Source organism: Arthrobacter sp. Soil761 (genome assembly GCF_001428325.1).
GTDB lineage: Bacteria > Actinomycetota > Actinomycetes > Actinomycetales > Micrococcaceae > Arthrobacter.
This window is the reverse complement of record NZ_LMSF01000029.1, coordinates 337,842-448,575: the sequence shown is the minus strand read 5'-3', so window position 1 is coordinate 448,575 and position 110,734 is coordinate 337,842. Positions and strand designations below refer to the sequence as shown.

Sequence of the window (110,734 nt, the reverse complement as noted above, 5' to 3'; positions counted from 1 at the left end):
ATGTCGCCCTGGCTGATGATGCCCACCAGTTTGTGGTCGGAGATCACCGGGAGCCTGCGGACCTGGTGCTTTTCCATCATGTCGATGGCTGCATCGACGTTGGCGTCGGCGTCGACGCAGTAGGGCTTGCCGGAGGCGAGGTCGCGGGCCATCATCTGGCCCGGGTCACGGCCGGCGGCGACGCACTTGAGCACAATGTCGCGGTCGGTGATCATGCCCTTCAACTTGCCGTCATCCCCGCAGATGGGGAGGGCGCCGCAGTCCAGGTCCTGCATCATCCGGGCGGCGTCCACAAGGGACTCGCCTTCACGGATACATCGCGCATCCGTGGTCATGAATTCACGTACAGCACTCATTGAATCCTCCTTCATCGATGGATTTATCGACGCAGGGCATCGGGGCACGTGCGCCGATTCTGTCAGACTACGCCCGCACCCCCATGGTGTCGACGACGGTTTGGCACCGTTTCCAGGCGGCCTCCGACCCTGCCTGAAGACACGAAAAAGCCCCCGGAACCTGGTGGTTCCGGAGGCTTTCCTTGGGTGGCAGATGAGGGATTCGAACCCCCGTAGGCGTTGCCAGCTGATTTACAGTCAGCCCCCTTTGGCCGCTCGGGTAATCTGCCGAACTTCAAAAGAAGTACCCGCTGATGCAGTGTTCAGAGCGTCCGTTTCCGTCCGTTCCGCTTCAGTAACCGCGGGCAAGACAACTTTACAGAACTTCCGCCGAAGAATCGAATCGAGCCCCGGGCAGCCCCAAAAGCCGCGGAACAGCCCCGGAAAACCGCTGTTTTATGCCTCCTGGCCCAGGATGCGTCCGGCCAGCTTGGCCTCGAAGCTCAGGGCCTGCTCCTCGGTGATCTGGTTCAGCTGCACGGCCCGCTGAAGGTCCGCCCGTACCCCGTCCATGCGGGAGGAGGCGTCGGCCACCGGGCTGAAGATGATGGAGGCTGCCAGCGCTGCCGCCGCCACCGAGGTCGCCGCCGTGGCCACCGCCCCTGCTGCTGCTGATGTGGTCCGGGTGACATAACGGGCGGCCTTGCGGTGCATGGTGTTCCTCTCGAACTTCAGTACAACTGCTCCAACTCTCGCCAGCGCGCCTTCGTTCCCCCGGTGCGTCCGCTGAGAGGGAACTGTGAATCCGCGGCCCCCACCGGTCCGGGCATCCGTACTAGGCTGGATTCCAGTGATCCTGGCCCTGTTCCGCACGGGGCGCCCCATCAACAAAGGAGAGTCATGGCAGGCGAGTCAACGTTCGACGTCGTAAGCAAAGTGGACAAGCAGGAAGTGGCCAACGCGCTCAACCAGGCCCAGAAGGAACTCGCCCAGCGCTACGACTTCAAGGGCGTCGGGGCCGAGGTGGACTTCAGCGGCGAGAAGATCCTCATGAAGGCCAACTCCGAGGAACGCGTCCTGGCGGTCCTGGACGTACTGCAGTCCAAGCTGATCCGCCGCGGAATCTCACTAAAGTCGCTGGATACCGGCGAGCCCTACGCATCCGGCAAGGAGTTCCGACTGGAAGCCTCCATCAAGGAAGGCATTGCGCAGGACCTGGCCAAGAAGATCAACAAGCTGATCCGGGACGAGGCGCCCAAATCGGTGAAGTCCCAGATCCAGGGCGACGAACTGCGGGTCTCCTCCAAGTCCCGCGATGACCTGCAGGCCACCATGGCGCTGCTGAAGGACTTCGAGGAAGCCGACCTGCAGTTTGTGAACTTCCGCAGCTAGCCCTCCCCGCCGTCGATTTCGACGCGGATAATTTCCTCCGCTACGCCTAACGGCCGGCGCACCCGATATACGGGGGGCGCCGGCCTTTTTGCGTGTCGCGGGCGGCTTTGCGTCTTGCGGACGGCCTTGCGTGTCGCGGGCGGCTTTGCGTCTTGCGGACGGCTTTGCGTGTGGCGGGCGGCTTGGCGTGTCGCGGGCGGCGGAGCCGGTCGCCGATTCCGCTGCGGCCCCGTCATGCGTAACGAACGCGAAATTACAGCACGTTTAGTTTGCGTAATTGCCGGCGCCGGGTAATCTCATCCTTAGGCCTGCCTAAGTAAGGCTTACCTGAGCGAAAGAACCTCCATGACTGCCAACTACCTGATCGGCCTGCGCGAAGGACTCGAAGCCACCCTGGTGGTGGTCCTCCTCATGGCCTACCTGGCCAAGACAAACCGCCGCCACCTCATCCCCCGGCTGTGGACAGGCGTTGCGGCGGCCATGGCTGTCTCCGTCGGATTCGGGGCCCTCCTGACCTTCGGCCCCAAGGGCCTCACGTTTGAGGCGCAGGAGGCGATTGGCGGCAGCCTGTCCATCCTCGCCGTCGGCCTGGTCACCTGGATGGTCTTCTGGATGGCCCGCACCGCGCGGACACTCGGCAGCGACCTGAAGTCGCGCGTTGACCGGTCCGCAGGCGGGGCCGGTTGGGGCCTGGCCGTGGTGGCAGCCATCGCCGTGGGACGGGAAGGCCTGGAAACGGCCCTCTTCCTGTGGGCGGCGGCCAAGGCCACCGGTGAGACCACCCAGCCACTGCTGGGCGCCCTGCTTGGCCTGGCAACCGCGGCCGGCCTGGGCTACCTGCTGCACCGCGGCGTCCTGAAGGTCAATCTCTCCCGCTTTTTCACCTGGACCGGCGCCGCCCTGATCGTCATCGCCGGCGGCGTGCTGTCCTACGGCGTCCATGATCTCCAGGAGGCCCGGCTCCTTCCGGGCCTGCACTCCCTGGCGTTCGATATCAGCGCCGCGGTACCGCCGTCATCCTGGTACGGCACCCTGCTCAAGGGCACCCTGAACTTCTCCCCGGCTACCACCTGGCTGGAAGCCGCGGCGTGGCTTGTGTACGTACTGCCGGTGCTGTTCCTCTACCTGCGCACGCACTTCACGTCGGTGCCGCCAGGCAGGACCATGGCCGGCAACAACCACACCGCCAAAGCCCCGGCCGCTGCCTGACCGCCTGCTTGACCGCCAAAAGACCTCCGCACCCGCACCCAAAGGACAACCCAATGCCCGGCTTCACCCTGCCCAAAACACCCCGGTACGTCTTCCGAAACAAGCCCGCCGCCCTTGCCGCCGCCGTCGTGGCCGTCCCTCTGCTCCTCACCGGCTGCACGGACAACACCAAGGCAGCGGACACCTCGGGTGGCGCCATCGAGGTTGTCAGCTCAAATACCGAGTGCAAGGTCTCGGCCGGCAGCGTGCCCAGCGGAAACCTCAGCTTCTCCGTGAAGAACGAGGGCACGGAGGTCACCGAGTTCTACCTGCTGGCAGCGGACGGGCTGCGCATCCTGGGCGAGGTGGAGAACATCGGCCCCGGCCTGACCCGCAACCTGGTGGTCACCGCCCCGGCAGGCACCTACACGACAGCCTGCAAGCCGGGCATGGAAGGCGACGGGATCAGGGGCGCCCTGGAAGTCACCCAGTCCGGAAACCAGCCGTCGGCCGACACGGACTTCCAGCACCTCCTGGACACCGCCACCGGGCAGTACGCCTCCTACGTCAAGGACCAGAGCGAGCAGCTGCTCACCGGCACCCAGCAGTTCGCCGCCGCCTTCGCGGCCGGCAACGCGGAGGAGGCGCGCTCCCTGTACGCGGCAAGGCGCCAGCACTGGGAACGGATCGAGCCCGTGGCCGAGTCCTTTGGGGACCTGGACCCGCAACTTGATGCCCGTGAAGCCGATCTCGAACCGGGCCAGGAGTGGACCGGCTGGCACCGTGCCGAGAAGGACCTGTTCCCGCCGGCGGACTACACGGCGTTGACGGCAGCGGAACGGTCCTCGATCGCAGACCGGATGGTGGCCGACACCAAGGACCTGGTGGAGCGCACCCGCACCCTGGAGATTTCCGCGGACATGCTGGGCAACGGCGCCAAGGAACTGCTGGACGAGGTTGCCACCGGAAAGGTGACCGGGGAGGAGGAGATCTGGTCGCACACGGATCTTTGGGACTTCCAGGCGAACGTCGACGGCGCCCGCATCGCCTTCGAAAGCCTGAAGCCTGCTTTGCTTCGGAAGGACGCTGCCCTGGCCTCCTCCCTGGATGAGAAATTCGCCGCACTGCAGGCGGAGCTGGCCACGCACGCCCAGGGCACTGGCTTCGCCTCCTACGACAAGCTGGCCCCTGAGCAGGTCCAGCGGCTGGCGTCACTGGTTGACGCGCTCGGCGAACCGCTGTCCCGGCTGACGGCGGCGGTGGTCCTGTGACCGGCTGCCCCTTTGGCGGCCGGCCGCCGGAGACCTCCGCGCCGGATGAACCTGCCGCTTCACCTGGGGCGCCGCAGGATGGCGGGGACCGGGAACAGCCGACGGCGGGAGCCCGCCTGAGCAGGCGCGGCCTGTTTGGCATCGCCGGACTGGGCGGTGCGGCAGCGGGGCTCGCCGCAGGCTTCCTGGGGCACGACGCCGTGGCCGCCTCTGCCGCGCGGCCGGCCGCCGACAGCCCGGTGGTCCCCTTCCACGGCGACCACCAGGCCGGCATCACCACCCCCGCCCAGGACCGCCTGCACATGGCCGCGTTCGACGTCACCACGACGAAGCGTGAGGAACTGGTCCAGCTGCTCAAGGACTGGACGCGGGCTGCGGAAGCACTGACCGAGGGCCGCCCGGCGGGCGCAACCGGCGCCGTGGACGGACCCTATGGCGCCCCTCCGGAGGACACCGGCGAGGCGCTGGACCTCAACGCGGGAAAGCTGACCCTGACCTTCGGCTTCGGCGCCGGCCTGTTCGAAAAGGACGGCGTGGCCCGCTTCGGACTGGAAGGACGCCGGCCCGAGGCCCTGGCCGACCTGCCGCACTTCCCCGGCGACGACCTGGACCCCGCCCGCAGCGGCGGCGACCTGGTGGTGCAGGCCTGCGCGGACGACCCCCAGGTGGCGGTGCACGCCATCCGGAACCTGGCGCGGATCGGCTTCGGCAAGGTGCGGGTCAGGTGGTCCCAGCTGGGCTTCGGCCGGACATCGTCCACGTCCCGCACGCAGCAGACCCCGCGGAACCTCTTCGGGTTCAAGGACGGCACCAACAACCTGAAGGTGGAGGACCAGCAACTGCTGGACCAGCATGTGTGGGCAGCGGCCGCCCGGCCCCAGGATGCTTGGATGGCAGGCGGCAGCTACCTGGTGGCCCGCCGGATCCGCATGCACATCGAGATCTGGGACCGCACGTCCCTGGGCGAACAGGAAGGCCTGATCGGCCGGACCAAGGGAACGGGTGCACCCCTGTCCGGCGGCGGGGAGTTCACCGAGCCCGATTTCGCGCGGCAGGGCAAGGGCGGAAAACCCCTGATCCCCCTCGATTCCCACATGCGGATGGCACATCCCAGCCAGAACAGCGGGGTGCGGATGCTGCGCCGGGGCTACAACTACACCGACGGTTCCGACGGCCTGGGGCACCTGGACGCCGGGCTGTTCTTCATTGCGTTCGTCACCGATCCACGGACCCACTATGTCCCCATGCAGATGGCGATGGCCAAGGGCGACACCCTGGCGGTGGAGTACCTGAAGCACACGGGCTCCGGACTTTTCGCGGTGCCGGGCGGGGTGAAGCCCGGCGGCTTCATCGGCGAAGGCCTCTTCGCGTAGCGGGACCGCCCATGCCGGCCCCGCCCCGCCGTCGTTCCCGACGCGCCAAAGGCTAACCGCTGCGCAGGTTCCTTGGCGCACCCGAAATACCAGGGGCGCCAAGGAATCTGCGCAGCGAAAATGATTGTGCGCGTCGCCGGCGAAGGCGCGCGTCGCTGCTGAAGGCAGGGCGTCGGCATACAGGGCGACGGCGGGCAACCGGCTACGGCTGCCGGCCGGCCATCCGCTCCAGCCGGGCGATCCGGTCCCGCATGGGCGGGTGGGTGGCGAACAGCTTGTTCATGGCGCCGCCGCGGAAGGGGTTGGCGATCATGAGGTGGGAGGCGTTGACCAGCCGCTGGTCCTGCGGCAGGGGCGCGATGGTGACGCCGCGTTCGATCTTGGCCAGTGCCGAGGCGAGCGCCAGCGGATCGCCGGTGAGCTGCGAACCGTCCTCGTCCGCGTCGTACTCCCTGGTGCGGGAGATGGCCATCTGGATCAGCGACGCCGCGAACGGCGCCAGCAGTGCCATGGCGATCATGGCCAGGGGGTTGGCGTTGCGCCGGTCACCGCCGCCGAAGAACAGCAGCATCTGCCCCACGGACGTGATGACGCCCGCGACGGCGGCAGCCACGGATGAGGTGAGGATGTCCCGGTTGTAGACGTGCATCAGTTCGTGTCCCAGGACGCCGCGGAGTTCACGGGCGTCCAGGAGCTGGAGGATGCCCTCGGTGCAGCAGACCGCGGCATTTTGCGGATTGCGTCCGGTGGCGAACGCGTTGGGGTTCATGGTGGGCGACACATAGATGCGCGGCATGGGCTGGTTGGCGCGCATCGAAAGCTCGCGGACAATCTGGTAGAGCTGCGGCGCCTGGGCTTCGGAGACCGGGATGGCCTGCATGGCCCGGATGGCAATCTTGTCGCTGTTCCAGTACCCGTAGAAGGTGGTGCCGACGCCGATCAGGGCCATGATCCAGATGGGGGCCGAGCTGCGTGTCCCCACGCCGATGAGCCCGCCAAGGCCCAGCAGCACCGCCCACAGCACCCCGAACAGTGCCGCGGTCTTCAGTCCGTTGTGATGGTTATGCACGTTTCCTCCTCGTTAAAAGGAACGGCCGGCTAGGGAACCGGGTTCCGCGCATCGTACGTCCGGAAGCCCGGCTGCAGTTTCGCCGCCAGCAAGGCCCCCGCAATACACAGCGCACCGCCGAGCAGCAGGACCCAGCCCTCATTCAAAATCTTAGTCGCGCCACCCGCCAGCAGGTCCCCGATTCGAGGGCCGCCGGCCACCACCACGATGAACACGCCCTGCAGCCGGCCGCGGAGGTGGTCAGGGGCCGCGGCCTGCAGGATGGTGTTGCGGTAGACGCTGCTGATGGAGTCGGCAATGCCTGCAAGGACACAGCAGACGGCGGCGGGCAGGAGCCACAGGGTCACCGCCCCGGCCGGCGCGGGACCGGCCAGCAGCACCACCAGGCCGAACGCCCCGATGGACGCGCCCCAGCCCATCACCGAAACGACGACGGCGGTCCCCTGGCGGCGCACGCTGCCCAGCGGACCGGAGAACAAGCCGGCCAGGAAGGCCCCGACGGCGGTGCAGGCCAGCAGGATGCCCACGGTTGCCTCGCCGCCGCCGATCATGAGGGCCGCGACGGCGGGCAGCAGCGCCCGCGGCTGGGCAAGGACCATGGCGATGAGGTCGATGATGAAGGTCATGCGGAGGTTGGGCCGCGTGCCAAGGAACCGGAACCCCTCGATGACGGAGCGGATCCCCGCCTTGCTGTGTCCACCGGTGGGCGGCATGGGTGGCAGCCGGTAGACAGCCCATAAGACGAAGGCAAAGCTCACGAAGTCGATGGTGTAGGTCCAGCCGAACCCGAGCCACGCCACCAGGAGGCCGGCCAGCAGCGGCCCCGCGGTCATGGCAAGGCCCAGGGTCAGCATGCTCAGCGCGTTGGCGGCCGGCAGGAGTTCCTTGCGGATGAGCGTGGGGATGATGGCGCTGCGTGCCGGCTGGTTGATGGCCTGGGCCCCGCTTTGCAGTGCCACCAGCAGGTACAGCACCCACACGTTGCCGAGCTGCACCCAGGCCTGCAGTGCGATCAGGCCGGTGGTCAGCCAGAGCACGGTGGTGGCCAGCAGGGCAATCCGCCTGCGGTCGTGGGCGTCGGCGATGGAGCCGCCCATCAGGCCACCGATCACGAGGGGAACCAGCGCGAAGATGCCCAGCAGGCCCACGTAGAAGCTGTCCTGCGTCAGGCGGTACACCTCGAGGCTCACTGCCACCAGGGTGAGCTGGCTGCCGACGGCGGACACCGCCGATCCGAGCCACAACCGGCGGAATGCCGGGCTTTCCCTGAGCGGTGTGACATCGGCAAGCAGTTTCCCCACCCCGTAACACTAGCGGGCGACACGGGAAGGTAAGCCACGCCTTATTGTGAGTTGCTAAAAATAAGTGTTTCAATGGAGCCATGATGGAGCACTTTGACGGCCAGGAAGCGTGGGCTGCAGCCCTGCGCGCCCACGGCCGCAGGGTGACCAAGCAGCGGCTGGCCGTCCTTGCCGCCGTCGAACGCCACCCCCACTCGCCTGCCGAAAGCATCCTTGCCGCCGCCCGGGCCGAGCTGCCCGAACTGACGGCCCAGTCCGTCTATGTAGTCCTCGGCGACCTGACGGACCTGCACATGCTGCGCCGCTTCGAGCCGCCGCACTCCCCTGCCCTGTATGAGACGCGCGTGGGCGACAACCACCACCACGCCATCTGCATCAGCTGCGGCCGGGTGGAGGACGTGGACTGCGCCGTCGGCCACGCCCCCTGCCTCACGCCGCACTGGAACCCGGACGCCAAGCCCATGACCATCCAGATCGCGGACGTCATGTACCAGGGCATCTGCCAGGAATGCCAGCAGGCCCAGCAACTTCCTCCCCACAGTCCCTCGCAAGAAAAAGAGAAATAGGAGAACAATGACTGCCGTTTCCACAACCCAGTCAGGCGCGCCGGTTACATCCGACGCTCACTCGAAGTCAGTTGGTGCCGATGGTGCCATCATCCTGACCGACCACTACCTCGTTGAAAAGCTCGCGCAGTTCAACCGCGAGCGGGTTCCGGAGCGCGTAGTGCACGCCAAGGGCGGCGGCGCATTCGGCACGTTCAAGACCACCGAAGACATCTCCAAGTACACCAAGGCCGCGTTCCTGCAGCCCGGCGTCGAGACCGAGATGCTGATCCGCTTCTCCTCCGTCGCGGGCGAGAACGGCTCCCCGGACACCTGGCGCGACCCCCGCGGTTTCGCCGTGAAGTTCTACACCACCGAGGGCAACTACGACCTCGTGGGCAACAACACCCCCGTCTTCTTCATCCGCGACGGCATCAAATTCCCGGACTTCATCCACTCCCAGAAGCGCCTGCCGGGCACGCACCTCCGCGACGCCGACATGCAGTGGGACTTCTGGACCCTGTCCCCCGAGTCCGCCCACCAGGTCACCTGGCTCATGGGTGACCGCGGCCTGCCGGCCTCCTGGCGCGAAATGCAGGGCTACGGCTCGCACACCTACCAGTGGATTAACGAAGCCGGTGAGCGCTTCTGGGTCAAGTACCACTTCAAGTCCAACCAGGGCGTGAACTCCATGAGCTCCGAGCAGGCCGAACAGCTGGCCGGCTCTGACGCGGACTTCTACATCCGCGACCTGTCCGAGAACATCGCCGCGGGCAACTTCCCGTCCTGGGACCTGCACGTGCAGGTCATGCCGTACGAGGATGCCAAGACCTACCGCTTCAACCCGTTCGACCTGACCAAGGTGTGGCCGCACGGCGACTACCCGCTGATCAAGGTGGGCACCATGGAGCTGAACCGGAACCCGGAGAACTACTTCGCGCAGATCGAGCAGGCCACCTTCGCGCCGTCGAACTTCGTGCCGGGCATCGCCGCCTCGCCGGACAAGATGCTGCAGGCCCGCATCTTCTCCTACGCGGACGCACACCGCTACCGCGTGGGCACCAACCACGCGCAGATCCCGGTGAACCAGCCCAAGAACCAGGTCAACAACTACAGCCAGGACGGTGCCGGACGTTACCTGTTCAACGCCCCCTCCGTTCCGGTCTACGCACCCAACTCCGTGGGCGGCCCGGCTGCCGTTGAGCCGCAGAACCCGGCCGGCGGCTGGGAGAACGACGGCGAGCTGACCCTTGCCGCGCACTCCCTCCACGCCGAGGACAGCGACTTCGTCCAGGCCGGCGCGCTGTACCGCGAGGTCTACGACGAGGCAGCAAAGGCCCGCTTCCTGGAGACCATCACCGGTGCCGTGGGCGGCGTCCAGAGCCCGGGCATCAAGGAACGCGCCATCCAGTACTGGACCAACGTTGATGCCGAACTCGGCGCCAAGCTGCGCGCCAACCTCGGCGCAGGGGATGCCCCCTCCGCTCCGGCCTCGGATGCAGAGTCCGCCAACAAGATCGGCTGACCAGGCTTCCTGCCGGCTGAACCGAAAGAACACCCCGTCACGGGCCTCCGTGGCGGGGTGTTCTGCAGTCGGGCCGCTTTTGCACATACGGCGGCGTAGACCTGGCTGGTTGCGGGCGGCAGCCCTACGCTCCGTAGATGAACACTTTCGCAGGCATCCCCGTCGAAGCTTTCCGCTTCTACGCACAGCTGGAGGACAACAACAACCGCGACTGGTGGCTGGCACACAAGGCAACGTACGAGGAATCAGTCAAGGCACCACTCACCCTCCTGCTCTCCGAGCTGGAACCCGAGTTCGGACCGGCCAAGCTTTTCCGCCCCAACCGCGACGTCCGCTTCTCACTGGACAAGTCGCCCTACAAAACTGCCCAGGGAGCATTCGCTGCGCGCCAGGAAGGCGTGGGTTTCTATCTCCAAATCAATGCTGACGGGCTGTTGATCGGTGGGGGCTACCACTCCCACACTCCCGCCCAGCTGGCACGGTTCCGCGCGGCCGCCGACGCTTCCGCCAGCGGCGCCGCCCTGCAGGACATTGTTGATGCCGTGGCCGGCGCCGGTTTTGCCATCGAGGGCGAGACGCTGAAAACCGTCCCGCGGGGATTCGACAAAGACCATCCCCGCGCCGAACTGCTCAAGCACAAATCGCTCTCCGCCGGAGTCGAGGTGGGCCGGCCGGAGTGGGTCTCCACACCCGCCGCGAAGGAGCGGATCGCGGAACGGTGGCGGCAGCTCCGGCCGCTCGTGGAATGGGTGGGCCGGTACGCGGCGCCCTGAAACGCGGCTGCCGGAAATGCGGCTGCCCGCCCGGCACAGGCCGGGCGGGCAGTTCAGGAGGAGTGGTCGCGGGCTGTCAGGTGCGGCTCAGCTCATCCTCGTCGTCCCGTTCGGCGGCGGGGGCTGCAGCGGAACCCGCGGCGCCGTTGACGCTGGCGTTGGCCTCGGCGAAGCGCTCGTTGAGCCGGGAGTGCCGCTGTCCGTACGCGAAGTAGATCGCCAGGCCAATGACCAGCCAGAAGGCAAAGAAGATCCAGGTCTCCACGGCGAGGTTGGTCATCAGGTACAGGCACAGCACCGCGGAGACAACCGGCAGTACCTTGCCGAACGGGACGCGGAAGGCGGGCTTCAGGTCGGGGCGCTTCCTGCGGAGCACCAGGATGCCCAGGCTGACCACCACGAACGCGGACAGCGTGCCGATGTTGATCATTTCCTCGAGCAGGTCCACGTTGGTCAGGCCTGCCACCAGGGCAACCGCGGCGCCGCAGATGATCTGGAGGCGCGCCGGGGTGGAACGCTTGTCGCTGGTCTTGGACAGCGACCGGGGCAGCAGTCCGTCGCGGCTCATGGCCAGCACCACGCGGGACAGGCCCATGAGGAGCACCATGATCACGGTGGTCAGGCCCACCAGGGAACCGAAGGCGATGACCTTGGCGGCGGACGTGTCGCCCACGGCCTCGAAGGCAGTGGTGAGGGTGGGGCTCTTGGCCTCGGCCAGCTGGGTGTAGGACACCATGCCGGTCAGGGCCAGGGACACGAGGATGTAGAGCAGCGTCACCAGGGCCAGGCCGCCAAAGATGCCGCGGGGCAGCGTCTTCTGCGGGTTCTTGACTTCCTCGGCGGAGGTTGCCACCACGTCGAATCCGATGAAGGCGAAGAACACCAGTGCGGCCCCGGCGAAGATGCCCATGGTGCCGTACTGGGCGGGCGCGGCACCGGTCAGGAAGCCGAAGAAGGACTGCTTCAGGACGTCCGCGGCGCCGGTGCCTGCCGTGGGCTGGGCGGCGGGAACGAACGGGCTGTAGTTCTCCAGCTTCACGTAGGTGAAGCCCACCACGATCACGAACAGCACCACGCCGATCTTGATCAGGGTGAAGATGTTGCCCACGCGGGCGGACAGCTTGGTGCCCAGCACCAGCAGCACGGTGAAGATGGCCACGATCAGGAAGGCGCCCCAGTAGAGGTCCACGCCGCCCAGCGAGAGGGCCGGCGGGATGTCGAGGCCCGTGAGGGCAAACACCTTGCTGAGGTAGATGCCCCAGTACTTGGCGATGACGGCGGCGGCCGTGAACAGCTCGAGGATAAGGTTCCAGCCGATGATCCAGGCAAGGAGTTCGCCCATGGTGGCGTAGGTGAAGACGTAGGCCGATCCGGCCACGGGGATGGCGGTGGCGAACTCGGCGTAGCACATGATGGCCAGCGCGCACGTGACGGCGGCGATGGCGAAGGAGACGGTGACGGCGGGGCCCGCGAAGTTGGCAGCGGCCTTGGCGCCCACCGAGAAGATACCGGCGCCCACAGCAACGGCGACGCCCATGATCATGAGGTCCCAGGTGCTGAGGGAACGCTTGAGTTTGCGCCCTGGCTCATCGGCGTCGGCAATCGACTGCTCGATGGATTTTGTCCGCAGAAGATTCATAAGGGGGGTCACAATCCTGGTTTGTGATGGAAACAGACCTATCAACGATAGTGTCCATCCACTGGACGGCCCCAATCGTCCCGAATAGTGAGACGGCCTCTGCGCCGAATATTCTTCCGCCAACGCACTCGGGGCCCTCCTAATGGAGAGCCCCGACGCGTAAAGCGTCGAACTTGCTAGGCAGGCCAGTCCATCAGCGTTGACCGGATCAGGAAGCGTTTGCCCTCCGGCGCTTCCACCGAAAAGCCGCTCCCCCGGCCCGGTACAACGTCCACGGTCAGGTGGGTGTGGCTCCAGTAATTGAACTGTTCCCGGGACATCCAGAACTCCAGCGGAAGTGGCTGCAGGCCGTCGGACAGGTCGAACAGCCCCAGCAGGACGTCCGAGTCCCCCGTGATGAAGTCCCCTGCCGGGTAACACATGGGTGAGGACCCGTCGCAGCAGCCTCCGGACTGGTGGAACATGAGCGGTCCGTGCCGGTCCCAGAGCATCCGCAGCAGGTCCACGGCCGCCGGCGTGAGCGCCACCCGGGAAAAGTCTTCCCCGGGCAGCGTCACGGCGGCATCCATCCCGTGGTCCGGCATCAGAACCTCAGCACCACGCGGCCGTCGATCTTGGCGTGCTTCATCTCATCGAAGACGGCGTTGACCTCGGAGAGCTCCCGGACGGACACTGTGGGGCGGATCTTTCCCCTGGCGTAGAAATCCAGCGCTTCCTCAAGGTCCTGCCGGGTTCCGACGATGGAACCGCGGACCGTCAGCCCCTTGAGCACGATGTCGAAGATCGGCGCCGGAAAGTCCCCCGGAGGCAGTCCATTGAACACGATGGTGCCGCCCCTGCGGGCCATGCCAATGGCCTGTCCGAACGCTGACGGATGCACCGCCGTAACCAGCACCCCATGGCACCCTCCTGTTTCACGCTGGATCACCTCTACCGGATCTTCATGCAGCGCGTTGACGGTCACTTCCGCTCCGTGGGCCCTGGCCAGGGCCAACTTGTCGTCGGCGACGTCCACGGCGGCCACCCGCAGGCCCATGGCGACGGCGTACTGGACGGCGATGTGCCCCAGCCCTCCGATGCCGGAGATGGTGGCCCACTGCCCCGGCCGGGTTTCGGTCATCTTCAGGCCCTTGTAGACGGTGACGCCGGCACAGAGCACCGGCGCCACCTCGACGGGGTCGGATCCCGCCGGTATGCGCGCCGCGAAGCGTGAATCCACGAGCATGTACTCCCCGAAGGACCCGTCCACCGTGTAGCCGCCGTTCTGCTGGGCCTCGCAGAGGGTCTCCCAGCCGGTGCGGCAGTACTGGCAGTCGCCGCAGGCGGACCACAGCCAGGCGTTGCCCACCACGTCTCCGATGCGGAGGTCGGTGACGCCTTCACCCAGTGCCACCACCTCCCCCACGCCCTCGTGGCCGGGAACGAACGGCGGGGCGGGTTTGACTGGCCAGTCCCCTTCTGCTGCGTGGAGGTCGGTGTGGCATACGCCGGTGGTCAAGACCTTGACCAGTGCCTGGCCGGGCCCGGGTACCGGCATGGCGACGTCCTGGACGGACAGGTCGGCACCGAATTTGGTTACTACTGCTGCTTGCATTGTCGTCGTCATTGGCGAAATCCTTGCGTCGTTGTGGCGGGGGGTAGTGCTGGCCTAGAAGAAGCCCAGCTTGTTTTCGTCGTAGCTGACCAGCAGGTTCTTGGTCTGCTGGTAGTGGTCCAGCATCATGGCGTGGTTTTCACGGCCGATGCCCGAGGACTTGTAGCCACCGAAGGCGGCACCCGCCGGGTAGGCGTGGTAGTTGTTGACCCAGACACGGCCGGCCTGGATTTCCCGGCCGGCGCGGTAGGCCACATTGCCGTTGCGGGACCAGACGCCGGCGCCCAGGCCGTACAGGGTGTCGTTGGCGATGCCCATGGCGTCGTTGTAGTCACTGAACCGGGTCACCGCCACCACGGGGCCGAAGATCTCCTCCTGGAAGATCCGCATCCGGTTGTGGCCCTCGAACACGGTGGGCTGGACGTAGAAGCCGCCGGCGAGGTCCCCCGGGAGTTCGGCGCGGGCGCCGCCGGTGAGCACCTTGGCGCCTTCCTGCTTTCCGATGTCGATGTAGGACAGGATCTTCTCCAGCTGGTCGTTGGAGGCCTGTGCACCAACCTGCGTATCGGTGTCCAGCGGGTTGCCCTGGACCATCTTTTCCACCCGGGCCACGGCGTCCGCCATGAAGGAGTCGTAGATGTCCTCCTGGACCAGCGCCCGGGACGGGCAGGTGCAGACTTCGCCCTGGTTGAAGGCGAACAGCGCGAAACCTTCCTGGGCCTTGTCGTAGAACGCGTCGTTCTCCTGGGCAACGTCGTTGAAGAAGATGTTGGGGCTCTTGCCGCCCAGTTCCAGGGTGACGGGGATGAGGTTCTGGCTGGCGTACTGGCTGATCAGCCGGCCGGTGGTGGTCTCGCCGGTGAACGCGATCTTCCGGATCCGGGAGCTGGAGGCCAGCGGCTTGCCGGCCTCCACGCCGAAGCCGTTGACCACGTTCAGCACGCCGGCGGGCAGCAGGTCCCCGATGAGTTCCACCAGCACCAGGATGGAGCTTGGCGTCTGTTCGGCGGGCTTGAGCACCACCGTGTTTCCGGCGGCGAGCGCGGGTGCCAGCTTCCAGACGGCCATGAGGATGGGGAAGTTCCAGGGAATGATCTGGCCCACCACGCCGAGCGGTTCGTGGAAGTGGTATGCGGTGGTGTTCTCGTCCAGCTGGGAGAGGCTGCCTTCCTGGGCACGGACGGCTGAGGCGAAGTAGCGGAAGTGGTCCGCCGCCAGCGGCAGGTCCGCGTTCAGGGTCTCCCGGACCGGCTTGCCGTTGTCCCAGGTTTCGGCGACGGCGAGCATTTCCAGGTTTTCGTCGATGCGGTCGGCGATCCTGTTCAGGATGGCGGCACGTTCCGCTGCTGAGGTCTTGCCCCAGGACGGTGCCGCCTTGTGCGCCGCGTCCAGCGCCAGTTCGATGTCTTCGGCCGTGCCGCGGGCCACCTGGCAGAACGCCTTGCCCGTCACCGGAGTGATGTTGTCGAAGTATTGCCCCTTCACGGGGGCCACCCATTCCCCGCCGATCCAGTTTTCGTACCGATCCTTGAAGGTGACCTTCGAACCGTCGGTTCCCGGCTGTGCGTAAACGGTCATGTGCTTAGCTCCTTTGCTGTGCAGAAGGCGGGCCCCAGGGGCCGTTCGCCGTTGGAGACAGCGTAGGAGTTGGCAGGTTGCAGCCAGGTTGCAGGCCTGTGGCCGGTGTCACAGGGGGGCGTTGTCAGGCGCGCAGTTCGGCTTCCAGCCGTTCCAGGTCGGCCACGACGGCGGCCCGCTTGGGTGAGCGCGGCGGCAGGAGGCGGAGCGCGGCGCGGCGGATTCCGACGTCGTCACTTGCCTCGGGAAGCGCGGCGTACTTGAGCAGGGACTCGGCACTTCCATCCGTGAGGACGGCCTCCCGGAGCAGGGACGAGACCCTGTTCCTCAGCTCGATGATGCCGGGCGCCTCGGAGCGCGGGAGCACGCCGCCGCGGTAAATCTCCAGGGCAATCCGGTGTGCACCGCGCTGCAGGCAACTAAGCACCTGGCCGGTGTCCGGCACCAGGTCGACAGGCAGCCGGTAGGGGCGCGAGCCGGGAACAGCGTCCGGGGAAAGCTGTTGGATGACCTTGCGCAGGCGGACCATCTCGGCGCGCAGCGTCATGGTAGGGCCGTCCCCGGGATACAGCAGAGAGCTGAGTTCCTCCGCGGTGAGCCCGTCCGGGTGGGTGCTGAGCAGGGCCAGGATCTCGCTGTGCCGGGCGGACAGCGAAACCGTCCTGCCGCCCAGGCTGAGCAGCGCCTGGTCGCGGCCCAGCAGCTGCAGGCTGTTCCGGTAGAGGCTGCCTTCCTTGGCACCCTGGCCCTGCCTGCCGGCGGACGCCGGGGACCGCCGTCGTACGGGCTTCCTGGCCAGCTCCGCCGCGCGCTGCAGGCGCTCCACCCGCAGCTGCGCCTGCGCGGCCGCCACGGTGGCCTCCACCAGCGACAGCGTATGCGGCGCCACCGCGGTGGCTGTCCCGGTGATGTCCACGACGCCCAGCACGGCGCCTGAATCGGGGTCGTGGAAGGGGACGGCGGTGCAGCTCCAGGGATGGACGGCCCGCTGGTAGTGCTCGGCGCCGGCGATCTGGATCCCCTTGCCCAGGGCCAGGGCCGTTCCCGGGGCACTGGTGCCAACACTGGCCTCGGACCAGTCGGCACCGGGGACGAACATCATGCCTTCGGCGCGGCGCTGGAGCGTGGGGTCGCCGTCCACCCACAGGAGCCTGCCCACCTCATCGCCTACGGCCACCAGGAGGCCGCTGTCATGGCTGGGCTGGACCAGGAGTTTGTTGATGACCGGCATGATCGCTGCAAGGGGGTGCTGCCGGCGGTAGTCCTCCAGCTCGTCCCAGTCGAAGGCAAGCGGCGCGGCCGCATTGTCAGGATTGGCTTTGAAGCCGGCGGACCGTAGCCACGATTCCCTGATGAGTTTGCGCAGGCCGGGGATTTCGGGCGTGGCATCGCCCAGGCCCGGCATCTCTGGAATGGCACCGTCCAGGCGCTCGTGACCTGCCAGCGCGGCGCGCTGGCGCGGTTCAGGCTGGAGCAGGTTCGTCATCGAACTCCCGGAAAGTGCAGGCTTCTGGCGCGGCTAGTCTAGCCGTACCAGTTCCTCCAGCGCATCCACCCCTGCCACTGCTCCACCCGCGGCAGCGTAGCCCTCCGCAACCCGCCGCGCCCCCGGCGCCTTGGTCCGGGCCTGGTGGACGGCGGCGCGGAGCCTTTCCGGGGTGAGGTGCTTCCGGCTCAGCCGCACCCCGGCGTCGGCGGCCACCACCCTCGCCGCCACCTCGTGCTGGTCCCTGCCGAACGGAACCACCACCACGGGCACCCCTTTGGCGAGCGCCTTCTGCGTCGCCCCCATGCCGCCGTGCGTGATGGCGACGGCGGCGCGGTCAAGGACGGGACCGTGCGGCACGAAGTGTTCCAGCCGGGCATTGGCCGGGACGGACGCAAAGGCTTCGGCGCCGGATGCCCGGTGCGCCCCGGCGGACCCGGTGTCCGCTGCCGGCAGGGTGGCCACCACGGTGAAGGGTTCAGCGGCCAGGCCGGCCAGCGCCGCCCCTACCAGGGCTTCGTCGGCCTGGTATTCGGAGGATGTGGTCACCAGGACCACGGGGTCCTGGCCATCCCCGAGCCAGGAGGGAGGCTCCGCGGGCGGTTCCCAGCCGAGCGCGCCGATCATCCGCACGTCCGGCCCCCAGTCCGGATGGGGATACTCGAACGGCTGCGACGTGGCCACAAGCATCAGCGGCGCGGTGCGGAACATCTCGTCCGCACCGCTGACGGGTGGCAGTTGGCCGGCGGACAGCTCCGTCCGCAGCGCGTTGATGTGCGGCAGCATCAGCTTTTCCACGGCGCCGGTCACCAGGCGGCGGGCCAGTGCATCACGGGCCCTCCCCAGCGGGCCGGACATGGGGGCAAGCCCGGGTCCGAACGGCGGCGTTCCCTTCGACTGGAGCGGCGGGGTGTAGGGGCTGAAGGTGGCCCACGGCAGCCCCGAGGATTCGGCCTGGATGCGGGCTCCCCAGGCGTTGATGTCGATGAGCAGCAGGTCCGGGCGAACGTCATCAATGGCCTGCTGCAAGTCCGGGGCGTCGAACCGGGCGCGGGCCGTGAAGGTCTCCACGCTGGAAGCCAGGGCCGCCTTCGCGTTGTTGGCGCGGTAGTCAGTGGCCTCGACCGCAAGTATCCGGTCATCCACCGGTCCGGCATGGAACCCCGCCTCCATGAGCAGCGGGACCTGCCGGCGCAGGGTACGGACGTGGACACCATGGCCGCGGGCCTTCAGCTCCTGGAGCAGCGGGACCATGGGGAAAAGGTGGCCGATGGCGGGAGAGGTGTAGGCAAGGACGGTGGACATCAGGGCCTCCGGATGAAGGGTTCCAGCATTTCGAGCAGGCAGTGGGCCACGTGGTCGCGGCTGAGCCCGGCATCGAGGCGCAGCAGCTTCCAGGTGTAGACGTCGCAGAGGGCGACGAACTGGGCAAGGCGGCGCTTCCGCTCTACCCCGTCCGGCAGGAAGTCATCTGCCAGGAAGGGCGCGAAGACGCGTTCGCACCACTGCCGGTGGAGCTGCCGGCCGCCTTCGGTGATCTCTGCGAGGACAGGGGACGTTTCCTCCTCGGCCAGCATCTTCAGGGCCAGGGCGCCGGTGGTTTCGTAGTGTTCCAGGAGATTGTCGACGGCGGCGGGTACGTCGCCGGGAGGAGCGGCACCGCGCTTGCCGGCAACCTGCGCTGACGCGAATTCCGCCGTGGCGTGGATCAGGCCCGGGCGGTCGCCGAAGCGGCGGATGACGGTCTGGACGGTCACCCCGGCCCGTTCAGCAACGGCGTTCAGCGTCACGCCGGCGAGCGGTCCCTCCATGAAGAGGTCCAGCGTTGCCTGCAGGATCCGGCGCCCGGTTGCGGCGGCAGAGGCCGCACGCTTCCGGGAGTCGTAGGCACGGGTTCGCACCGTATTCATGTTAATTAGACTAACTTGAATACGGCTCTGCGGCCAGAGGTCACAGGGCCAGGTTTACAACCAGGGCCCGCCCGACCCATCAGATGGCCCCTTCACGGCCAGCGCCTCCAGCTGCCCGTCCGCGCTTCCAACAAGCAGTGAGAGGCGGGTGCGAACGTGGCAGGCCTGCTCCTTGGGGGTTTTCGCCTCTCCCAGAGGGCGCAGCCACAGTGCAATGTTCACGTAGTACTGCAGTCCATACTGCGATTTCTGCAATTCGGCCACAGTGATCACGTCATCGGTGTCGCGGTACCAGGATCCGCTGTGCTTCGAGAATCCCGCACCCTTCATGAAGCCGTCAAAAGTGGTTTGAATGACGTTCCTGCTCATGGCCCTCCCTAAGTAACCACCTGCTGGTGGAGTGCGGCCGGAGTCAGCCGCGGGAGATGCGGATCATGTCTTCGCGCGGCACCACTTTGATCCGTTCGCGCACCACGTGGTCCAGGCCTTCGGGTCCGGTCCAAGCGGCCCCGAGTCCAGCCTCATGGGCGTCGAGCTTGTTCCACCCTTCCCAGGTGGTGTATTCGATGCCGCGTTCCTCGAGCAAGTCGATGATGGCCTGGGGATCCGGGTTTTGTGCAGCGGGGAGGTTCGGCCGGTCCTCCAGCAGGAAGCCGATGGTCTCCAGCGCATCGCCCTTGGTGTGGCCGATGAGCCCGACGGGTCCGCGCTTGATCCAGCCCGTGGTGTAGATGCCCGGGACGGGGTTCCCGTCGGCATCCAGGACGCGTCCGCCCTCATTGGGGATGACGCCGCGCTTGGCGTCGTACTCCAGTTCGTCCAGGGCGGAGCCGTGATAGCCGATGGCCCGGTAGACAGCCTGGACGTTGTATTCGACGTACTCCCCGGTGCCCTTGGCGTTGCCGGTCCCGTCCAGCTGCATGCGCTCAAACTTGATGCCGCCCACCCTGCCCGTGCCGTCGTCGAGCACTTCCACGGGGCTGTGCAGGAAGTGCAGGTGCAGCCTGCGGGAGGAGGGGCTCTCCGACTCCGCGTGCTCCTCAACCAGCCAATTGGTGAGCGTGTTCACCATGGTCTTGACCTGGTTGTTGCTGCGGATGGCCTCATCCGAGGCATCGTCGAATTCAAAGTCCTCCGGATACAGGACGATGTCCACGTCGTCCATATGGCTGAGCTCGCGCAGCTCCAGCGGGGTGAATTTCACCTGGGCCGGTCCGCGGCGGCCGAAAACGTGGACGTCCGTGACGGGCGAGGACTTCAGGCCCTGGTAGACGTTGTCCGGAATCTCGGTGCTCAGCAGCTCCTCGGGGTGCTTGACCAGCATGCGGGCCACATCCAGGGCCACGTTGCCGTTGCCGATGACGGCGATTTCCCTGGCCTCGAGCGGCCATTCCCGGGGAACATCGGGGTGCCCGTCGTACCAGGACACGAAGTCGGCGCCGCCGAAGGAACCCTGGAGGTTGATGCCGGGAATGTCCAGGTCCGCGTCCTTCACGGCGCCCGTGGAAAAGATCACGGCATCATAGAAGGCCCGGAAATCGTGCAGGGTAAGGTCCCGGCCGTAGGTCACGTTGCCCAGGAACCGGATGTCCCCGCGGTCCAGGACCTTGTGCAGGGCGTTCACGATGCCCTTGATGCGGGGGTGGTCCGGGGCCACGCCGTAACGGATCAGTCCGTAGGGCGCGGGATAGGCCTCGAAAAGGTCGATGCTGACCTGGAAGTCGCCGTCCTTCACCCCGCTGGACTTGGTGAGGATGTCCGCAGCATAGACTCCTGCCGGTCCTGCGCCGACGATCGCGACGCGGAGGGGACGGTTGGCGGTTTCGCTCTTGTTGGACACCGGGAGCCCTTCTGAACTGGTCCTGCTCACGTTTCATGAGACTGCGCCGCGTCATGCAGCGCACAGTCCCCCATTCTAGTTGGCGGCCAGGGCCACCACCTTGCCTTCGCGGTACAGGAGTGCCCGGAGTTCGGCCTCCGCCGAGTCCAGGCGCTTTGGATCGATGGTTTCTCCGTCATGGAAGTGGTCCAGGACGCGGGGGTCCACGTAGCTCTTCCGGGCGATGGAGGGTGTGTTGCCCAGCGTCTCCGCGGCCTCGTGCATGGCCCGGCTGATGGCCCGTTTCCGTTTGGCCGCCGTGCGCTGGGGGCCGGTCCGGGCAAGGCTTGCCGCCGCGGCCACCGTCCCGCGAAGGGTGCGGAAATCCTTGGCGGTGAAGTCCGATCCGGTCCGCTCCTTCACGTAGGCGTTGATGTCCGCGCTGGTGACCGGACGCCAGATCCTGCCCTCCTTGTAGGCCAGGAGCCGGGCGTTGGGCCCGCGGCGCTTGAGGAGGCGCAGCACGACGGCGAGGTCCGGGTCGCGGATCTCCGATTCCCAGTCCTTGCCGCTCTTGCCCGGGAAGCGCAGCAGGATGCGGTCCTTGCGGACCTGGACGTGGGCGCACAGCAGGGTAGCCAGGCCCCGGCTGCCGTTTTCATTGGTGTAGCGTTCGGATCCGACGCGCAGGGATCCGCTGTCCAGCATCCGGAACGCGGCCGCCAGGACCCGCTCGCGGGTGAAGCCATCGCTGCGCAGGTCCATGGTGACCATGCGGCGTGCCGCGGGCAGCGATTCGGCCAGCTGGAGGGACCGGTCGAACTTCACCCGGTCCTTACGCTCACGCCACTCCGGGTGGTAGATGTACTGGCGACGGCCCACCGCGTCCACCCCGGTGGCCTGGATGTGGCCGTTCTCAAACGGGGCAATCCAGACGTCCGTCCACGCGGGCGGGATGCCGATGCTCTCCAGCCGGTCACGGACGGGACCGGGCGGCAGGGTGGAGCCGTCCAGGTCCCGGTAACTGAAGCCTTTGCCTGCCGGCACCCTGCGGTAGCCGCGGCCCGAGGCGTTGCTGCGCCGGAGCCTCATGGGGCCGACTGCGGGGTACGGGCACATGTCATGAAAGAAAGCCTACTGACTATTTTCGGGTTTTCCCGCCTGCCTCCCGGAATACCTGCCCGCGGGCTGCTGTTATGGAGAGCGTGCCCATGCCAGAAGGAACCCCCGTAGCCACCTCCCACACGTCACGCTCCACGGCAGGTGATGCGGTGCCCGCGGGTCCCAAGGCAGTCGCCGGGGATTCGACGGCGGGACTGCTGTTCGGCATCGGCGCGTACGTTTTGTGGGGGCTGCTCCCGCTGTACTTCTTCATCCTGATGCCGGCCGGCGCCGTCGAGATCGTGGCCAACCGCGTGGTGTGGTCGCTCCTGTTCTGCGCCCTCCTGATCACGGTCACCCGGGCGTGGGGTGCGCTGGCTGCCGCGCTGAAGGACCGCCGCGTATTTGGTTCCCTGGCGCTGGCTGCTTTCCTGATCGCCATCAACTGGCTGACCTATACCTACGGCGTGACCACCGGGCAGGCGGTGGAAACGTCACTGGGCTACTTCATCAACCCGCTGGTCTCGGTGCTCCTCGGCGTGCTGGTCCTGAAGGAAAAGCTGCGTCCGCTCCAGTGGGCCGCGGTGGGCGTGGGCTTCGTGGCCGTGGGCGTCCTCACCTACTCCTACGGGAAGTTGCCGTGGATTGCGCTGACGCTGGCGTTCAGCTTCGGCCTGTATGGCTTCGTCAAGAACCGGGTGGGGTCGAGGGTGGACGCCATCACCAGCCTCAGCGTGGAGACCATGGTGCTGGCACCGCTGGCCGCCGTGGCCATGGTGGTCCTGGCCGCGAACGGCAACTCCACGCTGACTTCCCAGGGGCCCGGGCACTTCTGGCTGCTGCTGGCGTCCGGCGTGATCACCGCCGTTCCGCTGCTCTTCTTCGGCGCCTCCGCGCGGCGGCTGCCCATGACCACCATCGGGCTGCTGCAGTACTTTGCCCCCGTGCTGCAGTTCCTGGTAGCGCTGCTGGTGTTCCGGGAGGCCATGACCGTGGAGCGCTGGATGGGGTTCGGGGTGGTGTGGCTGGCACTGCTCCTGCTGACCCTGGACATGCTGCGGACGGCGCGCAGGAACTCGGTGGCCCGCCGGGCAGCGCTCCGCCAGGCCGCCTAGAAAGCGTCCGATGACAAAGAAGGTGGGCTCCCAACCGGGAGCCCACCTTCTTTGTGTTGCCGGAGGGAGTCGTTCCGGTTAGGCGTTGGCCTTGATGGCGGCGGCGAGGACATCCAGGCCGTCGTTCAGCAGTTCGTCGGTGATGACCAGCGGCGGCAGCAGGCGGATGACGTTGCCGTAGGTGCCGCAGGTGAGGATGATGACGCCTTCCTTGAGGCAGGCGGCGGCAACAGCCTTGGTCAGTTCCGGGTTCGGCTCCTTGGACCCTGCCTGGACAAGTTCGACGGCGAGCATGGCGCCGCGGCCGCGGACGTCGCCGATCACGGCGGTGCCGGAGCCGGCCAGTTCAGTCTGCAGGCCGCGGAGCCGGCCCAACGCGAGTTCCTCGATGTGGCGGGCACGGCCGTTCAGGTCGTACTCCTCCATGGAGCCGATGGAGGCCAGCGCCGCGGCGCAGGCCACCGGGTTGCCGCCGTAGGTGCCGCCCAGGCCGCCGGGGTGGACGGCGTCCAGCAGGTCGGCGCGGCCGGTGATGGCGGACAGCGGCATGCCGCCGGCGATGCCCTTGGCCATGGTGATGATGTCCGGGACGACGCCCTCGTGGTTCACTGCGAACCATTCGCCCGTGCGGCAGAAGCCGGACTGGACCTCGTCCGCGATGAAGACGATGCCCTTTTCCTTGGCCCAGGCGGCCAGCGCGGGCAGGAACCCCTCGGCGGGAACGATAAAGCCGCCCTCGCCCTGGATGGGCTCGATGATGATCGCGGCCACCTGGTCGCCGCCGATCTGCTTCTCGATCATGGTGATGGCACGCTTGGCGGCCTCGGCACCGGTGATGGAGGGGTTTTCCTCGCGGTACGGGTAGCTCATGGGCATGCGGTAGACCTCGGGAGCGAACGGTCCGAAGTTGGTCTTGTACGGCATGGCCTTGGCGGTCAGCGCCATGGTCAGGTTGGTGCGGCCGTGGTAGGCGTGGTCAAAGGCGACGACGGCGTCCCGGCCGGTTGCCAGGCGGGCCACCTTGACGGCGTTTTCCACTGCTTCCGCGCCGGAGTTGAAGAGGACGGTGCGCTTTTCGTGGTCGCCCGGGGTGAGGCGGTTCAGCTGCTCGGCGACCGCCACGTAGCCTTCGTACGGGGTGACCATGAAGCAGGTGTGGGTGAAGTGCTCCACCGCTTCCTTGACGGCGCCGACGACGGCGGGATCGGACGCTCCCACGCTGGTCACGGCGATGCCCGAGCCGAGGTCGATGAAGGAGTTGCCGTCGACGTCGTGGATGATGCCGCCGTCGGCGTCTGCAACGTAGACCGGGACGCTGGAGGCGACGCCGGCAGCCACCACGGACTTGCGGCGTTCGGTCAGTGCCACGGACTTGGGGCCCGGGAAGTCGGCCTGGACGTTGCGCTTCTGCTCCAGGCGGTAGGTGATGTCTGATGCGGTGGTGGTCATGGGAAGGCCTTTCTTTGAAGCCTGGCGGTGGGTGGTTTTACGCGTCGAGGGCGGACATCACGTGCTTGATGCGCGTGTAGTCCTCCACGCCGTACATGGAGAGGTCCTTGCCGTAGCCGGACTGCTTGAAGCCGCCGTGCGGCATTTCGGCGGTGAGCAGGATGTGGGTGTTGATCCAGACGGCGCCGAAGTCCAGGTCGCGGCTCAGCCGCATGGCGGTGCCGTGGTTGGTGGTCCAGACACTGGAGGCCAGGGCGTAGTCCACGTCATTGGCCATGGCCACTGCCTCTTCTTCGGTGCTGAACTTCTGCACCGTGATGACCGGGCCGAAGGTTTCCTTCTGCACCACGTCGTCGGTCTGCTTTGCTCCGGTGATGATGGTGGGTTCGAAGAAGTAGCCCTTCTCCCCCGCGCGGTGGCCGCCGGTTTCGATCCGGCAGTTGGCCGGCAGGTTCTCCACCACCGACGTGACGGCGTTGAAGTGGTTCACGTTGTTCAGGGGGCCGAAGTAGTTGTCTTCGTCGTTCTGCGAGCCGGTGTGCAGGGTCCTGGTGTGCTCCACCATGGCGGCCACGACGTCGTCGTGCACGGACTCCTCCACCAGCACGCGGGTGATGGCGGTGCAGTCCTGGCCGGCGTTGAAGAAGGCGAACTCGGCGATGGCCGCGGCGCTCTTCTTGATGTCGGCATCCTTGAACACGATGGCCGGAGCCTTGCCGCCGAGCTCCAGGTGCGCACGCTTCAGGCCCTTTGCGGCACCGGAGGCAACGGCGATGCCGGCGCGCACGGAACCGGTGATGGACACCAGGCCGGGGACCTTGTGCTCCACCATCATGGCGCCTGTTTCGCCAGTGCCGAGCACCACGTTCAGCACGCCGGCCGGGAAGATGCCGCCGGCCAGGCGTGCCAGGACCAGGGTTGATTCGGGGGTGGTGTCCGACGGTTTCAGGACCACGGTGTTGCCGGCCGCGAGCGCGGGGCCGATCTTCCAGATCGCCATCAGGAACGGGTAGTTCCAGGGCGCCACCTGGGCCACTACGCCGATGGGTTCGCGGCGGACGTAGGAGGTGTGGCCCTCGAAGTACTCGCCCGCGGACTTGCCTTCCATGATGCGGGCGGCGCCGGCGAAGAAGCGGAGCTGGTCGGCGCCGGCAGCCACTTCCTCGGAGGCGATCAGGGAGCGGACCTGGCCGGTGTTGCGGTGCTGGGCTTCGACGAGCTCGTCGCTGTTGGCCTCGATGGCGTCGGCGAGCTTGAGCAGCATCAGCTGGCGCTGGCCCGGGGTGACATGCTTCCAGGTCCTGAAGGCGTCCTTGGCAGCCGCCATGGCGGCATCGACGTCCGCCTGCACGGAAACGGGGGCCTGCGCCACCACGTCGCCGTTGGTGGGGTTGACCACGTCCAGCAGGGTGGTGCCGGCGGGGGTGACGAACTTCCCGTTGATGAAGTTCTGCAAGGTTTGGACCACGGTGTGCAACCTCTTTCGTAAGGGCCATCGGCGGCCGGGCGGAGACCACGACGGATGGATGGAACTGCCTTGAGCCTATGCCAGCGCCCAAGCGGGGTGAATAGCCACCTGCACACCCTTGCCAAAGAGGTTTAGTGCGGTTGCCCAGCTCACGTTTATCCTTGCTTCATGGCCATTTCCCTTGCTGCCCTGGTGGGCGTGTCCTCCCTGAAGCTGTCCAAGGCGGGCGTGGCGGAGACTACCTGGAACCAGGACATCAACTGGGTTGCCGTCACGGAGCTGGAGGATCCCCAGCGGTTCCTCAACGGCGGCGAGCTGGTCCTCACCACCGGCCTGCGGCTGCGTTCCGCCCCTGAGCAGCGCCGTTTTGTCCGCCAGGTGCAGCGCGCCGGCGCGGTGGGCATCGGTTTCGGCGTGGGCCTTTCGCATGAGGCGGTGCCGCCGGCCCTCCTGGCGGAGGCCAACCGCTGGGGCCTGCCCGTAGTGGAGGTGCCGTACGAGACCCCCTTCATTGCCATCACCAAGCTGGTGGCGGACGCCCAGTCGGCGGACCACTACGCCAAGCTGGAACGGCTGATCGCAGGGCACCAGGTGCTGGCGCGGGCGCTGCTGACCGGCGGCGGACTTTCCGAGCTGTTGAAGAACCTGGGGGGCATGCTGCGTACCGACATCGCGCTCACGCAGTTCACGGCACAGCTGTACAACAGCAGCACCGCCAGCCCGTCGGCGGAGACCTGGTCCAGCTATCCCGTCCCTACCGGGCGGCGCGATGCGTGCACGCTGTGGGTGCGCCAGCCGTTCGAGGACACAGGGATCATTGGCTACGCGCAGAACCTGATCAGCGTGGAGCTGAACAACATGGTCAAGCAGCGGCAGGCCCAGCGTGCCCTCTGCGGCCAGGTGCTGGAGGACGTGATCCACGGCGCGCTGGAGACCAGCGAGGCGCAGCGCCGCCTGGCCGGCGTGGGCGTGAACAGCACCCGCAAGAACGTGGTGCTGCTCGCTGTTTCGGCCGCCCATGGCAAGGCCCTGGGGAGCACCTCGGTGCCGCTGGAACTGGAAAAGGCCGTTGCCGCCGTCGTGGGCAAGGACCTGGTACTGGTGGTCAATGACGACGGCGGGACGGCGCCGGCGCTGGCACGGAAGCTCAGCGACCACCTCGCCGAAGCCGGGATCCACGCCACGATCGGCATCGGCGGGGCGTACACCAAGCCGAACGGCCTGCGCTGGAGCTACTTCGAGGCCCGGGACGCCGCCAGCCACGGCCTGCCCGTCAACGAACCCGAGCGGCTCAGCCTGACGTCGCTGCTGCTGGCCAGCGAGGATGTGCCGCTGGCGGATATGGCCCACGAATCACTGAACCCCCTGCGGTCCTTCGATGCCACACACGGCTCTGAGCTGATGGCCACGCTGGAGAGCTACCTGAACAACAACGGCTCGGTGGCCGCGGTGGCGGAGGAGCTCACGCTGCACCGCAACACCGTCCGCTACCGGCTGGCCCAGATCACCGAACTGACGGGGTACGACCCCGCCGTCACCGCCGACCGGGTGCAGCTGTGGCTCGCCCTGGCCGTGGCCCGGTTGTCGGCCCGCCAGGGCCGGTAGGCAGGGAGGCAGAATAGGGGGCCGGCAGCGCCCTGCTGCCGGGTCAGATGACGCCGTGCCCCAACAGGTCGCGGGATTTCTTCCAGGCCTTCCGGAAGCCGGCCCGGGCTGCCAGCATCCGTTCTTCCTGCCGGCTGAGCAGGTGGGCATAGATGCCTGCGGCGGCCGCGTCGGTGTTGTCGGCGGCGACACCGGCAAGCAGGTCACGGGCCACTGCGGCGTCCTGGAACCTGCCCAGGATCTTTTGCTGCCGGCGGGCGGCCTTTGCCACCTTGCCCGCACGCTTGCCATGCACCAGCGCGGCTGATTCGGCCACGTGGCGCAGCCGCTTGGCGTCCTTGCGGACACGGTGGAGGGCAAGTTCCTGTTCCCTGCCGCGCCGTGCCCCCTTGGCAGCCTTGCGTGAGCGGCGCAGCCGTTTGGCGGCCTTGTCCACCGCCTTTGCCGCCGCCCGCCGGCCGGCCGTCACAGCTTCGGCCCGCACCGGCGGGTTGTCCCGGAAGTCCTCGAGCTTGTCCAGGAGCCGGAAGTAGCGCTCCGTTCCCAGGGCTTCGCGCAGGAGCCGGTACGCGTCGTCGTAATCGGCGGCCGTGCGCTGTTCCAGCCCTGCCGTTGCTCCCGCAACACCGTCCCCGGGCGGCAGCCCGGCCAGCTCTCCGCGGAGCTGCTCCCGCAGGACTTCAGCGTCGCGCGGCCGGCCCAGCAGCTGGCCCAGCCACTTCAGCTCGCTCCGCAGCTTGCGCACCGGCGACGCCCGGTACAGCCTCCCGTAGGCGCCCAGGACCGAGCGGATCCGGCGCGTTGCCGAGCGCATGGCATGGACCGCTTCCGGCTCCTCGCCCCGGACAGCGGCGTCGGTGGCAAGGATCTGCTCAATCTGCGCCCCCACGTACACGGTGACGACGGCGGCTGCGGGGGCGCGCTTTCCGGCCAGCAGCGCCGGGCTGCCTTCGTCGCCGGCGGGGCCGGCGGCGTCCCCGCTGCCGGGGGACCGCGTTCCGGCCGCCTTGCCCGGCCCCAGTGCGCGGGCCAGCTTGGAGGCGTGGCCTGCGGGGCGGGCGCCGGCAGCGGCAAGCAGTTCCTCCACCGGGCCAAAGAGGCCTGGGTCGCCGTGAACCAGTTCCAGTTCCCACTCGCGCCACTGCTGCCGGGTGGCTGCGGCCCCATCCTGCAGCCGTTCCGCGGTGACCTGGTCGTCGGCGAGGTCGGCGAGGTGCACGCCGTCGTCACCGTACAGGGGGTAGGTGGTGCGCCGCGCGTGCAGTCGGACCACCGGCACCGGGACGGCACCCCTGAGGTAGGCATGCAGGTGGGTGAGCAGGGCGTCCGGGACCACGTCCGGGCGGCCCAGGGGTGCGTGCAGTTCCGTGCGTTGCTGCGGGCCTTCCCCGGCTGCGGCGGCGGCCTGGGGTGGCAGCTTCAGGTGCCACCCGGCGTCCTTCCCGCCCGTTCGCCGGCGGAGGGTGATGCGCCGGGCGGCGAGGGAATGCTTTGGCGTGTCGAAGTAGACCGCTTCAAGGAGATCGGTATGCGGCTTGCCCATGCGGGCCACCCCTGCCGCCTGCTCCAATGCGGGCACTGCGGCGCCAGTGTCGACGTCGTATTTTTTCTCGATCTCGAGTCCCCGGGAAGCCTCCACAGCCGTCCTTCCGCACCACCTGGTCCGCGCCAGGCCCTCCGACAGTCCGTTGGCAGTCTATTGCAGCGGCGCCGGACCGGGAGAGGTTGGCCACAAAAGCGCAAACATCAAACGTCTAACCTTTAGTGTGGAGGGTATGTCCGCCACTCCCCCCGCTTCCCCGCCCGCAAGCATCCAGGCGCCCACCGCAGCCCCCGCCGCGCCGGCACCCGGCATGGCGCCTGCCAAGCCACGCTCCGCCGTCGTGTTCGGTGTCATTGCGTTGGTGCTGATCGGGCTGAACCTCCGCGCGGGCATCACCGGGGCGTCAGCCCTGCTGCACGACCTCCAGTCGGTACTGGGCTACGGGGCGTTGGTGGCGGCCATCATTCCGTCGATTCCCACACTCTGCTTCGCGGTGGCCGGCGCCGCGACGTCCTGGCTCAGCGGCAAGGTGGGTGTGGAGAAAGCCATCCTGCTGTCGCTGGCCCTGCTGGCCGGCGGCCTGTTGCTGCGCGGCATCCCCGCCACCGGCATGCTCGTGGCCGGCAGTGTGGTGGGCATGTCCGGACTGGCCATCTGCAACGTGGCCATGCCGTCCTTCATCCGCGAGCACTTCGCATCCCGCACCTCGCTCATGACCGCCGTCTACACCGTGACCATGACCACCGGCGGCACCCTGACCTCCGTCCTGGTAGTACCCCTGGCCCAAGCCCTCGGATCCCCGTCCGCCGCGGTGGGCGCCGTGGGCATCGCTGCCGTGGCCGCCTTCCTGGGGTTCCTGCCCGTGGCACTGCACGCGCACCGCAACGCCGCCCCGGCCTCGGGCCTGCGCGTGTCCCCCTGGCCGCTGTTGCGGACCCGCAAAGGTCAACTCCTCACCGCGATCTTTGCCCTTCAGGCCCTGCTCGCGTACGCCCTGCTCAGCTGGTTTCCGTACATGCTCACCACCATGGGCCTGAGTGCCTCGGACAGCGGACTGATGTTCGGGCTCATGCAGCTGGTCTCGGTTCCGGCGGGCATGGTGCTGATCGCCATCGGCTCCCGCCCGCGGATGCTGCGCCCGGCGTTCTACCTGGTGAGCATCACCATGGCCGTGGGAATCCTGGCGCTCCTGGTCCTTCCCGTGGGGCTGGCGGCCGCGCCCGCCGTCCTGCTGGGCTTTGGCCTGGGCATCTTCCCGCTGGTGATGGTCATGATCAGCCGCAGCGGCACCAGCACCGCCGAAACCACTGCACTGTCCACGCTGGCCCAGTCGTCGGGTTACCTGCTGGCCACGGTGGGCCCGTTCGGCATGGGCCTGCTGCACAGCGCCACGGGCGGCTGGATCCTGCCGCTGGTGCTGCTGCTGGCACTGGCCCTGGTACAGATTGTGGTATCCCACCTGATTACCGGCCACGCCATGACCGGAAAGCCCGCAGGGGCAGCTCCGGTCCGGGCTGCGGACGGAAGGAAGTAACGCCATGTCCTTGAGCCCGTCAGTCCGGCCGCCGCTCGCCGCCGAAGTCACGGCCAAGCTGCGCGGGATGGTCCACTCCGGCGAGTGGGCCCTGAACCAGCGCATCCCGCCCGAACCGGAACTCATGGCCCGGCTCGGCGTCTCCCGCGGGACCCTCCGTGAAGCGGTCAAGGCCCTTGCCCACGGCGGCATGCTGGAGGTCCGGCGCGGGGACGGCACTTATGTGCGCGCCACAAGCGAGATGTCCGGCGCCGCGCAGCGGATGTACCAGGACCACACCGAGCAGCACATCCTTGAGGTGCGGCTGGGCCTGGACACCCAGGCGGCCCGGCTGGCCGCCCGCAATGCCACGGACGACGACGTCACGGCCCTGCGTGCCCTGCTCGCCAGCCGGGACCAGGCCTGGAACAACGGGGACGTCGACGCCTGGGCGGACGCCGACTGGCACTTCCACGAAGGCATCGCCCGGGCGTCCGGGAACCCGCTGCTGCACGAGCTCTACGCCAGCTTCGGAACCGCGTTCCACCAGGATCTCCTCAAGCAGCAGCGCCGGCCCGGCTTCAACGGGCTTCCGCGGGACGGCCACGAGACGCTGCTCGCTGCGATCGAGCGGCGCGATGAAGACGCTGCCGTCGCCACGGTGAACCGGAACCTGAACTCCTGCGCGGAGTGGCTGGCCGAGTAGTCCCGGCGGTACACCCTGCGGGGAAGGGCCCGCTCCGGGGTTTCCGCACCCCCAAACCATCAGTAGGCTTACCATCTGACGAAGGTTGTTCTGCCCTGCGCCGCATCCCGTGGCGCAGGGCACCCTCCGGACGATGAGGAGTACCCATGGCGCGATCAACACGCCTTAGTGATCAAGAGCTGGGCAACGAGCCCCTCCGGCAGGCGCAGGACGGTGCAGCGGCTGCCGATGGGGCACATGCCGATGCCGGGCGGCCGGGCGGTGCAGCCCGCCAGGGTCAGCGCCCAGGCACCATCAGGAAGGCCTCCGGGTCCAGGCCGCCGGGCGCGCTCTGGTCTGACGGCCTGGGCAGGGCAGGCACCCGCGCAGCCCAGGTTCTGCTGGTTGTGCTGGTGGTCGCCGTCTCCGTCTTCGCGCTGATGCAGATCAAGCTCCTGGTGATCCCCGCCCTGATCGCCCTGATCCTGGCAGCAGCGATCGGCCCGTTCGTGAACATGCTCCGCCGCCGCGGGATACCGGGCGGCCTGGCCACCGGCATGGCGTTCGTGGCGCTGCTGGTGATCCTGGCCGGCGTGTCCACCGTCATCTATTTCTCCGTCCGGAACCAGTGGGGCGAACTGGCGGCGCAGGCCTCCTCCGGCCTCGACGAGCTGGAGCAGTTCCTGCTGACGGGGCCCATCCCCATCGAGCAGGAACAGCTCAACCAGGCACGGGAGGCGGTGGTGCAGTTTGCCACCAGCAGCCAGGTCCGCTCCGGCGCGGTCACCGGGCTGTCCGTGGTGACCGAATTTATTGCCGGGGCCAGCCTCATGGTGGTCATCCTGTTCTTCTTCCTCAAGGACGGCGCCAAGATCTGGGACTTCTTCCTCCGCCCCTTCTCCGGCCAGCGTGAAGCCAAGCTGCGCCGGTCCGGACGCCGCACGCTCGAGGTTTTGGGCGGCTACGTCCGCGGCACCGCGATCGTGGCCCTGGTGGATACCGTGGCCATCGGTGCGGCGCTGCTGATCATGCAGGTACCGCTGGCCATTCCGCTGGCCATCATCGTCTTCATTACCGCCTTCATCCCGCTGGTGGGGGCCACGGTCGCAGGCATCCTGGCCGCCCTCGTGGCGCTTGTTGCCAACGGGCCGGTGGTGGCCCTCATTGTGGTGGCCGTCGTCGTCGCGGTCAACCAGCTGGAGGGCGACCTCCTGCAGCCGGTCGTCATGGGCAAGTCGCTTCAGCTCCACGCCCTGGTGATCCTCATGGCATTGACTGCCGGCACCATCCTGGCCGGGATCGTGGGCGCGGTCCTGTCCGTGCCGCTGGCGGCGGTGGCCTGGGCCATCATCCAAGTGTGGACAGCCGAGGACCCGGACCTGAAGGACATGAACCCGGACCTGCCCCCCGCCAATACGCAACCGGTCTAGTGGGCTCCGCCCCAAGCACCCCGGACACGGCAGCGGCCCGGCACTTACGTGCCGGGCCGCCGTCGTCAGCTTCTTACTGCGTGTCCGCCCTACTCGCCGCGGAGGCCTGCAAAGACGTTCTTGGGCCGCTGCATCTCGCCGTGCTTGGCGCCGAGGATGATCACCAGGGCTGCGAAGCCGGGGATGGCCCACTGCAGGAGCTTGAGCTGCTGCTGGGCCGTCCTCAATTCGTCCGAGGCCGCGCCGTGCGGCTCCGTTGCGCCTTCGGCGCCTTCACCGGCAAGCTTTTCCACCTTCTTGCCCAGGATGCCCGAGTACAGGGTCACCGCGGCGCCCACCACGGTGACCGCCGTCTTGATGACGGTGTCGCGGGCCACGCCCTCCTGCTTGGCGATGCGGCCCTTGTTCTCCCAGGCGATGGCGAGGTCCGCCACCAGGTGGGAGGCGAAAGCCGCCGTCTGGAACGGCGCCCACTTCATCCAGCCGGCACTGGAAAGCCGGGTGCGCTCGGCGGGGTCCTTGGCCTGGGCCGCCGCGCCGTTGAGTCCGATTGCGCCCATGAGTGATCCGCCAAACCATGCTGCCGCGGTCAGGTCGTGAACTGAACGGGCAATGAGGTTTCCTGCCATGATGTGCGTTCCTAACGTTGTGAACTGGTTCCGGGTTTTGCCGCTGTGCAGCGGACTTCGCTTGCCTGTTCCATCGAGGTATGGTGCGCCCATGGTAAGCACACTTACTAATATTACGAAACCCCGTCCCGGGCGGGGGCAACCGCGTAATATCGTCGCCATGGGAAAAACAGGAACATTGTTCGGCTGGGCCTTCGGGGACCCCGCCCGTGAAAGTGACGGCGGCTACGTGGACGGCCTGCAGCGCGAGGCGCTCAGGAATGCGCGGGAAACCGCCAAAGCCAAGGGCGTGGAGGCGGTCACCGGGTCCGAGGTGTTCACCGTCCTCAGTGCGGACGATTCCCTGGTGGAACTGGACAACGCCCCGGGCCAGCTGGTGGTCCGCTGCACCGTGCACGTGGAGGGACCGGGCGCGGAGAAGCTGAGGGCCGAAGGGCCCATGAACGGCTGAACCATGTCCGACGGCGATTCCACCCTCAGCCAGGCAGCAGACGCTGTCGAGGAGGCGTCCAACCACAAGGCCCTGGACATCCTGGCCCGCACCGGATTTGCCGTCATGGCGGTGCTGCACATCATCGTTGGGGCCATCGCCGTTGCCATCGCCCTCGGCCATCCGGGCGATGCCGAACCCACCGGCGCCATCGCCCAGCTCGCGGACAACCCGTGGGGACCCGTGGTCATGTGGGGGTGCGTGGCGGCCTGCCTGGGCCTTGCCCTGTGGCAGGCCAGCGAAGCGACGTTGCGCGCACGGAGCCTGGCCCGCAAGGAACGGCTGGCCAAGCTGGTCTCCTCGGGATTCCTGGCCATCGCATACGGCAGTGTGGGCCTTACGTTCGCGGGCTTCGCCCTGGGCCAGCGCAGCGACTCGGGAGACAACACCCGGGACTTCAGTGCCAGCCTGATGGCCAACCCCCTGGGGCCGTGGGTCCTGGTGGCGCTGGGGCTGACCATCCTGGGCATCGGCATCTACTTCATCGTCAAGGGAATCCGTCGCGGCTTCAAGGAGGAGCTGTTCCACTTCGACGGCACCCGGCGCGGCAGGCTTATCGACAGCCTGGGCGTCACCGGCCATGTGGCCAAAGGGATAGCGCTGGACCTCACGGGCCTGTTGTTCGTGATCGCCGCGGCCAAGCACCGGCCCGAGGAATCCACCGGCCTGGACGGCAGCCTCAAGGCCCTGCAGCACCACCCGTTCGGGCCCACACTCCTGGTGGCCATTGGCGCCGGCTTCATCGCTTACGGGATTTTCGCGCTGATCCGGGCCCGGTTCGGGCGCATGTAGTCCGCCGCTTTATGGGTAGGAAGGAAGTATGACCCAGCAGCCGCGCGTTCTTTCCACCGTCACCGGGAGTGCCGGGCAGGCCTTTGCCGCCCTCTTCCGGCTCCTCAAACTCGCGCGGCCGGACCGGCCCATCCACCCCCAGGGCCTGGGCCTGGCCGGACAGCTCACCAGGACCGGCAACCCCGCACAGCCCAGCGGCATCGACTGGCTCGATTCCCCGGGGACCGACCCGGTGGTGGCCCGCGTTTCACGGTCCCTGGGCCTGCCGCAGGCGCTGCCGGACATCCTGGGCCTGGCGCTCCGGGTTTCGCCGACCAGTGCTTCCGCCGGTTCCTCGACCCCTGCCGCTGCCTCCGCTACCAACCCCGCGGACGTCCTGTTTGCCTCCACCGGCTGGGGACTGCCGGGCAGGTTCCTCCTGATGCCGCGGCTGGACATTGCGGGAGCCACCCTGACCACGCTGATGCCGTACCGCGGCCGGACGGGCCCGGTGCTGTTGGGACTGCGGACGCTGAACCTGCCTTCGGGGTCGCCGGCCTCCGGCGAATGGGTGCTGGGACTGTCCTGGGCCAGACCCGGAGGGCCGTGGCGGGCGTGCGGTGAACTGCGGCTGAACGCGGGTGCTGACCCCGCGGACATCCCGCTGCGTTTCGACCCCCTTGAGAACCAGCCGCCGGGCGCCCGGACGTACGCCTGGACCCGCCGCCTGCGGAAGCCGTCCTACCGGGCCGCACGGCGGGCCCGCACCTCCCGCCGTCGGACATTTGAAGGACACCGGACGCCGGCGGGGTCCGCCGAAGCACCCACCAAAGCATGACCGGAACCGGAAGGAACTCCATGTCCACCGTCTCGCAGCTGTTCACCTCCCCCGCGGCCGACGTATGGCGGGTCATCGCCGACGGCTGGCTGTATTCCGGCTGGGTGGTGGGCGCATCCCGGATCAGGGACGTGGACGCCGAATGGCCCCGGCAGGGTTCCCGGCTGCACCACTCCGTGGGCGCCTGGCCGCTGGTGATTGATGACAGCACCAGCGTGGCGGCCGTCGAGCCAGGCCGCTCGCTGGAACTGGTGGCGCGGGGCTGGCCGATGGGCGAGGCCAAGGTGGAGATCACGCTGGAGGACCGGGGCGACCAGTGCCTGGTGACCATCGCCGAGGATGCCATCCGCGGCCCCGGCAAGCTGATGCCGAAATTCCTGCGGGACCCGCTGATTTCGGCGCGGAACCGCGAGACCCTGCGTCGCCTGGAGCTGATGGCCGTTGGCGGCGCTGGTAAGCAACAGGGTTAGGGCATATTAAAGCAGGAACCGCGGGACCAATGGCCCCGCGGTTCCTGGCTGATTTTGCGTTGAATCGGTGCGTTAGACCTGCGCGGCCACCCCGTCGCGGGAAATGTCCACCATGTCCTCGCGCGGCACCACCTTGATGCGCTCACGCTTGACCTCCACGCCGTGCGATCCCCCGGCCTCAGTGGCAGCTGCACCCAGTGCGAGTTCGTGCGCGTCCAGCGCCAGCCAGCCTTCCCAGCTGGTGAACTTCACGCCGCGTGCGTCGAGGAGTTCGGTGACGGCGTCCTCCTTCGGTGCCGAAGCGACGGGAAGGTTTTCGCGGTCTTCCAGCAGGTAGGTGACGGTCTCCAGGGCGTCGCCCTTGGTGTGGCCGATGAGGCCGACCGGCCCGCGCTTGATCCAGCCGGTGGCGTAGATGCCCGGCACGTGGTTGCCGTCGGAGTCCAGGACGCGGCCGCCGTCGTTCACCACAACGCCCTTCTTGTGGTCGAACTCCACGTCCGGGAGGGCGGAACCAAAGTAGCCGATGGCGCGGTAGACGGCCTGGACCGGGTAGTCCACGTACTCGCCGGTGCCGCGGGCGTTGCCGGTGCCGTCCAGCTCGGTGCGCTCAAACTTGATGCCGGCCACCTTGCCCGGGGTCTCGGCGTCGTCATAGATCTCCACCGGGCTGTGCAGGAAGTGCAGGTGCAGGCGGCGGGACGCCTTGAGCTCGGAGACGTCCTCGGGCTGCTCGGCAATCCAGTTGGTGAGCGTGCCCACCATGGTCTTGGTCTGGTTGTTGGTCTGGATCTGGCGGTCCGATTCCTCGTCGAACTCGAAGTCCTCCGGGTACAGGATGATGTCCACGTCCTTGGAGTGGGACAGCTCGCGCAGCTCCAGCGGGGTGAACTTGACCTGGGCGGGGCCGCGGCGGCCGAAGACGTGCACGTCGGTGACCGGGGAAGCCTTCAGACCGGCGTAGACGTTGTCCGGGATCTCGGTGGTGAGGAGGTCGTCGGCATGCTTGGACAAAACACGGGCCACGTCCAGGGCCACGTTGCCGTTGCCGATCACCGCGATTTCCTTGGCCTCGAGCGGCCATTCGCGCGGGACATCGGGGTGGCCGTCGTACCAGGAGACGAAGTCGGCGCCGCCGAACGAGCCCTCCAGCTCGATGCCGGGGATGTTCAGGTCCGCGTCCTTGATGGCGCCGGTGGCGAAGATGACGGCGTCGTAATGGGTCCGGAGGTCCTCAATGGTGAGGTCCGTGCCGTAGTCCACGTTGCCGAAGAAGCGGATGTCGCCGCGGTCCAGCACCTTGTGCAGGGCGTTCACGATGCCCTTGATGCGGGGGTGGTCCGGGGCCACGCCGTAGCGGATGAGGCCGTAGGGTGCCGGGTAGCGGTCAAAGAGGTCGATGCTGACGGTCAGCTCGCCGCTTTTGACGGCTTCGCTCTTGGTGAGGATGTCAGCGGCGTAGACGCCGGCCGGGCCGGAGCCCACGACGGCGACGCGCAGCGGACGCGCAGCAGTTCCTACGGTGGTGCTGGATGACACGGCTGTGTTCCTTTTCTTCGTTCCGGCCCAACTGGCTCGCATTTGTTGTCGTTTTGACGGCTCAGAACGACAACAACTGCCAGTCAGTTGGGTGGGGCTAGGTGGTGAGGACGGTCTTGCGGGGGCTGTTCGGGGTGGTGGTGCTGTAGTCAGCGGTTTTGAAGTGCGACGGCGCGAAGGGGCTCACGCGCACCACGTCACCGATGACAATCACGGCAGGATTTGCGACGCCGGCCGCCTGGGCCTGGTCGGCGATGGAACCGAGCGTGCCAATGGTGACGCGCTGGTCCGGCAAATAGCCGTTTTCCACGATACCAACCGGGGTGTCCTGCGGCAGGCCGGCTTCGCCCAGCGCGGACGCGGATTCGCGCAGCTGGCCGACGCCCATGAGCAGGACGATCGTGTGGTCCGGACGGGCGGGTACCTCGGAGAGTTCCTCGTGGCCGGTGACCACGCTGAAGCCCTTGGCCAGGCCGCGGTGGGTGACGGGAATGCCGGCTGCTGCGGGAACGGAGATTGCCGAGGTGACGCCGGAGACCACTTCAACCTCGACGCCGTGCTGGCGGCAGTATTCGGCTTCCTCGCCGCCGCGGCCCAGCACGTAGGGGTCCCCGCCCTTGAGCCGGACAACGCGGTGTCCCTTGAGGGCTTCCTCGACGAGGATCCGGTTGATCCCAGCCTGCGGAACGGGGTGGTGGCCGGGGGTCTTGCCGACTTCGATGATCCGGACGTCCGGGGCGAGTTCGTTGAGCAGTCCGCGGGGGCCCAGACGGTCGGCGACCACGACGTCGGCCTGGCCCAGGAGACGGCGGCCGCGGACCGTGATGAGGCCCGTATCGCCGGGACCGCCGCCAACCAGCGCGACGGATCCCTGGTGTGCGCGGCGGCGGCGCAGCGGCAGGTCGCCGGTTTCGAGGGCGGTGGCCACGGCATCGCGCACGGCCATGGCCCGCCGCGGGTCGCCGCCGGCGTTGATGGCGATCTTGACGTCGTCCACCTCCGCAACGGCGGGAGTCCAGGCGGCGGAAGCTTCATGGTTGGAGGCGTTGACGCACCAAACGCGCTGTGCCTCGGCGTCGGCCGACACCTGGGCGTCCACGGCGGAATCGCCGGTGGCGGTCTGGACGAACCACACGCCGTCGACGTCGCTGGAAAGGTAGGGCCGCGCTTCCCAGGTGAGCAGGCCGGCGCCGGCCATCTCCAGCAGCGCGGGCGAGGCAACCGGAGCCACGACGGTGACCACGGCCCCTGCGTCGAGCAGCCCCTTGGCGCGGCGGGCGGCAACGGGGCCGCCGCCCACCACCAGCACCGGGCGGCCGAGCAGCCGCAGCGCCGTGGGGTAAATGTCCTGAATTGCCATGAATCAACGGTAGGTCCGCGTCACATTCGCCCACAAAGGCCGAGCAACACCAGTTCACGTAAGGTAATGCTGCGTCACAAACGTTTAGCCGCAGCGGCGAGGAACCTGCCCCTGCGGACGATGAGGCGCTCCAGGTACCGGGCCAGGAACAGGCGCTCGACGGCGCGGCCCAGGACCCCCAGCGGGGCGGTGAACTCCACCCGGTCAACCATCAGGCTTCCCGTGGCAGTAGGCGCGAATTCGTGGACGTGCCGGAAGGCCTTGAAGGGGCCCTTGACCTGTTCGTCGGTAAAAACTGCGCGGGTAATCGAAGGCGGTAATGCGGCTGGTCATGGTGAGCGGTATGCCGAGGTGCCTGGCTCGCCACGTTACTTCCTGGCCTTCCCCGATAAGCCCGGTTGTCACCCCTCCCACCGCCCGCTCGCCCGCTGTCCGCTGCGACTCCAAGTGGATGTCAATGCTGCGCGCCCGGTCGAAGAGCTGCTCCACGGGGAGCGGGGACGCGGTGCGGCACTCGAAGCTGGCGGTCATGGCGCCAGTCTGCCACGGCCCGTCCTGGTGGGCGCCGGCGGTCGCGGGGCACTTTGGCGCGTTCCGGCGTCGAACCGGCCCTGAAACCCGGCGTGTCCGTGTCAAAGTGCCCCGGTTCCGTCAGGTCAGGGCACAGGACAGTCAGGGCGCAGGACAGTCAGGGCACAGGACAGTCAGGGCACAGGACAGCAGAGAGCCCGACGGCGGGACTCGCCGTCGGGCTCTCAAGGTGCCTGGGTGCGGGCTGACTTAGCGGGTGCTGCCGGCCAGCAGGCCGCGGCGGCGCAGGAGCCGCTTCTCGATGGGGCCGAACACCAGAAGCTCAATCAGGATGCCGACCGCGAGGATCAGCAGGATGGCGGCCATGACCACGCCCATATCGGACAGGGTCCGGCCCTGGTCCAGCAGCGACCCCAGGCCGAAGCCGATGGTGCCGCCCACAGCGATGATCTCCGCGGCCATGAGGGAGCGCCAGGAGAAGGCCCAGCCCTGTTTGAGGCCGCCCAGGTAGCCCGGCAGCGCGGCCGGGAGGACAATCTGCAGGGCCATCTGCAGCCGGGACGCGCCAAGCACCGTGCCCACCCGGCGGTACTGCGGCGGGATCTGGTCCACGCCGGAGATGAGCCCGTTGATGATGGACGGGATGGCGCCCATGAACACCACGAAGTACACGGTGGCGTCGGTAAGGCCGAACCAGATAATGGCCGCGGGGACCCACGCCACGGAGGGCAGGACCTGCAGTCCCGAAATGAGCGGTCCAAACGCGCGCCGCAACGGTGCCACCTGGGCCAGCAGCAGGCCGACCGGCGTGGCGATGGCCACCGAAATCAGGAAGCCCACCACGCCGCGCTGCAGCGACGTCCAGACTGATTCCTGGAACTTGCCGTCGCCCCAGAGAACGCCCAGCTGGCCAAGGACGTCCAGCGGCCCGGGAACCAGGTCGCGCCGTTTAACGCCCAGGGACACGTAGAACTGCCAGACCAGCACCAGCACCAGCAGCGCGGCTACGGGCAGGAGGATGCGGCTCCAGTCGATCCGGTGTTTGCGGTCGGCGTCGGACTGCAGCGAGTCAAGGCCGGATTCCAGCTCCCGGAGGTCCTCGTTGCCGGTGGACGTCCGGGTCAGGGCGGCATGGACTGGCTCGCGCGTTTTGGTTTCGTCGGGCTCAACCACCGGCGCGGAGCCGGACAGGGACTTACTTGGCATGGCGGCGAATCTCCTCCCGCAGCCGGGCGGTGATGACCCCGGTCAGCTGGCCGGCGAGCCCGGCGTCGGTTCGGTGTTCCTCGGTGACGGCCCATTCCTGGACCACGCGGCCGGGGCGCGAGGACAGCAGCAGGACGCGCTGGCCCAGCCGGACGGCCTCGCGGACGTTGTGGGTGACGAAGACGATGGTGCGCCCGGTTTCCTTCCAGATGCGTTCCAGCTCGTCGTGCAGCAGGTCGCGGGTGATTGCGTCCAGCGCGGCGAACGGCTCGTCCATGAGCAGCAGCTGCCGGTCCTGGGCCAGCGAACGTGCCAGCGAGACGCGCTGCCGCATGCCGCCGGAGAGCTCGTGCGGGCGCTTGTCCCCCGCCGTCCCCAGGTGCACCAGTTCCAGGAGCTCCTGGGCCTTGGCCTTGCGCTCGGCCTTGCCCACCCCGCGGAGCTTGAGGGCCAGCTCGATGTTTTCCCGGGCGGTGAGCCACGGGAAGAGGGCGGCGTCCTGGAACATGAAGGCGGCGCCGTCGCTAGGTACTTCCAGGGCGCCCGACGTCGGCGCTTCGAGTCCCGCGATGATGTTCAGGAGGGTGGATTTGCCGCAGCCGGAGGCACCAAGGAGGGCAACGAACTCGCCCTGCTTGATGTTGGCGTTGACGTCGTCCAGTACCGGGGCGCCGTCGCCGAAGCGCTTGCCCAGGTGTTCCAGTACGACTGGCATGGTGCCGTCCTTAGGTAGTGGGGGTGGGTCAGTCCTGGCCGAGTCCGGCCGCAGAAATCTTGTCGGTACCGCCGGTGACCTGGTTGAGGGCACGGAGGTCGAAGAGGCCGTTGATGTCGGCCTTCTTGGTGGTGCCGGCCTCCACGCCGTCCTGGAGGAGCTTGGAGTAGCTGCCGGCCAGGGGGTCCAGGGTGAAGGTGATGTTGGCCAGCGACCTGGTAAGGACATCTCCCGGCAGTGCTGCCCCGGCGGTTTCCTGCAGGGCGGAGTTGATGAGCTCCGCCTTCTGGCCGGCCGGCGCCGAATTGAGCCACGCTACCGATTCCGCGTTCCCCTTCAGCAGCGCCTTGACCGTGTCCGGGTGGTCCGCGGCGAACTTCTGGTTCACGATCAGGATGGTGGTGGGGAACTCGCCCGGCTTGCCGGTGCCGGTTCCGTCCCACAGGTCCTTTTCGTCCACCAGCACCTGGGCGCCGGCCTGGAGCACCAATCGTGAGGCCCACGGCTCAGGCAGCCACGCGCCGTCGAGCTTTCCGTCCTGGAACAGCTTGAGGGACTGGGCGTTGTCTGTGGGGTTGATGGCGACATCGCCGCTGCCGTCCACGTTGGTCTTGTAGCCCTGCTTGCTGAGCCAGGCCCGGAGGGCCACGTCCTGCGTGCCGCCGAGCTGCGGGGACGCGAGCGTCTTGCCCTTGAGGTCGGCGGCGGAGTTGATCCCGGGCCTGACCACCAGCTGTGCACCGCCCGCCGCGGCGCCCGCAATCACCCGCACGGACTGGCCCTGGCTCTTGGCGAACGAGTTGATGGCCGGATTGGGGCCGATGTAGGCGGCGTCGATGGCACCGGCATTCAGGGCCTCGATGGCTGCCGGGCCGGCGTTGAAGGTTTCGGTGCTGAGCCTGGTGCTGCCCAGGGCGTGCGCGAGGAACCCCTTTTTGATGCCCACCAGGGCCGCGGCGTGGGTGACGTTGCCGAAGTAGCCCAGCTTCAGTTCCGCGGCCGGGGTGGGCTCGGCGGCCTGCGCCTCGCTGTTGCGGGAAATGTTCGAGGCCACGATGGCGCCGACGGCGATCAGCAGGACCAGCCCGATGGCCAAGGCAGCCTCGACGGCGCGCCTGCGCGTGGGAACCGCGCTTTCGCCTGCCACGATGCGGGTCATCCCGGGCTTGGAACTAGTCATTGTTTCACCATAGGGAGTGGCCCAAACCCGTTCAACGACGCGGAAACGGGGGGTCACGCACGTTCATCTAGCGTCACATTTGGCCGCACTCCTGCCCTGTTTCGCAGATTCAGTTGCCTTTGACGTTGACCAGCTGCCGCAGCTTGTGCCGCACCGTGACCAGGTCCGCGGCATCCTGCATGACCTGGTCGATCGGCTTGTACGCGGCCGGGATTTCGTCAATGAAGGCCTCCGAGGCGCGGAACTCGATGCCCCGCATGGCCCGCTTCAGCTCCTCCAGCGTGAAGGCCTTCCGGGCAGCGTTCCGGGAGTACTCACGCCCCGCCCCGTGCGGTGAGGAGTTCAGCGACGCCGGGTTGCCACGGCCCACCACAACATACGACGCCGTCCCCATGGACCCGGGGATAAGTCCGGGATCTCCGGGGGCGGCTTTGATGGCGCCCTTGCGGGACACCCACACGGACTTGCCGTAATGCGTCTCCAGCTCGGTGAAGTTGTGGTGGCAGTTGATCCGCTCGCGTTCCCGGACCGGCCCGCCCACCCAGTGGCTGAACTGGGTTCTTACGCGGTCCATCATCTCCTCCCGGTTCAGCAGGGCGAAGTGCTGGGCCCAGCGCAGTTCGGCGATGTACCGCTCGAACTGCGGGGTTCCCTCGTCCAGGTACGCGAGGTCCGGGTGCGGCAGGTATATCTGGTTCTTGCGGCTGATATGCCGGGCGACGCCGATGTGGTGCTGGGCGATCCTGTTGCCGATGCCCCGCGAGCCCGAATGCAGGAAGAGCCACACGCCGTCGTCCTCATCTGCGGACACCTCGATGAAGTGGTTCCCCGAGCCCAGGGACCCCAGCTGCAGCTCCCACTTGGGAACGTACTGGGCAGGGTTGAAACCGGCCTTCGCGGCCCGCTGCTTCAGCTCCGCGATCCGCGGCTGCGCCGTGGGAAGGACCTGCCTGTTGTTATGCCCTGCCGATAAGGGGATGACCCGCTCGATGTCCTCCCGGAGGCGCTTGCGGTCCTTGGGCAGGTCCTTCACGGAGTACTGGGTGCGGACCGCGATCATGCCGCAGCCGATGTCCACGCCAACCGCGGCCGGAATGATGGCGCGCAGCGTGGGGATGACGGAGCCCACGGTGGCGCCCATGCCCAGGTGCGCATCCGGCATCAGCGCCAGGTGCAGGTAGATGAACGGCAGGGCCGCGGTCATCACTGCCTGCTCGCGGGTCTTGTCATCCAGGATGGACGCCCAGTTGAGGAGCTTCGGGCTGATGGTCTCCATGCTTTCGCCTCCTCTGACAACCTTACGAGACGGCAAAACCGCGGCTTGTTCGCGCGTCAGAACCTTCACGGTCCGGATCTGCGAACAAGCCGCGGTTTCGAAAGGAGTACCTAGATGCTGTAGCGCTCGTCCTCGTGGTCGCCCGGGTGGTCCTTGACCAGGCCGGCGGCCAGCGTGTTGCCGTCCAGCGGGTCGATCACCAGGAATGCGCCGGTGCGGCGGTGGTGCAGGTAGTTCTCCAGCGGCAGCGGGGCGGCGAGCCGGAGCTGCGCGTGCCCGATGTCGTTCAGTTCCAGGCTGGAGGCGCCTTCAAGCTTGAAGGTGGCCAGGTCCAGCTTGCCTGAGACGCTGCGGACCATCGCCTGCACCGTCCGGGTGCCGTGCTTGACCAGCACCTTCTGGCCTTCGCGGAGCGGCTTCGGGGACAGCCAGCACAGGGCGGCGTACAGGTCGGCGGAAGCCTCGCGGACGGTGCCGGCGGCCGCGATGGTGTCACCGCGTGCGACGTCGAACTCGTCCGCCAGCCGGATGGCCACCGACTGCGGGGCGGCGGCTTCCTGCAGGGAAGCCCCGGCAAAGTCGATGCCCACCACGGTGGTGGTCCGCGGTGCCTGGCCCGGTGTCAGCACGGACACCTGGTCCCCCACCTTTACGGAGCCTTCGGTGATCTGGCCGGCGTAGGCGCGGTAGTCGCGGAACGCCTCCACATCCAGGCCGGCGGCGACGGCGTCGGGGGCCAAGGCGCCCTGCGGCCGGATGACCAGCTGCACCGGGAAGCGGAAGCTTTCCAGGTGGCTCTCCAGTTCATCGGCGGCTGGCAGGGTCTCCAGGACCTCCAGCAGTGCGGGGCCGGTGTACCAGGGGGTGCGCTCGGAGCGCTCCACCACGTTGTCGCCGTCGAGAGCGGAGACCGGGATGACCAGGAGGTCGCTGATGCCGTCGGCGCCCAGGCCCAGTTCGCGGCCCACCTGCTGCACGTCGGCTTCGATCCCGCGGAACACGGACTCGCTGAAGTCCACCAGGTCGATCTTGTTCACGGCCACGATCACGTGCGCCACGCGCAGCAGCTGCAGCACGGACAGGTGCCGGCGGGTCTGCTCCAGCACACCCTTGCGGGCGTCAATGAGCACGACGACGGCATCCGCAGTGGACGCGCCGGTCACCGTGTTCTTGGTGTACTGCACGTGCCCGGGGCAGTCGGCCAGGATGAAGCTGCGCTGGTCGGTGGCGAAGTAGCGGTAGGCCACGTCGATGGTGATGCCCTGTTCGCGCTCGGCGCGCAGGCCATCGGTCAGCAGGGCCAGGTCGATGCCGCCCTTGTCGCCGCCGAAGCCGCGGTCGGCCGAGGTGCGGGCGACGGCGTCGAGCTGGTCAGCCAGGATGGCCTTGGAATCGTGAAGGAGGCGGCCCACCAGAGTGGACTTGCCGTCGTCGACCGATCCTGCCGTGGCGAAGCGGAAGAGCGTGGTGGGCAGGGCCGTTTCCAGGTCTGCCGGGAGAACTGCTTCGGTGGTCATTAGAAGTACCCGTCCTTCTTGCGGTCTTCCATGGCGGCCTCGGAGATGCGGTCATCTGCGCGGGTGGCGCCACGTTCGGTCAGGGTGGAGGCGGCGACTTCCACCACGACATCGGACACGGTGTAGGCGTTGGATTCCACAGCGCCGGTGCAGGACATGTCCCCCACTGTGCGGTAGCGGACGGTCTTGGTGATGACTTCCTCGCCGTCGCGGGGCTGGGACACTTCGCCCACCGCGCGCCACATGCCGTCGCGGGCGAAGACCTCACGCTCGTGGGCGTAGTAGAGGCCCGGCAGCTCGATGTTCTCGCGCTCGATGTAGCGCCAGATGTCCAGCTCGGTCCAGTTGCTGATGGGGAAGGCCCGGACGTGCTGGCCCACGGTGTGGCGGCCGTTGTAGAGGTTCCACAACTCGGGGCGCTGGTTGCGCGGGTCCCACTGGCCGAACTCGTCGCGGAGGCTGAGGATGCGCTCCTTGGCGCGGGCCTTGTCCTCGTCGCGGCGGCCGCCACCGAAGACGGCGTCGAACTTGTTCTGCTGGATGGCGTCCAGCAGGGGGACGGTCTGGAGCGGGTTGCGGGTGCCGTCGGCGCGCTCGGCCAGCTCGCCGCGGTCGATGAACTCCTGGACGGAGCCCACCACCAGCTTCAGGCCCAGCCGCTCAACGGTGCGGTCGCGGAAGTCGATGACCTCGGGGAAGTTGTGGCCGGTGTCCACGTGCAGCACGGGGAACGGCACCTTGCCGGGCCAGAACGCCTTGGTGGCCAGGTGCAGCATCACCACGGAGTCCTTGCCGCCGGAGAACAGCAGCGCAGGCTTCTCGAACTCGGCAACAACCTCGCGGATGATGTGGATGGCCTCGGACTCCAGGGTGTCCAGGCTGGACAGGCGCGTGGATACGGCGGCGTCAGTCACCTGGGTCTCCTCGGTAAGTGAAGTGCTCATACGTGTAGTCCGCATTCTGTCTTGTCGGTTCCTGCCCAGCGGCCGGCGCGGGGGTCCTCGCCGGGTGCCACCTTGCGGGTGCAGGGCTGGCAGCCGATGGAGGGGTAGCCCTGGGAAAGGAGCGGGTTGACGGGCAGGAGGTTGTCGTCGGAGTACTGGACCAGCTGGTCGAATGTCCAGGCGGCCATGGGGTTGACCTTGACCAGGCCGTTCTTCTCATCCCAGCCGATCAGCGGCGTGTTGGTCCGGGTGGGGGCTTCGTCGCGGCGGACGCCGGTGAACCAGAGCTCGTAGCCGGCCAGGGTGCGCTGCAGCGGGGCCACCTTCCGGAGGGCGCAGCACTGGGCGGCGTCGCGGGCAAAGAGGTCCTTGCCCAGGAGCCGGTCCTGCTGCTCCACAGTGTTTTCGGGGAGCACGTCCACCACGTTGACGCGGAGGTTCGCGGCCACCTCGTCACGCGTGGCGTAGGTTTCCGGGAAGTGGTAGCCGGTTTCCAGGAAGAGGACGTCGACGCCGGGCATCTGGTCCGCCACCAGGGCGGGCAGGACGGCGTCGGCCATGGAGCAGGCGACGGCGACGGCGGGCAGTTCGAAGTTGCGCTCCACCCAGGCGATGACATCGCGGGCAGGGGCGTCCCAGCCGAGTTCGGCCGCGCCGGCTTCAGCCAGCGCCTTGAGCTCCTCGACGGGACGCTTGGCGGGTGCGGGTGCCAGGTGTTTTGCCATTACTGCAATGCCTCCTCGTCTGCTGCGTGGGCCCATTCGGCGAAGGTCTGGCCTTCGGCACGGTCGGCCACGAACCGGCGGACCACCCGCTCCACGTAGTCGGGCAGGTCGTCCACGTACACCTTCAGGCCGCGGACGGTGCGTCCCAGCCCTGCTTCCTCGCGGTCGTTGGAAGCCAGCCCGCCGCCCAGGTGGACCTGGAAACCCGGGGAGGGGTCGCCGTCGGGCGTTGGCAGCATCATGCCCTTCAGGCCGATGTCCGCCGTCTGGATGCGGGCGCAGGAGTTGGGGCAGCCGTTGATGTGCAGCGACAACGCCTGCGGCAGCTGGCCCGAGCCGGCGAGGTCGGCCAGGCGGCGCTCCAGCTCGGCCACGGCCGTGGCGGCGGTGTGCTTGGTCTCCACAATGGCCAGCTTGCAGTACTCGATGCCGGTGCAGGCGATGGTGCCGCGGCGGAACACGGACGGACGGGCGGACAGGCCCAGGGCGTCCAGTTCAGCCACCAGGGGCTCAACCTGTTCCTTCTCGACGTCCAGGACCACCAGCTTCTGGTGCGGGGTGGTGCGCAGGCGCCGGGAGCCGCGGGCCTCAAGGGTGTCCGCGAGCTTGACCAGCTGGGCACCGGACAGCCGGCCGGCCAGCGGGGTGGCGCCGATGAAGAACTTGCCGTCCTTCTGCTCGTGCACGCCGATGTGGTCGCCCGGTGCGGTGGGCTTGGGCGCGGCGGGACCGTCGGCCAGCTTGTAGCCCAGGTATTCGTCCTCGAGGATCTGGCGGAACTTCTCCGGACCCCAGTCAGCCAGCAGGAACTTCAGGCGGGCCTTGGTGCGCATGCGGCGGTAGCCGTAGTCACGGAAGATGCTGGTGACGCCCAGCCACACGTCCGCGGCCTGCTCCGGCTTCACGAACGCGCCCAGGCGCTTGCCGAGCATCGGGTTGGTGGACAGCGCGCCACCCACCCACAGGTCGTAGCCGGCGCCGAATTCGGGGTGCTTCACACCAACCAGGGCGCAGTCGTTGATCTCGTGCACCACGTCCTGGCTGGGGTGGCCGGTGATGGCGGTCTTGTACTTGCGCGGGAGGTTGGACAGCAGCGGGTTGCCGATGAACCGCTCCCCCAGCTCCTCGATGAGCGGGGTGGGGTCGATGATCTCGTCCTTGGCGATGCCCGCCACGGGCGAGCCCAGGATGACGCGGGGAACGTCCCCGCAGGCCTCGGTGGTGGACAGGCCCACGCCTTCCAGGCGGTTCCAGATCTCGGGGATGTCCTCCACGCGGATCCAGTGCAGCTGGATGTTCTGGCGGTCGGTGAGGTCGGCGGAGTCGCGGGCGAAGTCCACGGAGATCTGGCCGATGACGCGCAGCTGCTCGGTGGTCAGGGCGCCGCCGTCGATCCGCACGCGCAGCATGAAGTACTTGTCCTCGAGCTCGTGCGGCTCAAGCGTTGCGGTCTTGCCGCCGTCGATCCCGGGCTTGCGCTGGGTGTACAGGCCCCACCAGCGGAACCGGCCGTGCAGGTCCTGGCCGGGGATCGCGTCGAAGCCCTCTTTGGCGTAGATGGTCTCGATACGCTCGCGCACGTTCAGGCCGTCGTCTTCCTGTTTCCAGGTTTCGTTGGCATTCAGGGGCGTCTTGCCGTCCACCTTCCACTGCCCGTGCGGCTTCGCAGCAGGACGGGACGGGCGGGCGGGGCGCTTGGTGGCAGCGGAGTCCGCGGACGCTCCGGCTAGAGCTGTATCAGTCATGCATCGACTGTAGGTCCCGCCCGAATTGCGTCACAAAGGGCCGGAAACGCTAAGTCACCTAGGGAAATATTTCGTCACGAAACGCCGGAGGGCCTTGAAGATGCCACCCTCCTGTGCATCCGCGGCGGGTGCGGCCGGGGCCGGTGCGGCGGCTTCCAGGGGTGCCGCTGCCGGTGCTTCCGCAGGGGTCCCGTTCATCGTTGCGACGGCGGCGTCGTACCTGTCCAGCGCGATCTCGGCGAGCACGGGGGACGGCAGCAGGGGTTCGGTCACGACGTCGGCTCCTGCCTTGGCCAGCTGGTCGTGGAAGAAGCCCGGCGCCAGGAGGTAGGAGGCAATCACCACCCTTCCGCCGACGTCGACGGCCCCGGCGGACTCCCCCGCCCCGGCACCTCCTTCAAGTTCCTCCCGAAGCATCGCGACGGCGTCGGGCACTGAGGGCTTGGCCGAGGCACCGTAGGCGGCCACGATCCGGTTGGACCGGAGCTCCTGGAGCTGGCGCAGCAGCTCCTCCACGCTGACGGCGGCGTTGGGGTTGGACGAGCCGGCGGCGGCAAGGACGATGACGTCGTTGTCCGTGGTCCCGGCTTCGCGCAGCCGCTGGTCCAGCAGTCTGGCGAGCCGCGGGTCGGGGCCCAGCGGTGCGGCGGCCGCACTGCCCGGACGGCTCTTCACGGCCCGCGCGATGTCCACCTTCACGTGGTAGCCAACGCTGAGCAGCAAGGGAACCACCACGGCGGCCTCCCCCTCCGGCAGGCCCGCCACCACATCCACCAGGTCCGGCTGCTGGACGTCCACATAGGCTTCCCGGACGTCGAGGCCTGGCCGCAGTTCAGCAATGGCGGCGCGCAGGGCGTTGACCTCCGCGGCCCCCTGTGTGTTGGACGTCCCATGGGCACAGGCGATCATGATGGGGCTGTTCATAGGGGCTAGCGTAACGTTGGAGCCGCCCTGTCCGCCCTCTTTGAAATACCGGGACGCCCCATGACATTCGCCTTTGACAACTCCCCGGTGTGGCTGGATCTGCTGGGCGTGTTTTTCTTTGCCGTCTCGGGCTCGCTGCTGGCGGCGCGGAAGCAGATCGACATTGTGGGATCGCTGCTGCTCGCTTCCCTGGTGGGGCTCGGCGGAGGCGTCATCCGGGACATCATCCTGGCCATTGTTCCGGCGGCCTTCACCAATCCGGCGTACCTGGCCCCGCCGCTGCTGGCCACGGTGCTGGTCTTCTTCCTGTTCTCCAGCGTGCAGCGCTACACGTCCCTGCTGATCCTTTTCGACGCCGCGGGCCTGGCCCTGTTCTGCATGACCGGCACGCTCAAGGCGCTGGCAACGGGCCTTAACCCGGTGGCGTCCGTGCTGCTGGGGGTGACGACGGCGGTGGGCGGAGGGCTGCTGCGGGACATCACCGCCAATGAGGTTCCCGAACTGTTCAACCCCAAGGACATCTACGCGCTGCCGGCTTTTGTAGGGGCTGCCATGACTGCCGTGCTCTGGGTCTTCGGCGTGTTCAACGTCCTCACGGCGGCCGCCATCGCGGCAGTGGTTTTCACGTTCCGGGTCCTGGCGTGGCGGCGTTCCTGGCAGGCCCCCCTCGCAGTCCGCGGGTGGCACCGGCGCGGCACCGATCCAGGGCTGTGAGTGCTGCCCCGGTGTCATTTTGGGGTGCTCCGCATTGGCTAGGATATGAGCATGACTGACATGTTCCTCGAGAAGTTCCGTGCGCTTGTTCCGAAGTATCTCGAGGATGAATGGCAGGAAGAGGACGGCCTGACCCCGGAGGAACTGGATAAGGCCCTCGCCGGGCACCAGTTCCAGATCCCCCTGGTATTGCGCGAGTTCTACCTGGCCCTTGGCGGCTGCGAGGACCTCATGGAGGCCTACCACTACTTCTGGGACCCCGAAGAGCTCGAGGTCGACGACGAGGGCTTCCTCATGTTCCTCGAGGACGAAGAGGAACAGTTCACCTGGGGCTTCCGCGTAGGAGACCTCAGCGTCCCCGATCCCATCGTGTACCGCCGCAACAATGCCCGCGGCCAGTGGAAGTCCGAGGAAGGCACCTTCTCCGAATTCGTCTTCGACATGTTCGAGTGGGCGTTCGAGGACGAAGAGGAAGAGTAGGGACTCCCCGCTTCGGCTGGGCTGCCTTGCTGCGGTCCTGGGGCACTTTGACACGGACACGCCGTGATGCCAGCCTGTTTTGCCAACTGTCGCGGCCAAAGTGCCCCGCGACCGCGGGAACTCACCGCGCACTGAATGATCCCCGCCGGCTCTGTTCCAGCACCGCCAGGACCTGGTCCACCATCACCCCGGGATGGTGGACCACATCCGCATAGCCGAACCTCAGGCAGAGACGCCCGCCGACCACTGTGGCATTGTTGCGTGCCCTGTCCTTCTTAACCTGCTTTGCCTCCAGGTGGCTGGCGCCGTCGGTTTCCACCACCAGGAAATCCTCAATCAGGAAGTCCACTTCGCCTACGCCCGGGAGCTCCACGTGCCGGCGGACATGGAGGCCGGCCCTGTGGAAGTGGTAGTTGGCCAAGACTTCCAGGAGCGAGTCCGCCCGCGGAATTACGTGATCCAGGACTGACCGGGCGCGGGCGTTGCGGTTCCCGGGAAGCTTGCGCCGCAGGAAGTCCACCGTCACATCTCCGCGTTGCGCGGCGCACTGGACCATTAGCAGCCCCTCCAGTTCCGGCAGGCAGTGCAGGGCATGGATGAGGACGTCGGCCAGGCCTGCCACCGGCAGCCAGGGATGGACAGGGTGGCGGATCCGGCCGTGGGTGAGGGTGCCCGGCACTGTCTTCCTGTGCCCAGGGCTCAGATGGACCACACCCGCCTTCTCCATGGTCCATAGCTGATAAATGGGGGCAGCGGAAAGGCAGGTCACGAGCGCATTGTGCTGCAGCGCCAAACCGAGCACGCCGCCTTCCACCGGCAGGCCATAAACACCCCGCCGGAACCTCACGATGAGGCCTGCTGCCAGGAACTTGTCCACCCGCGTTCTGGGGAACCCCGCCCGGTGCAGTGCTGCAGTCCGGGCCACCCCTCCCCGGCGACGGAGAAAAGCCTCAATATCCATGGCTCCACGGTCCCCTGTACCTTGCCGCAAGCGACAGTTCCGGGCCGCGCCATGTGGAGAACCTGCAGTCGTGGGGCACTTCGACACGGACCCGCCGCGGGTTCAGCCCTGTATGCAGGGGCGGCCCTCAATGTGCCCCACGACGGCCGCAAAGGCAGCCCTGAAAAATCTTTGACACCGGCAGTAACAAGGGACTTGCGCATTATGACAAAGCTGTCATAAGCTATTCACGGATCCGCTAAACGCCTCCGGCGGGTCTGATGCGAACGGAGAGATGGCCCCGGTTCACAGCAGCTTCGGTTGTTGAGGACCGGGGCTGTCCCGTTAAGCGGGGGCACAAGAAGAAGCCCGGCACCAACTGGATAAACCAGGGGAACCGGGCTCCTAGAAACCAAGGATCAGCTGGCGCGGTCCACCACGGCCAGCGCGAAGTTGGACAGCGACTCCTTGACCACGCCCTCGGGCAGCGGGGCCAGGGCAGCGATGGCTTCGTCGGCCCAGCGGCGTGCCACCACCCAGGACTGAGCAGTGACAGGGTGCTCGCGCAGCCCGGCCACGGCGGCAGCCAGTGCATCATCAGAGGACAGGTCGCCGTCAATCAGCGTCAAAAGGTCGACGGCGGACTGGTCACCGTCAGCGGCAGCCTTGCGCAGGAGCAGGACGGGCAGGGTGGGAACGCCTTCACGCAGGTCCGTTCCGGGCGACTTGCCGGACTTCACCTTCACGCCGGTTACATCGATGACGTCGTCGGCCAGCTGGAACGCGACGCCCACCTTCTCGCCGTACTCCACCAGGATGTCCTCAAAGGCCTCGTCGGCGCCGGAGAAGATGGCACCGAACTGGCCGGAAGCTGCCACCAGCGAGCCGGTCTTGTCCGCGATCACGGAGAGGTAGTGCTCCACCGGATCCTCGTCAGGGCGGGGCCCCACCGTTTCGTGCAGCTGGCCCAGGCACAGCCGCTCAAACGTGCGGGCCTGGATGCCCAGCGCACGCCCGCCGAGTTCGGACACCAGGATGGAGGCCCGGGCAAAGATCAGGTCCCCGGTCAGGACGGCCACGGAGTTGCCCCATACTTCGTGGGCCGTAGGGGCGCCGCGGCGGAACGGCGCGGAGTCCATAACGTCGTCGTGGTACAGGGTTGCCAGGTGCGTCAGTTCCACCACGACGGCGGCCTGCACCACTGCGGGCAAGGATGCGTCCCCGAGGTGGGCGCAGAGCAGGGTCAGCAGCGGCCGGATGCGCTTGCCGCCGGCTTCCACCAGGTGGCGCGACGTTGCGTCAGCCAGCGGATCCGAATTGGCGATGGCTTCCCGGAGTTTCTTCTCCACCTTGGCCAGGTTGTTGGTGATGGCCGGCCCCAGCTCGGCGTCCCCCGCGATGGCCGCGAAGCCTGCCGGCAGCTGGAGGCCCGTGGCAATGGCGGTGGTGTTGAGGCTGGGTTCGGAGTCCGGCAGGCCGTGCCCGGCGTGCGTCCAGCTGTGGTCTGCGGATTTGGTCACGGGTTAACCCTAACTTTTTGTTGCGGATACCGCTGATTCGGAGCTGACGGGGTATTGGACGTGGCCGGAACCAGCGATTCCAGGACGCGGATCACCCGGTCCTCGAAGCCTTTGGCGGTGGGGTCCGTGAGGTTGGCAAGGAGCCTGACCACGAACCGCATGAGAACTGGGATTGGCATGCCTGTCCGCAGCGCGAGTTTCATGACGGCCGGCTTGCCGATCAGCGCGGCGAAGGCCCGGCCGAGGGTAAAGTGCGAGCCCCACTCGTCCCGCACGTAGTCCGCGTACCGCGAAAGGTGCGCGTCGGCGTCGTACGTTCCGCCTGCTGCCATGGAGCGCGAGGAGGCGTCGATGATGAACTCCGCGGCAAAACGCGCCGACTCCATCGCGTAGGAGATGCCCTCACCGTTGAACGGGGACACCATGCCGCCGGCGTCGCCCAGCAGCAGGAGTCCCGGCGAGTAGTGCGGGGTGCGGTTGAAGCCCATGGGCAGCGCGGCGCCGCGGATCTCCCCCACCTGGTTTTCCGGTGTGAAGCCCCAGTCGGCGGGCATGCCGGCGGTCCATTCACGCAGGACCTGCTTGTAGTCGAGCTTGCCGAATTCCTTGGAGGAGTTCAGGATGCCCAGGCCCACGTTGGAGGTGCCGTCGCCCACGCCGAACACCCAGCCGTAGCCGGGCAGCAGCTTGCCGTCACGGCCGGGAAGTTCCAGCCAGCCTTCCATCCAGTCGTCGTCGGTCCGCGGCGAGGTGAAGTAGGTGCGGACGGCGACGCCGAGCGGCCGGTCGTCGCGCTTCTGGATGCCGAGTGAGACAGCGGTGCGGGTGGAGTTGCCGTCGGCGGCCAGGACGACGTCGGCACTGAAGTCGTGCGTCTGGCCCGTCTTCCGTCCGGACTCGTCAAGGAGCGCTGCGCGGACCCCGGTGACCCGGCCGTCGTCGTCCCGGAGGGCATCGGTGACGCTGTGCCGCTCGAGGATGGTGGCACCCGCGGCCTGGGCGTGCCGGGCCAGTTCCTCGTCAAAGCCAAGCCGGGTGCGGATCAGGCCGTACTGCGGGAAGTCGGACACCTCGGGCCAGGGCAGTTCGATGGTGCGGCCGCCGGCGATCAGGCGCAGGCCCTTGTTCCGCCGCCAGCCGTCGTTCTCAGGGTGCGGCAGGCCGAGCTTCTGGATCTCGCGGACGGCCCGGGGCGTGAGCCCGTCGCCGCAGACTTTCTCGCGCGGGAAGCTGGTTTTCTCCAGGACCGTGACATCGAGGCCGGCCTTGGCGAGGTAGTACGCGGCGGTGGATCCGGCAGGGCCGGCGCCGACAATCAGTACCTTCACAGGTCAGCGGACGATGTTGCGGCGCAGCTTGGCCACCGGGCCCTTGTGCGCGGCGATGGCGGCAGCGCCGCCGTTGGACGGCGGGGCGGGCTTGAAGGCGCGGTGGACTGCCACGATGCCGCCGGTCAGGTTGCGGTAGGTGACATTCTCCCAGCCGGCCTCCTGCAGCCAGGCGGCCAGGTGGTCCTGGTCCGGCCAGGCACGGATGGACTCGGCCAGGTAGACGTAGGCGTCGGGGTTGGAGGCGACCTTGACCGCGATGGCCGGCAGGGCCCGCATCAGGTATTCGGTGTACATGGTGCGCCACAGCGGGACCACGGGCTGGGAGAACTCGGCGATGACCAGCCGGCCGCCCGGCTTGGTGACGCGCAGCATCTCCAGCAGCGCCTTCTTGGGCTCGTTCACGTTGCGGAGGCCGAAGGAGATGGTGGTGGCATCGAACGTGTTGTCAGCGAACGGCAGGTTGGTGGCGTCACCGGCAATGAAGTTGATGTCCGGGCGGCGGCGCTTTCCCACCTTGAGCATGCCCAGGGAGAAGTCGCAGGCCACCACGTCTATGCCGGCGTCGGCATATGGCTCGCTGGAGGTCCCCGTTCCGGCCGCGAGGTCCAGGACGCGCTGGCCCTTGGAGACTTCCATCGCGTCCACCACGATCCTCCGCCAGCGGCGGGTCTGCCCCATGGAGAGGACATCGTTGACGACGTCGTATTTCGGTGCGACGTCGTCAAACATCGTGGCTACTTCGTCCGGACGCTTATCCAAGGATGCTCGGTTCACCATGACATTGTCTCAAATGTTCCCGTGCGTGCTGACCAGCCCTTTTTTGCCCACTCAAGCCTGCATCAGGGTGCCGGGGAGGCCACCGTGTACGCGGGAGTAGTGTTGTCTCATCATGACGAGCACGTTCCGCACCTTGACAGTCCCCCTGGATGGCAAAGCGTTCCCCGGGGGGCTGCCTTCGTTTCTGGTCAGGGACGATGTCCTGTGCTGGACCCGCAGGGAAGCCGGGCTGGCCGGGTTTGGCGAGATTGCGCGCTTCACTGCCACCGGGCCGGACCGGTTCCTGGAGGCGGACATCTGGTGGCGGCACCTGGTCCTCGAGGCTGAGGTCGCGGACTCCGTGGAGCTGCCCGGCACTGGCCCCGTCGCATTCGGCTCCTTTGCCTTTTCCAAGACTTCCGCCCACGAGTCGCGGCTGATCGTGCCCGAGATCGTGGTGGGCGTGCGGGACAACCAGGCATGGCTCACGCAACTGACGTTCGACGACGGCCAGCTCACCGAAGAGTCGGCCCTCGCCGCACTGGACCGCTGGCTCAGCGGTGCTTCCGCCGAAGACCCGGACGTTGAAGGCACGACGGTGGCAGCGGACTCCGCCGGGGACGCTTCCCTGGGCGGCGTGCCCGGCAAAGCCCGCGGCGCCGTCGTACGCCCCCTCCCTCTGGCGGCCGGCGCAACGCTGCACACCGGTTCCCTCAGTGAGGAAGCCTGGATGGAGGCCGTGGCCGCCGGTGTTGCCGAGATCCGCACGGGGGCACTGGAGAAACTGGTGCTGGCGCGGGACGTTGTGGCTACAATTCCTTCCGGCGTACATGCCGCGGACGTGCTGCGCGAACTTGCCGCACGGTACCGCGAATGCTGGACGTACGGCGTGGACGGGCTGGTGGGGGCCACGCCCGAGATGCTGATCCAGGTGGAGGGCCGCACCGCGCAGGCGCGCGTGCTGGCCGGCACCCTGGACCGCCGCGACGCGCACGGCGAGGACGGTCCGCCCATGGATTACGCTACGCGCGTGCTCGCCGGCTCCGAGAAGCAGCGGCATGAGCACGAGATTGCCATCCAGTCCCTGACCAGGCAGCTGGCGCCGTTCTCGGAGGCCATGAATGCGCATGATGAGCCCTTCATCCTGGAGCTGCCCAACGTGTGGCACCTGGCCTCGGACGTCAAGGCGGAACTCACCGAGGTGGAGGGCCACGTGCCCACCTGCCTGGCCCTGATCAACGCCCTGCACCCCACGGCAGCTGTCTGCGGAACTCCCACGCTGGTGGCGGGCGAACTGATCCGGAAGCTGGAACATCTTGACCGCGGCCCCTACGCCGGTCCGGTGGGCTGGCTGGACGCTGCCGGGAACGGCGAATGGGGCATCGCCCTGCGCGGTGCGGTCATCGAGTCGACCGACACCGTGAGGCTATATGCCGGCTGCGGCATCGTTGACGGCTCGCAGCCCAAAGCCGAGCTGGCCGAAACGTGGGCCAAGTTCCGGCCCATGCTGGAATCGCTGGGCATCAAGAGCTGATTTTCCCCCGGATTGGGTACGAGGTCTGGGATTACAGACTCTTCCCGCTCCTAAAGGCTTGCTTTTGCCCCCGCTACAGTTATCCAATAGTGAAACTTAGTTGCGTGTGACGTACCTCTCTTGTTGAGCGTTACACTATAAGCCGCGTTAGTACCTCATAGCCCCTGCAACAAAAGGTAAGAAATGCAGACTCCCCGTACCCTCCTGGGCACTTCCAAGCTGACCGCTGCCACCATGATCGCCATCAGCGCCCTGGCCCTCTCAGCATGCACGAACGCCTCGGAAACGGGTCCCTCCGGCGCGGCCACGTCCTCAGGCAAGGCCAGCGCGAGCTTTGATCCGTCCACGGTTAAGAAGGACGACGCCCTCGCTGCCATGGTCCCGGACACCATTAAGTCCAAGGGCACCATCACGGTAGGCTCCGACACCAGCTACGCACCGGCCGAATTCCTGGGTCCGGACGGCCAGACTCCCGTGGGCTACGACGTGGACATCGCCAAGGCCATCGGCGCCACGCTGGGCCTCAAGGTCCAGGTCCAGACTGCCGAATTCACCGGCATCCTTCCGGCCCTCGGCCCCAAGTACGATCTGGGCATCTCCTCGTTCACCATCAACCCGGAGCGACTGGGCGCCGTGAACATGGTCAGCTACTTCAACGCCGGCACCGCCTGGGCCGTGCAGAAGGGCAACCCCAAGAAGTTCTCCCTGGATGATGTCTGCGGCAAGTCCATCGGTGTGCAGACCGGCACCGTCCAGGAAGACCCCGATCTTTCCGGCCGCAACAAGAAGTGCGTCGCAGACGGCAAGAAGCCCATTGACATCGTCACCCTGAAGAACCAGACGGATGTCACCACCCGCCTGGTGAACGGCAGCATCGACGCCATGACCGCCGACTCCCCCATCATCGGCTACGCGCTGACCCAGACCAACGGCCAGCTGGAGAAGCTGGGCGACGTCTACGATTCCGCTCCCCAGGGCATTGCTGTGGCCAAGGCTGACACCGCCTGGGCAGAGGTCATCCAGAAGACCGTCACCAAGCTGATGGAAGACGGCTCCTACAAGAAGATCCTTGAGGGCTGGGGCAACTCTGAGGGCGCCATCACCAAGTCCGAGGTCAACCCGGCGGTCAAGTCTTGAGTTTTCGCGTTACCGACGACAAGTCAGGCGTGCATATGGAACACCCTCAACACCGGGATGCGCCGGTACTGAACAAGTCAGTGCCGGTGCGCCACCCCGGCCGGTGGATCAGCGCCCTCATCATCCTCGCTGTCGTAGCAGTGTTCCTGCAGAGCCTGTTCACCAACCCCAACTTCCGCTGGGACGTTGTGGGCACCTACATCCTGGACGTCAAGGTGGTCCAGGGTGTGGGCTGGACGCTGTTGCTTACCGTGGCCTCGATGGTCCTGGCCATCGTCCTGGCCATCCTGCTGGCATTCATGCGCCAGTCCGACAACCCCATATTCCGCTGGTCGAGCTGGGTCTGGGTGTGGTTCTTCCGCGGCACACCCGTCTATACCCAGCTGGTGTTGTGGGGCCTGATTTCGGTCCTTTATCCCAAGATCAGTGCGGGCATTCCGTTTGGACCTGAATTCTTCAGCCTGGACACCTCCGCAGTCATCACTGCCACGGTGGCTGCCATCCTCGGTTTGGGTCTCAACGAATCCGCCTACCTGGCGGAGATCTTCCGGGCCGGCCTCAAGTCCGTGGACAGGGGCCAGCAGGAAGCCGCCGAGGCGCTGGGCATGTCCAAGGGCAAAATCATGTGGCGGATCATCCTGCCACAGGCCATGCGGGTGATCGTGCCGCCAACCGGCAACGAAACCATCGGCATGCTGAAGACCACCTCGCTGGTCCTGGCGGTCCCGTTCACCCTGGACCTGACATTTGCCACCAATGCGTTGGCCAACCGCACTTATCTGCCCGTGCCGCTGCTGATCGTGGCAGCCATCTGGTACCTGGTAATCACCAGCATCCTGATGGTGGGTCAGCACTTCATCGAGGCCTACTACGGCAGGGGCGTGGACAACCAGGCCCCCGCAGCCGGTGTCAACCCGGCTGCTGCCAAGGCTGCCGCGGCCGGTGCCGATGCACACCGGTCAATGAAGACGGACTTCCCCGAGGAGAGCGCACGATGACGATCACAGCAGAAAAGCCGCTGGTCCAGATCGAGGGCCTCCACAAGTACTACGGGCACCACCACGTGCTGCGGGGCATCGACATGACCGTCAAACAGGGCGAGGTGTCCGTGGTGATCGGGCCTTCGGGTTCCGGCAAGTCCACCATGCTGCGCTGCGTGAACCTCCTGGAAACGATCAGTGCCGGGCGGATTTCCGTGGGCGGTCAGTTGATCGGCTACCGCGAGGTCAACGGCCGGCTCCACGACCTCAAGACCAAGGAAATCGCCGCCCAGCGCCGGGAAATCGGCATGGTGTTCCAGCGGTTCAACCTGTTCCCGCACAAGACCGCGCTCCAGAACGTCATGGAAGCACCGGTGCATGTGAAGGGCCAGCCGAAGGCCGAGGCCCAGAAGCGGGCGCTTGAGCTGCTGGACCGTGTGGGGCTGGGCGACCGGGCAGGCCACTACCCGTCCCAGCTTTCCGGCGGCCAGCAGCAGCGCGTGGCCATCGCCCGGGCGCTGGCCATGGAGCCTGAGCTCATGCTCTTTGATGAGCCCACCTCGGCCCTGGACCCGGAGCTGGTGGGCGACGTCCTGAACGTGATGAAGGACCTGGCAAAGTCCGGCATGACCATGATCGTGGTGACCCACGAGATCGGCTTCGCCCGCGAAGTGGGCGACACCCTGACCTTCATGGACGGCGGCGTGGTGGTGGAGTCGGGCGATCCCCGCGAGATCATCGCCAACCCCCAGCATGCGCGCACCAAGGAGTTCCTCAGCCGCGTGCTGTAGCTTCGTCCGCTTTCGAAGCCCAAATTCCCTGGCGCTGCCGTTATCTCGGTAGCGCCAGGGAATTTGTGCTTCCAGAGGGAATATGCGCGTCGAGGACGTGCGCACGCCCCCAGGCGCTTACCGGCCGGCCAGCACGCCCTCAACTGCCGCGGCCACCGCTTCCTTGATGCGGGCGTGGAGCTGCCGCAGCGACCGGCGGTCCGTCCGGACCTCCACGATGCTGCGCCCCTGCACAGGCCGGGCCAGCGCTTCGGCGAGTCCCGCCGTCGTACTTACCAGTGAATGTGCGACGCCGTACGCTGCGGCGAGTGCCGCGATGTCCACTGAGTGCGGGGTACCGAAGAGGCGCTCGACGACGTCCCCGTAGCGGCCGCCTTCCTCGACTCCCCCGTGCTCCAGCAGCCCGAAGATGGCGCCACCGGAATCATTGAGGACCACGATCCGCAGGTCCGGCTGCTCCTCCCCCGCGCCGAGGAGAAGTCCGCCGGCGTCATGGAGGAAGGTCACGTCGCCCATGAGGGCGGTGGTCTCCTGCCGGCCGCCCAGTGCGATGCCGGTTGCTGTGGAAATGGTGCCGTCGATCCCGGCAAGGCCCCGGTTTGCGTAGACGGTGGCGGACGGATCAGTGGCGGGCACTCCGGCCAGGTCCACATCCCGGATGCCATTGGAGGACCCGAGCAGCAGCTGGCCGCGTGCATGCTTCCAGACCTGTGAGGCAACGGAGGGGCCGGTGGCGGCGGCCTCTGCGGAGACCACCTGGTCCAGGGCATGCTGGGCAGCCGAGCCGGCGAGGAGCCAGGAGTCCAGCCAGGCGGAGGTGCCCCGGCCGGCGAAACCGGCAAGGTCGGCCAGGTTCTCCAGCGGCAGCTCGGTGCGCCGGCCAGGCTCGTACCACGCGACCGGAACCGGCTGGTACAGGGCGGATTCAACATCGTCGCGGGCCAGCAGCGCGGCAACGGGACGGGACAGGGTGGGCCGGCCGAACAGCACCACTCGCTCAACCGGCTGCGCCGATCCGGGTCCGAAATGCTCCAGCAGCAGCCGGTACGGGCCCACGGCGTTGGGTCCGAACCGGGAATTGGAGGACGGTTCGGCGAGCAGCGGCAGGTTGTGGGCGCGGGCGAACGCCTCGGCCACCGGGCCGGCGTCGTGCCCTGCCAGCACCACGGTGCGCCGCTCCGGCAGGCTGTCCGCTGCCGGGGGCAGGTTCATGACCAGGGGCTCGGTGCCCACCCGGTAGCGCGTCCGTTCCACCGCCTCCGGCAGACCTTCTTCGGGGGACGGGACCAGGGGGTCGCGGAACGCGAGGTTCAGCTGGACCGGGCCCGGCGGCAGGTCCGGGAAGGCGCCGGTTGCCGCGGAAAACCCGGTTTGAATGGCCCGCTCCGGACTGGTTCCCGCGGGTATGTCGGCCGCGAACCGGACCTGGTCGCCAAACAGGTCCGGCTGCACGGTGGTCTGGTTGGCGCCGGTTCCGCGCAACTCCTCCGGCCGGTCCGCGGACAGGACGATGAGCGGTACGGCAGCATGGTTGGCCTCCATCACCGCCGGCATCAGGTTTCCGACGGCGGTCCCGGACGTGGTGAGCACGGCTGCGGGCGAGCCGGTGGACAGGGCCAGGCCCAGGGCCGTGAACCCGGCGGACCGTTCGTCGATCCGGACCAGCAGGTCCACCCGGCCGGCCGCGGAGGCCTCGGCCAGGGCGTACGCCATGGGGGCCGACCGGGAACCAGGCGACACCACCGCGTGCCGCACGCCGCCGTCGAGCAGGACGTCGACGGCGATCCGCGCCGCAGCCAGGGCGCTCAACTGGGCTTTCGGGTCATCCCGGTCGGGGAATCCAGGGGCGGCCTCCGGGGCAGGTTCGTTCGGCAAAGTCACCCAACCAGTCTGCCACCCACCGACGCCCGCTCATGTATGGCAAACAATCTCCCAACCCCCGCTCACCTTTGGTCGCCCAAAACCAAACGCCCGCTCACCTCCGGGCCCCATTAGGAGTCAAAGGTGAGCGGGCGTTTCCAGAAAACCCGTCAAAGGTGAGCGGGCGTTTCCAGTCTTAAGGAAGACTAGCCGCGGAACACCTGGACCACCGCGGGACGGGGCGCGCGCACCTGGCCGGGAGCCGGCGTCGTACCTGCCGGGACGTAGTCCGGGAAGTAGGAGTGCGGCGCCTCGAAGGTGCCTTCCTCGCCCGGGTGCTGCACGGAGACGAACACCATGCGCTCGTTGTCGTGGATGACCGGGCCGCAGGTTTCGGCGTCGCGGGGAACGGAGAGGAACTGCTCCACCTTGCCGCGCTCGGCGCCGTCCAGGGTGACCTTGAAGAGGCCGTCGTTGTAGCCGATGCCGGACGGCGCGCCGTCGGTGGAGATCCAGAGGTTGCCCACGGAGTCGAAGGCCACGTTGTCCGGGCAGGAGATGGGCGAGACCTTGTCCGCCGGGTAGCCGGAGAAGTAGGTGACATCGCCCTGCGCCGGGTCGCCGCAGACCATCAGGAGGGTCCAGTTGAACTTGGTGGAGGTCTGGTCGCCGGTTTCGGTGATTTCCACGATGTGCCCGTCGCGGTTCTGGGTGCGCGGGTTGACTTCGGTGGCGCCCTCCTTGGTGCCGGTGCCGCGGTCCGAGTTGTTGGTGCAGACCACGTAGACCTTGCCGGTGTGCAGGCTGGGCTGGACGTCCTCGCACCGGTCCATCTTGGTGGGTCCCACCTTGTCCGCTGCCAGGCGGGTGTAGACCAGGACTTCTTCGACGGACATGCCGGGGACGGCGGACTTGCCGCCGACCACCAGGGGCAGCCATTCTCCGGTGCCGTCGAACGCGCCGTCGGAGGGGAGCGCCCCGGTTCCGGTGATTTCTGCCGCGGGAGAGTTGCCGGTGAACTTGGCAACGTAGAGGTCACCCTGGGACAGCAGGTCCATGTTGTGCCTGCGGTCGCCCTCACGGTACTTCTCCGCCGAGACGAACTTGTAGAGGTAGTCGAACTTCTCGTCGTCGCCCATGTAGGCCACCACGTGACCGGATTCGGCCACGATCACGTTGGCACCCTCGTGCTTGAAGCGGCCCATCGCGGAGCGCTTCTTGGGCGTTGAGGTGGGGTCGAAGGGGTCGACTTCCACGATCCAGCCGAAGCGGTTGGTTTCGTTTTCGTAGCCGGCGTTGCGGGTGTCGAAGCGGGGATCGTCCAGCTCCCACTTGCGGGCGGTGGGCTTGGCGGTGAGGCCGTAGCGCTTGTCGCTGGCGGAGGTGCCGCCGGCCACGAAGTAGCCGTTGAAGTTTTCCTCGCCGGAGAGGATGGTGCCCCAGGGGGTGGTGCCGCCGGAGCAGTTGCCGAACGTGCCTTTGATGGCGCGGCCGGAGGGATCGGCGACGGTTTTGACGAGGGCCGAGCCGGCGACGGGGCCGGTCAGTTCGTAGGTGGTATCGGAGAGGTAGCGGCGGTTCAGCGGGGCGCCCTTGACGTAGCTCCACGGCTTGGTGGTGTTCTTGCGCTCGAGTTCCACCACGGCCAGGCCGTGCGCTGCGCGGCCGATGGCACGGGTTTCGGCGGCATCGTAGCCGGCCGGGACCATGATGTTCTCGTTGGTGTATTCGTGGTTGGTGAACAGTACCGCGCGGCGGCCCTTGCTGCCCGGGATTTCCACGATGTCGGTGTAGTCGTTGTTGTAGCCGAACTGGCGGGCCTGGGCTGCGGCAGTCTGGTTGTTGAGGTCGAAGTCCGGCGAGTCAGCGAACAGCGGGTCGCCCCAGCGGATGATCGGCTGCCAGGTGAAACCTTCCGGAACGGTGAAGGCGTCGACGGCTTTGTCCACGGGCTTGATGGCGGTGAACTGCAGCTTGGAGTTGCCGAAGCCTTCCTTGGCGGCCTTGGACAGGCCCGCAGCGGAGGCGGGTTCGGCGGGGCTCACCGCGGAACCGAGGACGACGGCGAGTGCACCGGCGGCTCCCATGCCCAGGGCGGCGCGGCGGGACAGGGTGGCGGAGGCGATGTCGCGGAAGTAGCTGTTGGAGCTGGTGTTGCAGACGTCACCGGCGCAGGCGTTGTCGCACTTGAGCGCGCAGGTGACGGGGCTGCGCTTGCCCTTGGTATGGCCGAGCATGGGCAGCAGGGTGAACTTGCGGGCAGTTTCAGACATGGGAACCTTCCAAGAATTCTCGCTGGGGTGCCCGATCACCCTTCCAGCCGGTTCCTACAGGAAGCCATCAATTGGATGAAGTTATGGTGAACCGCCCGTGACCTGCAGGAACGTGATGGCGCGTCCGCCGGGAAGTCACGGTAAGTGATGGCGCGTCCGCCGGGAAGTCACGGCAGGTGATGGCGCGTCCGGCGGGAAGTCACGTCAGGTGATGGGGCGTCCGGCGGGGAGGAGGGCGTGCACGCGGCGGAGCCGGGCCAGCCACCAGTCGCGGCGTTCCGCTGGAGCCGCAAACCGCTCAAGCAGCCCGGCGTCGGCGGCAACGTCGCGCAGGCGTATGGCGCCGTCGTCGGCCACTAAGGGGTCCGTGGTTATGTCCGAATCAAACAGCGACACCGTTCCCAGGCCGCAGGCGTAGGGCAGCTCGGGCAGGGCGGCGGCGAGGGCAAGGCCCGCGCGGATGCCGATGGAGGTGTCCAGCGCGGAGCTGACGACGGCGGGGAGTCCGGCCTGTGCAACGATGTCCAGGGCGCGCCGCACTCCCCCAAGCGGTGCCACCTTGACCACGATCAGGTCCGCCGCGCCCGCCCGGGCCACCCGGAGCGGATCGGTTTCCTTGCGGACGCTTTCGTCGGCCGCGATCAACACCGGCGTCCCGGCGTCCCGAAGCCGGGACCGGACCTCGGCAAGGCCCTCGATGGAAGGCACCGGCTGCTCTGCGTATTCCAGCCCAACAGGCGCCAGCCGGGTCAACGCCTCCACGGCGCCGGGCACGTCCCAGCCGCCGTTGGCGTCCACGCGGATGGCCGCGTCCGGCAAAGCGGCGCGCACGGCACGGACCCGGGCGACGTCGTCGTCAAGCGACTGGCCCTGCTCCGCCACCTTGACCTTGACGGCGTCCACGCGGCCGAACCGGGCCAGGACGTCCGGCACCCGGTCCGCGGAGACAGCCGGCACGGTGGCGTTCACCGGGATGCTGTCCCGCAGCGGGGCCGGGAACCCCTGCCAGCCCGCCTCGATGGCGGCGGCCAGCCAGTGCGATGCCTCGGCGTCGCCATACTCGGGAAAGGGGCAGAACTCGCCCCAGCCCGCCGGCCCGCGGAGCAGGAGGGACTCGCGTTCCATGATGCCCCGGAACTTCACGCGCATGGGCAGGCTGACCACATGCGCGCTGGCCAGGAGTTCGTCAAGCATGCCGTTTACTGTAGCCGCACCTCACTGCGAATTTTGCGCGTCGTGGAGGCGCAGGGCCAGCGAAGGACGTCAGATCCACTTATTGTGCTTGAACGCCAGGTAAAGGGCCAGCCCCATGGCCGCCATCACGCCCAGCGCATAGGGGTAGCCATAGGTCCACGCCAGTTCGGGCATGTTGACGAAGTTCATGCCGTAGATGGACGCCACCAGCGTGGGGGCGAACAGGATGGCAGCCCAGGAGGAGATGCGCTTGACCTGCTCGTTCTGCTCAAAGCTGGACTCTGTCATCCGCTGCATTTCATCGTTTTGCCGCTGGGCCACGAGGGCGGCGTTGACGGCGAGCGCGTTCTGGAGCAGGGCCCGGAAGGATGCCACGCGTTCATTGATCCTGAGGACGTGGTCCAGGACATCGCGGTAGTGGTCCCGAAGCTCGGTTGACTGTTCGCGGTCCGGGGCTCCGGCGATCAGGGCCTGCAGTATCCCCGCCAGCGGACTCGTGGCCCGCTGGAAGGTGATGACCTGCCGGGACAGTTCATAGATGCGGCGGGATACGTCCGGATCCGCACCGAACAGGTCATCCTCAATTTCGTCGATGTCGTTTTCCAGGCCCGCCACCACCGGCTCGTATTCGTCCACCACCTGGTCCAGGATCCCGTAGAGCACCGCGTCCGGTCCCAGGGCCAGGAATTCCGGCATCGATTCCATCCGGCGGCGGACCTTGGCCAAATCCGGGGACTCGGCGTGCCGGACGGTGACCACGTACTCGTCGCCGGCGAAGACGTGGATCTCGCCGAAGTCCACCCTTTCCTCGTCGTCACGGTACCGGGCTGGCCTCAGCACCAAAAACAGGCACTCGCCGTAGTGCTCCAGCTTGGCCCGCTGGTGGCCGGCAAGTGCGTCCTCGATGGCCAGCGCGTTGAGGTCGAATTCCTCGCCGACGGACTGCAGTTCCTCTGCGTCAGGCCGGTACAGCCCTATCCACGCCATCCCCTCCCGCTGGCGGAGCAGGAAGTAGGTCTCGTCAAGGTCTTCCGGGTCCTCGGTGCGCAGCCCGTTTACGTACACGGCGTTGTCGATGATGGTCACGGCGTGGCCTCCCTGGCCCGTTCGCGCTCCCAGTCGTCCAGCAGGGCCGGCATCCGCGCATTGAGGAACCGGTAGAACCGGGCCATGTCCGCCACCCGGGCCCGGGCCGCTGATCCCTCCGGGAGGGTTTCCGCCGTGGCGTCGGTCAGGGCGGCCAGCTTTTCGTAGATGGGGCTGTTCCGCATGGACACCACGTACCACTCGTCCTCATGCAGGGCGTAGAGGTCGCGGCGGCTGCCGGGCTGGGAGACGCGATGGACGAAGCCCACCGTCTGCAGGTACCGCACAGCCCCGGAGACCGCCGCGGCGCTGGCCCCCAGTCGCTCCGAAAGTTCCGCAGCCGTGAGGCTCCCCTGCTCGGAGGACACCAGTGCCAGCAGGGTCCGTGCCGGCATCTTGGGGAAACCGGCGGCGGCGAAGGCAGCGGCAGTTATTTCGGCAGCGGCGGCGGTGGAAGCCGCGGCGGCCAGCGTGTCCCGGGCAGCCGCCACCTCAGCTCGGGCGCTCACGCGGACCCCACTTCCCGCCGCCGCATGCCCGCAATGGCAAGCGCGGCGGCAGCCGCGGCGATGGCCAGCATCCACCATGCGCCGCTCCAGTCCGTGGCGTCCCCGTGCGGTACCGGTGTGTGGGTGAACGGGGACAGGTCGCGCAGGCTTTGGTCCAGCCCCAGCATGCCCCCGAAGATTCCCAGCATCACGCCCAGGGCCAGCAACGCCCAGCTGGTGGCGGTGGTCCCGGCAGGCCACAGGACGAACACCAGCGCCGGAACGGCAAGGTAGATCAACGCTGCGGGCAGCTGGGCCAGCGCGGTTTCCCACAGCGCATCGGCCGGCATTGAGGTATCCCCCGAACCGGTGAGCGTGGCCCACGCCCCCACCCCGGCCAGTCCCACCACCAGCACCACGGCCCCCGCGCCCAGCAGCAGGTAGCCGGCCAGCCACCGGACCCGGCCCACCGGTGCGGCCAGCAAGAGTTCGGCGGTTCCGGCGGCTTCCTCCTGCCGCAGCCTGATCACCGCCTGGAGGGCGCACGCCGCCGCCAGGACCCCGGCCATCGAGAAGAGTACCGACACCATGAGCTGGGTCAGTGATGTGCCCTGCGACTGGAGCATGGCCCGCATCACGGCAGTGATGTTGGTGTCAGGGGTGTCGACGGCGGCAATCGCCTTTCCCAGCGACCCCGCCAGCAGCCCGAGGGCCAGGCCGCTGAACCCCCACCCGATGATCGACCCGGACTGCAGCCGCAGTGCCAGGGCTGCCGGGCTTCGCAGCCCCGGCCGGGCGGCGGCGCGTCCCGGCCTGGCACCCCAGACGCTTGCCCCGCTGTCCCGCGTGCGGAGGATGAGCCAGGCGGCCGTGAGGCAGCCGGCGGCGAGCCCCGCCGGCAGCAGCAGCGGCCAGGTGCGATTGCCGGAGAACGCGAACGTCTGCTGGCCCCAGCCGATCGGTGAGAACCAGCTGGCAGCCCCTTCAGTCATAGTGGTCCCGTCGGCGCCGGGCGTTCCGGTGGCGTCCCCGATCCCACGCAGGACATAGGCCAGGACCACCAGCGCGGCCGAGACCCCGTTCGCACCGCGCGAAGTCCCCATGAACTGGGCCACCAGCAGTCCCACGCCCAGGAAGGCGAGGCCGGCGGCGCCCGTTGCGGCTCCGGCGGTCAGGGCACCCTGCGCGTCCAGCCCCTGGCCGGCGAAGCCGCCAAACACCGCGAGCGCCACCAGGATGTTGGCCGCGACGCCGTGCAGCAGAGTGGCGGCGTTGGGCAGCAGGCGACCGGCAGGCGTGGCGGACACCAGTTCCGCCGTCCCCGTCTCCTCGTCCGCCCGGGTGTGGCGGACCGCCAGGAAGGTGCTCATCAGACCTGCCAGCAGGGCAAGGAACGCGTAGATCAGGAAGAACGTGAAGGCCCCCTGCTCAGCGCCGCGGGGCAGGCCGCGCAGCATCATGATGGCGGGCGTGGCGATGGCCACCTGCAGGATCTCCGTGCGGCTGGCCACGTTGCCGTAGGTCTGGGTCACGGCGGCCGCTGCAAACCAGGCGAAGATCCCGATGGCTGCCACCCAGCTCAGCAGCTGCCAGCGGTCCCGGCGCAGCCGCTGGCCCCAAAGGACCAGGAGGACGGCCATGTCAGCCCCGCCCCCTCGCGCCGAGCAGGTGGCGCCGGGAGCCATGTCCGCCGTCGGGCGCATCAGCCTGTGGCCCTGCGGTACCGGCGCTGTCGCCGTAGTGGCGCAGGAACAGTTCCTCCAGGGACGGCGGAACAATCGTCAGGCCCTGAACGCCCAAGGCGCCCAGGGCAGGAAGCACCTCCGCGATCCGGTCGGTGTCGGCGCTGAACCGGATCCGCCCGGCGTCGACCGTCAGGTCATGCACAGCCCCCAGGCGGGCCAGGGCCTCGGGGTCCAAACCGTCAGCGGCGAACGACACCTCCGACCTGGTGAGGTGCCGCAGGGAGTCCAGCGTCCCGCCGTCGACAATCCTGCCCGCGCGGATGATGCTCACCCGGTGGCACAGCACCTCCACCTCGGAGAGGATGTGGCTGGAGAGGAGCACGGTGGCTCCGCGGTCGACGGCGGTGAGCAGCTCCCTGCGGAAGACCTCCTCCATGAGCGGGTCAAGGCCGCTGGTGGGTTCGTCGAGCAGGTACACCTCGGCTTCGGTGGCGAGGGCCGCGATCAGGGCCACTTTTTGCCGGTTGCCTTTTGAGTAGGCGCGTCCCTTCTTGGCGGGATCGAAGTCGAAGATATGGCAGAGCCGGTCTTTTCGACGCCGGTACGCACCGCCGTCGGCGGTGCCGCCGCGCAGCCGGGACAGCAGGTCGATGGTTTCCCCGCCGGAGAGGTTGGGCCAGAGCCGGACATCCCCGGGAACGTAGGCCAGCCGGCGGTGCAGCTCCACCGCCTGTGTCCAGGGCTCGAAACCCAGGACGGACGCGGAGCCGGACGTGGGCCTGGCCAGCCCCAGCAGGATGCGCAGGGTGGTGGATTTCCCGGCGCCGTTGGGACCCAGGAAACCGTGGATCTCACCGCGCTGGACTTCCAGGTCGAGGCCGTCAAGGGCCCTGACGTGCCCAAAGTGCTTGTGCAGGTTCGCTGTGTGGACAACGGTGTTCATGGTTCAAGTCTTCGAAGTTTTCACAAATTTATGAAGGTACTAAAGTCCCCACTATGAGCACCGGCCACCCCCAGTCCAGCGGCAAGGCCGCCAGCTCGTCCTCGGCACCGCTGTATGCCGCGGGGTTCGTCACCGCTTTCGGTGCCCACAGCATCGCGGCCGGGCTGGGCGCGCAGAGCGGAAACATCGGGCTGACCCTGCTGAACCTGGGCATCCTGCTGGCCCTCTACGACGTTGCCGAGGTCTTCCTGAAGCCCGTCTTCGGTGCGCTCAGCGACCGGATCGGCGCCAAACCCGTCGTCGTCGGCGGCCTCTTCGCTTTTGCCGCCCTGTCCTTGATCGGCCTTGGCGCAGCTGACCCGCTGATCCTTGCCCTGGCCAGGCTGGGACAGGGCGCGGCGGCGTCGGCCTTCTCGCCGGCGTCGTCCGCCATGGTGGCAAGGATGGCCCGCGGCGGGAAGGCCGGCACCTACTTTGGCCGGTACGGGTCCTGGAAAAGCCTGGGATACATCATCGGCCCACCGCTGGGCGCGGGGCTGATCCTGGCCGGCGGTTTCCCGCTGCTGTTCGGCACGCTGTCCGCGCTGGCTGCGGTGACCGCGGTGTGGGTGCTGCTGTCCGTGCCGCATCTGGCGCCGCTGCCGCGGAAGCGGTACACGGTGCTGGACCTGGCGCGGCAGGTGGGCGAGCGCCGGTTCCTGGTCCCCACGCTGGTGCTGGCCGCCTCAACGGGTGCGTTGGGTGCCGCCGTCGGCTTCCTTCCGGCGCTGGCCACCCGGCACGGCCTGGACGCCTTCGCCGGGACGGCGGCGGTGAGCGTGGTGGCGCTGGGCTCGGTGCTGACCCAGCCGTGGATCGGGCGGCTGCGGGACCGGCACGCCGTCACGGACAACAGGGGCACGACGACGGGCCTGCTGCTGATTGCCGCGGGCGTCGGCCTGGTGGCGGCCGCCCCGGGAGTGGTCACCATCTTCGTTGCCGCGGCGTTCATCGGGGTCGGGATCGGCACGGTGACCCCCCTCGGTTTCGCCCACCTGGCGGACACCACGCCCCCCGAGCGGATGGGCAGGACCATGGGCTCGGCGGAACTGGGACGCGAACTGGGCGACGCCGGCGGGCCGCTGCTGGTGGGCGGCATCGCCACGGCCACGGCGCTTCCGTTCGGGCTGGGTGTGCTGGGACTGCTGGTGGCCGCGGCGGCCATCCCCCGGCTGGACCCGGTCCAACCCACCCACCGCGGCCCAATCAACCCCCCGCGGCCCAACTAGCTCGCAGTAACTGTCGTTTTGAGCCCTGAAAACGACAGTTAGTGCGAGCCAGTTTCAACGCTTGAGAGGTCTTCCAGCTTTCTGTGTCACCCTTAACCGCGATGACTTCTTCACGGCAACTACCCACCAGGACCCCGGCCCGGCCTGCCCCGGGCTCGGCGTTCCTGTTCGTGCTGTCCACCCTGGCGTGCATTGCCGGGCTGGTTGCCACCTACTACTTCTTCGTCCAGACCACCACCGGACAGTTCATTGACGAGTCCGCGCTGGTGGAGGCCGTGGAGATCCACGGCCCCGCCGGCAAGGCCGCCACCCGGTTCCTGGACCTGCTGCCCACCATCTCGCTGGTGATGGCCGCCGTCGTGGTCCTTTTTGTGACGGTGATCCGGCGGCACTGGACGGAGGCAGGGATCGCCGTGGCCGCGTGCATCGGCGCCAACGTGGCAACCCAGGTACTGAAGGACCTCCTGCCGCCGCGCCCGGACAAAGGCGTGTTGACGCTGGAGCTGAATTCGCTGCCGTCCGGGCACACCACCCTGGCTGCGTCCGCGGCGGCTGCGGTGTTTTTGATGGCGTCACCGCGCTGGCGCCCCATGGCCGGCTTCATTGGCGGCACCTTTGCCATCGCCTCGGGGGTGTCCACGCTGATCAACCAATGGCACCGGCCGGCCGACGTGGTGGCAGCGTTCCTGCTGGTGGGGGCGTTCATGATCCCTGCCGGCTGGCTGATCCTCCGCCGTGGTTCATGGAACGAATGGGACGGGTTCGGCGAGCACGTGGGATCCGCCCGGATCTGGCTTACGCTGCCGGTGCTGATCGGGCTGGCCTCGGCCGTGGTGGCGGTGTATTCGTTGATCCGGATTGCGCCCAGTCCGTGGCAGGAGGCCAGCACCACCAACTACTTCTGGGCGGGCATCTCCCTTATTGTGATCGCGGGATACCTGGCCACCGTTGCCACCACCTCCCTGTTCGCCTACGCGGCACGACGGCGGGACGCGCCCAGTAGCACGGAGCGGCCGCCGGCAGCGGGGTTTTGAGCAAATCTTGAGGAATTGATACCCCCTGGCTTGAGCCATGCCCGGGATAGTTGCAGGTGCCCGGGCGGCGTCTTGAAGTGGGCGCCGCCCGGTACCTCCACTGCTCTCCCGCTTGCAGCCTCTCCGGCGGAGGTCTCAGGGATCGAGCCGCTTGCGCAGGAGGCAGAACTCGTTGCCTTCCGGGTCCTGCAGCACGTGCCACTGCTCGTCGCCGGTCTGCCCCACGTCGGCCGGCCGTGCGCCGAGGGCCAGCAGGCGTTCCAGCTCCGCGTCCTGGTCCCGGTCCACGGGGTTGACGTCGATATGCAGCGGAAGCTTCCCCACCCGCGGATTGCTGCTGGGGCTCAGGAAGATGGTGGGCTGCAGACCGCCGAAGCCGGCATCGGGCGGTCCGATCTCGATCGCACCATCCTCCCGGTCGATCTCCACATAACCCAGGACCCCGCTCCAGAACCGCGCAAGCAGTTCCGGGTCGGCACAGTTCAGGACCAGTTCGCTGATACGGCATGACATGGTGCCAGTGTACGGACGGGCCGCGGCTGCGTGCGGGCGGACAAGGACCGGAAGGCACGACGGCGGCACGCACCTCGCGCGGGAACTCACCTTCGACGCGCATCGCCTTTCCCGACGCGCGTAGTTGTTCTCGACGCGGATATTCCCCTCCGCGGCCCAAATGTCCGGGGCGCAAAGGCAACTGCGGGTCGAAAGTGAACATACGCGTCGTGACGAGGGCGGGCTGAACCACCGCTGGACGGGCAACCCAGCCCGGCGGGAGGCGGCGCCGCTGCGTGGGGGGTGTTAGCAGCGGCGCCTTCTTCCGTCGGGCTGGCGGTGGACCGGCGCCTAGAAGGTCGTGGACAAGCAGGTGACTTTGTTGCTGTTGTTTCCTTGTTCCAGTGACACGGTGGCTGACGCGGTGGTCTGCACCTGGTTCGCGTATGTCGCTGTGACACGGATGGTCAGTGGGGTGGTGGTCCTGTTGGCCAACACGATCTGCGAGTTGATGGTCAGGGTGATGGTGCTGGTTGTTCCCAGGCTTACGGACTCGTTGTAGGAGGGCCCATACGTGCCGTTCGACTGGAGTGCGGCGTAGGTAAGTGTCGTTGGCGCCGTCGTCCCCACCGCTGACAAGGTTGCGGTTTGCCGCGGGTTGTCATTGGTGCAGGTGAATCCCGAGAACTGGTTCGGCCACGCGCCGGAGGCAGTGACGGTCATGGTGGCCGTGGCGCTCTGCTGCCAGAGGGCCGAGGCCGAGGCGCCGCCTATGCCCAGCAGCACCGTGAGGATGAAGGCCCCGGCGGCCAGGCCCGCACCGGGAACATTCCCGAACCGTGCCATCTACTGCGCCCCGGCAGCCGCGTTGTCCCGGGAACGGGTCTTGCGGACCGACCTGTACACGGTGATGGCTCCGTAGCCGATGAGTGCCACGGCAGCGATGACTGTCCAGGTCCCACGGTCGGAATTCCCCAGGAAGTTGGCCACGAAACCCACGTACGGGACTGCGTAGAACAGCTTGCCCTTGACCTGGATGGCGCGGACGGGGTTCTCATCGTTGGCGCCGTTGTTGTCGCCCTTGGTGATCAGTGTCTTCTCGCCCTGCTGGGTGGACCCGAACCCCACGATCCGGTGCGTCTCCACATCGGGCCGGCCTGAGTAGAGCTGGAAAGTGATGACGTCACCATATTTCAGCTCATCAAACGGGGCAGGTTTCATCACCATGAACGTGCCCGGCGGGTACTTCTGCGCCATGGATTTGGTCAGCACCGTGTAGGTCTGCGAACCCGTCGCCACCGGAACCACGATGAGGACCAGGGCGGCGAACAGTGACACCAGCATGGCTGCCATGCTCAGGAAACGTCCGACGACGGCCCGGGCGGCAGTGCGCCTTCGTCCACGCTGCCGGGTGGTTGCCGGAGTCCCGCTCTGCGGTTCTGTCGGGTCGGCTTCGCCGCCCAGCAGGCGTTCGGTCAGGTCAGCAGCCACTGGGCACCCCGCAGAGCTGACGTGCGGTGAGTTGGAGCGAGATGTTCACTGCTTGTCCTTTCACTGTGGAGGGGGCGCTGGAGCTCAGGCTCACCTGGAAACAGAAGACGGTGGAACCGCCTTTGGCAACCGTGGGCGAGACAAGCCCTGCGGTACTGATTGACGCGAAGCCTGTGGCGGTGCTGCATTCCGCGGAGGAAGCCGCAGTTTTCGCGTTGACGGTGACGTAACCGGCGAGGGTTCCGCCGCTGACGTTTGCGATGGTGGGCTGGCCTGCCGTGATCGCCGTGTTGAACTGGCCGCCGGCGTTGGTGTTGTTGGTGACCACCACGCCGCCGTAGACCGAGGTGCCCGGGCCCAGTGTCCCTGCGGGAGAAAGGGTCAAGGTGGCAGCCGAACCGTCAGCAAGGGTCATTGTGGTTGTTTGTCCCGTGTTGACCGCCGTCAGCGCCGTATCGAACGACGCCGACGTGATGGTCCCAGGGGAGGCTGATGCCGCCGCGCTCCACAACGCGTAGGTTCCCTGAACGGTGAACAGTCCCAGGACCACTGCAACGGCGGTCAGCGCTGCCGCCTGCAGCCTGCGCTTGGTGCGCATGGTTCCTCCTGGTCCTGATTCCGGGCTTCGGTCAATCGAGGCGGGTGACCTTGAGGCCACCCGCCTGCGCAAGGCTAGGAAAGACCGGTCTGGGTCACCTGGGTCAGCTGGAACGCCACGTTGTTGAAGTTGTAATTCGCTGTGGTGTCCGCGCGGCCGGCAGTGCTGGACAGGAACTCAAAGGTGATTGTCGCGGTGACCGTCTGGGCTGAACCCGTCGGCAGCAGGGGGTTGGCTACGGGCGCGCCGGCAACGGTAAGAGCCGGACCGGTCACAGACACGTTGGCGGTCGTGAAGCCGTTGGTCGCGGTGATGCCAGTGGTTGCCGCGTTGGCGGCCATCTTGTTGCCGACCAGGGTTACCGTCAGATCCTGGGTGAAGGTGAGCTTGTCGCCCGGGACCACCTTGTAGGTGCTGATGTCGGCAATCGTGGTGCCCGCACGGTCCTTCCAAACACCGGATGCAGTCTTGGCAACGTTCAAGTCACCGGCAACGATGGTTCCCGGAGCCGCAATTGCCTCCGCGTTCCAGTTGGCCAGGGTTCCCCCGCCGCCCAGCAACAGTGCTGCGCCAACGGCGATGGCTGCGGTTCCCTTGATCAGAGTGCTGTTCTTCATGATGTCCCCTCAGACTTTTTTGGTGTGTGCGTTTTGTCTAGCTGGGGACAACATTGCCGTGCCAAGCTCAGGAAGTGAGGGGGTAAAACGTCAACGAAAGCTCAAGTTATTTGAAATTTCAACCAGCCCCTGACCTGCACTTCTATCGGAATGCAGCTCATTTCTGCTCCAGCAACAGCCGGCACCAGGCATCGGTCAACCACTCGGCGAACTTATCCGGACTCCACCCGCGCTGGTCCACCAGCAGCACCCAGTATTCGGGCCCGTTCATGCTCCACACGGCGTCGGCCAGCTCTTCGGCAGGCCGGTCCGTCCGCAGTTCCCCGGTGGAGGCAAGGTCCTCAACGAACTTCAGCATGTTCGCCGCCCGCCGGTTGGAGATTTCCTTCCACAGTGCTGCGCAGTCGGGATCCGTGCCGGCGGCATCGCGCAACGCCACGTATACCGGAGCAAGGCGCGGCTGGATGCGGGCCAGAGCATGGGCGTATATGGAAATCTTTTCGGCTGCAGCCTTCGCCTCCCGCATTTGGATCACGTAGTCGCGGCGCTCGGCGGGCACCGCCTGGCCGGTCCCGGAGATGGCCGTTTCCACCACTTCCCTCAGGAGGTCCGGTTTTCGGCCGATGGTGGCATAGATGGTGTCGACGGCGACGCCAGCCCTCCGTGCGATGCCGGCCACGGTGCTGGAACGGTAGCCCTCCCCCACGAAAATCTCGCGGGCAGCAGCCAACACGGCGTCGCGGGTGGCCGCCGCCTGTTCCTTCCGGAGCGGCGAGTGATAGCGGCGGGCCGGGGCATTGACTGCATCCATCGGGAGGCCTACCCTAATTTCATCCGAAGTATATTCGGATGAATCTTAGCAGGAAGCCCGGACAGGCAGTAGCGAACCCGCAAGGCGGCGGCAAGAGCCGCAACGCCGTGGCAGGCTCACAGCAGTCCGGGGCGGAAGGGCAGGCGTCATGTCAGAGCACTTCGATACGGTCGTCATCGGCGGCGGCCAGGCGGGTTTGGCCATGGGCTACCACCTGTCCCGCCTCAAGCGCCCGTACGTCATCCTGGATGAGAACGCCAGTACCGGGGACAGCTGGCGCAGCCGCTGGGACTCCCTCCGGCTGTTCACCCCGGCCCGGTACGACGCCCTTCCCGGCAGCCGCTACCCGGCTCCCCCGTGGTCCTACCCGTCCCGGGAGGAGTTTGCCGGTTACCTGCGCAGGTACGCGGAAAGATTTGCGCTGCCGATCCGGAACAACGTCCGGGTCACCAGCCTCAGCCGCAGCGGACATCACTTCGTCATTGAAACCGAGAGCGGCCGGCAGTTCGAGGCGGACAACGTGGTGGTGGCCGCCGGCTGGGACCGGAAGCCCAAAGTTCCGGCATTCGCACATCACCTCAACCCGGACATCCAGCAGTTCACGGCGGCAAGCTACAGGAACCCAGGAGACCTCGCCCCGGGCCCGGCCCTGGTGGTCGGCGCGGGAAATTCGGGCGCGGACATTGCCCTGGAGCTGGCCACCAGCCGCACGACATATCTCTCAGGCAGGCATCCCGGCGAGATTCCTTGGCCCATCGACGCCGTGGCAGCAAGGCCACTGACCCTCGCGGTCTTCTTCGCTTTCTCCCACGTCCTGACGCTCAACACGCCGATGGGCCGCAAGGCCCGGCCACAAATCCTTGCGCACAGCGGACCACTGGTCAGGGTGAAAAACCGGGACCTGGTGCGTGCCGGCGTCGAACGCGTCTCCAGGACGGAGGGCGTCAGGGACGGCCGCCCGTTGCTGGCGGACGGCCGGACCCTTGAGGTTGCCAACGTCATGTGGTGCACCGGCTTCCGGCCCGCGCTGGAGTGGATCCGTCTGCCAGTGTTCGGCCCGGACGGCGAGCCGGAGCAGGACCGCGGCGTCGCAAGGGCGCAGGCGGGGCTCTACTTCCTGGGCGCCGTCTTCCAGCAGTCGCTGGCGTCCTCCATGGTCCACGGCGTAGGCACGGACGCAGCCTTCATCGCCAGGCGCATCGCAGCAACCAAGGCATCCACGGCAACACAGACACCCGCCGGCGTCAGGCCGGAAGGTTCAGCTGCTCCACAATGATCCGCGCGGTTCCGGGGTCGCCCAGGATCCTGAAGTGTCCCGCCACCGGGAGTTCAATGTTGGTGGCACCGGGAAGGACGCTCCCCTCCGGAATGTGCGGATCGAACGGCCCGTAGATGGACGTGATGCGGCTGTTGATGGTCAGTTCACGGGACATCTGGAGGGTCAGGGCGTTGCGCGGCGAGAAGATCCGGAGGCTGGGCAGCAGCATGTACCGGGCGTAGCGCGAGCCGGAAAACGGTGCGCACACGGCGATCATCCGGTCGATCCGGTGCTCCGGGTCCAGGGACAGCATGGCGTACTTCCCAATCAGGCCGCCCTTGCTGTGCGCCACCAGGATGGCATCGCGCAGTCCCGCCTCCTCCAGGTGCTGGGCCACCAGCTTTGCAGCGTCCGGGACCTTCATCTTGTTGCGCTGCAGCACCGTGACCACGTGCACGGGATGCCCGGCGTCGTGGATGGCCTGGATGAGCGGCATCATGAACTGCCAGTTTTCGTACACGCCGGGAATGATCAGCACGGGCTGCCGGGTGCCGTTGCGGAAGGACTCCGGCTGCACGCGCGACAGGAATCCGCGGACCTGCCAGCCCGCGGCATAAACATAGTCCTGCGCCCACCACACGGCTTTTTGCAGCGGGCTGATGCGGGCTTCAGCGCCGGGATCACTCATGTGTCGAGAATAACGCGCTCCTGCGACACTTCCCGCAATGACGGTCCGGGGGAAAGTGGAGCCGCAGCTGGACCTGGCGTATTGGCCCCGACCAGCTTCACCGTGACTAGCGCTGGGTGCAGGCGTCGTCCACGAGGCGCCGGGCCAGGTTCAGGGCACGCTTGCCGTAGCGGGCGCCGTCGAGAACCGCGCCTGTTGCATAGGCCCCGTTGAGGACAATGAGCAACTCCTCGGCCAGCTCGCCAGGGTCCTGCGCACCGGCGTCGGCTGCCAGCGACTGGAACCAGTCCCGCACCTGCTGCTTGTGCGATGCCGCCACCAGATGGGCCGGGTGGTTGCCCTCCGGAAACTCGGTGTTCGTGTTCAGCATCGGGCAGCCGCGGTAGGTAGCACCGGCGGTATCTCCGGCCAACACCTCAAAAACGGCAATGAGTTTCTCCCGGGCGTCGTCGCGTTCCCCGGCCACCTGCCGCATCCGCTCGAACCAGGCGTCCGCGCGTCCCTGAACGAACGCTGTGGCGAGAGCGTCCTTGGTGGGGAACTGGCGGTAAATGGTGGCGTTTCCCACCCCGCATTCCTTGACCACCGTATCCATCCCGACCGCGCGGATTCCCCGCTGGTAGAACAGGCGCGTGGCCACCTCAAGCACATTGCGCCGGTTCTCCTCACCGCTCTTGCGCGCCACGGCAAACCCCACCCTTCCAAAACCAAAGCCAAAAAATGTACCGCCTTTAGTTTGACAGACGGATCGATCCGTCACAAACTAATGAGAACGATCCGTCACATCGGATCCGACCCGTTAAATATGAAGCTAAGGGAACCACCATGAAGACTGCTGTCCTCGGAACCGGCACTGTCGGCCGCACCATCGCCACCCGCCTGGCAGAGCTCGGACATACCGTGACCATTGGCACCCGCAGCCCCGAAGCCACGCTCGGCCGCACTGAGGCCGACGCCATGGGCAACGCACCCTTCGCCACCTGGGCTGCAGCAAACCCGGGCGTCACGCTGGCCGGCTACGCAGAGGCCGCCGTCGGGGCGGAGCTCATCGTCAACGCCACCAACGGCAATGGATCCCTGGATGCCCTGGCACAGGTAGGCGCGGAGAACCTTGACGGCAAGGTCATTCTGGATATCGCCAACCCGCTCGATTTCAGCCAGGGCATGCCGCCCACCCTGTTCGTCAAGGACACCGATTCACTCGGTGAGCAGATCCAGCGCGCTTTCCCCACCGCCCGCGTGGTGAAGTCCCTCAACACCCTCAATGCCGACCTCATGGCGCGTCCGGACACCCTTCCCGAGGCCAGCACTGTCTTCGTCTCCGGAAACGACGCGGACGCCAAGCACATGGTCACGGAACTGTTGAAGGATTTCGGCCACCAGGACGTCATCGACCTCGGGGACATCTCCACCGCCCGTGGCACGGAGATGCTCCTCCCTGTCTGGCTTCGCCTCTGGGGCGCCCTCGGCACGCCCGAGTTCAACTTCAAGATCGTTCGCTGACCCGGGGAACCGGTTCGGGACGCCAGCCTTGGGGTGGCGTCCCGGCGGTCAGCAGTTCCGGCGGTCAGCAGTTGCGGCGGTCAGCAGTCCCGGCGGTCAGTAGTTGCGGCGGTGCTTCAGGCGGGGAATGACGACGCCGAACACGGCCGCCGCCGCGAACCCCAGCAGGCCTGTGGCTGAGATCCCCGGGCCCAGGGATGCCAGGGCGGTCACCCCGGACAGCAGGACCGGGCCGCCTGTGGAGCCGGCATCCGCCATGAACCGCCAGAGGCCCAGGAACTGGCCGCGGCCCCGGTCCGGCGAGAAGTCGGCGCCCAGCGTCATCACCAGGCCGGAGCTGATGCCGTTGCCAAAGCCGATCAGCAGCGCCGCCAGCAGCAGTCCCACGAAGGAACCGGTGAGCGGGATCAGGAGCAGCGCAGTCCCCATGAGCAGCGTGGAGGGAATCGCCACCCACTGCCGCCCCTTCCGGTCCATCAGTTTCCCGGCGGGATAGAACACCAGCATGTCGATGGCACCGGAGAGCCCGTAGATCAGGGATGCGGAGGTGGCGTCCATGCCCAGGTGGTCGGCCCAGAGCGGGATCACCACCTGCCGGGAGGACCGCAGCGCGCTGAGCAGCAGGATGCCCACGCCCAGGGAAAGGAACACGCCGGCATGCGACACCGCGACGCTCCGAAGCGTGGGCTGGGGGCCCGCGTCCCCGCCCAAGGGGACATCCGGCGTCGCAAGGTCCGGGATGGTGAGGGACAGCAGCGCGGCGGCCGCCATGGCCACCACCCCCACCCAGTAGGCGCCGGCGATGCCGAAGAACTGCATCACCGCCGCGCCCGCGAACGGGCCGATGAACACGCCGATGCGGTTCACGCCGCCCAGCGTGGACAGCGCCCGGGCGCGGAAGGCCACCGGCACCGCCTCCGTCAGGTACTTCTGGCGGGCCAGGCCAAACACCGCCCCGGACATCCCGACGACGGCCATCGCCACGGCGAGCAGCCACAGTCCGTTCGGGGCCAGGGCGGAGGTGGCGGCGGCTGCCAGCGCCAGGCCACCGGCGACGGCGGCGCCCACGATGGACCAGCGTTCACCGAAGCGAAGGGTTACCAGCGACGCCGGCAGGTTGAAGAACCAGGATCCCAGTCCGATGAGGGTGACGATCAGGGCCGCCACTGCCACCGAAGCGCCCAACTCGCGGGCAGATAATGCCACCACCGGAAGGATGGCGCCCTGCCCAATTCCGAAGAGCAGTGTGGGTCCGAAAGCGGCGACCGCAATGCTGCGCAGGCTGAAGGGCTGGGAGGGGTCCGGGGAAGTCATCAGATTTATCCTATGGCCGCCCCCTCCCTGGGGAGGCTGCGGTGTGACGCAGCGGACAGGGACTCACAGTGGCCTCCGCGGAGACTGGATCAATCAACGGGCCCTTGGTTCCAACCCGGCCAGGGCGCGGAACAGGTTGACGACTTCCACCACCGCCCCGATGGCCGAGCCCACGATGCCGAGCACCAGCAGCACCCGCACCAGCACCGGCCAGCCGGACCAGCCGGTGCCGAAGTCGAAGGGAAATACCTCCCACAGGCGCAGCATGGCGGCAACCCCGAAGCCTATGACCACCAGGTTGCCCAGCGCCACGAGGGTACGTGCGTGGATCACCACGCAGACGAGGTTGACGATGATGCCCGCGATCAGGGACGCGTTGATGAGGTCAAGGACGCGGGACATGTCGGCTGTCAGGAACGGCAGCACCTGCCACCCAGGCCACATGTTGATCCCGTACAGCAGCAGGGCGTTGACGATGGCTGAGCCAAGGTTGCCGCTGCGGCTGGTGGTTGTCCTGTCCGCCATGGCAACAGGGTCCGGCATAGGGACCATGCCCGAAAGTGCCGAAGGTCCCCCGGCGGCGCCTTCCTGCCACCGCCCAGCCCTACCGCCCAGCCGCCGAGAACCCATGGACCCACGAACCGGACAACGGCGGGCCCTTCGGCCCTGTTTCGCCGACGCCCAGGGCAACCACGCTGGCTGAAGGAGGTGGTGGAAGATGTTTACTCTTCGCACCCTGGGCGGCATCGCCCTCTTGATGGCCGGGAACAGCTGGTTGTGGATTACGCCCACCTTCGCCACCCGCGGGGTCAACACGTCAGGTATCTGGTGGAACATCACCATGGTGCTTGCGCTGCTGACCGTCTTGGGGTTCCTGGTGGCCACGTGGGGACTCTTTGCCCGGTGGAGCTGGTGGGAAAATGCGGCCCTCGCGTCGGCTGCACTTGGGCTTGTGGCCTTGGTGCCCTTCTGGTTCGCAGCCATCGGCGGGGGCGAAACTGTCGGGACCACGGCGTGGAATGTGTTCGTCCACGTCCTGATGGTGGCCGGCGTCGCGGTGTTGCTGCTGGTCCCGTCGCTGGAGCGGTGGGTGAACCAGCAGGTCATGGGATAACCGGGAATCAGTAACCCTCCAGGACTTCCCTGGCCTTCCCGTTTGCCGCCGCGCTGGTCAATTCCTCCGCCACGAGGTGCAGCTTGACGTTGGCGTGCTGGCTTCTGGCGGCCAGCACCCGGAACGCCGATTCGGCATCCACACTGTGCAGGGCCATGACAATGCCTTTCGCCTGCTCAATGACCGCCTTGTGCCCGAACGCACCCTCGATGGCCTCCGTCGCGGCATGCTGGGACTCGATGCGCAGGCTCTGGGTCACATCCACCATGAAGCCGCGGGCCAGCTCCACGCGCCCGGAAGGCGCGGCGACGGCCTGGATCGCAGAAAAGACGCGCCGCTCCCTGCCGCGGACGTCAATGATCCGGTGCAGCAGGGCACCCTGGCCACCGCCCTCAAGGAGGTCCGCCCACAGCGCGCGCACCGGTTCCCGGTCCCCCGGGTGCTTGTGGGCCATCAGCACGTCAAAAGTGGGCACCACCTCACCTGGCTGCAGCCCGTGAATGCCAAACATGCCCTCGGACCAGTTCATGCTTCCTGAGGCAACGTCCAGCTCAAAGGTCCCCGACGGACAGACGGCAGTAATCGGCAGCGGAAAGAGGTACGCATCCAACTTCGACCACATGCATTCCTCCAAAACTCACATACCCAGTGCGGGTTTTCTCGCACAACAATAGCTGAATCCGGCGGCCGCTGGTTGCCATATCCGCTGGCGCAGCAGGCGGATTCGGGGGGTCACAAAAGCCGCGCGGAGGAGTAGCGTTCGCCTTATGGGCGCTGATCCGCGCCCGCAGCCAAGGGGAGGTCAATTCATGGGTGAAGTGTGGATCCGCACGCTGGGCAACGGGCTGGTCCGGGCAGATCGAGTCACGGAGATTTCATCTACCCGCGGGTCCCTGCATGAGGACAGCGGGTATTCATTGAAAGTGATCGTGGACGGCAAGGGCCACGTGCTGATTGACGACGGCGGGCTGCAGGGGTCCCTGCCCGAACGGCTGGAATATGCCAGGCATATGGAAGACGCCCTGCTGCTGGCCATCGACGAGGCGCGCGAGAACGACGCGTCCATGGTGATCTCCTACGAGCCGGAGCGTGAACGCTGGTCCGCAGCACCAGTTTCAGTATTAACCGGACGGCTTCCCGAAGTCGTCTGACCCGCGGATGAAGCCTGCCCGGGCAACAGTGAGTGCCCGGGCAGGAGGACTTAGCTGTGCGTGGGTTCTTCCACGAGCGCGGTGGCGATGCTGGCCGCGTCCTCCAGTGCGGCCAGGAACCGCTCTGCGTCCAGGGCGGCGGCACAGCCGGTGCCGGCGGCGGTGATGGCCTGCCGGTAACGGTGGTCCACGGCGTCGCCGCAGGCAAAGACGCCCGGCAGGTTTGTGCACGTGGTGGGGGCGTCCACCTTGATGTAGCCTTCCTCGTCCAGGTGCACCTGGCCCGCCACCAGTTCGGTCCGCGGCAGGTGTCCGATGGCCACGAAGATGCCGGTGGCGTCCTGGTGCCGGGTCTCACCGGAACGGGTGTCTGTGAGGGTTACGCCGGTGACCTTGCCGTCGCCGTGGATGGCGGTAACTGCAGAGTTCCAGGCGAAGCGGATCTTGGGGTTGTCCTTGGCCCGCTGCGCCATGATGCGGGAGGCGCGCAGCTCGTTCTTGCGCACCACCACGGTCACGGTCTTGCCGAACCGGGTCAGGAAGGTGGCTTCCTCCATGGCGGAGTCGCCGCCGCCAACCACGATGATGTCCTGGTCACGGAAGAAGAACCCGTCGCAGGTGGCACACCAGGAAACACCGTGGCCGCTGAACTTTTTCTCCTCAGGCAGGCCGAGTTCCTTGTACGCCGAGCCGGTGGCCAGGATGACGGCCGTAGCCTCATAAGTCTCCCCGCCGCCGGTGACCACGCGCTTAACGGAACCTCTCAAGTCAACGGACGTGGCGTCGTCGTACTCAATGCGCGCGCCGAACTTTTCCGCCTGCTGCTGCAGCCCGTCCATCAGCTCAGGGCCCTGGATGCCGCCGGGGAAGCCCGGGAAGTTTTCCACTTCAGTGGTGTTCATCAGCGCGCCGCCGGCGGTGACGGAGCCGGCCAGGACCAGGGGGTTCAGGCCCGCGCGGGCGGCGTAGATGGCGGCGGTGTAGCCGGCGGGGCCGGAGCCGATGATGATCAGCTGTTCTTTGCTCATGGATTGTCCTTCGGTGGCGGTACTACTGGGCGTCCGCGTGCTGCGCGGGCAGGAGTTCGGTGATCAGTTGTTCAACGCGTGCCTTGATCTCATCACGGATTGGACGGACGGACTCAACGCCCTTGCCGGCCGGATCCTCCAGGACCCAGTCTTCGTAACGCTTGCCCGGGAAGAACGGGCACTCGTCACCGCAGCCCATGGTGATCACCACGTCCGATTCTTTCACTGCCTCGGTGGTGAGTACCTTGGGGACCTCTGCGGACATGTCGATGCCTGCCTCGGCCATGGCCTCCACCGCCGCCGGATTGACCTTGTCGGCCGGCTGGGAACCGGCGGAGCGCACCTCGACGGCTCCCCTGGACAAGGATGTGAGGAACGCTGCCGCCATCTGGGACCGGCCGGCGTTGTGGACGCAGACAAAGAGGACGGAAGGCTTTCCTGCGGGGTCGATGCTCATGGCACTCCTCAAACTGGTAGGAAACTACGTTCGGTGTAATAAAGCCCCCCCGTGTTGCGCAGGTCACATTTGTTGCCTAATCTAATTGAGGCTCATGCAAACGGGCCATGCAAGAAGCTGCAGCGTCGCAGCCAATGCCGGGGAAGGCTTTACAACTTGAACTCTAAGCTGAACATCGTAGTCCGGGTGGATCTGGACCACAGCAAGGCCAAGGTGATTGCAACGGGGCATATCACCATTCACAGCGTCAACGCCCTCTATGTAGTGGCAAAGCGTGCCAACTCCCTCAGGGGAGGCCTGGACCTGGAACTGGACGTTTCCAGCGCCTGGGTGGACGAGGAAGCACTGGAAATGCTCCGCGCCGCCTCTGAAACAAGGCACCTTCCAGCCAAAATCGATCCGGAACAGGCTCCCTGCACCATCAGCGTGCTGGCTGACCGCCGACATCCGCGTCACACGGCCGGCCGCCTGGCCGCATAAATTTCCCGGCCGCTCGCCGCGCCCATTTTTCGGGCCAGAGCAGGCCGACCACCGCTTCTCTTTCCGCTCCAACAGCCCGAAGTGCAGCTGCATCTGAACAAACGGATGGCTGCACTTCGGGATGGTGGGGCAGTTTTTGTTTTACCGGAGCTGGTCCTTGGCAACCAGGATGTCCTGAAGCTCCTCAACGGTGAGGCCGGCGGCCCTGCCCAGGTCCTCCTGCCCTGCACCCAGCCTCGCGGCGCTCTGGACTGCATGCTCAAACCGCTCCTGCGCCGCATCCAGCTCCCACTGGAGGCTCTCCACCCTTGCGGAAGCCAATTGGACGGCCTCCAGCGGATCACCGGCAGTGCCGCCGTCGACGATCCTGTAACCGCATGCGCAGGACCATTCCGCCGAGCCAAGCTCCAATGGTGCCCACCCCAGCGACGCTATCGGTACGGGGCCGGCCGCCATCGCTGCGCCGCAGTGAAAGGGTGCCTTGGGGACGCCAATCACAGAGGGTGCGGGCTGAAGCGGGAGTTCTTCGTAGTGCTCAACGCGGGTCGACTGCCCCGGCGCCTGAGGTTCAAGTACTGCAGTCATGCAATCCGCCGTCCAGTAGTTAACTAACAATGTAGCTAGTCTAACTAGGATTATCTCTTTGTCTACCGGCCGGTAATGCCGGGGCCGGAGTTGACGGCGTCCACTGCTTCCCGCATGCGCACCAGGAAGTGCATGACGGCCTTGATTTCTTCGGAAGACAACGATTCGGCGGCTTCCAGCATGCGCTTGTGCATCTGGTTCAGGTTGTGCCGGACTTCCTCGTCGGCGCCGGGAGTAGGCCGCAGGATGACGGCGCGGCGGTCCGAGGGGTGGGGCTCCCGGGTGACGTAGCCGCCGGACACCAGGCGGTCCACAAGACTGGTCATGGAGGCGGACGTGATGCACAGGCGGGCTGCAAGTTCCGTGGGTCGGATTCCCACGCCGGCAGCCTCTGCATCGATGAGGTGCCGCAGCGCCAGGAGGTCCGTCTCCCCCATTGCGGCGGACGATCGGGTGCGCCTTCTCATAGCGCTCTCCGAGGTCCGGAATTCGCGGAGCGCGTTGATGACATCAACAGCCCCGGGCTCGACGCCCTCGACGGGTGGGTACCAGTAGCCTTCGCTTGCACCATGCGGGTTCATGCGAATTCCTTCGATATGCTACTTGCTTGGCTGTCTAACAAACCCATGGTAGCCCACTTGTTCCCCCGCCACCTCCACAACGTTGAAAAGCAGCAGGCAAGTACCCGGGCGGGCGGCACGGGAAAAGTAGAGTACCGGCTACTCGTGCCGCACACCGTCCCGGCCCAATAGGTTTCTTCCAACCCGCGGCGCCACGGCCAAGGGGCGTGACGAGACGGGGGTGCAGGGTGGCGGTTGGCCCGGCAGACAATGTGGAGCCCGAACGGCAGGGGTTCCTGCTGGATTTGGTGACAGGGGCCGACGGCGATGCAGGGTCCCTGCAGAAGCTCACCGATGCTGCCGCCCGCTGGATCAGCACTTCCGCCGGAAGGGCACTGGAGTGCGCCGCCGTCCTGCACCGGCAGCGGTCCTGTTTTGCCACCGCCGGCAGCACTCCGGCCGCGGCCAGCGTGGCATCGGAGGACGAGCACGGGGACAGCCCCACCGCTCTTGGTTCGCCGCTGATGGCGCCGGCAGTGATCAACCAGGCCGGCGCCCGCTGGGAGGCGTACCGCAGGCGGCTGCTGGACAAAGGCTTCGGCTCAGCGCTTGCCGTTCCCCTGGAACTGCAGCCGGGCTCGGCTGGAGCCCTCGTGTTCCTGGGACCGGCAAACTACGTTTTCAACGCCAAGGTGATCAACGAGGCAGCCTGGTTTGGCGAGGTGGCATCGCACAGCCTGAAGCTGGCCCTCGACGTGCACGGCGTCATCCGCGCCGGGGACAACCTGAAACAGGTACTGGAGAGCCGGACCAGCATCGACGTGGCCTGCGGCGTGCTCATGGCGCAGAACCGCTGCTCATACACGGAGGCGTTCAGCAAGCTTGCCGGCACCTCGCGGCACCGGAACCTGAAGGTCCGCAGCGTTGCGGAGAACATCCTGAGGTCACTGCCCAGCGGCACGCCCGGAACACGGTTCGAGCCCCCGGCAATCGCGTAGGAACTGCGGCGAAAAGCCTAGTGCCGTGCCCGTGCCCTGATAAGGCCGGCCGCCACCAGCCCTGCACCTCCGAGTGAAGCCAGCATGCCGCCGAGAGCCACAAAGTAATCGGTAATGGTCATTGTCCTGCGCTCCTTCCGTACTGCCTGATGAGCCCAAGCTATGCGGCGAAACTCAGCATTTCCTGAAGGATCGCCAGCAGCTTTGGTCAAGATCCGGTAAAGGAAAACTGCGGCGATCCACATACTTTGGCCCGCGATCTTCTCTTTGTGGGGGCGTTCCGTATTATTCATGCATGTGGACAAAACAAAGCCAGAGCTTCTGCCCCACCTGCGGCAGGACCACCAATCACGTCACCCATTTCCAAAAGGACGACGCCGGGTCCCTGGTTGCGGACGTCCGCTGCATTGAGTGCCCCGAGATTGCCGGGGCGGTCGCCTAGGTAGTTTCGTTCCCCGAAGACGGCGGTTGGCCTTCCCTGCCGGAGGCGTGCGGACGTACGACGGCGAAGACCGCCAGGGCCGCGGCCTGGACCACCGTGACGGTAACCGCAAGTGCAGGAACTGAGATCTCGTAGAGCAGGCCGATGACGAAACTGCCGGCCAGCCAGGCAAGGCCGTAGCAGGCAGTGAACATCCCGTAAGCACTCCCCCGCCGGGCCACCGGAGCGAGGCCCGCCACCCCGGCCCGCATGGTACTTTCCTGGACACCCATCGCTGCTCCCCACAGCAGCACCCCCGCCACCGCAAGCGCCGTGCTGTTGCTGAAGCCCAGCCACGGGACCGCGGCGGCCAGGACCGGAAGGGCCAGGAGAACCTTCAACCCCACCCGGTCAAAAAGCCAGCCGGAAACCAATGCCGCCACGGCATCCACTCCCATGGCCGCGGCGTAAAGCACCGGGACCAATGAGGGCGGCAGGAGTCCGGTGGCCACCAGATGGAACGACAGCAGGCCGAACGTGGCATAGCCGAACATGGTCAGGCTGCTGAAGGCTGCGTAGAGCCAGTACTGGCGCGGCATTGGGGCCGGCTTCCCAGCAATTGTGTCCTGGGCGGGAACGGGGCTGGCGGGAGCGGGGCTGGGTGGGGCTGGCGGCGCGGCGGAAGGCTCGTAGACACCGGGGTCGGGAACACGTCGCCTGAGGCGGAACAGAATCAGCATGGCAGCAAGCCCCGGAACAGCCAGGAGCAGGAACCCGGGACCGTAGCTGCCGGACAGCGCCAGGGCCGCCCCCACCAGCAGCGGCCCCACCAGCGCCCCCACCTGGTCCAGCGCCTCGTGCAGCGCGAACGCCTTGCCCTGCCCCATCGCTGAACCGGCCTCGGCCAGCATGGTGTCCTTCGCCGGGCTCCGCACCGCCTTGCCCAGCCTTTCCGCCAGGACCAGCAGGCAGGCTATCCACAGCGCATCGGTGATCCCCAGCAACGGCACGGACAGCGCGGTCAGGGCATAACCGCTGAGTGCGAGCGTCCATCGCAGCGCCGGCCGGTCGGCCAGCCGCCCGAACACCAGGCGGAGCACCAAGGCCACCGCTTCACCAGCCCCCGTGACCACGCTGACCAGGAGCGCGGACGCGCCCAGCGCACCCAGGTAAGGGCCGGTGACGCTCCGCGCCCCTTCGTAGACCATGTCCATCAGCGCACTGACCACCCCGAAGACCAGGATGAAGCGGATGGCAGTCATGGGCGCCGGAGGAGTTGTCCCGCCGGCGCTACCGCTGGTACGCATGCTCCCGGGCCTGCTTCACGCCCCGGCCGGACACAGCTCGGGTTGACACGGCCCGGGCTGACACGGGACGGCCGGGTCCGGCGCGACGGGACCGGGTGGGGTGAGGGTGTACACCTTCCGGACGCGTTACCGCCAGGATCACCCCGATGCCGGCCAGTGAGGAGACCATGGCCGATCCGCCATAGGAGATGAACGGCAGCGGCACGCCGATCACCGGCAGCAGTCCGCTGACCATGGCAATGTTGATCACGGCCTGTCCCAGGATCCAGGTGATCACGCTGCAGGCCACGATCCGCGAGAAGGTGTCCGTGGTGCGGGCAATGGTCTTGAACACCGCGATGGCCAGGATGGCGAACAGCCCCAGCACCAGCAGGGTTCCGGCCAGGCCGAGTTCTTCGCCGAGGATGGAGAAGATGAAGTCGTTGTGGGCTTCCGGGATCCAGTTCCATTTCTGCCGGCTCTGTCCCAGGCCCACGCCAAACCAGCCGCCGGAGGCCAGGGCGTACGCGCCGTGCTGCGCCTGGTAGCCCATTCCCTGTGCGTCCTCGTCGGATCCCATGCCCAGCCAGGATGAGATCCGCCCCATCCGGTTGCCGCTGGTGGCCGCGAGCAGCAGCGCTGCCACCGCGCAGACCAGCCCCGCAACCGAGAACACCTTCATCCGGACTCCGCCGTAGAACATGGTGGCGGCGAGGATCATCATGATGATCATGGTGGTGCCCAGGTCGTGCCCCAGCGCCACGATCAGCATGATCAGTCCCCCTGCGGGTGCCAACGGAATGACCGCATGCTTCCACTGCCCCAGGAGGGCCTGCTTGCGGTCCAGGATGGCGGCGGCCCAGACGATCAGCGAGAGCTTTGCGAACTCGGAGGGCTGCGCGGTGAAACCTCCCACGCTCAGCCAGTTCCGGTTGCCGTTGACGGACATTCCCAGCGGTGTGAACACCAGCACCAGGGCAACAAGGGAGCCGATCAGCAGCGGCCAACCCAGCCATCGGATACGCCGCACGGGCATCCGGGCCAGCACCAGCATGATCACCACGCCAGCCACGGTCCACATGGCCTGCTTCAGGGGCAGGTCGTACGGATTGTTTCCTGCCGCCACAGATTCCACGGACGACGCCGATGCCACCTCCACGAGTCCGATCGCCGAGAGCGTGAGGACCACCGCCAGGATCAGCGGCCGGAGGCGTCCCGGGGAGTCATCCACCAGCCACACCGCCACTTTGCCCAGCCCGCGCCGGGCAGGACGGCCCGCCACGCGCTGCTTTTGTCCTGTATTCATCTGTCCGTTCCTCAGCCTGCACAGCAGGGCTTCCCCCATGGCCGGGCCCATCTCCGGGGCGGGTACCCGCCGAGAAAAAAGAGTACGCCCTCTGCCGCCGCCAGGACCGGGACGGCGCGGCTGCAGGCTGCCGTTCTTGGGGAATTGCCAGCTTGGGCCTGTAGGGTAGCCGAAACCTGTCCCCTCCCGAAGGTCATTTTTTCGTGTTCGGTTCCAGAAAATCCCCCGGCCCGGATCAGGTTGGCTCCGCCCCCGGCGCCTACCCCGGCCAAGGCGAGCTGTACGCCGCCAGTTTGCGCCGCCGTCGGCCTGTACGCCGTGTCCCGCGCTGGCTCAAGGCCGTTACCGCCGTGGTGTCCGCGCTGCTCGTCGGTGCCGTGGCCTTCGGCGGCTACTGGGCGTGGCGCCTGCAGTCGAACATCACAACGTCTGAACTGACGGCGGGTGGAGAGCGGACCGAAGGGACCGTGAACGACAGCACGGACCGGATGCAGATCCTGGTCCTGGGCTCCGACACCCGGGACGGCAGCAACAGCCAGTACGGCAGCGCGGAGGACTCCTCCGGCTACGGCCAGTCCGACGTCATGATGCTGCTGGACATTTCCGCGGACAACAAGCACGTCAACGTGGTCAGCTTCCCGCGCGACCTGCTGGTGGACGTGCCGGCGTGCACGGACCCCAAAACCAAGCAGGCATATCCCGCCCGCCAGGACGTGATGATCAACAGCGCCATGGCACAGGCCGGCATCGGCTGCGCCGTGGACACCGTGAACAAACTGACCGGCCTGGAGGTGGACCACTTCATGATGGCCGACTTCAACGCGGTAAAGGAACTGTCCAATGCCGTGGGTGGCGTGGAGGTCTGCGTCAGCGATGCCGTGCACGATCCGGACAGCGGGCTGAACCTGCCTGCCGGAACGTCCCAGGTGCAGGGCGAACAGGCGCTGGCGTTCCTGCGGACCCGGCACGCTTTCGCCAACGGCGGGGACCTGGGGCGCATCCAGGCCCAGCAGGGCTTCCTGGCTTCGCTCAGCCGGAAGCTCAAGTCCGAGGGCACGCTGGGCAATCCGCAGAAGACCCTGACCATTGCCGACACCATCACCAGGAACCTGACCGTTGACTCGGGCCTGTCCTCCATCCCATCGCTGCTGACCATCGCCAACCGGCTGAAGAACATCGACCCGGCCAACATCAACTTCATCACCACGCCCACGGTGCCGGCGCCGGCGGACCCCAACCGGCTGGCACTGAATGAGCCGACAGCCTCCAACTTCTTCGCCGCGCTCCGAAGCAGCCCGGACCTGAGCCAGCCCTCCTCCGCCTCCCCCACGGAGGCGCCCGCAACTCCCGCGGCACCCGCCTACGACAAGTCACTGCAGCCCATCTCCATTGCCAACGGCACCGGCGTGACTGGGCGGAGCAATGCCATTGCCGGGCTGCTCTCCGAGGCCGGTTTCACCAACCTGACCAAGCTGCAGGCCCAGGCGCAGGAGAAGACCATGGTCTACTACTCGGCCGGGTTCGAGGACGTGGCCGCGGACGTGGCAGCGCTGTTCGGCCTGCCCGCAGGCAACGTGCAGCAGGTGGCGAACATCCAGGGCGTGCAACTGTACGCGGGCACGGACTTTGCCGCCGGCACCAAACCCGCCGCACCGCCGTCGTCCGCCGACTCCTCAGGCGGCGTGGTGGCCCAGACGGGCAGCGACCAGACCTGCCAATCGGCCAACCCCCTGGGGTAGCAGGACTACAGGCCGGTCTACCGGCGCGGCGGCTCACACGGCATGGGGCTGAAGGCGCGCTTCCCCAGGAGGCTTCGTTCGCGGGTCCGGCATCGTTCGCCGGGCAGGCTTCGTTGGCGGGACTGGCTTCGTTCGCCGGGCAAGAACCCTGGCGGCCACTTTGGTGGTTCCCAGTCCTGGTGTTCGCTTGTGTAGTGGCGGCCGGTGGGCGAGGTCCAGCCGGGTGGTTCGTTCGTGCTGGCCGGGGTGGGTTTCCAGCCGGTGGTGTGCCGGAGCCTGTGGTGTTTCGGGCAGGGCTGTCCCAGGTTGCTGATTCCGGTGGTGCCGCCGTGGTGCCAGGCGAGAAGATGGTCGGCCTCCGTGTCCAGGGAGGTGTTGCTGCAGCCCGGGAACGGGCATTTCCCGTCCCGCATCCGCAGCCAGGCCCGCATCGCCTTGGGAACCCGGTAACTCTTCCGGCCAATCTCCAACGGCGCCCCGTCCCGCGGGTCCACCAACACCCGGTAGAACGAGCCCGCCCCGTCCGCGACCAGTCGCCGCGCCATCGACGCCGGCACCGGACCATACCCATCCAGCATCGCCGGCTCATCGGTCAAACCCATCAGCGCGAACACCGGAACCGTAACCAGCACCTCGGCGCGGACCGATGGCGAATGGTGGCCAGTTCCCGATGCGGCGCTGGTCCCGCTCCTGCTGGTGCTGCCGCCCCGGGTGTCGCCGCTGCCGAGGATCGCTGCGGCGAAACTGTCGGCCCGCAGCTGGGGCATGGTCCTGTCCTCGCCCGGCCCCTGCAAACCCCGTGCGGCAACGGTGAGCCGGTTCCAGCCAGCCTGGGCCTGGTCCGCGGGCAGGTACGCGCCCAGCCACGCCATCCCGTCCCGGTCCGGCCGGAACTCCACCCGCCGCTCCGCCACACCCCTGGCATGCCGCTTCTCCATCGATTCGGCGTGGTGGCGCTCCCGCCAGGTCCGCGCCTTGACCCGGAACCGGTGCGCCGGCAGCTCCCCAACCGGGCACCCCCTGGCCGGGGGAAGGGCGTCCGGGTCCGGTGTATCGGGTGGCAGGAAATGCGCCTCCAACGCCGCCGCCCCGGCCGCATCAAGGCTCGCCGTTTCGTCGGCCAGCACTATCGCGTGCTGCCATGACAGGGTCCCGGACTGCAACGCCTCCAAAGTCCGCGGCAAGCTGCTGGTCAGGGCGTGGGAGGTGGCCAGGAACGACGCCGCCGCCCGGGGACCCAACGCCAGCACGCACCCGATCTCCGCCGCGACCGCCATCTCCTGCGCCACCACCGGCACGTCCGGCCCCGCCACAGCATGCGCAGCCTCCGCGTACGCCACCGCAGCCTTCGCCTTCACCCCCGCAACCCGCGCCTCCACCTCCCGGGCCCCGGCAAGGATGTCCAGGCACCCATCCGCCAAACCGCACAACGGATCAGGAACCGAGAAAGGCTCAGCATCCAAAAACGCATCAGCATCCGCGAACGCCTCCAGACCCGCCCCATCCACCTCAGCCTGAAGCACAGCAAGGGCAGCACGGATCTCCTCGAACGCCCTCACCACCGCCACTTTCCCCATAAACCCATCATGACAAGGGGGTCTGACAATTGCCGGTGGGCCACCGAAAGTGAACCGCCCCTCCACTGCAGCGGCGGTTGTTCAAGCCGAAAACTTTGCGGGGGACTGGGATTACAGTTCATCTTCACCTGAATACAGTGATGGATGTACTCTAAAACCGTGCAAACCCTCCAGCCCATGCAGACCCTCACCCACGCCCCTGTGCTGGCCCGTTTTGGCTATGCGGTGTCGGACCCTACCCGCGCCCGAGTCCTGCTGGCACTTGCAGATGCCCCCTCCTATCCTTCCGACCTGGCGGACAACTTAGGGGTGTCCCGGCAGAGCATGTCCAATCACTTGACCTGTTTGCGCGGCTGCGGACTGGTGGTTGCGGTGCAGGACGGGCGGCGGAGCCGTTATGAACTGGCGGACGCCCGGATCGGCCACGCTATCGAGGACCTCATCAATGTTGTCCTCGCGGTGGACCCAGCCTGCTGCGCCCCTGATGGGGAATGCTTCGCATGACCGCTGCGCTTAACTCCCCCACCGTGGAACGCCGCAGGGTGCTGAGCCGGCGAATCCGGCTTCTGGCGGGAGCAACCATCAGCTACAACGTCATCGAGGCCGTCGTGTCCCTGTGGGCGGGCGGCGCGGCCGACTCCTCGGCGCTGATCGGCTTCGGCCTGGATTCGGTGATCGAAGTAGCCTCCGCACTGGCATTGTCCTGGCAGTTCTCCGCCAAGGACCCGGAGCGGCGTGAGCATCTGACCCTGCGGATCATCGCCATCTCATTCTTCGCCCTGGCCGCATTCGTGGCTGTGAATGCCATCCGCTCTTTGGCGGGTGCGGGAGAAGCCCAGCACTCAGTGCCCGGCATCGTGATCGCGGCGTTGAGCCTGGCCGTCATGCCGGTCCTGTCCTGGACCCAGCGCAGGGCTGGGCGGGAACTGGGATCAAGCACAGCGGTGGCCGATTCCAAGCAGACGCTGCTATGCACCTACCTCTCCGCCGTGCTGCTGGTTGGCCTGGTCCTGAACAGCACCCTGGGCTGGTGGTGGGCAGACGCCGGCGCGGCGCTGGTGATCGCCGGCATTGCGGTGCGTGAAGGCGTCAACGCGTGGCGCGGGGACGCCTGCTGCGCCGTTCCCCACGTGGTGGCTGAAGAAGCCGAAAACACTGCGTGCTGCCCGGACTGTTCCAGCGCCGCCAAACCGGAGTCCATGGGTATGCCCAGCATCCGAAAGGACTGACCTGCAGCTTCAGGCGTCGGTTGGTCAGGCGTCAGTTGATCAATTGGCCGGCAGGCTCGGGTTCCTGCGCTGGTTGCTTGGAAGCATTAGGCGCGGAAGGCGCTCGGCCCGGAGTCCCGGGAGTGGAACCTGCAGGCGTTGAACGGTCGACGGCGGGCTCCAGCCTTTTGTTCGCCCATCCCCGGAGCGGCCGCTCAACAAAGCGGAACGACGCGTACGCCAGCAATACCGTGAGGGCTGCGGTCAGTGCGATGCGGAGCGGCAGCGCCGGGATCAGGGGCATCAGCAGCAGGTAGACCGGCAGGTGCCAGAGGTACAGGCCGTAGGACAGATCGCGGCCGGGGCGGGCCAGCCAGGGGTGGCTGAGGATACGGGAAAGGAACCCGGCCGGCTGGAGCACCAGGGAACCGATCAGTACCGCGGACAACAACGCGAGCGCCGCGGGCCCCCACGTCCAAAACAGGTTGAACCAGTCGCCGGGGGTGTCCGGCTCCTTAAGCAGGAACAGCGCTGCCACCAGGGAGATGCCGGCCAGCGGTGCAGCCCAGCGGGCAGCGGACACCAGTGCGCGGTGCAGCCGGGAACCGTCCCGCACGGCCGTGAACATCAAGGCGAGCGCACAGCCGATCAGCAGTTCGTCCGCCCGGGTGTCCGGTCCGTTGTAGATGCGGTCCAGCGGCTCGCCCGCGTTCACCAGCAGGAACCGGTTCAGTACGAAGACGGCGGCCAGGGCGACGGTGGCCAAGGCTGAGGTACGGACCTTCCAGAAGCGGAGCATCAGCAGCAGGAGCAGCGGCCACACCAGGTAGAACTGCTCTTCCACGGCGAGGGTCCAGGTGGGGCCGAGGGTTTCACCCGCGATGGACTCGCCGAACATGCCAAAGTGCGCCAGGTTCATCACGTACGCGGCAGCGGGAAGGACGAACCCCGCCTGGCCGCCCCAGCCTGACGCCGGGAAGAGAAGGCCGACGGCGACGATCACCGCGCAGAGTGCCAGGAGCGCCGGCCAAAGCCGGGCCAGGCGCTTGGCGTAGAAGACGCCCAGGTGGAGCCGGCCGGTGGCGATCCGTTCCTTCATGATCAGCAGCGTGATCACGAAGCCGCTCAGCGTGAAGAACACGTCAACACCGATGGATCCACCCGGCATGGAGTCCGTGGCGGTATGGAAAAAGAACACGCCCGCCACGGCGATGCTCCGGAGCCCATCCAGGGCATGCTTGCGCCCCGCGATCAGCCCCGTTTGGGGCGCCGACGGGCGTTCCGGTACTGACAAATTTCCGCTGCTGGACCTAAAAACCACTAAGCAAGCATATATAACGTTTCCATAACTGCGCTGTGCGCGGGCTTGGAGAAGGCTGGTATCGGTGCGCTGATCCCGCCCTTGTGGCTGATTCCTGCTGCTTCTACATTGAACAGATGGTGGACCAGGACATGGCGGACGACTTTGAAGGGATTGTGGATCTGATCGCCGGGACGGAGGACATCAAGTCGGTGCTGGATGGACTCACCGGCTTCGCGGCAGCCAGCATGACCAGCACTACCGGAGTGCCCATCGAATGCGCTGTCACCCTGCACCGGCGCAAGCGTACGGCCACCATCGGCGGCAGCAGCGGCAGGGCCGCGGTGCTTGACCGGATTGAACAAACGCTGGGAGACGGGCCCTGCGTGGAAGCGTTGGAAAGCGGAGTTCCCGTCCTGTTGGGAGACGTTTCGTCCGACCTGCGGTGGCCGGAATACCGGAGCGCCCTTTCTGCCGCGGGGGTTGCCAGTGCCCTTGGCATCCCCATGAAGATGAATGACGACGCCGGGGCAGTCCTGGATTTCTTCGCCCCCTCCACGGGGTGCTTCACTGAGCAGGCGGTGTCTGATGGGCTCCGGTTCGCCGAGATGGCGGGAAAGGCCCTGCGGCTCGCAGTCCGGATCGTGGCTGCGGAACAGCGGGCCGAGCACTTGAAGTCGGCCATGGACACCAGGACCGCCATCGACCTGGCCTGCGGCATCATTATGGCCCAGAACAACTGCAGCAAGGATGCCGCCTTCGGCCTTCTCAGCAACGCCTCCAGCACCCGGAACCAAAAGCTCAACGAACTCGCCGAAACGCTGGTGGACCGGTTCTCGGGCCCTGGAACAGCTGAGGCCCACTTCGACGACTGAGGCTTCACCCCACCCCTTCCCGCTTGGGGAGGGCCCTGTTAGCATGACGCGTGCCGACAACGAAGTCCCGCTCACAAAAGGAGTCCCCGTATGCCCACCCGGCTCAATCCCTATCTGAGCTTTCGAAACAATGCCCGTGAAGCCATGGAATTCTACAAAGACGTCTTTGGCGGTGAACTGAACATCGGCACGTTCGCGGAATTCCAGGCCAGCCAGGATCCCTCCGAAGACCAGTTGGTCATGCACGCACAACTCGATACCCCAACGGGGCTGACCCTGATGGCGTCGGACACCCCGCAGCGGATGGACTACACGCCCGGAAACACGTTCAGCATCTCCCTCAGCGGCGGTGACGACGCGGAACTCAGGGGCTACTGGGAGAAGTTGTCCGACGGCGGCACGGTGACAATGCCGTTGAACACAGCCATCTGGGGTGACACCTTTGGCATGTGCACCGACAAATTCGGTGTCCAGTGGCTGGTGAACATCGCCGGGCCGAAGCAGTAACCTGCGCTGAGAGGTCAGCCGCCGGCCCTGCCGCACCAGGTGTCCAGGGCCTCGGCAAGCCCGTCTGCTGAGCCCGCGCCCACCCAGGCGACGTACCCGTCCGGCCGCACCAGGACTGCGGCGGGCGCACCCACAGCACCCAGCACGGGAAGCTGCCAGCCGCCGTCGTACGTGGCCGGAACATGCCGCACCCTGCCGTTGGAAAGGCCCGCACCCAACTCCTGCCCGCTGAAGTCCAGCAGCAGGGGCCGCGCCTGGTGCAGCAGTTCGAAGACCCGGATGGGACCTTCGGCAGTGGTGACTTCCAGGTCCGGCATCCGGCGACCCAGGAGCGGATGGCCGGCGCCCAGGTCGTAGGCCACGTCGAGCCCTGTCACAAGCGCCGCGATGGGAACCCCGGCCCCCTCCACGCGGAGCACCTCGCCCAGCAGGTCGCGCAGCGCCTCCTGCCGGGGGTCTGATTTCTGGAAAAGCGACTGCGCCATGGTGTACTTCAGCGCCCGCTCCCCCGCCTGGTGGCGCTCCGCGTGGTAGGTCTCCAGCAGTTCCTCACCGGAGAGGCCCCGCACCACCTGCCCCAGCTTCCACCCAAGGTTGACCGCGTCCTGCACGCCGAGGCCAATACCGAGCCCGCCTGTCGGTGAGTGGACATGCGCCGCGTCGCCGGCCAGCAGCACCCGGCCCTTCCGGTAGGTCTCCGCCTGGCGGGTGGCGTCGGTGAACCGTGACAGCCAGGTGGGACTGTGCACGCCGAAGTCGGTGCCGAACACGTCGGTCAGCGCCTGCCGCAGGTCCGCCAGGGTGGGCTCGGTGGTTGGACCGAGCGCAGCCTCGGTCACCACCACCCGGACCGTGCCGTCCCCCATCGGGTAGAGGCCGTGGATGCCGCGGGCGTCCACCTTTCCCTGCTGGACAGGCTCCCCCGCCACCTTCACCTCGGCAATCAGGCTGCTCCGGGTTGCGTCCGGGCCCGCCATCGTGATGCCCGCCGAACGCCGCACCGTGCTGCGGCCCCCGTCGGCGCCCACCACATACCGGGCCCGCAGCGATCCGCCGGCGCCAAGATGAACGGCCACGCCGCCGTCGTCCGCCTCCACGCCGGTGACCTCCACGCCGCGCCGGACCTGCACGCCCAGCTCCTCCACCCACTCAAGCAGCAGCCGCTCAATGTGGTTCTGGAACAGCGCCAGCGTGTATGGATGCCGGGTGGGCAGCCCGCCCAGGTCCAGCGGTGTGTTGCCGAACGTGGCCGCGTTAATCGTTTTGCCCTCGGCAAGGAACCTGTCCACGATGCCGCGCTGGTCCAGCAGTTCAAGGGTGCGGGAATGGATTCCGCCCCCGCGGGAGCCCGCCAACTCCTGGGACTCCCGCCGTTCAAGGACAACGGCGTCCACCCCCGCCAGCCGCAGCTCGCCCGCCAGCATCAACCCCGTGGGCCCACTCCCCACAATCACCACGTCATGCATGCCGTCCCCCTCAATCCACGAATAGTCGACCGCCAGTATGCGGCACCCCCGGGGCCTTGCGGCAAGGCCCCCGCGGCGGGGTACCTTGGAAATGGAAGGGGATTCCCGCGCTGCTGTCGATTTTCGCTTCCGGTGCGCGTCGTATGGGTAGGGGCTCCACTGAAGGGCTCCAGCCAACAGCGAAGGGAGCACGACATGTCCAAGTATTTGATCCTGATTTTCCAGGATGAGGCGGTAGCGCGGCAGGCCGAAGGCGAGTCGATCAGCGCCAGCTACCAGGAGTTCATGCAGCGGCGCGGTTCCAACCTGATCAACGGGGCCGCCCTGCAGCCATCCTCGACCGTGACGTCCGTCCGGCGTGATGGGTCGGGCGGGTTCCTGGTCTCGGATGGTCCGTTCGCGGAGTCGAAGGAAACCCTGGGCGGCTATTACCTGGTGGAGGCAGCCGACCTGGATGAAGCCCTCGAAATCGCCAAGGAGGTACCCGCCGGGGTTGGAGTCGAGGTCTGGCCCGTTCGGGTGGTCAGCTGATGCCGCACGCCGCCAGCTCCGAGGTCGCCGCGGCGGTGGCCGACGCCCACCGGCGCGAATGGGGGTTCGTGCTGGCGGCCACGGTGCGTGTTGCCGGGGATATCGACGCCGCCGAAGAGGCGGTCCAGGACGCGTATGCCAGTGCCCTGGCCACGTGGGGCGTGAACGGCATCCCCAGGAATCCGGGGGCCTGGCTTACGGTTACGGCACGACGGCGGGCCCTGGACATGCGGCGCCGCGTGGCCACCCTCCAGCGGGCCCTGCCCAAGCTGCTGGAACCTGAGGAGTATGGCGACGACGCGCCGGACGCTGATGACATCCCGGACGACCGGCTCCGGCTGATTTTCACCTGCTGCCATCCCGCCCTGGCGCTCGAAGCCCAGGTGGCGCTGACGCTGCGGCTGCTGTGCGGACTGTCCACCGCCGATGTGGCGCGCGCGTTCCTGGTCCCGGAAGCCACCATGGCGGCACGGATCACCCGCGCGAAAAAGAAGATTGCCGCCGCCGGCATCCCCTACCGGGTACCGCCGGTGTCTGAGCTGCACGAACGCGTGGACGGCGTGCTGTCGGTGGTGTACCTGGTGTACACGACGGGGCACACCTCCCCGTCAGGTTCGGACCTGATGCGCCGCGACCTTGCCGAACGCGGTTTGGAGCTGGCCAGGACACTGCGGGTCCTGCTACCCGCTGACCCCGATGTTGCCGGCCTGCTGGCCCTGGTCCTGCTTACGGACGCCCGCAGGGACGCCCGGGTGGACAAGCACGACGACCAGGTTCTGCTCGAGGACCAGGACCGGTCGAAATGGGACCGGCGTGCCATCGCGGAAGGTGTTGGGCTGTTGCGGGAGGCCTTGGTTTCGCGGCCTCCGGGCAGGTTCGCCCTGATGGCCGCGATTGCCGCTGTGCACGATGAAAGCGGATCCTGGTCCGACACCGACTGGCAGGAGATCCTGGTCCTGTATGACCTGCTGATGGAAAGGTGGCCGTCCCCGGTGGTCCAGCTCAACAGGGCCATCGCGCTGGGCTTCGCCGTGGGTTATGCGGAAGGCCTGGCGGAGCTGGATGCGCTCGGTGCCGAGCCGCAGCTCGCCCGGTACCCGTATCTTGCCGCGGCGCGGGCCGACTTCCTGGCCCGGCTTGGGCACCCGGAGGAGGCGCGGGTGGCGTTCCAGGAAGCCCTGATCCTCACCGGCAATGAGGCGGAGCGGCGTGCCCTCCGGGCCCGCCTGGGTCAACTCGTGGAGTAGCCATCGCCGGTTCCTGTCCTGTTCCGGGCAAAGGGAAAGCCCCTCCTAGGAGGGGCTTTCAACGTAGTGGTCATTTGTCTGTAGGTAACGGTCAGTGGTGATGCACTCCCCCTTCCCGGACGCCCCCGGCGCCCATCCGGACTATGACCCAACCCACTTTAATAACATGTGGCCAGTGCGTAAAGACCCTTGTGCCGAAAAACTTGAAAGAAAGGACGACGGCGCGGGGCCGCCGTCGTGCCATGGCTGGTTGGGTCAGTCCAAGCCTTCGCCGTGGCTAGGACCTGGCCCAGATGGACACCCAGTCGACCAGGACGTGGCCGCTGGTCTCGGGCAGCGGGCATTTTGGCGAGCAGGACTCGGTCTGCAGGATGTAGTGCATGGGTGTGTTCAGTCCGAACGACCTGGACACGCCGATCGAATTTCCATCAAGGAAGAATTCGATGCCGTCGGCACGCCACTCAGTAGTAGCGATATGCCAGTCGCCGTACGGTACTTCCGGACGTAGGGCGTCCCAACGGTGCACGCCGTTCTCCACGCCGTGTACGGCTGCGTAGATGAGCTTTGACAGGTCTCCCTCGGGAAAATCGATCTCGCCGTCCTCGGGCCATCGCTTGCTGTCCGGCCACAGCAGCCATGCCAGTTTGAATCCCGGCAGGACATCGGCCTTGAAGCGGACCGAATAGCGCCCGTACACCAAGCTGTTGTACGGCCGCTGGCTGGCCCCATCCAGTTTCGGTGACGGAGCAGCACCCATTACCACACCGTTTTCAGAATGCAGGTAGAAGTCCAGGACGCCATCGTGGACACTCAGGACCTTCGACGGGAAATACCCGGATGTCCGTTCGCCCTTGTTTTGCTGCTGGGCGGCTGTGTCCGGCGTGCCGTCCGCGTAGTTCGCGCTCCAGCGCGTGCCGTAGACGGGGCCCGGGAATCCGCCAGTGCCAACGTCTCCTTCGGCGAAGTCCTCAACAAAAACCTGCCTCCAGCCAGGCAGGTCTCCCACTGGCACGGACAGGGAGGCTGCAGAAGGGTCTGAAGGTCGATCGAGGACAAGGGGCGGTACCGAACCAGGCGAGGGCTCCTCTGTTGGTGGCTGTGCTGACTCAGAGGCCGCGGAAGGGACGTCCGTCGCCGCCTGCGCAGAATCGGAGACCGTACTCTCCGGTTCGGCTCCCTGGGGCGGCGATGAACCTGGAGCACGCCTGAGGTCGCCGCATGCCACAGCTGATAAAAGCGTCATAACCAAGACGAGGACGACGCAAGTCCATGCACGATGCTGAATCCTCTTCAAGAGTTTCGCTCCTCCCAGAAGACCTTGGACGGGAGCCTGGTCCCCCTAGTCAATTCAGCCTACGGACAAGCCGCGCATCCGGTCACGAGTAGTGGGTACTCATATTTCCGTTCAGGGCCTTGAGGGGGCTACGCGTTAGGTTGATTACGGGGAGGACCGTCAGCCCAATGGGGATACCGTGCGCCAGTATGAGGTTGCGCCGGTTTCCTTTTGGTGCGCGTTACGGGAAAAAAGCCCTGTCCCTGACTCGGCCATAGGCGGCGGAATACGGACAATTTCGAGTTCAAAGATATCGAGCAGACACCTGCTTCCCGTCAATGTGTCCAGAATCCAAAACCGCCCGTATTCCGGGTCTGTGTCCGTCACCGGGCCCCGATGAATCAACGTGTTCTGGTAGAAAGCTTCGATCGCATCGCCGGAAACGAGCTCACTGCAGGATCCAACGACTTGGGGGTCAAGACTTGTCACGACTCATCCTTTTCTCTTGGCTTACAGATCCCCCTGTCTCATATCCTTCCTGCGCAAGCTGACTGCCGGGTGTCTACAGGATGATGATTCCCTGACATTTTGGGTGCGGGGCCCCGCACGAGCCCACGCAAAGGCCCGGCCCTTGATTGCGGGTGCTAGCCGACTACCGGGACCGGGCCTTTGCGTGACGGACGGGCCTTTGCAGGAATGTCAGGCGCGGGTCCTGCCACGCAGGAAATGGAAGATCAGGACCACCACGGCGACAACCAGAAGTATGTGGATCAGTCCCCCGCCGATATTGGCGAGCAGGCCCAGAAGCCAGAGGACCGCGATGATAATGGCTATCCAAAGCAACATCAGAATCTCCTTGGTTCGTTTCCAGATGGCACATATATACCCCCGCCAGGGGCGGCCCCTGGAAAGGCCCACAAAGGTTTACCGCGTGGTGCCTCTTACCCTAATTCAGATTTCCATTAGGGGAAATGGCGCCACGAATTGCACCAAGAATTCGTCCCTCAAACAGCGGCCACTAAATGTCGGCCAGCAGCGACGTGGGGTTTTCGATGGCATCTGCCACGAAGCGGAGGAAGCCGCCGGCGGTGCCGCCGTCACAGACGCGGTGGTCGAAGGTCAGCGTGAGTTCGGTGACCTTGCGGACCGCCAGCTCACCGTTGACCACCCACGGCTTGTCGATGATCCGGCCGACGCCGAGGATGGCCACCTCCGGATGGTTGATGATCGCCGCGGACCCGTCCACACCGAACACGCCGTAGTTGTTCAGGGTGAACGTGCCGCTGCCCAGCTCGGTGGGCGTCGCCTTCCCGTCGCGGGCCACCTGGGTGAGGCGGCGGATCTCGCCGTCGAGCTCCCTGGCGCTGAGCTTCTCGGCGCCGCGGACGGACGGGACCACCAGGCCCCGGTCGGTCTGCGCCGCGAAGCCCAGGTTGACGCCGTCGAACGCGACAATCTCCTGCGACCCGTCCTCCGCGGCTTCGATCCGGGTGTTCAGCTCCGGGTACTTCTTCAGCCCTGCGGTGACGAAACGGGCGATGAAGGCCAGCAGGCCCGGAGCCTCGGCGCCGTTGGCCTTAAGTCCCTCGCGGAGCTCCAGCAATGCGGTGGCGTCCACATCCACCCATACGGTTGCTTCCGGGATCTCTGCCCGGCTGCGGGCCATGTTGGCGGCCACGGCCTTGCGGACCCCACGGACCGGGGTGCGGGCGGCAATGCCAAGCCCGGTGCGGGCGTCCACGCCGTTGGCCGGGGCGGCTTCCCGGGGTGCCGTGGCCGGCCGCGTTTCGGCGGGCTTGGCCTCCTCGGGCTTGGCTGCGGGGGCTTCCACCGGTGCAGTGGTCCGCAGCGCAGCCTCAACGTCGCGCCGCATGATCAGGCCGCTGTCGCCGGAGCCTGAGATGTCCCCGAGGTCGACGCCGTGCTCCCGGGCCATGCGCCGGACCAGCGGCGAGATCACCGCGCCGAGCTTGCCGGGGACGCGGGTGCGCAGGAGGGTGAGGTCGTCCTCGGTGGGCTTCGGTTCAGCCGGCTCAGCGAGGGCGACGGCGGCCTTCCGGGCACGGGTGCGCCGGGCAACACCGTGTCCGCCGGGAGTCCCATAACCGATCAGCACATTGCCGGATCCGGCCTTCTCTTCTTCCCGGTAGGCTTCGGCTGCCGCATTGGCCGGCTTGGGCCCGGCAAGCTCGGTCTCTGTGGGCTGGACTTCCGGCTGGGCCGGCGAAGGGGCGGGGGCGGCATCATCCGCGGCGGCCCCGGCATTAGCACCAACAGGCGTCACCGTAATCAGCGGCTTCCCCACGTCCAGGGTCTCGCCGGGCTGGCCGTGCAGTTCGGTGACGATTCCGGCATACGGTGACGGTACCTCCACGGCGGACTTGGCGGTCTCCACCTCGGCAATCGGCTGGTCGACGGCGATCTCGTCGCCCACGGCAACGTGCCAGGAGACGAGTTCAGCTTCGGTAAGGCCCTCGCCGAGGTCGGGCAGCAAAAACACACGTGGTTCGCTCATGGTCAGTTCTCCCACTGAAGGTCGTCAACGGCGTCGAGGATGCGGTCCACGCCGGGCAGGTAGTACTTCTCGAGTTTGGGTGCCGGGTAGGGGACGTCGAATCCGGTAACGCGGCGGATGGGGGCGGCCAGGTAGTGGAAGCAGCGTTCCTGGACCCGGGCCACGATCTCGGAGGACACGGACGCGAAGCCGTGCGCCTCGGCGATCACCACGGCCCGGCCGGTCTTGCGGACGGACGCGCACACGGTGTCGTCGTCGAACGGGACGATGGTCCGCACGTCGATGACCTCCAGCGAGCGGCCTTCCAACGCGGCCGCTTCGGCGGCGGCGAGCGCGGTGGGGACGGACGGGCCGTAGGCAATCAGCGTGGCGTCCGTGCCGGGACGTGCGACGGCGGCACGGCCTTCGGAGGTGCGTCCCGCCGTCGTGCCTTCCGCGGAAGCACCTTCCTCGTGAAGGCGGCGGAGCTCGGCAAGGTCCACGGAGTCCTTGGTCCAGTACATCTTCTTGGGCTCCATGAAGACGACGGGGTCGTCGGAGTCGATGGCTTCGCGCAGCATCCGGTAGCCGTCCGCCACCGTGGCGGGGGTGTACACCTTCAGGCCGGCGGTGTGGGCGTAATAGGACTCGGAGGAGTCGCAGTGGTGCTCAACTCCCCCGATGCCGCCGCCGTACGGGATGCGGATCACCATGGGCAGCTTCACGGCCCCCTTGGTGCGGTTGTGCATCTTGGCCACGTGGCTGACGATCTGCTCGAACGCAGGGTAGGCGAACGCATCGAACTGCATCTCGATGACAGGGCGCATCCCGTTGATGGCCATCCCCACGGCCATGCCCACGATGCCGGACTCGGCCAGCGGGGTGTCGAAGCAGCGCTGCTCGCCGAACGTGGCGGTCAGGCCGTCGGTGATGCGGAAGACCCCGCCCAGCATGCCCACGTCCTCGCCGAACACCAGGACGGAGGAGTCGGCGTGCATGGCGTCCGCCAGGGCGGTGTTGAGGGCCTTGGCCATGGTGACGGGCTGGGGACCCGCGGCTTCGGCGGACGCGGCGGCCGAGGCTGCGGCCCGGGCGGTGGCGGCACTGACGTTGCCGTTGGCTTCGGACGAGGTTGTTATGGTGGGGCTCACTTGCCGGCCTCCTGTGAATCAGTAGCTGCTGCGTCGCGGGCCAGCTCGTCGGCGAGCATGGCGGACTGTTCCTTCAACTGCGGCGTCTGCCGGGCGAAGACGTGGCGGAACAGTTCCTGCGGGTCCACCTGCACGTCCTCGCTCAGGCCCTCGCGCAGCTGGGCGGCAACCGCTTCAGCGTGGGAAGCGATGCGTGCTTCGGCGTCGTCATCCAGCAGCCCCCGGTCCGTCAGGTACGTCCGCATCCGGTTGACGGGATCCTTGGCCCGCCACTCCGCAACCTCGCTGTTTTCCCGGTAGCGGGTGTCGTCGTCGGCGTTGGTGTGGGCCTGCATGCGGTAGGTGTTGGCTTCCACCAGGAGCGGTCCGGAGCCTTCGCGGGCGAGTTTCACGGCGCGGTCCAGGACGGCGAGGAGGGCCACCACGTCATTGCCGTCCACGCGTTCGCCGGCCATGCCGTAGCCCACGGCCTTGTGCGCCAGCGACGGCGCCACGGACTGGTGTGCCAGCGGCACCGAGATGGCGTACTTGTTGTTCTGGACGAAGAAGACCACCGGCAGGTGGAAAACGGCGGCGAAGTTCAGGGCTTCGTGGAAGTCGCCTTCGCTGGTGGCACCGTCACCGCACATGGCCAGCACCACGGTGTCCTCGCCGCGGAGCTTGGCGGCGTGCGCCACGCCCACGGCATGCAGCAGCTGGGTGGTCAGCGGCGTGCACTGGATGCCCACCTTGTATTTGAGGGGGTCGTAGCCGCCGTGCCAGTCGCCGCGGAAGATGGTCATCACCTGTACCGGGTCCACGCCCCGGGTCATCACGGCCACGGCGTCGCGGTAGGTGGGGAACATCCAGTCATGCTCGGACAGGCAGAGGGCGGCGGCCACCTGGCAGGCTTCCTGGCCGTGGCTGGAGGGGTAGACGGCCATGCGGCCCTGCCGGACCAGGGCGGAGTTCTGGTCGTTGACGCGGCGTCCGACGACGAGGCGTTCGTACGCTGCCAGCAGTTCGTCATCGCCGGGTACAGGGTATTCGTGGCCGGGCTGGGTGCCCTGCTCGCTGTCCGGGATGAGCCGGCCGTCCGGATCCACCATCTGGATCTGGTGCCGGGCGGGGAGCATGTAGTCCTCCACCGTGATGCCGAACTTCTTCACAGCTTCCGTGAGCGCATCGTCTGCGGGCTCGGTGCTGGCGGTGTCCGGCGCGGTGTGGTCTGCGGAGATCGTCATTGGTCCGTCCTTCGGTAGCCACTATTCCCTCCCAGTATTGTCCCGGGCGAGGTTTCGTATCCAGCACCTGCGCAAATCGTGGAGAAGCTGCCCTGAAGTGCCGGCTTTGGAAGACGATTTGTAACTGTGACGTGGATTACCGACCGGAGCCGTGGACAAAATGGCGGGCTGGGAAACTGCTCATGCTTCCATCCGGGCGCGAAAGCCTGGCGGCCAACGAAAGAAGTGCATTGACCCCTGTCTCCCGAAGGCCCACACTCGGATGATGCGGGTACGCACCGTCCCGGGACATCCGGGACTGCGGCATTTTCCTAACAGCAGTGACAGGCGGGGGCGTTAGCTATGGAAATAGCCAAATTGTGGGACAGGCTCGACCCGGACACGCGGCAATGGCTGGTTGATAATCCCGGCTGCAAGATCCTTCCGCGCACCGTCGCGGCGGCCATCATGAAGAGCACCGGAGTCGAATTCGAACAGGACCGGCATGGCGAAACCGTGCTCTCCCCCGGCGACTGCGACTTCATCCGCGGCGCAGCGGAGGGGACCGGGACCCGCCACCACGGGTCCTGATCCACACCCCGGACGGCCCGGGAAAGGCCGACCGGCCGAGCATCATTCGTTCCAGCGGCGTTCCTGCTGCCGGTTTTGTATTCCCGCGCGCTCCTGCCACGGAGACTCTCTTCAAATCTGCCTACTATGGAAGACGATTTGTATTCGTGAGGTGGAGTACCGACGGGAGCCGAGTGCACAATGGCGGGCAAGGATGTGGCGGCCGAGGTTCCGCTGGATGAGATCGACCGGCGCATCATCAGCGAACTCACCCGGGACGGCCGTATGTCGGTCACGCAAGTGGCGGAAAACGTGCACATTTCCCGGGCGCATGCCTATTCCCGCATTGCCCGGCTGACCGGTGACGGCGTGCTCACCCGGTTCACCGCGCTGGTGGATCCCATCAAGGCAGGGTTGAAGTCCTCCGCCTACGTGACGCTGAAGCTGAAGCAGGATTCGTGGCGGGAACTCCGCGACCAGTTGGGCGCCATCCCGGAGGTGCACCACATCGCGCTGGTGGGCGGCGACTTCGACGTGATCCTGCTGGTCCGGGCCGTGGACAACATCGACCTGCGCCGCGTCATCTTCGACCAGCTGCAGACCATGCCCGGCGTGCTGGACACGCAGACGTTCCTGGTGTTCGAGGACGTGGATACGCGGTAAGCCGGCCTTCCTCGCTGCCGCGCACCGGAATCAAGCGGTCAATATTGAGCCGACCTTGATGAATTCTTGACCGGATCCGGGGACGTCCTTGAGGCGTTCCCTCCAAAGTGATGTGTGAAGGACGGGAGCGCATCGCTGATGCACCTGGGTACTGGGTCCCAGTCAACCCGCGCCTGCGTCGGATAACACCGACGGTCTCAGAAGCCTGGCGGCGCTAAGCAAGGGCGCCGCCAGGCATCCAACTCAACTTTCCACACAAGACCAGGGGCCTGCGGCGGAGGCACGGATCAGCGTCGATCCGAAAAAGCCGCCGGCCCCCGCACCCCAAGTGGGACACACGACGGCGGGACGCGGCCGCCGTCGTACGCTCGCGTCCCTGCGTTGATTGACGCGCATATTCGCCCACGACGCGCACATTCCCTTTCGCCGCCCACATTCGAGCCGCGCCACGGAATATGCGCGTCGAAAATCACGAAGCGCGCCGAGGGTCACTTCCTGCGGCGCACCACCAGCACGATGTACAGGGCAACGGCCACCGCCACCAACGCGCCGATGCTGACCCCTGCGCTGGGACCGTCAAGCATGCCGGAACTCCTCTCCAGCGAGACATCGTTACTGACGCCAACAGCATACGTCCGGCCGTCGTCGTCGCCCGCCGGCTGCGGACAGCGGACTGGGGGGCATTGGCACCCGCTTTGACTTTGGCCACCCGAGTAGCGGCGCACGAATCCCAGTAGTGGAATTCACACTCCCCTGAAAATTCGAGTACCGGTACGTGTTGTTGGGCAGAGCTCCAGCCGAAAACATTGGGTCATCGATCCACCGAAAGGCACCAGGATGGGGCCGCTCATGGGGGAACGGGTTCTCAATCACATTCACAAGGAGTCTTTCCATGCGCCCAATGACCAAGAAGAACAAGATCGCCGCTGTCGCCGCATCCGCCGCCCTGGTGGCTGTTGGCGGAAGTGCCGCCTACGCCTACTGGAGCACCACGGGCTCGGGCAGCGGGCAGGCCAAGGCTGCGACCACAACAAACGCCGTCGTTATCCATGTGGCATTTGACGAAAACATCACGCCAGGGTCGTCGAAGACGATCAGTTACACAGCAGACAATCCCAACTCCGGCAGCACCCCTGTTACCCTCACAGGCGCAGTCGTCACCGCCAGCGGTTCCTGTGACGCGAGCTGGTTTGCTGCCTCAGTCCCCACCGGAACCAAGACCCTGGCGGGCAACGCGACCAACGTGGACATGGGCACGGGGACCCTGACCTTCAGCGACAGCACTTTGAACCAGGATGCCTGCAAGGGCGCGACCATCACCGTGACTGCAAGCAGCAACTAACAAACGAGCGGGCCGGGGACGGGTGGAAATCCCGTCCCCGGTTCGTCGTCAACCGCACCAAAGTGGAAGGGGCACGGGGTGCACAACAAAGACGGGCAACCGCGGCATCGCCTGCGGCAGGCCATCAAGGTGGCGCTGATCGGGCTTGCGGTGATGCTGGCCAGCGCGGGGGCGCTGTTCGCCGCAACGCAAAGCACCAAAGCGGGCATCACGGTCCAGGTCTCGCCCGCCAGCCAGTCGGTCCAGCAGGGGCAGTCCGCGGCCTACACGGTGACGGTGACGTCCACCGGGGGCTTCAGCGGTGCGGTCAACCTGACCACCGCGGGACTGCCGGCCGGAGCAACAGGTGCCTTCACGCCGTCGTCCGTCACTCTCAGCTCAGGCACCACGTCAACTTCCACCCTGAACGTCAGCACGGCAGCCACCACCCCGGCGGGCACCAGCTCATTGACCATCACCGGCACCAGCGGCAAGGTCTCCGGCAGCGTCACCGCCGGCCTCACCGTCAACTACAAGATCTCCTCCGGCCTGACAGTCGCCGCCTCCCCTGATTCGCTCACCGTCCCGCCCGGTTCCACCGCGGTGTACACCCTGCAGATCACCCGGAACAACCTGTCCGGGCCGGTCACCTTCAGCGTCCTGGGCGGACTGCCCTCCGGCGCCGCCGCAACGTTCTCGCCCAATCCGGTGACCGGGACCTCCACTACCCTGCAGGTGGCAACCACGGCCGCGTCGCCGAACGGAAGCTACAGCCTCTACCTCATGGGCACGGGCAAGGATGCCGCCGGGAAGGCCCAGTACGCCTACGCCAACGTGCAGCTGGTCCTGGACTCCACCATCAAGCAGTTCGTCCTCTCCGGAAACGTCCCCGGCACCCTGTCCCCCGGCACGTCGGCCGGCCTGGACCTGCAGATCAGCAACCCCAACAACAAGGCGCTCTCGCTGACCAACATGTCCGTGGCGGTGGCAGGCGTCACCCGCAGCGCGGACGCCGTGGCCAGGAACCTTTCCTGCACCGCAGCGGACTTCGTGGTCACGCAGTACAGCGGCCCCTACCCGGTCTCCGTTCCGGCGGGCAGCAGCTCCCTTTCCGGGCTCCGCCTGGCACCGTCAGTGTGGCCCAGGGTGGGAATGCTGGACACCTCCGCCAACCAGGACGGCTGCAAGGGTGCCTCGCTCCAGCTCAGCTACTCAGGATCAGGACAGGGGAACTGAGATGACCGCCAACCCAACCACCCGCCGTCGTGCGGTCAGGGCAGCGGCCCTCGCCGGGCTCCTGGCCGCTGCCGGCGCCGGAACCGCCTACGCGTACTGGGGCACCGCGGGCACCGGCACCGGGTCCGCAGCCGCAGCCACCATGCAGGCCGTCACCGTGGACGCGCTGGTCGCCGGGGACAGCCCGAAGGCGGCGCTTGTTCCCGGCGGTACTGCCGACGTCGTCCTCCGCCTCACCAACCCCAACCCCTACGCCGTGCAGGTCTACAGCGTCACGGCCAACGGGGCCGCCACCGCGGACGCGGCACACCCCGGCTGCACCACCACCGGAGTCAGCTTCGTGGGGAGCGCGGCGCCACTGTCCCCGGCCACCTTCGTTCCGGCCAACTCGTCCACCCTGCTCACCCTTCCAGGATCGGCCGCCATGGATACCACCTCTCTCGCAGCCTGCCAGGGCGCCACCTTCCGCCTTCCCGTCACGGCGGAGGTGCGCAAATGAGCCTCGCCATCCGTGCTTTGTTCGGCCGCCCGTCGCGCCGGGTGCCCTGGATCATCACCGCGCTCCTGCTCCTGCTGGGCACGGGTACCGCGGCCTATGCCTTCTGGGCCTCCACCACCAGCAGCAACAACGCGGC

Annotated in this window: 110 protein-coding genes, 1 tRNA gene and 1 pseudogene (2 of these 112 only partly in view); 44 read left to right on the top strand and 68 right to left on the bottom strand. The window is 67.1% G+C overall.

The annotated features are described in order from the left end of the window. The 3 genes from ASG79_RS18485 to ASG79_RS18475 all read right to left on the bottom strand — a co-directional run. On the bottom strand, positions 1-356 hold the 5' portion of the coding sequence (locus ASG79_RS18485; RefSeq protein WP_056393052.1) for a CBS domain-containing protein. It extends 70 nt beyond the left edge of the window; 356 of the gene's 426 nt are visible here — the first part of the coding sequence; its start codon is at positions 354-356; its stop codon lies beyond the left edge, outside the window. Between the two features lie 187 nt (positions 357-543). Then, positions 544-625 (bottom strand) — tRNA-Tyr (locus ASG79_RS18480). A 166-nt stretch (positions 626-791) separates the two neighbouring features. Beyond that, positions 792-1,049: a hypothetical protein gene (locus ASG79_RS18475; RefSeq protein WP_018769044.1), complete on the bottom strand. Its 258-nt coding sequence runs from the start codon at positions 1,047-1,049 to the stop codon at positions 792-794. A gap of 186 nt (positions 1,050-1,235) precedes the next feature. On the opposite strand from ASG79_RS18475, the gene ASG79_RS18470 reads away from it, so the two are divergent. The 4 genes from ASG79_RS18470 to efeB all read left to right on the top strand — a co-directional run bounded on the left by ASG79_RS18470 (position 1,236) and on the right by efeB (position 5,559). After that, a complete protein-coding gene (locus ASG79_RS18470; protein WP_018769043.1) occupies positions 1,236-1,727 on the top strand; it encodes a YajQ family cyclic di-GMP-binding protein in 492 nt (163 codons plus the stop codon). Between the two features lie 345 nt (positions 1,728-2,072). Beyond that, positions 2,073-2,936 (top strand): iron uptake transporter permease EfeU, encoded by an 864-nt coding sequence (gene efeU, locus ASG79_RS18465; RefSeq protein ID WP_056393051.1) that lies wholly within the window; start codon positions 2,073-2,075, stop codon positions 2,934-2,936. 53 nt (positions 2,937-2,989) lie between these two features. Continuing rightward, positions 2,990-4,186, top strand: a complete 1,197-nt coding sequence (efeO, locus tag ASG79_RS18460) for an iron uptake system protein EfeO (protein ID WP_056393050.1) — start codon at positions 2,990-2,992, stop codon at positions 4,184-4,186. Further along, entirely contained in the window at positions 4,183-5,559 is a 1,377-nt protein-coding gene (gene efeB, locus ASG79_RS18455; protein WP_056393048.1) for an iron uptake transporter deferrochelatase/peroxidase subunit, read from the top strand. Before efeO ends, efeB begins: the two co-directional genes overlap by 4 nt. A gap of 202 nt (positions 5,560-5,761) precedes the next feature. On the opposite strand, the gene htpX is transcribed toward efeB, so the two are convergent. Both htpX and ASG79_RS18445 read right to left on the bottom strand, forming a co-directional pair. Then, positions 5,762-6,628: a zinc metalloprotease HtpX gene (gene htpX, locus ASG79_RS18450; protein ID WP_056393047.1), complete on the bottom strand. Its 867-nt coding sequence runs from the start codon at positions 6,626-6,628 to the stop codon at positions 5,762-5,764. Positions 6,629-6,657: 29 nt separating this feature from the next. Then, a complete protein-coding gene (locus ASG79_RS18445; protein ID WP_026265730.1) occupies positions 6,658-7,929 on the bottom strand; it encodes an MFS transporter in 1,272 nt (423 codons plus the stop codon). An 80-nt stretch (positions 7,930-8,009) separates the two neighbouring features. Between ASG79_RS18445 and ASG79_RS18440 the strand changes: the two genes are divergently transcribed. The 3 genes from ASG79_RS18440 (at position 8,010) to ASG79_RS18430 (ending at position 10,772) form a co-directional block, all read left to right on the top strand. Then, positions 8,010-8,495 carry a Fur family transcriptional regulator gene (locus ASG79_RS18440; protein ID WP_018769037.1) on the top strand — a complete coding sequence of 162 codons (486 nt, stop codon included), beginning with the start codon at positions 8,010-8,012 and terminating at the stop codon, positions 8,493-8,495. A 7-nt stretch (positions 8,496-8,502) separates the two neighbouring features. After that, complete coding sequence (locus ASG79_RS18435; protein WP_018769036.1) at positions 8,503-9,999, top strand: catalase; 1,497 nt, start codon at positions 8,503-8,505, stop codon at positions 9,997-9,999. A gap of 137 nt (positions 10,000-10,136) precedes the next feature. Then, positions 10,137-10,772 (top strand): DUF2461 domain-containing protein, encoded by a 636-nt coding sequence (locus tag ASG79_RS18430; protein WP_018769035.1) that lies wholly within the window; start codon positions 10,137-10,139, stop codon positions 10,770-10,772. A 76-nt stretch (positions 10,773-10,848) separates the two neighbouring features. On the opposite strand, the gene ASG79_RS18425 is transcribed toward ASG79_RS18430, so the two are convergent. The 10 genes from ASG79_RS18425 to ASG79_RS18380 all read right to left on the bottom strand — a co-directional run bounded on the left by ASG79_RS18425 (position 10,849) and on the right by ASG79_RS18380 (position 21,890). Next, the gene (locus ASG79_RS18425; protein ID WP_056393045.1) at positions 10,849-12,411 is read right to left on the bottom strand and encodes an amino acid permease; all 1,563 of its coding nucleotides are present in this window, start codon (positions 12,409-12,411) and stop codon (positions 10,849-10,851) included. Between the two features lie 176 nt (positions 12,412-12,587). Next, positions 12,588-12,995: a DUF779 domain-containing protein gene (locus tag ASG79_RS18420; protein ID WP_026265729.1), complete on the bottom strand. Its 408-nt coding sequence runs from the start codon at positions 12,993-12,995 to the stop codon at positions 12,588-12,590. Next, positions 12,995-14,017 (bottom strand): alcohol dehydrogenase AdhP, encoded by a 1,023-nt coding sequence (gene adhP, locus ASG79_RS18415; RefSeq protein WP_186447799.1) that lies wholly within the window; start codon positions 14,015-14,017, stop codon positions 12,995-12,997. Before adhP ends, ASG79_RS18420 begins: the two co-directional genes overlap by 1 nt. Positions 14,018-14,059: 42 nt before the next feature. Then, on the bottom strand, positions 14,060-15,583 hold the full coding sequence (locus ASG79_RS18410; RefSeq protein ID WP_056393041.1) for an aldehyde dehydrogenase family protein: 1,524 nt from the start codon (positions 15,581-15,583) through the stop codon (positions 14,060-14,062). A gap of 124 nt (positions 15,584-15,707) precedes the next feature. Continuing rightward, the gene (locus ASG79_RS18405) at positions 15,708-17,069 is read right to left on the bottom strand and encodes a helix-turn-helix domain-containing protein (protein ID WP_056393038.1); all 1,362 of its coding nucleotides are present in this window, start codon (positions 17,067-17,069) and stop codon (positions 15,708-15,710) included. A gap of 33 nt (positions 17,070-17,102) precedes the next feature. After that, positions 17,103-18,374, bottom strand: coding sequence for a glycosyltransferase (locus tag ASG79_RS18400; RefSeq protein WP_056393035.1), 1,272 nt, complete (start codon positions 18,372-18,374; stop codon positions 17,103-17,105). Further along, positions 18,374-18,979 carry a TetR/AcrR family transcriptional regulator gene (locus tag ASG79_RS18395; protein WP_056393033.1) on the bottom strand — a complete coding sequence of 202 codons (606 nt, stop codon included), beginning with the start codon at positions 18,977-18,979 and terminating at the stop codon, positions 18,374-18,376. Before ASG79_RS18395 ends, ASG79_RS18400 begins: the two co-directional genes overlap by 1 nt. 54 nt (positions 18,980-19,033) lie before the next feature. Beyond that, positions 19,034-19,348: a DUF4304 domain-containing protein gene (locus ASG79_RS18390; protein WP_056393031.1), complete on the bottom strand. Its 315-nt coding sequence runs from the start codon at positions 19,346-19,348 to the stop codon at positions 19,034-19,036. 43 nt (positions 19,349-19,391) lie between these two features. Then, on the bottom strand, positions 19,392-20,819 hold the full coding sequence (locus ASG79_RS18385) for an FAD-dependent oxidoreductase (protein WP_056393029.1): 1,428 nt from the start codon (positions 20,817-20,819) through the stop codon (positions 19,392-19,394). Positions 20,820-20,894: 75 nt separating this feature from the next. Continuing rightward, positions 20,895-21,890, bottom strand: a complete 996-nt coding sequence (locus tag ASG79_RS18380) for a DNA topoisomerase IB (RefSeq protein WP_056393027.1) — start codon at positions 21,888-21,890, stop codon at positions 20,895-20,897. A 119-nt stretch (positions 21,891-22,009) separates the two neighbouring features. Here ASG79_RS18380 and rarD point away from each other — a divergent pair, with 119 nt between their 5' ends. Next, on the top strand, positions 22,010-23,014 hold the full coding sequence (rarD, locus tag ASG79_RS18375; protein ID WP_082581818.1) for an EamA family transporter RarD: 1,005 nt from the start codon (positions 22,010-22,012) through the stop codon (positions 23,012-23,014). A gap of 78 nt (positions 23,015-23,092) precedes the next feature. On the opposite strand, the gene gabT is transcribed toward rarD, so the two are convergent. Beyond that, positions 23,093-24,463, bottom strand: coding sequence for a 4-aminobutyrate--2-oxoglutarate transaminase (gene gabT, locus ASG79_RS18370; RefSeq protein ID WP_018769023.1), 1,371 nt, complete (start codon positions 24,461-24,463; stop codon positions 23,093-23,095). Between the two features lie 37 nt (positions 24,464-24,500). Next, entirely contained in the window at positions 24,501-25,931 is a 1,431-nt protein-coding gene (locus tag ASG79_RS18365) for an aminobutyraldehyde dehydrogenase (protein ID WP_056393178.1), read from the bottom strand. Between the two features lie 168 nt (positions 25,932-26,099). Here ASG79_RS18365 and ASG79_RS18360 point away from each other — a divergent pair, with 168 nt between their 5' ends. Further along, positions 26,100-27,536: a PucR family transcriptional regulator gene (locus tag ASG79_RS18360; protein WP_056393023.1), complete on the top strand. Its 1,437-nt coding sequence runs from the start codon at positions 26,100-26,102 to the stop codon at positions 27,534-27,536. 43 nt (positions 27,537-27,579) lie between these two features. On the opposite strand, the gene ASG79_RS18355 is transcribed toward ASG79_RS18360, so the two are convergent. Next, positions 27,580-29,175 (bottom strand): CYTH and CHAD domain-containing protein, encoded by a 1,596-nt coding sequence (locus ASG79_RS18355; protein ID WP_056393021.1) that lies wholly within the window; start codon positions 29,173-29,175, stop codon positions 27,580-27,582. A gap of 136 nt (positions 29,176-29,311) precedes the next feature. On the opposite strand from ASG79_RS18355, the gene ASG79_RS18350 reads away from it, so the two are divergent. From ASG79_RS18350 to ASG79_RS18340, 3 genes are all read left to right on the top strand, one after another. Beyond that, entirely contained in the window at positions 29,312-30,613 is a 1,302-nt protein-coding gene (locus ASG79_RS18350) for an MFS transporter (protein ID WP_056393020.1), read from the top strand. A gap of 4 nt (positions 30,614-30,617) precedes the next feature. Further along, positions 30,618-31,298, top strand: coding sequence for a FadR/GntR family transcriptional regulator (locus ASG79_RS18345; RefSeq protein WP_018769018.1), 681 nt, complete (start codon positions 30,618-30,620; stop codon positions 31,296-31,298). A gap of 146 nt (positions 31,299-31,444) precedes the next feature. Then, positions 31,445-32,707, top strand: coding sequence for an AI-2E family transporter (locus tag ASG79_RS18340; protein WP_056393015.1), 1,263 nt, complete (start codon positions 31,445-31,447; stop codon positions 32,705-32,707). A gap of 89 nt (positions 32,708-32,796) precedes the next feature. Here ASG79_RS18340 and ASG79_RS18335 read toward each other — a convergent pair whose 3' ends face one another. Beyond that, positions 32,797-33,336, bottom strand: a complete 540-nt coding sequence (locus ASG79_RS18335) for a hypothetical protein (RefSeq protein WP_056393014.1) — start codon at positions 33,334-33,336, stop codon at positions 32,797-32,799. A gap of 160 nt (positions 33,337-33,496) precedes the next feature. Between ASG79_RS18335 and ASG79_RS18330 the strand changes: the two genes are divergently transcribed. From ASG79_RS18330 to ASG79_RS18315, 4 genes are read left to right on the top strand one after another with little or no spacing between them, the layout of a single operon-like run. Then, positions 33,497-33,787, top strand: a complete 291-nt coding sequence (locus ASG79_RS18330; RefSeq protein ID WP_026265726.1) for a hypothetical protein — start codon at positions 33,497-33,499, stop codon at positions 33,785-33,787. A 3-nt stretch (positions 33,788-33,790) separates the two neighbouring features. Beyond that, positions 33,791-34,618, top strand: a complete 828-nt coding sequence (locus tag ASG79_RS18325; protein WP_056393012.1) for a DUF1206 domain-containing protein — start codon at positions 33,791-33,793, stop codon at positions 34,616-34,618. Between the two features lie 28 nt (positions 34,619-34,646). Further along, positions 34,647-35,435: a hypothetical protein gene (locus tag ASG79_RS18320; RefSeq protein ID WP_056393009.1), complete on the top strand. Its 789-nt coding sequence runs from the start codon at positions 34,647-34,649 to the stop codon at positions 35,433-35,435. Positions 35,436-35,455: 20 nt separating this feature from the next. Further along, entirely contained in the window at positions 35,456-35,905 is a 450-nt protein-coding gene (locus tag ASG79_RS18315) for an SRPBCC family protein (RefSeq protein WP_056393008.1), read from the top strand. 72 nt (positions 35,906-35,977) lie between these two features. On the opposite strand, the gene ASG79_RS18310 is transcribed toward ASG79_RS18315, so the two are convergent. The 12 genes and pseudogenes from ASG79_RS18310 to ASG79_RS18255 form a co-directional block, all read right to left on the bottom strand. Beyond that, a complete protein-coding gene (locus ASG79_RS18310) occupies positions 35,978-37,444 on the bottom strand; it encodes an FAD-dependent oxidoreductase (protein WP_056393006.1) in 1,467 nt (488 codons plus the stop codon). Positions 37,445-37,541: 97 nt separating this feature from the next. After that, on the bottom strand, positions 37,542-38,804 hold the full coding sequence (gene cobA / locus ASG79_RS18305; RefSeq protein ID WP_018769011.1) for a uroporphyrinogen-III C-methyltransferase: 1,263 nt from the start codon (positions 38,802-38,804) through the stop codon (positions 37,542-37,544). Between the two features lie 74 nt (positions 38,805-38,878). Next, positions 38,879-39,335, bottom strand: a pseudogene (locus ASG79_RS18300) (SRPBCC family protein). 249 nt (positions 39,336-39,584) lie between these two features. After that, on the bottom strand, positions 39,585-40,541 hold the full coding sequence (locus tag ASG79_RS18295; protein ID WP_018769009.1) for an ABC transporter permease: 957 nt from the start codon (positions 40,539-40,541) through the stop codon (positions 39,585-39,587). After that, positions 40,531-41,256, bottom strand: coding sequence for an ABC transporter ATP-binding protein (locus ASG79_RS18290; RefSeq protein ID WP_056393004.1), 726 nt, complete (start codon positions 41,254-41,256; stop codon positions 40,531-40,533). The genes ASG79_RS18295 and ASG79_RS18290 overlap by 11 nt, the downstream gene beginning before the upstream one ends. Positions 41,257-41,284: 28 nt before the next feature. Next, on the bottom strand, positions 41,285-42,415 hold the full coding sequence (locus ASG79_RS18285) for an ABC transporter substrate-binding protein (protein ID WP_018769007.1): 1,131 nt from the start codon (positions 42,413-42,415) through the stop codon (positions 41,285-41,287). A gap of 130 nt (positions 42,416-42,545) precedes the next feature. Continuing rightward, positions 42,546-43,712, bottom strand: coding sequence for an RtcB family protein (locus ASG79_RS18280; RefSeq protein WP_056393002.1), 1,167 nt, complete (start codon positions 43,710-43,712; stop codon positions 42,546-42,548). 110 nt (positions 43,713-43,822) lie between these two features. Further along, positions 43,823-45,229, bottom strand: a complete 1,407-nt coding sequence (locus ASG79_RS18275; RefSeq protein ID WP_056393001.1) for a sulfate adenylyltransferase subunit 1 — start codon at positions 45,227-45,229, stop codon at positions 43,823-43,825. Beyond that, positions 45,229-46,173, bottom strand: coding sequence for a sulfate adenylyltransferase subunit CysD (cysD, locus tag ASG79_RS18270; RefSeq protein WP_018769004.1), 945 nt, complete (start codon positions 46,171-46,173; stop codon positions 45,229-45,231). The genes ASG79_RS18275 and cysD overlap by 1 nt, the downstream gene beginning before the upstream one ends. Continuing rightward, positions 46,170-46,898, bottom strand: coding sequence for a phosphoadenylyl-sulfate reductase (locus ASG79_RS18265; RefSeq protein WP_018769003.1), 729 nt, complete (start codon positions 46,896-46,898; stop codon positions 46,170-46,172). The genes cysD and ASG79_RS18265 overlap by 4 nt, the downstream gene beginning before the upstream one ends. Further along, on the bottom strand, positions 46,898-48,643 hold the full coding sequence (locus tag ASG79_RS18260; RefSeq protein ID WP_056393000.1) for a nitrite/sulfite reductase: 1,746 nt from the start codon (positions 48,641-48,643) through the stop codon (positions 46,898-46,900). The genes ASG79_RS18265 and ASG79_RS18260 overlap by 1 nt, the downstream gene beginning before the upstream one ends. Before the next feature lie 54 nt (positions 48,644-48,697). After that, positions 48,698-49,567: a sirohydrochlorin chelatase gene (locus ASG79_RS18255; protein ID WP_018769001.1), complete on the bottom strand. Its 870-nt coding sequence runs from the start codon at positions 49,565-49,567 to the stop codon at positions 48,698-48,700. Between the two features lie 60 nt (positions 49,568-49,627). Here ASG79_RS18255 and ASG79_RS18250 point away from each other — a divergent pair, with 60 nt between their 5' ends. Both ASG79_RS18250 and ASG79_RS18245 read left to right on the top strand, forming a co-directional pair. Continuing rightward, entirely contained in the window at positions 49,628-50,281 is a 654-nt protein-coding gene (locus ASG79_RS18250) for a trimeric intracellular cation channel family protein (RefSeq protein ID WP_018769000.1), read from the top strand. 51 nt (positions 50,282-50,332) lie between these two features. Beyond that, positions 50,333-50,761 (top strand): hypothetical protein, encoded by a 429-nt coding sequence (locus ASG79_RS18245; RefSeq protein ID WP_056392997.1) that lies wholly within the window; start codon positions 50,333-50,335, stop codon positions 50,759-50,761. 121 nt (positions 50,762-50,882) lie between these two features. Here the strand turns inward: ASG79_RS18245 and ASG79_RS18240 are convergent, their stop codons facing one another. The 4 genes from ASG79_RS18240 to ASG79_RS18225 all read right to left on the bottom strand — a co-directional run bounded on the left by ASG79_RS18240 (position 50,883) and on the right by ASG79_RS18225 (position 55,326). Continuing rightward, on the bottom strand, positions 50,883-51,722 hold the full coding sequence (locus ASG79_RS18240; protein ID WP_056392996.1) for a type IV toxin-antitoxin system AbiEi family antitoxin domain-containing protein: 840 nt from the start codon (positions 51,720-51,722) through the stop codon (positions 50,883-50,885). A 398-nt stretch (positions 51,723-52,120) separates the two neighbouring features. Then, positions 52,121-53,221, bottom strand: a complete 1,101-nt coding sequence (locus ASG79_RS18235; RefSeq protein ID WP_056392994.1) for a polyprenyl synthetase family protein — start codon at positions 53,219-53,221, stop codon at positions 52,121-52,123. After that, on the bottom strand, positions 53,218-54,549 hold the full coding sequence (locus tag ASG79_RS18230; RefSeq protein ID WP_056392992.1) for a geranylgeranyl reductase family protein: 1,332 nt from the start codon (positions 54,547-54,549) through the stop codon (positions 53,218-53,220). Before ASG79_RS18230 ends, ASG79_RS18235 begins: the two co-directional genes overlap by 4 nt. 3 nt (positions 54,550-54,552) lie before the next feature. After that, the gene (locus tag ASG79_RS18225; RefSeq protein ID WP_224084039.1) at positions 54,553-55,326 is read right to left on the bottom strand and encodes a demethylmenaquinone methyltransferase; all 774 of its coding nucleotides are present in this window, start codon (positions 55,324-55,326) and stop codon (positions 54,553-54,555) included. Between the two features lie 115 nt (positions 55,327-55,441). On the opposite strand from ASG79_RS18225, the gene ASG79_RS18220 reads away from it, so the two are divergent. The 4 genes from ASG79_RS18220 to ASG79_RS18205 all read left to right on the top strand — a co-directional run bounded on the left by ASG79_RS18220 (position 55,442) and on the right by ASG79_RS18205 (position 59,750). Beyond that, positions 55,442-56,842, top strand: coding sequence for an isochorismate synthase MenF (locus ASG79_RS18220; RefSeq protein ID WP_056392989.1), 1,401 nt, complete (start codon positions 55,442-55,444; stop codon positions 56,840-56,842). Between the two features lie 183 nt (positions 56,843-57,025). After that, positions 57,026-57,979 (top strand): ABC transporter substrate-binding protein, encoded by a 954-nt coding sequence (locus ASG79_RS18215; protein WP_056392987.1) that lies wholly within the window; start codon positions 57,026-57,028, stop codon positions 57,977-57,979. A gap of 35 nt (positions 57,980-58,014) precedes the next feature. Next, entirely contained in the window at positions 58,015-58,977 is a 963-nt protein-coding gene (locus tag ASG79_RS18210) for an amino acid ABC transporter permease (protein ID WP_018768630.1), read from the top strand. After that, the gene (locus ASG79_RS18205; RefSeq protein WP_018768631.1) at positions 58,974-59,750 is read left to right on the top strand and encodes an amino acid ABC transporter ATP-binding protein; all 777 of its coding nucleotides are present in this window, start codon (positions 58,974-58,976) and stop codon (positions 59,748-59,750) included. The genes ASG79_RS18210 and ASG79_RS18205 overlap by 4 nt, the downstream gene beginning before the upstream one ends. Before the next feature lie 117 nt (positions 59,751-59,867). Here ASG79_RS18205 and menD read toward each other — a convergent pair whose 3' ends face one another. The 7 genes from menD to ASG79_RS18170 all read right to left on the bottom strand — a co-directional run bounded on the left by menD (position 59,868) and on the right by ASG79_RS18170 (position 69,279). After that, positions 59,868-61,625, bottom strand: a complete 1,758-nt coding sequence (menD, locus tag ASG79_RS18200; RefSeq protein ID WP_056393175.1) for a 2-succinyl-5-enolpyruvyl-6-hydroxy-3-cyclohexene-1-carboxylic-acid synthase — start codon at positions 61,623-61,625, stop codon at positions 59,868-59,870. A gap of 191 nt (positions 61,626-61,816) precedes the next feature. Next, positions 61,817-63,883: a PhoX family protein gene (locus ASG79_RS18195; RefSeq protein ID WP_056392984.1), complete on the bottom strand. Its 2,067-nt coding sequence runs from the start codon at positions 63,881-63,883 to the stop codon at positions 61,817-61,819. Between the two features lie 204 nt (positions 63,884-64,087). Continuing rightward, complete coding sequence (locus ASG79_RS18190; RefSeq protein ID WP_056392981.1) at positions 64,088-65,077, bottom strand: o-succinylbenzoate synthase; 990 nt, start codon at positions 65,075-65,077, stop codon at positions 64,088-64,090. Between the two features lie 69 nt (positions 65,078-65,146). Next, entirely contained in the window at positions 65,147-66,163 is a 1,017-nt protein-coding gene (gene corA / locus ASG79_RS18185; protein WP_018768637.1) for a magnesium/cobalt transporter CorA, read from the bottom strand. Further along, positions 66,160-66,672 carry a GbsR/MarR family transcriptional regulator gene (locus ASG79_RS18180; protein ID WP_082581816.1) on the bottom strand — a complete coding sequence of 171 codons (513 nt, stop codon included), beginning with the start codon at positions 66,670-66,672 and terminating at the stop codon, positions 66,160-66,162. Before ASG79_RS18180 ends, corA begins: the two co-directional genes overlap by 4 nt. Next, the gene (locus ASG79_RS18175) at positions 66,669-68,291 is read right to left on the bottom strand and encodes an ABC transporter permease (RefSeq protein WP_235509855.1); all 1,623 of its coding nucleotides are present in this window, start codon (positions 68,289-68,291) and stop codon (positions 66,669-66,671) included. The genes ASG79_RS18180 and ASG79_RS18175 overlap by 4 nt, the downstream gene beginning before the upstream one ends. A 1-nt stretch (position 68,292) precedes the next feature. Next, positions 68,293-69,279 carry an ATP-binding cassette domain-containing protein gene (locus ASG79_RS18170; RefSeq protein ID WP_056392978.1) on the bottom strand — a complete coding sequence of 329 codons (987 nt, stop codon included), beginning with the start codon at positions 69,277-69,279 and terminating at the stop codon, positions 68,293-68,295. A 53-nt stretch (positions 69,280-69,332) separates the two neighbouring features. On the opposite strand from ASG79_RS18170, the gene ASG79_RS18165 reads away from it, so the two are divergent. Next, on the top strand, positions 69,333-70,547 hold the full coding sequence (locus tag ASG79_RS18165; RefSeq protein ID WP_056392975.1) for an MFS transporter: 1,215 nt from the start codon (positions 69,333-69,335) through the stop codon (positions 70,545-70,547). Between the two features lie 101 nt (positions 70,548-70,648). Beyond that, the gene (locus tag ASG79_RS18160; protein WP_056392974.1) at positions 70,649-71,581 is read left to right on the top strand and encodes a phosphatase PAP2 family protein; all 933 of its coding nucleotides are present in this window, start codon (positions 70,649-70,651) and stop codon (positions 71,579-71,581) included. Positions 71,582-71,716: 135 nt separating this feature from the next. Here the strand turns inward: ASG79_RS18160 and ASG79_RS18155 are convergent, their stop codons facing one another. The 6 genes from ASG79_RS18155 to ASG79_RS18130 form a co-directional block, all read right to left on the bottom strand. Further along, on the bottom strand, positions 71,717-72,094 hold the full coding sequence (locus ASG79_RS18155) for a VOC family protein (protein WP_056392972.1): 378 nt from the start codon (positions 72,092-72,094) through the stop codon (positions 71,717-71,719). A 330-nt stretch (positions 72,095-72,424) separates the two neighbouring features. Beyond that, complete coding sequence (locus ASG79_RS18150) at positions 72,425-72,919, bottom strand: hypothetical protein (RefSeq protein ID WP_056392971.1); 495 nt, start codon at positions 72,917-72,919, stop codon at positions 72,425-72,427. Next, the gene (locus ASG79_RS18145; RefSeq protein ID WP_056392969.1) at positions 72,920-73,564 is read right to left on the bottom strand and encodes a signal peptidase I; all 645 of its coding nucleotides are present in this window, start codon (positions 73,562-73,564) and stop codon (positions 72,920-72,922) included. Continuing rightward, complete coding sequence (locus tag ASG79_RS18140; protein WP_056392967.1) at positions 73,554-74,162, bottom strand: hypothetical protein; 609 nt, start codon at positions 74,160-74,162, stop codon at positions 73,554-73,556. Before ASG79_RS18140 ends, ASG79_RS18145 begins: the two co-directional genes overlap by 11 nt. Before the next feature lie 74 nt (positions 74,163-74,236). Then, positions 74,237-74,779 carry an alternate-type signal peptide domain-containing protein gene (locus ASG79_RS18135; RefSeq protein ID WP_056392965.1) on the bottom strand — a complete coding sequence of 181 codons (543 nt, stop codon included), beginning with the start codon at positions 74,777-74,779 and terminating at the stop codon, positions 74,237-74,239. 157 nt (positions 74,780-74,936) lie between these two features. Beyond that, the gene (locus ASG79_RS18130) at positions 74,937-75,590 is read right to left on the bottom strand and encodes a TetR/AcrR family transcriptional regulator (RefSeq protein ID WP_056392963.1); all 654 of its coding nucleotides are present in this window, start codon (positions 75,588-75,590) and stop codon (positions 74,937-74,939) included. 148 nt (positions 75,591-75,738) lie between these two features. Here ASG79_RS18130 and ASG79_RS18125 point away from each other — a divergent pair, with 148 nt between their 5' ends. Continuing rightward, positions 75,739-76,866, top strand: a complete 1,128-nt coding sequence (locus ASG79_RS18125) for a flavin-containing monooxygenase (RefSeq protein ID WP_056392961.1) — start codon at positions 75,739-75,741, stop codon at positions 76,864-76,866. Here the strand turns inward: ASG79_RS18125 and ASG79_RS18120 are convergent. Together ASG79_RS18120 and ASG79_RS18115 are read right to left on the bottom strand one after the other, a co-directional pair. Beyond that, positions 76,835-77,536: an esterase/lipase family protein gene (locus ASG79_RS18120; protein WP_018768650.1), complete on the bottom strand. Its 702-nt coding sequence runs from the start codon at positions 77,534-77,536 to the stop codon at positions 76,835-76,837. The genes ASG79_RS18125 and ASG79_RS18120 overlap by 32 nt on opposite strands. A gap of 106 nt (positions 77,537-77,642) precedes the next feature. Continuing rightward, positions 77,643-78,221, bottom strand: a complete 579-nt coding sequence (locus ASG79_RS18115; protein ID WP_235509854.1) for a TetR/AcrR family transcriptional regulator — start codon at positions 78,219-78,221, stop codon at positions 77,643-77,645. Positions 78,222-78,361: 140 nt separating this feature from the next. Here ASG79_RS18115 and ASG79_RS18110 point away from each other — a divergent pair, with 140 nt between their 5' ends. Beyond that, the gene (locus tag ASG79_RS18110; protein ID WP_018768652.1) at positions 78,362-79,039 is read left to right on the top strand and encodes an NADPH-dependent F420 reductase; all 678 of its coding nucleotides are present in this window, start codon (positions 78,362-78,364) and stop codon (positions 79,037-79,039) included. A gap of 96 nt (positions 79,040-79,135) precedes the next feature. Here ASG79_RS18110 and ASG79_RS18105 read toward each other — a convergent pair whose 3' ends face one another. Together ASG79_RS18105 and ASG79_RS18100 are read right to left on the bottom strand one after the other, a co-directional pair. Beyond that, positions 79,136-80,353, bottom strand: a complete 1,218-nt coding sequence (locus tag ASG79_RS18105) for an MFS transporter (protein ID WP_018768653.1) — start codon at positions 80,351-80,353, stop codon at positions 79,136-79,138. 93 nt (positions 80,354-80,446) lie between these two features. Then, entirely contained in the window at positions 80,447-80,878 is a 432-nt protein-coding gene (locus ASG79_RS18100; RefSeq protein ID WP_056393166.1) for a hypothetical protein, read from the bottom strand. A 193-nt stretch (positions 80,879-81,071) separates the two neighbouring features. On the opposite strand from ASG79_RS18100, the gene ASG79_RS18095 reads away from it, so the two are divergent. Next, positions 81,072-81,467, top strand: a complete 396-nt coding sequence (locus ASG79_RS18095; protein WP_056392959.1) for a hypothetical protein — start codon at positions 81,072-81,074, stop codon at positions 81,465-81,467. 7 nt (positions 81,468-81,474) lie between these two features. Here the strand turns inward: ASG79_RS18095 and ASG79_RS18090 are convergent, their stop codons facing one another. Continuing rightward, positions 81,475-81,996, bottom strand: coding sequence for a PAS and ANTAR domain-containing protein (locus ASG79_RS18090; RefSeq protein ID WP_235509853.1), 522 nt, complete (start codon positions 81,994-81,996; stop codon positions 81,475-81,477). A gap of 280 nt (positions 81,997-82,276) precedes the next feature. Between ASG79_RS18090 and ASG79_RS18085 the strand changes: the two genes are divergently transcribed. Beyond that, the gene (locus tag ASG79_RS18085) at positions 82,277-82,618 is read left to right on the top strand and encodes a hypothetical protein (RefSeq protein WP_018768657.1); all 342 of its coding nucleotides are present in this window, start codon (positions 82,277-82,279) and stop codon (positions 82,616-82,618) included. Positions 82,619-82,668: 50 nt separating this feature from the next. Here the strand turns inward: ASG79_RS18085 and trxB are convergent, their stop codons facing one another. Together trxB and ASG79_RS18075 are read right to left on the bottom strand one after the other, a co-directional pair. After that, positions 82,669-83,646: a thioredoxin-disulfide reductase gene (gene trxB, locus ASG79_RS18080; RefSeq protein ID WP_056392955.1), complete on the bottom strand. Its 978-nt coding sequence runs from the start codon at positions 83,644-83,646 to the stop codon at positions 82,669-82,671. Positions 83,647-83,668: 22 nt separating this feature from the next. After that, positions 83,669-84,103 (bottom strand): arsenate reductase ArsC, encoded by a 435-nt coding sequence (locus ASG79_RS18075; RefSeq protein ID WP_056392953.1) that lies wholly within the window; start codon positions 84,101-84,103, stop codon positions 83,669-83,671. Between the two features lie 156 nt (positions 84,104-84,259). Between ASG79_RS18075 and ASG79_RS18070 the strand changes: the two genes are divergently transcribed. After that, positions 84,260-84,583 (top strand): hypothetical protein, encoded by a 324-nt coding sequence (locus ASG79_RS18070; protein WP_018768660.1) that lies wholly within the window; start codon positions 84,260-84,262, stop codon positions 84,581-84,583. Positions 84,584-84,724: 141 nt separating this feature from the next. On the opposite strand, the gene ASG79_RS18065 is transcribed toward ASG79_RS18070, so the two are convergent. Together ASG79_RS18065 and ASG79_RS18060 are read right to left on the bottom strand one after the other, a co-directional pair. Then, complete coding sequence (locus ASG79_RS18065) at positions 84,725-85,168, bottom strand: hypothetical protein (RefSeq protein WP_235509852.1); 444 nt, start codon at positions 85,166-85,168, stop codon at positions 84,725-84,727. A 62-nt stretch (positions 85,169-85,230) separates the two neighbouring features. Continuing rightward, a complete protein-coding gene (locus ASG79_RS18060; protein ID WP_056392951.1) occupies positions 85,231-85,749 on the bottom strand; it encodes a MarR family winged helix-turn-helix transcriptional regulator in 519 nt (172 codons plus the stop codon). 206 nt (positions 85,750-85,955) lie between these two features. Here ASG79_RS18060 and ASG79_RS18055 point away from each other — a divergent pair, with 206 nt between their 5' ends. After that, positions 85,956-86,726, top strand: coding sequence for an ANTAR domain-containing protein (locus ASG79_RS18055; RefSeq protein ID WP_231377410.1), 771 nt, complete (start codon positions 85,956-85,958; stop codon positions 86,724-86,726). 295 nt (positions 86,727-87,021) lie between these two features. Continuing rightward, entirely contained in the window at positions 87,022-87,168 is a 147-nt protein-coding gene (locus ASG79_RS23610) for a hypothetical protein (protein ID WP_156400236.1), read from the top strand. Here ASG79_RS23610 and ASG79_RS18050 read toward each other — a convergent pair. Continuing rightward, entirely contained in the window at positions 87,165-88,454 is a 1,290-nt protein-coding gene (locus tag ASG79_RS18050) for an MFS transporter (protein WP_235509851.1), read from the bottom strand. The two genes, ASG79_RS23610 and ASG79_RS18050, sit on opposite strands and share 4 nt — an antisense overlap. Further along, positions 88,438-89,739, bottom strand: a complete 1,302-nt coding sequence (gene ftsW, locus ASG79_RS18045; RefSeq protein ID WP_235509850.1) for a putative lipid II flippase FtsW — start codon at positions 89,737-89,739, stop codon at positions 88,438-88,440. The genes ASG79_RS18050 and ftsW overlap by 17 nt, the downstream gene beginning before the upstream one ends. 203 nt (positions 89,740-89,942) lie before the next feature. Here ftsW and ASG79_RS18040 point away from each other — a divergent pair, with 203 nt between their 5' ends. After that, entirely contained in the window at positions 89,943-91,478 is a 1,536-nt protein-coding gene (locus ASG79_RS18040; RefSeq protein ID WP_056392945.1) for an LCP family protein, read from the top strand. 17 nt (positions 91,479-91,495) lie between these two features. On the opposite strand, the gene ASG79_RS18035 is transcribed toward ASG79_RS18040, so the two are convergent. Further along, complete coding sequence (locus ASG79_RS18035) at positions 91,496-93,055, bottom strand: HNH endonuclease signature motif containing protein (RefSeq protein WP_056392943.1); 1,560 nt, start codon at positions 93,053-93,055, stop codon at positions 91,496-91,498. Between the two features lie 177 nt (positions 93,056-93,232). On the opposite strand from ASG79_RS18035, the gene ASG79_RS18030 reads away from it, so the two are divergent. Further along, on the top strand, positions 93,233-93,559 hold the full coding sequence (locus ASG79_RS18030) for an ArsR/SmtB family transcription factor (protein WP_056393165.1): 327 nt from the start codon (positions 93,233-93,235) through the stop codon (positions 93,557-93,559). Beyond that, complete coding sequence (locus ASG79_RS18025; protein ID WP_056392941.1) at positions 93,556-94,284, top strand: cation diffusion facilitator family transporter; 729 nt, start codon at positions 93,556-93,558, stop codon at positions 94,282-94,284. The genes ASG79_RS18030 and ASG79_RS18025 overlap by 4 nt, the downstream gene beginning before the upstream one ends. A 31-nt stretch (positions 94,285-94,315) precedes the next feature. Here the strand turns inward: ASG79_RS18025 and ASG79_RS18020 are convergent, their stop codons facing one another. Beyond that, positions 94,316-95,557 carry an acyltransferase family protein gene (locus tag ASG79_RS18020; protein ID WP_018768671.1) on the bottom strand — a complete coding sequence of 414 codons (1,242 nt, stop codon included), beginning with the start codon at positions 95,555-95,557 and terminating at the stop codon, positions 94,316-94,318. 143 nt (positions 95,558-95,700) lie between these two features. Between ASG79_RS18020 and ASG79_RS18015 the strand changes: the two genes are divergently transcribed. Together ASG79_RS18015 and ASG79_RS18010 are read left to right on the top strand one after the other, a co-directional pair. Continuing rightward, the gene (locus tag ASG79_RS18015; RefSeq protein ID WP_056393162.1) at positions 95,701-96,438 is read left to right on the top strand and encodes a GAF and ANTAR domain-containing protein; all 738 of its coding nucleotides are present in this window, start codon (positions 95,701-95,703) and stop codon (positions 96,436-96,438) included. 90 nt (positions 96,439-96,528) lie between these two features. Continuing rightward, the gene (locus ASG79_RS18010) at positions 96,529-96,945 is read left to right on the top strand and encodes a VOC family protein (protein ID WP_056392939.1); all 417 of its coding nucleotides are present in this window, start codon (positions 96,529-96,531) and stop codon (positions 96,943-96,945) included. Between the two features lie 14 nt (positions 96,946-96,959). Here the strand turns inward: ASG79_RS18010 and ASG79_RS18005 are convergent, their stop codons facing one another. Continuing rightward, positions 96,960-98,411: an FAD-dependent monooxygenase gene (locus ASG79_RS18005; protein ID WP_056392936.1), complete on the bottom strand. Its 1,452-nt coding sequence runs from the start codon at positions 98,409-98,411 to the stop codon at positions 96,960-96,962. A 195-nt stretch (positions 98,412-98,606) separates the two neighbouring features. Here ASG79_RS18005 and ASG79_RS18000 point away from each other — a divergent pair, with 195 nt between their 5' ends. Beyond that, on the top strand, positions 98,607-98,942 hold the full coding sequence (locus ASG79_RS18000) for a YciI family protein (RefSeq protein ID WP_018768675.1): 336 nt from the start codon (positions 98,607-98,609) through the stop codon (positions 98,940-98,942). Continuing rightward, positions 98,942-100,189: an RNA polymerase sigma factor gene (locus tag ASG79_RS17995; RefSeq protein WP_056392934.1), complete on the top strand. Its 1,248-nt coding sequence runs from the start codon at positions 98,942-98,944 to the stop codon at positions 100,187-100,189. Before ASG79_RS18000 ends, ASG79_RS17995 begins: the two co-directional genes overlap by 1 nt. Before the next feature lie 277 nt (positions 100,190-100,466). Here ASG79_RS17995 and ASG79_RS17990 read toward each other — a convergent pair whose 3' ends face one another. From ASG79_RS17990 to pdhA, 6 genes are all read right to left on the bottom strand, one after another. Continuing rightward, on the bottom strand, positions 100,467-101,195 hold the full coding sequence (locus tag ASG79_RS17990; protein ID WP_056392932.1) for a glycoside hydrolase family 16 protein: 729 nt from the start codon (positions 101,193-101,195) through the stop codon (positions 100,467-100,469). Between the two features lie 447 nt (positions 101,196-101,642). Continuing rightward, on the bottom strand, positions 101,643-101,951 hold the full coding sequence (locus tag ASG79_RS23890; protein WP_200953191.1) for a hypothetical protein: 309 nt from the start codon (positions 101,949-101,951) through the stop codon (positions 101,643-101,645). Positions 101,952-102,161: 210 nt separating this feature from the next. Next, positions 102,162-102,308 carry a lmo0937 family membrane protein gene (locus ASG79_RS23600; RefSeq protein WP_018768678.1) on the bottom strand — a complete coding sequence of 49 codons (147 nt, stop codon included), beginning with the start codon at positions 102,306-102,308 and terminating at the stop codon, positions 102,162-102,164. A gap of 172 nt (positions 102,309-102,480) precedes the next feature. Further along, positions 102,481-103,977 (bottom strand): dihydrolipoamide acetyltransferase family protein, encoded by a 1,497-nt coding sequence (locus ASG79_RS17985; protein ID WP_056392930.1) that lies wholly within the window; start codon positions 103,975-103,977, stop codon positions 102,481-102,483. A 2-nt stretch (positions 103,978-103,979) separates the two neighbouring features. After that, the gene (locus ASG79_RS17980; RefSeq protein ID WP_018768680.1) at positions 103,980-105,107 is read right to left on the bottom strand and encodes an alpha-ketoacid dehydrogenase subunit beta; all 1,128 of its coding nucleotides are present in this window, start codon (positions 105,105-105,107) and stop codon (positions 103,980-103,982) included. After that, a complete protein-coding gene (pdhA, locus tag ASG79_RS17975; RefSeq protein ID WP_056392928.1) occupies positions 105,104-106,330 on the bottom strand; it encodes a pyruvate dehydrogenase (acetyl-transferring) E1 component subunit alpha in 1,227 nt (408 codons plus the stop codon). Before pdhA ends, ASG79_RS17980 begins: the two co-directional genes overlap by 4 nt. A 342-nt stretch (positions 106,331-106,672) precedes the next feature. On the opposite strand from pdhA, the gene ASG79_RS17970 reads away from it, so the two are divergent. The 6 genes from ASG79_RS17970 to ASG79_RS17945 form a co-directional block, all read left to right on the top strand. Beyond that, the gene (locus ASG79_RS17970) at positions 106,673-106,900 is read left to right on the top strand and encodes a hypothetical protein (protein WP_056392926.1); all 228 of its coding nucleotides are present in this window, start codon (positions 106,673-106,675) and stop codon (positions 106,898-106,900) included. A gap of 180 nt (positions 106,901-107,080) precedes the next feature. Then, the gene (locus ASG79_RS17965; RefSeq protein ID WP_018768683.1) at positions 107,081-107,542 is read left to right on the top strand and encodes an Lrp/AsnC family transcriptional regulator; all 462 of its coding nucleotides are present in this window, start codon (positions 107,081-107,083) and stop codon (positions 107,540-107,542) included. A gap of 892 nt (positions 107,543-108,434) precedes the next feature. Further along, on the top strand, positions 108,435-108,884 hold the full coding sequence (locus ASG79_RS17960; protein WP_235509849.1) for a hypothetical protein: 450 nt from the start codon (positions 108,435-108,437) through the stop codon (positions 108,882-108,884). A gap of 78 nt (positions 108,885-108,962) precedes the next feature. Continuing rightward, positions 108,963-110,099, top strand: coding sequence for a hypothetical protein (locus ASG79_RS17955; protein WP_056392922.1), 1,137 nt, complete (start codon positions 108,963-108,965; stop codon positions 110,097-110,099). Between the two features lies 1 nt (position 110,100). Further along, positions 110,101-110,598 carry a hypothetical protein gene (locus ASG79_RS17950; protein WP_056392920.1) on the top strand — a complete coding sequence of 166 codons (498 nt, stop codon included), beginning with the start codon at positions 110,101-110,103 and terminating at the stop codon, positions 110,596-110,598. Beyond that, positions 110,595-110,734 carry the start of an OmpL47-type beta-barrel domain-containing protein gene (locus ASG79_RS17945; protein WP_056392918.1) on the top strand. The gene runs 1,993 nt beyond the window's last position, so the window shows 140 of its 2,133 coding nt (coding positions 1-140); the start codon lies at positions 110,595-110,597; the stop codon falls past the right edge of the window. Before ASG79_RS17950 ends, ASG79_RS17945 begins: the two co-directional genes overlap by 4 nt.

What these genes read in the sequence shown, in the direction of transcription:
- ASG79_RS18220 (WP_056392989.1), top strand. Translation starts at nt 55,442, where the DNA reads ATGACGAGCACGTTCCGCACCTTGACAGTCCCCCTGGATGGCAAAGCG.
- ASG79_RS18295 (WP_018769009.1), bottom strand. Translation starts at nt 40,541, where the DNA reads ATGCCAAGTAAGTCCCTGTCCGGCTCCGCGCCGGTGGTTGAGCCCGAC.
- ASG79_RS18240 (WP_056392996.1), bottom strand. Translation starts at nt 51,722, where the DNA reads ATGGATATTGAGGCTTTTCTCCGTCGCCGGGGAGGGGTGGCCCGGACT.
- ASG79_RS18135 (WP_056392965.1), bottom strand. Translation starts at nt 74,779, where the DNA reads ATGAAGAACAGCACTCTGATCAAGGGAACCGCAGCCATCGCCGTTGGC.
- ASG79_RS23610 (WP_156400236.1), top strand. Translation starts at nt 87,022, where the DNA reads ATGTGGACAAAACAAAGCCAGAGCTTCTGCCCCACCTGCGGCAGGACC.
- ASG79_RS18475 (WP_018769044.1), bottom strand. Translation starts at nt 1,049, where the DNA reads ATGCACCGCAAGGCCGCCCGTTATGTCACCCGGACCACATCAGCAGCA.
- ASG79_RS18110 (WP_018768652.1), top strand. Translation starts at nt 78,362, where the DNA reads ATGAAGACTGCTGTCCTCGGAACCGGCACTGTCGGCCGCACCATCGCC.
- ASG79_RS18330 (WP_026265726.1), top strand. Translation starts at nt 33,497, where the DNA reads ATGGGAAAAACAGGAACATTGTTCGGCTGGGCCTTCGGGGACCCCGCC.
- ASG79_RS18010 (WP_056392939.1), top strand. Translation starts at nt 96,529, where the DNA reads ATGCCCACCCGGCTCAATCCCTATCTGAGCTTTCGAAACAATGCCCGT.
- adhP (WP_186447799.1), bottom strand. Translation starts at nt 14,017, where the DNA reads ATGACGACGACAATGCAAGCAGCAGTAGTAACCAAATTCGGTGCCGAC.
- pdhA (WP_056392928.1), bottom strand. Translation starts at nt 106,330, where the DNA reads ATGACGATCTCCGCAGACCACACCGCGCCGGACACCGCCAGCACCGAG.
- cobA (WP_018769011.1), bottom strand. Translation starts at nt 38,804, where the DNA reads ATGGCAATTCAGGACATTTACCCCACGGCGCTGCGGCTGCTCGGCCGC.
- ASG79_RS17965 (WP_018768683.1), top strand. Translation starts at nt 107,081, where the DNA reads ATGGCGGGCAAGGATGTGGCGGCCGAGGTTCCGCTGGATGAGATCGAC.
- ASG79_RS18085 (WP_018768657.1), top strand. Translation starts at nt 82,277, where the DNA reads ATGGGTGAAGTGTGGATCCGCACGCTGGGCAACGGGCTGGTCCGGGCA.
- ASG79_RS17950 (WP_056392920.1), top strand. Translation starts at nt 110,101, where the DNA reads ATGACCGCCAACCCAACCACCCGCCGTCGTGCGGTCAGGGCAGCGGCC.
- ASG79_RS18160 (WP_056392974.1), top strand. Translation starts at nt 70,649, where the DNA reads ATGACTTCTTCACGGCAACTACCCACCAGGACCCCGGCCCGGCCTGCC.
- ASG79_RS18090 (WP_235509853.1), bottom strand. Translation starts at nt 81,996, where the DNA reads ATGAACTGGTCCGAGGGCATGTTTGGCATTCACGGGCTGCAGCCAGGT.
- ASG79_RS18050 (WP_235509851.1), bottom strand. Translation starts at nt 88,454, where the DNA reads ATGCGTACCAGCGGTAGCGCCGGCGGGACAACTCCTCCGGCGCCCATG.
- ASG79_RS18405 (WP_056393038.1), bottom strand. Translation starts at nt 17,069, where the DNA reads ATGACGAACCTGCTCCAGCCTGAACCGCGCCAGCGCGCCGCGCTGGCA.
- cysD (WP_018769004.1), bottom strand. Translation starts at nt 46,173, where the DNA reads ATGAGCACTTCACTTACCGAGGAGACCCAGGTGACTGACGCCGCCGTA.
- ASG79_RS18095 (WP_056392959.1), top strand. Translation starts at nt 81,072, where the DNA reads ATGTTTACTCTTCGCACCCTGGGCGGCATCGCCCTCTTGATGGCCGGG.
- ASG79_RS18190 (WP_056392981.1), bottom strand. Translation starts at nt 65,077, where the DNA reads ATGCTTGACGAACTCCTGGCCAGCGCGCATGTGGTCAGCCTGCCCATG.
- ASG79_RS18440 (WP_018769037.1), top strand. Translation starts at nt 8,010, where the DNA reads ATGATGGAGCACTTTGACGGCCAGGAAGCGTGGGCTGCAGCCCTGCGC.
- ASG79_RS18395 (WP_056393033.1), bottom strand. Translation starts at nt 18,979, where the DNA reads ATGAATACGGTGCGAACCCGTGCCTACGACTCCCGGAAGCGTGCGGCC.
- ASG79_RS18320 (WP_056393009.1), top strand. Translation starts at nt 34,647, where the DNA reads ATGACCCAGCAGCCGCGCGTTCTTTCCACCGTCACCGGGAGTGCCGGG.
- ASG79_RS18285 (WP_018769007.1), bottom strand. Translation starts at nt 42,415, where the DNA reads ATGACCCGCATCGTGGCAGGCGAAAGCGCGGTTCCCACGCGCAGGCGC.
- ASG79_RS18140 (WP_056392967.1), bottom strand. Translation starts at nt 74,162, where the DNA reads ATGCGCACCAAGCGCAGGCTGCAGGCGGCAGCGCTGACCGCCGTTGCA.
- ASG79_RS18015 (WP_056393162.1), top strand. Translation starts at nt 95,701, where the DNA reads ATGGTGGACCAGGACATGGCGGACGACTTTGAAGGGATTGTGGATCTG.
- ASG79_RS18360 (WP_056393023.1), top strand. Translation starts at nt 26,100, where the DNA reads ATGGCCATTTCCCTTGCTGCCCTGGTGGGCGTGTCCTCCCTGAAGCTG.
- ASG79_RS18325 (WP_056393012.1), top strand. Translation starts at nt 33,791, where the DNA reads ATGTCCGACGGCGATTCCACCCTCAGCCAGGCAGCAGACGCTGTCGAG.
- ASG79_RS18030 (WP_056393165.1), top strand. Translation starts at nt 93,233, where the DNA reads ATGCAGACCCTCACCCACGCCCCTGTGCTGGCCCGTTTTGGCTATGCG.
- ASG79_RS17995 (WP_056392934.1), top strand. Translation starts at nt 98,942, where the DNA reads ATGCCGCACGCCGCCAGCTCCGAGGTCGCCGCGGCGGTGGCCGACGCC.
- ASG79_RS18000 (WP_018768675.1), top strand. Translation starts at nt 98,607, where the DNA reads ATGTCCAAGTATTTGATCCTGATTTTCCAGGATGAGGCGGTAGCGCGG.
- rarD (WP_082581818.1), top strand. Translation starts at nt 22,010, where the DNA reads ATGCCAGAAGGAACCCCCGTAGCCACCTCCCACACGTCACGCTCCACG.
- ASG79_RS18215 (WP_056392987.1), top strand. Translation starts at nt 57,026, where the DNA reads ATGCAGACTCCCCGTACCCTCCTGGGCACTTCCAAGCTGACCGCTGCC.
- trxB (WP_056392955.1), bottom strand. Translation starts at nt 83,646, where the DNA reads ATGAGCAAAGAACAGCTGATCATCATCGGCTCCGGCCCCGCCGGCTAC.
- ASG79_RS18425 (WP_056393045.1), bottom strand. Translation starts at nt 12,411, where the DNA reads ATGAATCTTCTGCGGACAAAATCCATCGAGCAGTCGATTGCCGACGCC.
- ASG79_RS18420 (WP_026265729.1), bottom strand. Translation starts at nt 12,995, where the DNA reads ATGCCGGACCACGGGATGGATGCCGCCGTGACGCTGCCCGGGGAAGAC.
- ASG79_RS18125 (WP_056392961.1), top strand. Translation starts at nt 75,739, where the DNA reads ATGTCAGAGCACTTCGATACGGTCGTCATCGGCGGCGGCCAGGCGGGT.
- ASG79_RS18025 (WP_056392941.1), top strand. Translation starts at nt 93,556, where the DNA reads ATGACCGCTGCGCTTAACTCCCCCACCGTGGAACGCCGCAGGGTGCTG.
- ASG79_RS18005 (WP_056392936.1), bottom strand. Translation starts at nt 98,411, where the DNA reads ATGCATGACGTGGTGATTGTGGGGAGTGGGCCCACGGGGTTGATGCTG.
- ASG79_RS18120 (WP_018768650.1), bottom strand. Translation starts at nt 77,536, where the DNA reads ATGAGTGATCCCGGCGCTGAAGCCCGCATCAGCCCGCTGCAAAAAGCC.
- ASG79_RS18430 (WP_018769035.1), top strand. Translation starts at nt 10,137, where the DNA reads ATGAACACTTTCGCAGGCATCCCCGTCGAAGCTTTCCGCTTCTACGCA.
- ASG79_RS23600 (WP_018768678.1), bottom strand. Translation starts at nt 102,308, where the DNA reads ATGTTGCTTTGGATAGCCATTATCATCGCGGTCCTCTGGCTTCTGGGC.
- ASG79_RS18155 (WP_056392972.1), bottom strand. Translation starts at nt 72,094, where the DNA reads ATGTCATGCCGTATCAGCGAACTGGTCCTGAACTGTGCCGACCCGGAA.
- ASG79_RS18340 (WP_056393015.1), top strand. Translation starts at nt 31,445, where the DNA reads ATGGCGCGATCAACACGCCTTAGTGATCAAGAGCTGGGCAACGAGCCC.
- ASG79_RS17960 (WP_235509849.1), top strand. Translation starts at nt 108,435, where the DNA reads ATGCGCCCAATGACCAAGAAGAACAAGATCGCCGCTGTCGCCGCATCC.
- ASG79_RS18410 (WP_056393041.1), bottom strand. Translation starts at nt 15,583, where the DNA reads ATGACCGTTTACGCACAGCCGGGAACCGACGGTTCGAAGGTCACCTTC.
- ASG79_RS18195 (WP_056392984.1), bottom strand. Translation starts at nt 63,883, where the DNA reads ATGTCTGAAACTGCCCGCAAGTTCACCCTGCTGCCCATGCTCGGCCAT.
- ASG79_RS18315 (WP_056393008.1), top strand. Translation starts at nt 35,456, where the DNA reads ATGTCCACCGTCTCGCAGCTGTTCACCTCCCCCGCGGCCGACGTATGG.
- ASG79_RS18380 (WP_056393027.1), bottom strand. Translation starts at nt 21,890, where the DNA reads ATGAGGCTCCGGCGCAGCAACGCCTCGGGCCGCGGCTACCGCAGGGTG.
- ASG79_RS18065 (WP_235509852.1), bottom strand. Translation starts at nt 85,168, where the DNA reads ATGACTGCAGTACTTGAACCTCAGGCGCCGGGGCAGTCGACCCGCGTT.
- ASG79_RS18400 (WP_056393035.1), bottom strand. Translation starts at nt 18,374, where the DNA reads ATGTCCACCGTCCTTGCCTACACCTCTCCCGCCATCGGCCACCTTTTC.
- ASG79_RS18470 (WP_018769043.1), top strand. Translation starts at nt 1,236, where the DNA reads ATGGCAGGCGAGTCAACGTTCGACGTCGTAAGCAAAGTGGACAAGCAG.
- ASG79_RS18150 (WP_056392971.1), bottom strand. Translation starts at nt 72,919, where the DNA reads ATGGCACGGTTCGGGAATGTTCCCGGTGCGGGCCTGGCCGCCGGGGCC.
- ASG79_RS18210 (WP_018768630.1), top strand. Translation starts at nt 58,015, where the DNA reads ATGGAACACCCTCAACACCGGGATGCGCCGGTACTGAACAAGTCAGTG.
- ASG79_RS18390 (WP_056393031.1), bottom strand. Translation starts at nt 19,348, where the DNA reads ATGAGCAGGAACGTCATTCAAACCACTTTTGACGGCTTCATGAAGGGT.
- ASG79_RS18100 (WP_056393166.1), bottom strand. Translation starts at nt 80,878, where the DNA reads ATGGCGGACAGGACAACCACCAGCCGCAGCGGCAACCTTGGCTCAGCC.
- ASG79_RS18255 (WP_018769001.1), bottom strand. Translation starts at nt 49,567, where the DNA reads ATGAACAGCCCCATCATGATCGCCTGTGCCCATGGGACGTCCAACACA.
- ASG79_RS18265 (WP_018769003.1), bottom strand. Translation starts at nt 46,898, where the DNA reads ATGGCAAAACACCTGGCACCCGCACCCGCCAAGCGTCCCGTCGAGGAG.
- ASG79_RS18130 (WP_056392963.1), bottom strand. Translation starts at nt 75,590, where the DNA reads ATGGATGCAGTCAATGCCCCGGCCCGCCGCTATCACTCGCCGCTCCGG.
- ASG79_RS18105 (WP_018768653.1), bottom strand. Translation starts at nt 80,353, where the DNA reads ATGACTTCCCCGGACCCCTCCCAGCCCTTCAGCCTGCGCAGCATTGCG.
- ftsW (WP_235509850.1), bottom strand. Translation starts at nt 89,739, where the DNA reads ATGAATACAGGACAAAAGCAGCGCGTGGCGGGCCGTCCTGCCCGGCGC.
- ASG79_RS17985 (WP_056392930.1), bottom strand. Translation starts at nt 103,977, where the DNA reads ATGAGCGAACCACGTGTGTTTTTGCTGCCCGACCTCGGCGAGGGCCTT.
- ASG79_RS18245 (WP_056392997.1), top strand. Translation starts at nt 50,333, where the DNA reads ATGACTGACATGTTCCTCGAGAAGTTCCGTGCGCTTGTTCCGAAGTAT.
- ASG79_RS18250 (WP_018769000.1), top strand. Translation starts at nt 49,628, where the DNA reads ATGACATTCGCCTTTGACAACTCCCCGGTGTGGCTGGATCTGCTGGGC.
- ASG79_RS18275 (WP_056393001.1), bottom strand. Translation starts at nt 45,229, where the DNA reads ATGACCACCGAAGCAGTTCTCCCGGCAGACCTGGAAACGGCCCTGCCC.
- gabT (WP_018769023.1), bottom strand. Translation starts at nt 24,463, where the DNA reads ATGACCACCACCGCATCAGACATCACCTACCGCCTGGAGCAGAAGCGC.
- ASG79_RS18170 (WP_056392978.1), bottom strand. Translation starts at nt 69,279, where the DNA reads ATGAACACCGTTGTCCACACAGCGAACCTGCACAAGCACTTTGGGCAC.
- ASG79_RS18060 (WP_056392951.1), bottom strand. Translation starts at nt 85,749, where the DNA reads ATGAACCCGCATGGTGCAAGCGAAGGCTACTGGTACCCACCCGTCGAG.
- ASG79_RS18205 (WP_018768631.1), top strand. Translation starts at nt 58,974, where the DNA reads ATGACGATCACAGCAGAAAAGCCGCTGGTCCAGATCGAGGGCCTCCAC.
- ASG79_RS18280 (WP_056393002.1), bottom strand. Translation starts at nt 43,712, where the DNA reads ATGGAGACCATCAGCCCGAAGCTCCTCAACTGGGCGTCCATCCTGGAT.
- ASG79_RS18345 (WP_018769018.1), top strand. Translation starts at nt 30,618, where the DNA reads ATGTCCTTGAGCCCGTCAGTCCGGCCGCCGCTCGCCGCCGAAGTCACG.
- ASG79_RS18435 (WP_018769036.1), top strand. Translation starts at nt 8,503, where the DNA reads ATGACTGCCGTTTCCACAACCCAGTCAGGCGCGCCGGTTACATCCGAC.
- ASG79_RS18175 (WP_235509855.1), bottom strand. Translation starts at nt 68,291, where the DNA reads ATGGCCGTCCTCCTGGTCCTTTGGGGCCAGCGGCTGCGCCGGGACCGC.
- ASG79_RS18350 (WP_056393020.1), top strand. Translation starts at nt 29,312, where the DNA reads ATGTCCGCCACTCCCCCCGCTTCCCCGCCCGCAAGCATCCAGGCGCCC.
- efeU (WP_056393051.1), top strand. Translation starts at nt 2,073, where the DNA reads ATGACTGCCAACTACCTGATCGGCCTGCGCGAAGGACTCGAAGCCACC.
- efeO (WP_056393050.1), top strand. Translation starts at nt 2,990, where the DNA reads ATGCCCGGCTTCACCCTGCCCAAAACACCCCGGTACGTCTTCCGAAAC.
- ASG79_RS17970 (WP_056392926.1), top strand. Translation starts at nt 106,673, where the DNA reads ATGGAAATAGCCAAATTGTGGGACAGGCTCGACCCGGACACGCGGCAA.
- ASG79_RS18165 (WP_056392975.1), top strand. Translation starts at nt 69,333, where the DNA reads ATGAGCACCGGCCACCCCCAGTCCAGCGGCAAGGCCGCCAGCTCGTCC.
- ASG79_RS18290 (WP_056393004.1), bottom strand. Translation starts at nt 41,256, where the DNA reads ATGCCAGTCGTACTGGAACACCTGGGCAAGCGCTTCGGCGACGGCGCC.
- ASG79_RS18075 (WP_056392953.1), bottom strand. Translation starts at nt 84,103, where the DNA reads ATGAGCATCGACCCCGCAGGAAAGCCTTCCGTCCTCTTTGTCTGCGTC.
- ASG79_RS18035 (WP_056392943.1), bottom strand. Translation starts at nt 93,055, where the DNA reads ATGGGGAAAGTGGCGGTGGTGAGGGCGTTCGAGGAGATCCGTGCTGCC.
- ASG79_RS18260 (WP_056393000.1), bottom strand. Translation starts at nt 48,643, where the DNA reads ATGACTGATACAGCTCTAGCCGGAGCGTCCGCGGACTCCGCTGCCACC.
- ASG79_RS18335 (WP_056393014.1), bottom strand. Translation starts at nt 33,336, where the DNA reads ATGGCAGGAAACCTCATTGCCCGTTCAGTTCACGACCTGACCGCGGCA.